This is a genomic window from Xanthomonas boreopolis (genome assembly GCF_046529185.1).
In the GTDB taxonomy this organism is placed as follows: Bacteria; Pseudomonadota; Gammaproteobacteria; order Xanthomonadales; family Xanthomonadaceae; genus Pseudomonas_S; species Pseudomonas_S boreopolis.
On record NZ_CP097162.1, the window covers coordinates 397,540 to 509,065 of the forward strand.

At 66.6% G+C, this 111,526-nt stretch carries 113 protein-coding genes and 2 tRNA genes (2 of these 115 running past the window's edge); 25 read left to right on the forward strand and 90 right to left on the reverse strand.

Annotated elements, in window-relative coordinates; all coding sequences use genetic code 11:
• Positions 1 to 1,743 carry the 3' portion of a membrane-bound PQQ-dependent dehydrogenase, glucose/quinate/shikimate family gene (locus tag M3M27_RS01710; protein ID WP_434026969.1) on the forward strand. It extends 669 nt beyond the left edge of the window, so 1,743 of the gene's 2,412 nt are visible here — the last part of the coding sequence; its start codon lies beyond the left edge, outside the window; its stop codon occupies positions 1,741 to 1,743.
• Between the two features lie 7 nt (positions 1,744 to 1,750).
• On the opposite strand, the gene M3M27_RS01715 is transcribed toward M3M27_RS01710, so the two are convergent.
• The 19 genes from M3M27_RS01715 to M3M27_RS01805 all read right to left on the reverse strand — a co-directional run bounded on the left by M3M27_RS01715 (position 1,751) and on the right by M3M27_RS01805 (position 18,905).
• The gene (locus tag M3M27_RS01715; protein WP_217109942.1) at positions 1,751 to 2,641 is read right to left on the reverse strand and encodes a LysR family transcriptional regulator; all 891 of its coding nucleotides are present in this window, start codon (positions 2,639 to 2,641) and stop codon (positions 1,751 to 1,753) included.
• Positions 2,642 to 2,887: 246 nt separating this feature from the next.
• The gene (locus M3M27_RS01720) at positions 2,888 to 3,631 is read right to left on the reverse strand and encodes a dihydrofolate reductase family protein (protein WP_217109943.1); all 744 of its coding nucleotides are present in this window, start codon (positions 3,629 to 3,631) and stop codon (positions 2,888 to 2,890) included.
• A gap of 56 nt (positions 3,632 to 3,687) precedes the next feature.
• Entirely contained in the window at positions 3,688 to 4,635 is a 948-nt protein-coding gene (locus tag M3M27_RS01725) for an aldo/keto reductase (protein ID WP_232504730.1), read from the reverse strand.
• Between the two features lie 286 nt (positions 4,636 to 4,921).
• Positions 4,922 to 5,749, reverse strand: coding sequence for an SDR family oxidoreductase (locus tag M3M27_RS01730; RefSeq protein WP_434026970.1), 828 nt, complete (start codon positions 5,747 to 5,749; stop codon positions 4,922 to 4,924).
• A gap of 39 nt (positions 5,750 to 5,788) precedes the next feature.
• Entirely contained in the window at positions 5,789 to 6,673 is an 885-nt protein-coding gene (locus tag M3M27_RS01735) for a formylglycine-generating enzyme family protein (RefSeq protein ID WP_434026971.1), read from the reverse strand.
• Positions 6,670 to 7,503, reverse strand: coding sequence for an SDR family oxidoreductase (locus M3M27_RS01740; protein ID WP_434026972.1), 834 nt, complete (start codon positions 7,501 to 7,503; stop codon positions 6,670 to 6,672). The genes M3M27_RS01735 and M3M27_RS01740 overlap by 4 nt, the downstream gene beginning before the upstream one ends.
• Entirely contained in the window at positions 7,500 to 8,342 is an 843-nt protein-coding gene (locus M3M27_RS01745; RefSeq protein WP_434026973.1) for an SDR family NAD(P)-dependent oxidoreductase, read from the reverse strand. The genes M3M27_RS01740 and M3M27_RS01745 overlap by 4 nt, the downstream gene beginning before the upstream one ends.
• Positions 8,343 to 8,416: 74 nt before the next feature.
• Positions 8,417 to 9,178 (reverse strand): SDR family NAD(P)-dependent oxidoreductase, encoded by a 762-nt coding sequence (locus M3M27_RS01750; RefSeq protein ID WP_434026974.1) that lies wholly within the window; start codon positions 9,176 to 9,178, stop codon positions 8,417 to 8,419.
• Between the two features lie 73 nt (positions 9,179 to 9,251).
• Positions 9,252 to 9,746 (reverse strand): cyclophilin-like fold protein, encoded by a 495-nt coding sequence (locus M3M27_RS01755; protein WP_434026975.1) that lies wholly within the window; start codon positions 9,744 to 9,746, stop codon positions 9,252 to 9,254.
• Complete coding sequence (locus tag M3M27_RS01760; RefSeq protein WP_434026976.1) at positions 9,730 to 11,010, reverse strand: multidrug effflux MFS transporter; 1,281 nt, start codon at positions 11,008 to 11,010, stop codon at positions 9,730 to 9,732. The genes M3M27_RS01755 and M3M27_RS01760 overlap by 17 nt, the downstream gene beginning before the upstream one ends.
• Positions 11,011 to 11,020: 10 nt before the next feature.
• Positions 11,021 to 11,761 (reverse strand): SDR family oxidoreductase, encoded by a 741-nt coding sequence (locus M3M27_RS01765; protein WP_434026977.1) that lies wholly within the window; start codon positions 11,759 to 11,761, stop codon positions 11,021 to 11,023.
• Positions 11,762 to 11,802: 41 nt separating this feature from the next.
• Positions 11,803 to 12,792, reverse strand: a complete 990-nt coding sequence (locus tag M3M27_RS01770) for an aldo/keto reductase (RefSeq protein ID WP_434026978.1) — start codon at positions 12,790 to 12,792, stop codon at positions 11,803 to 11,805.
• Between the two features lie 116 nt (positions 12,793 to 12,908).
• Positions 12,909 to 13,301, reverse strand: a complete 393-nt coding sequence (locus M3M27_RS01775) for a (R)-mandelonitrile lyase (RefSeq protein WP_005794863.1) — start codon at positions 13,299 to 13,301, stop codon at positions 12,909 to 12,911.
• A 96-nt stretch (positions 13,302 to 13,397) separates the two neighbouring features.
• The gene (locus M3M27_RS01780; RefSeq protein ID WP_005794861.1) at positions 13,398 to 14,525 is read right to left on the reverse strand and encodes an alpha/beta hydrolase; all 1,128 of its coding nucleotides are present in this window, start codon (positions 14,523 to 14,525) and stop codon (positions 13,398 to 13,400) included.
• Between the two features lie 57 nt (positions 14,526 to 14,582).
• Positions 14,583 to 15,251 carry a carboxymuconolactone decarboxylase family protein gene (locus M3M27_RS01785; protein ID WP_005794860.1) on the reverse strand — a complete coding sequence of 223 codons (669 nt, stop codon included), beginning with the start codon at positions 15,249 to 15,251 and terminating at the stop codon, positions 14,583 to 14,585.
• Between the two features lie 115 nt (positions 15,252 to 15,366).
• On the reverse strand, positions 15,367 to 15,834 hold the full coding sequence (locus tag M3M27_RS01790; RefSeq protein ID WP_217109954.1) for a (R)-mandelonitrile lyase: 468 nt from the start codon (positions 15,832 to 15,834) through the stop codon (positions 15,367 to 15,369).
• On the reverse strand, positions 15,831 to 16,223 hold the full coding sequence (locus M3M27_RS01795) for a hypothetical protein (RefSeq protein WP_217109955.1): 393 nt from the start codon (positions 16,221 to 16,223) through the stop codon (positions 15,831 to 15,833). The genes M3M27_RS01790 and M3M27_RS01795 overlap by 4 nt, the downstream gene beginning before the upstream one ends.
• A gap of 540 nt (positions 16,224 to 16,763) precedes the next feature.
• Positions 16,764 to 17,780, reverse strand: a complete 1,017-nt coding sequence (locus M3M27_RS01800) for a zinc-dependent alcohol dehydrogenase family protein (RefSeq protein ID WP_217110013.1) — start codon at positions 17,778 to 17,780, stop codon at positions 16,764 to 16,766.
• 228 nt (positions 17,781 to 18,008) lie between these two features.
• On the reverse strand, positions 18,009 to 18,905 hold the full coding sequence (locus M3M27_RS01805) for a LysR family transcriptional regulator (protein WP_217109956.1): 897 nt from the start codon (positions 18,903 to 18,905) through the stop codon (positions 18,009 to 18,011).
• A gap of 446 nt (positions 18,906 to 19,351) precedes the next feature.
• Here M3M27_RS01805 and M3M27_RS01810 point away from each other — a divergent pair, with 446 nt between their 5' ends.
• The 3 genes from M3M27_RS01810 to M3M27_RS01820 are packed head-to-tail and all read left to right on the forward strand — an operon-like array spanning position 19,352 to position 25,111.
• Entirely contained in the window at positions 19,352 to 22,555 is a 3,204-nt protein-coding gene (locus M3M27_RS01810) for an efflux RND transporter permease subunit (protein ID WP_434026979.1), read from the forward strand.
• 1 nt (position 22,556) lies between these two features.
• Positions 22,557 to 23,711 carry an efflux RND transporter periplasmic adaptor subunit gene (locus tag M3M27_RS01815; RefSeq protein WP_434026980.1) on the forward strand — a complete coding sequence of 385 codons (1,155 nt, stop codon included), beginning with the start codon at positions 22,557 to 22,559 and terminating at the stop codon, positions 23,709 to 23,711.
• Entirely contained in the window at positions 23,711 to 25,111 is a 1,401-nt protein-coding gene (locus tag M3M27_RS01820) for an efflux transporter outer membrane subunit (RefSeq protein ID WP_434026981.1), read from the forward strand. The genes M3M27_RS01815 and M3M27_RS01820 overlap by 1 nt, the downstream gene beginning before the upstream one ends.
• Before the next feature lie 9 nt (positions 25,112 to 25,120).
• Here M3M27_RS01820 and M3M27_RS01825 read toward each other — a convergent pair whose 3' ends face one another.
• Both M3M27_RS01825 and mobH read right to left on the reverse strand, forming a co-directional pair.
• A complete protein-coding gene (locus M3M27_RS01825; protein WP_434026982.1) occupies positions 25,121 to 26,014 on the reverse strand; it encodes a LysR family transcriptional regulator in 894 nt (297 codons plus the stop codon).
• Between the two features lie 806 nt (positions 26,015 to 26,820).
• Positions 26,821 to 28,668: a MobH family relaxase gene (gene mobH, locus M3M27_RS01830; protein WP_217109960.1), complete on the reverse strand. Its 1,848-nt coding sequence runs from the start codon at positions 28,666 to 28,668 to the stop codon at positions 26,821 to 26,823.
• Between the two features lie 316 nt (positions 28,669 to 28,984).
• On the opposite strand from mobH, the gene M3M27_RS01835 reads away from it, so the two are divergent.
• The 3 genes from M3M27_RS01835 (at position 28,985) to M3M27_RS01845 (ending at position 30,700) form a co-directional block, all read left to right on the forward strand.
• The gene (locus tag M3M27_RS01835; RefSeq protein WP_434026983.1) at positions 28,985 to 29,611 is read left to right on the forward strand and encodes an integrase; all 627 of its coding nucleotides are present in this window, start codon (positions 28,985 to 28,987) and stop codon (positions 29,609 to 29,611) included.
• A gap of 12 nt (positions 29,612 to 29,623) precedes the next feature.
• Positions 29,624 to 30,277 (forward strand): RES family NAD+ phosphorylase, encoded by a 654-nt coding sequence (locus tag M3M27_RS01840; RefSeq protein ID WP_217109962.1) that lies wholly within the window; start codon positions 29,624 to 29,626, stop codon positions 30,275 to 30,277.
• A 63-nt stretch (positions 30,278 to 30,340) separates the two neighbouring features.
• Positions 30,341 to 30,700, forward strand: a complete 360-nt coding sequence (locus M3M27_RS01845; RefSeq protein WP_217109963.1) for a DUF3742 family protein — start codon at positions 30,341 to 30,343, stop codon at positions 30,698 to 30,700.
• A gap of 6 nt (positions 30,701 to 30,706) precedes the next feature.
• On the opposite strand, the gene M3M27_RS01850 is transcribed toward M3M27_RS01845, so the two are convergent.
• From M3M27_RS01850 to M3M27_RS01925, 16 genes are all read right to left on the reverse strand, one after another.
• Positions 30,707 to 32,230, reverse strand: coding sequence for a conjugal transfer protein TraG N-terminal domain-containing protein (locus tag M3M27_RS01850; RefSeq protein WP_217109964.1), 1,524 nt, complete (start codon positions 32,228 to 32,230; stop codon positions 30,707 to 30,709).
• A 15-nt stretch (positions 32,231 to 32,245) separates the two neighbouring features.
• The gene (locus tag M3M27_RS01855; RefSeq protein WP_434027934.1) at positions 32,246 to 32,608 is read right to left on the reverse strand and encodes a hypothetical protein; all 363 of its coding nucleotides are present in this window, start codon (positions 32,606 to 32,608) and stop codon (positions 32,246 to 32,248) included.
• Between the two features lie 5 nt (positions 32,609 to 32,613).
• Entirely contained in the window at positions 32,614 to 33,915 is a 1,302-nt protein-coding gene (locus M3M27_RS01860) for an integrating conjugative element protein (RefSeq protein WP_434027935.1), read from the reverse strand.
• A gap of 105 nt (positions 33,916 to 34,020) precedes the next feature.
• Positions 34,021 to 34,947, reverse strand: coding sequence for a TIGR03756 family integrating conjugative element protein (locus M3M27_RS01865; RefSeq protein ID WP_434027936.1), 927 nt, complete (start codon positions 34,945 to 34,947; stop codon positions 34,021 to 34,023).
• 17 nt (positions 34,948 to 34,964) lie between these two features.
• Entirely contained in the window at positions 34,965 to 35,411 is a 447-nt protein-coding gene (locus M3M27_RS01870) for a TIGR03757 family integrating conjugative element protein (protein ID WP_434026984.1), read from the reverse strand.
• A gap of 160 nt (positions 35,412 to 35,571) precedes the next feature.
• Entirely contained in the window at positions 35,572 to 36,066 is a 495-nt protein-coding gene (radC, locus tag M3M27_RS01875) for a RadC family protein (RefSeq protein WP_434026985.1), read from the reverse strand.
• Positions 36,067 to 36,249: 183 nt separating this feature from the next.
• A complete protein-coding gene (locus M3M27_RS01880) occupies positions 36,250 to 37,035 on the reverse strand; it encodes a DsbA family protein (protein ID WP_217109970.1) in 786 nt (261 codons plus the stop codon).
• Between the two features lie 13 nt (positions 37,036 to 37,048).
• Complete coding sequence (locus M3M27_RS01885) at positions 37,049 to 39,931, reverse strand: conjugative transfer ATPase (RefSeq protein ID WP_434027937.1); 2,883 nt, start codon at positions 39,929 to 39,931, stop codon at positions 37,049 to 37,051.
• Positions 39,928 to 40,377: a TIGR03751 family conjugal transfer lipoprotein gene (locus M3M27_RS01890; RefSeq protein ID WP_217109971.1), complete on the reverse strand. Its 450-nt coding sequence runs from the start codon at positions 40,375 to 40,377 to the stop codon at positions 39,928 to 39,930. Before M3M27_RS01890 ends, M3M27_RS01885 begins: the two co-directional genes overlap by 4 nt.
• On the reverse strand, positions 40,358 to 41,788 hold the full coding sequence (locus tag M3M27_RS01895) for a TIGR03752 family integrating conjugative element protein (protein WP_434026986.1): 1,431 nt from the start codon (positions 41,786 to 41,788) through the stop codon (positions 40,358 to 40,360). Before M3M27_RS01895 ends, M3M27_RS01890 begins: the two co-directional genes overlap by 20 nt.
• A complete protein-coding gene (locus M3M27_RS01900) occupies positions 41,778 to 42,707 on the reverse strand; it encodes a TIGR03749 family integrating conjugative element protein (RefSeq protein WP_434026987.1) in 930 nt (309 codons plus the stop codon). Before M3M27_RS01900 ends, M3M27_RS01895 begins: the two co-directional genes overlap by 11 nt.
• Positions 42,704 to 43,396 (reverse strand): PFL_4703 family integrating conjugative element protein, encoded by a 693-nt coding sequence (locus M3M27_RS01905; protein WP_434026988.1) that lies wholly within the window; start codon positions 43,394 to 43,396, stop codon positions 42,704 to 42,706. The genes M3M27_RS01900 and M3M27_RS01905 overlap by 4 nt, the downstream gene beginning before the upstream one ends.
• A complete protein-coding gene (locus tag M3M27_RS01910; protein ID WP_434026989.1) occupies positions 43,393 to 43,815 on the reverse strand; it encodes a TIGR03750 family conjugal transfer protein in 423 nt (140 codons plus the stop codon). Before M3M27_RS01910 ends, M3M27_RS01905 begins: the two co-directional genes overlap by 4 nt.
• A gap of 12 nt (positions 43,816 to 43,827) precedes the next feature.
• The gene (locus M3M27_RS01915; protein ID WP_023095489.1) at positions 43,828 to 44,187 is read right to left on the reverse strand and encodes a TIGR03745 family integrating conjugative element membrane protein; all 360 of its coding nucleotides are present in this window, start codon (positions 44,185 to 44,187) and stop codon (positions 43,828 to 43,830) included.
• Between the two features lie 16 nt (positions 44,188 to 44,203).
• The gene (locus M3M27_RS01920; protein WP_003821106.1) at positions 44,204 to 44,437 is read right to left on the reverse strand and encodes a TIGR03758 family integrating conjugative element protein; all 234 of its coding nucleotides are present in this window, start codon (positions 44,435 to 44,437) and stop codon (positions 44,204 to 44,206) included.
• Positions 44,434 to 44,814: an RAQPRD family integrative conjugative element protein gene (locus M3M27_RS01925; protein WP_217109975.1), complete on the reverse strand. Its 381-nt coding sequence runs from the start codon at positions 44,812 to 44,814 to the stop codon at positions 44,434 to 44,436. The genes M3M27_RS01920 and M3M27_RS01925 overlap by 4 nt, the downstream gene beginning before the upstream one ends.
• Positions 44,815 to 45,218: 404 nt before the next feature.
• Here M3M27_RS01925 and M3M27_RS01930 point away from each other — a divergent pair, with 404 nt between their 5' ends.
• Positions 45,219 to 46,379 (forward strand): FAD-dependent oxidoreductase, encoded by a 1,161-nt coding sequence (locus M3M27_RS01930; protein WP_217109976.1) that lies wholly within the window; start codon positions 45,219 to 45,221, stop codon positions 46,377 to 46,379.
• Between the two features lie 300 nt (positions 46,380 to 46,679).
• Here the strand turns inward: M3M27_RS01930 and M3M27_RS01935 are convergent, their stop codons facing one another.
• The 37 genes from M3M27_RS01935 to M3M27_RS02115 form a co-directional block, all read right to left on the reverse strand.
• A complete protein-coding gene (locus M3M27_RS01935) occupies positions 46,680 to 47,429 on the reverse strand; it encodes a TIGR03747 family integrating conjugative element membrane protein (protein ID WP_434026990.1) in 750 nt (249 codons plus the stop codon).
• Entirely contained in the window at positions 47,426 to 49,618 is a 2,193-nt protein-coding gene (traD, locus tag M3M27_RS01940; RefSeq protein WP_217109978.1) for a type IV conjugative transfer system coupling protein TraD, read from the reverse strand. The genes M3M27_RS01935 and traD overlap by 4 nt, the downstream gene beginning before the upstream one ends.
• 4 nt (positions 49,619 to 49,622) lie before the next feature.
• Entirely contained in the window at positions 49,623 to 50,171 is a 549-nt protein-coding gene (locus M3M27_RS01945; RefSeq protein ID WP_217109979.1) for an integrating conjugative element protein, read from the reverse strand.
• Entirely contained in the window at positions 50,168 to 50,758 is a 591-nt protein-coding gene (locus M3M27_RS01950; RefSeq protein ID WP_217109980.1) for a transglycosylase SLT domain-containing protein, read from the reverse strand. Before M3M27_RS01950 ends, M3M27_RS01945 begins: the two co-directional genes overlap by 4 nt.
• Positions 50,740 to 51,465: a TIGR03759 family integrating conjugative element protein gene (locus tag M3M27_RS01955; RefSeq protein WP_217109981.1), complete on the reverse strand. Its 726-nt coding sequence runs from the start codon at positions 51,463 to 51,465 to the stop codon at positions 50,740 to 50,742. Before M3M27_RS01955 ends, M3M27_RS01950 begins: the two co-directional genes overlap by 19 nt.
• A gap of 14 nt (positions 51,466 to 51,479) precedes the next feature.
• Positions 51,480 to 52,118 (reverse strand): hypothetical protein, encoded by a 639-nt coding sequence (locus M3M27_RS01960; RefSeq protein WP_217109982.1) that lies wholly within the window; start codon positions 52,116 to 52,118, stop codon positions 51,480 to 51,482.
• A complete protein-coding gene (locus tag M3M27_RS01965) occupies positions 52,115 to 52,714 on the reverse strand; it encodes a PilL N-terminal domain-containing protein (RefSeq protein ID WP_217109983.1) in 600 nt (199 codons plus the stop codon). The genes M3M27_RS01960 and M3M27_RS01965 overlap by 4 nt, the downstream gene beginning before the upstream one ends.
• A 191-nt stretch (positions 52,715 to 52,905) precedes the next feature.
• Positions 52,906 to 55,185, reverse strand: a complete 2,280-nt coding sequence (locus M3M27_RS01970) for a helicase-related protein (RefSeq protein ID WP_434026991.1) — start codon at positions 55,183 to 55,185, stop codon at positions 52,906 to 52,908.
• 136 nt (positions 55,186 to 55,321) lie between these two features.
• Positions 55,322 to 55,627 carry a hypothetical protein gene (locus tag M3M27_RS01975; protein WP_033448819.1) on the reverse strand — a complete coding sequence of 102 codons (306 nt, stop codon included), beginning with the start codon at positions 55,625 to 55,627 and terminating at the stop codon, positions 55,322 to 55,324.
• A gap of 88 nt (positions 55,628 to 55,715) precedes the next feature.
• Complete coding sequence (locus M3M27_RS01980; RefSeq protein WP_217109985.1) at positions 55,716 to 56,036, reverse strand: methyltransferase; 321 nt, start codon at positions 56,034 to 56,036, stop codon at positions 55,716 to 55,718.
• Positions 56,037 to 56,087: 51 nt separating this feature from the next.
• Entirely contained in the window at positions 56,088 to 57,197 is a 1,110-nt protein-coding gene (locus M3M27_RS01985; RefSeq protein WP_434026992.1) for a DUF6094 domain-containing protein, read from the reverse strand.
• Between the two features lie 64 nt (positions 57,198 to 57,261).
• On the reverse strand, positions 57,262 to 57,912 hold the full coding sequence (locus M3M27_RS01990) for a hypothetical protein (protein WP_217109987.1): 651 nt from the start codon (positions 57,910 to 57,912) through the stop codon (positions 57,262 to 57,264).
• Positions 57,913 to 58,029: 117 nt separating this feature from the next.
• On the reverse strand, positions 58,030 to 58,371 hold the full coding sequence (locus M3M27_RS01995; RefSeq protein WP_217109988.1) for a hypothetical protein: 342 nt from the start codon (positions 58,369 to 58,371) through the stop codon (positions 58,030 to 58,032).
• A 130-nt stretch (positions 58,372 to 58,501) separates the two neighbouring features.
• On the reverse strand, positions 58,502 to 59,188 hold the full coding sequence (locus M3M27_RS02000) for a DUF3275 family protein (RefSeq protein ID WP_217109989.1): 687 nt from the start codon (positions 59,186 to 59,188) through the stop codon (positions 58,502 to 58,504).
• A gap of 57 nt (positions 59,189 to 59,245) precedes the next feature.
• Positions 59,246 to 60,163 carry a DUF3577 domain-containing protein gene (locus M3M27_RS02005; RefSeq protein WP_217109990.1) on the reverse strand — a complete coding sequence of 306 codons (918 nt, stop codon included), beginning with the start codon at positions 60,161 to 60,163 and terminating at the stop codon, positions 59,246 to 59,248.
• A 264-nt stretch (positions 60,164 to 60,427) separates the two neighbouring features.
• A complete protein-coding gene (locus M3M27_RS02010; protein ID WP_217109991.1) occupies positions 60,428 to 60,934 on the reverse strand; it encodes an XF1762 family protein in 507 nt (168 codons plus the stop codon).
• Between the two features lie 5 nt (positions 60,935 to 60,939).
• The gene (locus tag M3M27_RS02015) at positions 60,940 to 61,782 is read right to left on the reverse strand and encodes a phosphoadenosine phosphosulfate reductase family protein (RefSeq protein WP_217109992.1); all 843 of its coding nucleotides are present in this window, start codon (positions 61,780 to 61,782) and stop codon (positions 60,940 to 60,942) included.
• 147 nt (positions 61,783 to 61,929) lie between these two features.
• On the reverse strand, positions 61,930 to 62,283 hold the full coding sequence (locus tag M3M27_RS02020) for a DUF3085 domain-containing protein (protein ID WP_217109993.1): 354 nt from the start codon (positions 62,281 to 62,283) through the stop codon (positions 61,930 to 61,932).
• A 77-nt stretch (positions 62,284 to 62,360) separates the two neighbouring features.
• Positions 62,361 to 63,164, reverse strand: a complete 804-nt coding sequence (locus M3M27_RS02025; protein WP_217109994.1) for a GTPase — start codon at positions 63,162 to 63,164, stop codon at positions 62,361 to 62,363.
• A 282-nt stretch (positions 63,165 to 63,446) separates the two neighbouring features.
• Positions 63,447 to 63,725 carry a hypothetical protein gene (locus tag M3M27_RS02030; protein WP_005793101.1) on the reverse strand — a complete coding sequence of 93 codons (279 nt, stop codon included), beginning with the start codon at positions 63,723 to 63,725 and terminating at the stop codon, positions 63,447 to 63,449.
• 92 nt (positions 63,726 to 63,817) lie between these two features.
• The gene (locus M3M27_RS02035; protein WP_217109995.1) at positions 63,818 to 64,540 is read right to left on the reverse strand and encodes an ABC transporter substrate-binding protein; all 723 of its coding nucleotides are present in this window, start codon (positions 64,538 to 64,540) and stop codon (positions 63,818 to 63,820) included.
• Between the two features lie 79 nt (positions 64,541 to 64,619).
• The gene (locus M3M27_RS02040) at positions 64,620 to 65,306 is read right to left on the reverse strand and encodes a hypothetical protein (RefSeq protein WP_217110017.1); all 687 of its coding nucleotides are present in this window, start codon (positions 65,304 to 65,306) and stop codon (positions 64,620 to 64,622) included.
• A gap of 146 nt (positions 65,307 to 65,452) precedes the next feature.
• On the reverse strand, positions 65,453 to 65,845 hold the full coding sequence (locus M3M27_RS02045; protein ID WP_217109996.1) for a hypothetical protein: 393 nt from the start codon (positions 65,843 to 65,845) through the stop codon (positions 65,453 to 65,455).
• A 21-nt stretch (positions 65,846 to 65,866) separates the two neighbouring features.
• Positions 65,867 to 66,079, reverse strand: coding sequence for a hypothetical protein (locus tag M3M27_RS02050; protein ID WP_033465114.1), 213 nt, complete (start codon positions 66,077 to 66,079; stop codon positions 65,867 to 65,869).
• Positions 66,080 to 66,411: 332 nt separating this feature from the next.
• A complete protein-coding gene (locus tag M3M27_RS02055; RefSeq protein ID WP_434026993.1) occupies positions 66,412 to 66,969 on the reverse strand; it encodes a hypothetical protein in 558 nt (185 codons plus the stop codon).
• Positions 66,970 to 67,214: 245 nt separating this feature from the next.
• Positions 67,215 to 68,825 (reverse strand): DNA cytosine methyltransferase, encoded by a 1,611-nt coding sequence (locus M3M27_RS02060; RefSeq protein WP_434026994.1) that lies wholly within the window; start codon positions 68,823 to 68,825, stop codon positions 67,215 to 67,217.
• A 537-nt stretch (positions 68,826 to 69,362) separates the two neighbouring features.
• Complete coding sequence (locus M3M27_RS02065) at positions 69,363 to 71,399, reverse strand: DNA topoisomerase III (RefSeq protein WP_434026995.1); 2,037 nt, start codon at positions 71,397 to 71,399, stop codon at positions 69,363 to 69,365.
• A 273-nt stretch (positions 71,400 to 71,672) separates the two neighbouring features.
• On the reverse strand, positions 71,673 to 72,134 hold the full coding sequence (locus M3M27_RS02070) for a single-stranded DNA-binding protein (protein WP_434026996.1): 462 nt from the start codon (positions 72,132 to 72,134) through the stop codon (positions 71,673 to 71,675).
• A 73-nt stretch (positions 72,135 to 72,207) separates the two neighbouring features.
• Positions 72,208 to 72,735: a DUF3158 family protein gene (locus M3M27_RS02075; protein ID WP_217110001.1), complete on the reverse strand. Its 528-nt coding sequence runs from the start codon at positions 72,733 to 72,735 to the stop codon at positions 72,208 to 72,210.
• Positions 72,732 to 73,514, reverse strand: a complete 783-nt coding sequence (locus tag M3M27_RS02080; RefSeq protein WP_217110002.1) for a PFL_4669 family integrating conjugative element protein — start codon at positions 73,512 to 73,514, stop codon at positions 72,732 to 72,734. Before M3M27_RS02080 ends, M3M27_RS02075 begins: the two co-directional genes overlap by 4 nt.
• Before the next feature lie 317 nt (positions 73,515 to 73,831).
• Positions 73,832 to 75,076 carry an STY4528 family pathogenicity island replication protein gene (locus M3M27_RS02085; protein WP_217110003.1) on the reverse strand — a complete coding sequence of 415 codons (1,245 nt, stop codon included), beginning with the start codon at positions 75,074 to 75,076 and terminating at the stop codon, positions 73,832 to 73,834.
• A 3-nt stretch (positions 75,077 to 75,079) separates the two neighbouring features.
• Positions 75,080 to 75,640 (reverse strand): DUF2857 domain-containing protein, encoded by a 561-nt coding sequence (locus tag M3M27_RS02090; RefSeq protein WP_217110004.1) that lies wholly within the window; start codon positions 75,638 to 75,640, stop codon positions 75,080 to 75,082.
• Positions 75,641 to 75,655: 15 nt separating this feature from the next.
• Positions 75,656 to 77,314, reverse strand: coding sequence for a ParB family protein (locus M3M27_RS02095; protein WP_434026997.1), 1,659 nt, complete (start codon positions 77,312 to 77,314; stop codon positions 75,656 to 75,658).
• Entirely contained in the window at positions 77,307 to 77,555 is a 249-nt protein-coding gene (locus tag M3M27_RS02100) for a type II toxin-antitoxin system HicA family toxin (RefSeq protein ID WP_217110006.1), read from the reverse strand. Before M3M27_RS02100 ends, M3M27_RS02095 begins: the two co-directional genes overlap by 8 nt.
• On the reverse strand, positions 77,539 to 78,414 hold the full coding sequence (locus tag M3M27_RS02105) for a ParA family protein (RefSeq protein ID WP_217110007.1): 876 nt from the start codon (positions 78,412 to 78,414) through the stop codon (positions 77,539 to 77,541). The genes M3M27_RS02100 and M3M27_RS02105 overlap by 17 nt, the downstream gene beginning before the upstream one ends.
• Before the next feature lie 43 nt (positions 78,415 to 78,457).
• On the reverse strand, positions 78,458 to 78,670 hold the full coding sequence (locus M3M27_RS02110) for an AlpA family transcriptional regulator (protein WP_004566600.1): 213 nt from the start codon (positions 78,668 to 78,670) through the stop codon (positions 78,458 to 78,460).
• Between the two features lie 118 nt (positions 78,671 to 78,788).
• The gene (locus M3M27_RS02115; RefSeq protein ID WP_217110009.1) at positions 78,789 to 79,535 is read right to left on the reverse strand and encodes a hypothetical protein; all 747 of its coding nucleotides are present in this window, start codon (positions 79,533 to 79,535) and stop codon (positions 78,789 to 78,791) included.
• A gap of 1,362 nt (positions 79,536 to 80,897) precedes the next feature.
• Between M3M27_RS02115 and M3M27_RS02120 the strand changes: the two genes are divergently transcribed.
• From M3M27_RS02120 to M3M27_RS02135, 4 genes are all read left to right on the forward strand, one after another.
• A complete protein-coding gene (locus tag M3M27_RS02120) occupies positions 80,898 to 81,479 on the forward strand; it encodes an anthranilate synthase component II (RefSeq protein WP_434026998.1) in 582 nt (193 codons plus the stop codon).
• A gap of 81 nt (positions 81,480 to 81,560) precedes the next feature.
• Positions 81,561 to 82,586: an anthranilate phosphoribosyltransferase gene (gene trpD / locus M3M27_RS02125; RefSeq protein WP_434026999.1), complete on the forward strand. Its 1,026-nt coding sequence runs from the start codon at positions 81,561 to 81,563 to the stop codon at positions 82,584 to 82,586.
• Between the two features lie 176 nt (positions 82,587 to 82,762).
• Complete coding sequence (gene trpC / locus M3M27_RS02130; RefSeq protein WP_434027000.1) at positions 82,763 to 83,554, forward strand: indole-3-glycerol phosphate synthase TrpC; 792 nt, start codon at positions 82,763 to 82,765, stop codon at positions 83,552 to 83,554.
• A complete protein-coding gene (locus M3M27_RS02135; RefSeq protein ID WP_140725502.1) occupies positions 83,551 to 84,267 on the forward strand; it encodes a haloacid dehalogenase-like hydrolase in 717 nt (238 codons plus the stop codon). The genes trpC and M3M27_RS02135 overlap by 4 nt, the downstream gene beginning before the upstream one ends.
• A 262-nt stretch (positions 84,268 to 84,529) precedes the next feature.
• Here the strand turns inward: M3M27_RS02135 and crp are convergent, their stop codons facing one another.
• On the reverse strand, positions 84,530 to 85,210 hold the full coding sequence (gene crp / locus M3M27_RS02140) for a cAMP-activated global transcriptional regulator CRP (protein WP_256661947.1): 681 nt from the start codon (positions 85,208 to 85,210) through the stop codon (positions 84,530 to 84,532).
• A 147-nt stretch (positions 85,211 to 85,357) separates the two neighbouring features.
• Here crp and speD point away from each other — a divergent pair, with 147 nt between their 5' ends.
• The gene (speD, locus tag M3M27_RS02145) at positions 85,358 to 86,152 is read left to right on the forward strand and encodes an adenosylmethionine decarboxylase (RefSeq protein WP_057646947.1); all 795 of its coding nucleotides are present in this window, start codon (positions 85,358 to 85,360) and stop codon (positions 86,150 to 86,152) included.
• Between the two features lie 205 nt (positions 86,153 to 86,357).
• Positions 86,358 to 86,672: a quaternary ammonium compound efflux SMR transporter SugE gene (sugE, locus tag M3M27_RS02150; protein ID WP_434027001.1), complete on the forward strand. Its 315-nt coding sequence runs from the start codon at positions 86,358 to 86,360 to the stop codon at positions 86,670 to 86,672.
• Between the two features lie 134 nt (positions 86,673 to 86,806).
• On the opposite strand, the gene coq7 is transcribed toward sugE, so the two are convergent.
• Positions 86,807 to 87,445 (reverse strand): 2-polyprenyl-3-methyl-6-methoxy-1,4-benzoquinone monooxygenase, encoded by a 639-nt coding sequence (gene coq7, locus M3M27_RS02155; RefSeq protein ID WP_434027002.1) that lies wholly within the window; start codon positions 87,443 to 87,445, stop codon positions 86,807 to 86,809.
• Positions 87,446 to 87,639: 194 nt separating this feature from the next.
• On the opposite strand from coq7, the gene rplM reads away from it, so the two are divergent.
• Entirely contained in the window at positions 87,640 to 88,068 is a 429-nt protein-coding gene (gene rplM, locus M3M27_RS02160; protein ID WP_140725517.1) for a 50S ribosomal protein L13, read from the forward strand.
• 2 nt (positions 88,069 to 88,070) lie between these two features.
• Positions 88,071 to 88,463, forward strand: a complete 393-nt coding sequence (gene rpsI, locus M3M27_RS02165; RefSeq protein ID WP_140725521.1) for a 30S ribosomal protein S9 — start codon at positions 88,071 to 88,073, stop codon at positions 88,461 to 88,463.
• Positions 88,464 to 88,630: 167 nt separating this feature from the next.
• Here the strand turns inward: rpsI and M3M27_RS02170 are convergent.
• Positions 88,631 to 88,705, reverse strand: a tRNA-Gln gene (locus M3M27_RS02170).
• Between the two features lie 51 nt (positions 88,706 to 88,756).
• Positions 88,757 to 88,833 (reverse strand) — tRNA-Met (locus M3M27_RS02175).
• A 118-nt stretch (positions 88,834 to 88,951) separates the two neighbouring features.
• Between M3M27_RS02175 and M3M27_RS02180 the strand changes: the two genes are divergently transcribed.
• The 3 genes from M3M27_RS02180 (at position 88,952) to bfr (ending at position 90,552) form a co-directional block, all read left to right on the forward strand.
• Positions 88,952 to 89,560: an RNA pyrophosphohydrolase gene (locus M3M27_RS02180; RefSeq protein ID WP_140725524.1), complete on the forward strand. Its 609-nt coding sequence runs from the start codon at positions 88,952 to 88,954 to the stop codon at positions 89,558 to 89,560.
• An 84-nt stretch (positions 89,561 to 89,644) separates the two neighbouring features.
• Entirely contained in the window at positions 89,645 to 89,854 is a 210-nt protein-coding gene (locus tag M3M27_RS02185) for a (2Fe-2S)-binding protein (protein WP_140726155.1), read from the forward strand.
• Between the two features lie 227 nt (positions 89,855 to 90,081).
• Entirely contained in the window at positions 90,082 to 90,552 is a 471-nt protein-coding gene (gene bfr / locus M3M27_RS02190) for a bacterioferritin (protein ID WP_140725528.1), read from the forward strand.
• Here bfr and M3M27_RS02195 read toward each other — a convergent pair.
• From M3M27_RS02195 to M3M27_RS02205, 3 genes are all read right to left on the reverse strand, one after another.
• Entirely contained in the window at positions 90,525 to 92,798 is a 2,274-nt protein-coding gene (locus tag M3M27_RS02195; RefSeq protein WP_434027938.1) for an ATP-binding protein, read from the reverse strand. The genes bfr and M3M27_RS02195 overlap by 28 nt on opposite strands.
• A gap of 282 nt (positions 92,799 to 93,080) precedes the next feature.
• Positions 93,081 to 94,982: an EAL domain-containing protein gene (locus M3M27_RS02200; protein WP_434027003.1), complete on the reverse strand. Its 1,902-nt coding sequence runs from the start codon at positions 94,980 to 94,982 to the stop codon at positions 93,081 to 93,083.
• A gap of 39 nt (positions 94,983 to 95,021) precedes the next feature.
• Positions 95,022 to 95,645 carry a DUF4126 domain-containing protein gene (locus M3M27_RS02205; RefSeq protein ID WP_434027004.1) on the reverse strand — a complete coding sequence of 208 codons (624 nt, stop codon included), beginning with the start codon at positions 95,643 to 95,645 and terminating at the stop codon, positions 95,022 to 95,024.
• Positions 95,646 to 95,804: 159 nt separating this feature from the next.
• On the opposite strand from M3M27_RS02205, the gene M3M27_RS02210 reads away from it, so the two are divergent.
• The 5 genes from M3M27_RS02210 to ampE all read left to right on the forward strand — a co-directional run bounded on the left by M3M27_RS02210 (position 95,805) and on the right by ampE (position 99,361).
• Positions 95,805 to 96,545, forward strand: coding sequence for a DUF6776 family protein (locus tag M3M27_RS02210; RefSeq protein ID WP_434027005.1), 741 nt, complete (start codon positions 95,805 to 95,807; stop codon positions 96,543 to 96,545).
• A gap of 2 nt (positions 96,546 to 96,547) precedes the next feature.
• Positions 96,548 to 96,961, forward strand: coding sequence for a bactofilin family protein (locus tag M3M27_RS02215; RefSeq protein WP_140725541.1), 414 nt, complete (start codon positions 96,548 to 96,550; stop codon positions 96,959 to 96,961).
• A gap of 31 nt (positions 96,962 to 96,992) precedes the next feature.
• Complete coding sequence (gene erpA, locus M3M27_RS02220) at positions 96,993 to 97,379, forward strand: iron-sulfur cluster insertion protein ErpA (protein ID WP_140725544.1); 387 nt, start codon at positions 96,993 to 96,995, stop codon at positions 97,377 to 97,379.
• Positions 97,380 to 97,498: 119 nt separating this feature from the next.
• Positions 97,499 to 98,407: an NAD(+) diphosphatase gene (nudC, locus tag M3M27_RS02225; RefSeq protein WP_434027006.1), complete on the forward strand. Its 909-nt coding sequence runs from the start codon at positions 97,499 to 97,501 to the stop codon at positions 98,405 to 98,407.
• Positions 98,408 to 98,467: 60 nt separating this feature from the next.
• Entirely contained in the window at positions 98,468 to 99,361 is an 894-nt protein-coding gene (gene ampE / locus M3M27_RS02230; protein ID WP_140725552.1) for a regulatory signaling modulator protein AmpE, read from the forward strand.
• Between the two features lie 36 nt (positions 99,362 to 99,397).
• On the opposite strand, the gene M3M27_RS02235 is transcribed toward ampE, so the two are convergent.
• The 4 genes from M3M27_RS02235 to M3M27_RS02250 form a co-directional block, all read right to left on the reverse strand.
• Positions 99,398 to 99,811, reverse strand: a complete 414-nt coding sequence (locus M3M27_RS02235; RefSeq protein WP_218569761.1) for a DUF2752 domain-containing protein — start codon at positions 99,809 to 99,811, stop codon at positions 99,398 to 99,400.
• Positions 99,812 to 99,821: 10 nt separating this feature from the next.
• Positions 99,822 to 100,157 (reverse strand): CD225/dispanin family protein, encoded by a 336-nt coding sequence (locus tag M3M27_RS02240; protein ID WP_140725555.1) that lies wholly within the window; start codon positions 100,155 to 100,157, stop codon positions 99,822 to 99,824.
• 272 nt (positions 100,158 to 100,429) lie between these two features.
• A complete protein-coding gene (locus M3M27_RS02245; RefSeq protein ID WP_434027007.1) occupies positions 100,430 to 102,316 on the reverse strand; it encodes an MFS transporter in 1,887 nt (628 codons plus the stop codon).
• Positions 102,317 to 103,055: 739 nt separating this feature from the next.
• Complete coding sequence (locus M3M27_RS02250; RefSeq protein ID WP_434027008.1) at positions 103,056 to 103,901, reverse strand: LysR family transcriptional regulator; 846 nt, start codon at positions 103,899 to 103,901, stop codon at positions 103,056 to 103,058.
• Between the two features lie 152 nt (positions 103,902 to 104,053).
• Here M3M27_RS02250 and M3M27_RS02255 point away from each other — a divergent pair, with 152 nt between their 5' ends.
• Complete coding sequence (locus tag M3M27_RS02255; RefSeq protein WP_434027939.1) at positions 104,054 to 105,214, forward strand: MFS transporter; 1,161 nt, start codon at positions 104,054 to 104,056, stop codon at positions 105,212 to 105,214.
• Position 105,215: 1 nt separating this feature from the next.
• Here the strand turns inward: M3M27_RS02255 and yccS are convergent, their stop codons facing one another.
• The 5 genes from yccS to M3M27_RS02280 all read right to left on the reverse strand — a co-directional run.
• On the reverse strand, positions 105,216 to 107,402 hold the full coding sequence (gene yccS / locus M3M27_RS02260) for a YccS family putative transporter (RefSeq protein ID WP_434027009.1): 2,187 nt from the start codon (positions 107,400 to 107,402) through the stop codon (positions 105,216 to 105,218).
• Positions 107,403 to 107,499: 97 nt separating this feature from the next.
• A complete protein-coding gene (gene purD, locus M3M27_RS02265) occupies positions 107,500 to 108,786 on the reverse strand; it encodes a phosphoribosylamine--glycine ligase (protein WP_140725568.1) in 1,287 nt (428 codons plus the stop codon).
• Between the two features lie 136 nt (positions 108,787 to 108,922).
• Positions 108,923 to 110,509, reverse strand: coding sequence for a bifunctional phosphoribosylaminoimidazolecarboxamide formyltransferase/IMP cyclohydrolase (gene purH / locus M3M27_RS02270; RefSeq protein ID WP_434027010.1), 1,587 nt, complete (start codon positions 110,507 to 110,509; stop codon positions 108,923 to 108,925).
• 213 nt (positions 110,510 to 110,722) lie between these two features.
• Positions 110,723 to 110,995 (reverse strand): DNA-binding transcriptional regulator Fis, encoded by a 273-nt coding sequence (gene fis / locus M3M27_RS02275; RefSeq protein WP_140725574.1) that lies wholly within the window; start codon positions 110,993 to 110,995, stop codon positions 110,723 to 110,725.
• Positions 110,996 to 111,107: 112 nt separating this feature from the next.
• Positions 111,108 to 111,526, reverse strand: partial view of a DUF3426 domain-containing protein gene (locus M3M27_RS02280; RefSeq protein WP_434027011.1) — the 3' portion only. 316 nt of this gene lie beyond the right edge of the window; the window shows 419 of its 735 coding nt (coding positions 317–735); its start codon lies off the right edge, out of view; it ends in the stop codon at positions 111,108 to 111,110.

Genomic DNA, 111,526 nt, shown 5'->3' on the forward strand with positions numbered 1-111,526 from the left:
ACGCACGTGGTGACGCCCCTGCATGTGAACGGCATGCTGTACGGGTGCACGCAGTCGAGCCGCCTGTTCGCGCTCGATGCGGAAACCGGCCAGGAGCGCTGGACCTTCGACCCGAAGACCGGCGAGAGCATCTTCCCCCGTTGCCGTGGCGTGGGCTACCACGACGCCACGGCAACCGGCGCCGCCTCGACCGTGCCTGCCGGCGAGCAGCCGAGGGCAGCCTGCACGCGCCGAATCATCGCGACGACCGTCGATGCCCGTATCGTCGCGGTGGACGCGCTCACCGGCCAGCCCTGCACGGACTTCGGCGACAACGGCATCGTGAGCCTGCGCGTCGGCATGGACAAGGGCAACCCGGAGTTCTACTTTCCGACCGCGGCGCCCACGGTGGCGCGCAACCTCGTGATCGTAGGCGGCCTCGTCTGGGACAACCAGGAACTGGGCGAGCCGTCCGGGGTTGTGCGTGCCTTCGACGTGCGCACCGGCGCGCTGGTGTGGGCCTGGGACCTGGGCAATCCGGCCATCACCGGCCTGCCGCCCGAAGGCCAGAGCTACACGCCCGGCACGCCGAACGTCTGGTCCACGCCGGCCTTCGACGAAGCCCTCGGCCTCGTCTATCTGCCCACCGGCAACGCCACGCCGGACTTCTGGGGCGGCCACCGCACGGAGGCGGACGACCGCTATTCATCGTCCATCGTGGCGCTGGACATCGCCACGGGGCGCGAGCGCTGGCGCTTCCAGACCGTGCGCCACGATCTCTGGGATTACGACGTGCCCTCGCAGCCTGCGCTCTACGACGTGCCGGACGGCAAAGGCGGTATGACGCCAGCCCTGATCCAGACCACCAAGCGCGGACAAATCTTCATGCTCGACCGGCGCGACGGCACGCCCATCGCCGAGGTGGTGGATCGGCCCGTGCCCCAGGGCGGGGTCCCGGATGAGCGCCTGGCCGCCACGCAGCCGTACTCGGTCGGCATGCCGGCCATCGGCACCGAGCCGCTGAGCGAGCAGCGCATGTGGGGCCTCACGCCGCTGGACCAGTTGATGTGCCGCATCGACTTCCGCAAGGCGCGCTACGAAGGCGAGTTCACTCCACCGAGCGAACAGTGGACGATCCAGTATCCGGGCTGGATGGGCGGCACCACCTGGGGATCGACATCGGTGGCCGAGAACCTGGGGTATCTGATCCTCAACGACACCCGTGTTGCTGTTCTGAACCGGCTGGTTCCCCGCGCCGCCTACGACGCCAAGGCCAGCGCGGACGGTGGACACACCGGCGGCGCGCCGCAGCGCGGCACGCCCTGGGCCATCGAGCAACAGCGTTTCCTGTCTGCGCTGGGCGTGCCTTGCCAGGAGCCGCCCTACGGCACGATCAATGCGATCGACCTGGCTACGCGCCAGATCGTCTGGTCGATGCCGCTGGGCACCACCGAGGAAACGGGGCCGCTGGGCATCGCCACGCGGCTGCCCATGCCGATCGGCATGCCCACCCGGGGTGGGCCGATCACGACTTCTTCGGGCCTGATCTTCATGGCGGCTGCGCAGGACTATTACTTCCGCGCACTTGATGTGCGTACTGGCCGCGAACTCTGGAAGGAGCGGCTGCCAGTCGGCGCCGAAACCGTACCGATGACCTACCTGTCGCCGGCCAGCGGTCGCCAGTTCGTGGTCATCAGCGCGGGCGGCAATTCCTCGACGACGCAGAAGGGAGATTACGTCGTGGCGTTTGCCTTGCCTCAATAGCCATTCTTCATTTGATTCTCTGTGTTCGTAGCCGAGCGACAAATCGCTCCAGTGGAGCCGACAAGCTGTCCCTGTCGGGCCGAAGCAGGTATGTGGTGATGACGGCGGACTCCACCGCCAAAGGACGGGTCACTACATCTGGCCGTTGGCAGGCCGCGATCCTGGTCTCCGTGGTGAAGCCCACACCGAACCCCGCACCGACAAGGGTGAGCATCATGTCCAGCGAGGACACATGCTCAACAACATTCGGCTCGCGCTCCAGTGGCCGAAGGAGCTTGGCCAGTTCGCGGCAATAGCCCTCGCACACGTGTGGATCGCACAAGACAAGCGGGTGGCTCGCGAGTTCATGCAGTGGGATCTCCCTGTGGGCGAGCAATTCGTGCCGCGCTGGCATCGCGATCACCAGCGGGTCTTGCCAAACAGGTTCGGCAACAATGTCTCCACCCACATCAGCAGCGTGTGCAAACCCAATCGTGAAATCGCCAGAGCGCAGGCCGCGCAATTGTTCGGCCAGCGGCACTTCGGCCAAGCGTATCTCGATTCCCGGCTCTTCCTGGCGGCAACAGGCGAGAAACGCCGACAGTCGGGGATCAATCGCACCGTCAGATACTGCGATGCGGACGCTCCCTCGCAAGCCAGAGCCGACGGCCTTGGCATTCTCCCGTGCCTGCTCCAGGACAGTGAATAGTCTGCGGACGTCCTGCAAAAACGTAGCGCCCGCTGCAGTCAGCACTGTTCCCCGGCGGTTCCGATCGAAAAGCAGCACACCCAGTTCTTCCTCAAGTTCTTTGATGGCCCGCGACAGAGGTGGTTGTTCGATATGCAAGCGCTCGGCAGCGCGTGTGAAATGCAACTCCTCGGCCAAAACCACAAAACAGCGAAGATGTCGTAACTCCATGCAACCTCCTTCCTAGAGATATGGCGTGACCACCGATTTAGGTTGGCATGCAGTTCCCAGCCGGGAGATCCGACGACCCAATGGATTCAGCGCAGAGATAAACAGTCGAGCGCCGTCGCGATTGCCATGCTTGCAATACATCGTTTCAGCAGTCCTCAGTCGAAGGTTTAGGCGCAACCCTCCTTCACCTATGTTCAGTCACAGGCATATGTGGTATTCGGCATACCATCGATGGCGCTCACTATTTCAGCCGCCGGCACTGACATTCGGAGAATGACTATTCTTGACAACGTAGCGCAGCCAGATACTGTCGCCCTTGCCAACTTCTGCGCTCTTCAAAGTGAACTCCACAGGCGCGTGGGCCGGCAGGTAATCTGACTTTTCGAACAGCGTCACTGTGTTGTTCTCGCCGTCTGCCAATGGCGCAATCACCAAGCTGAGTTCATCGACCAAACCAGCCTGCAGGAAAGACCAATTGATGAAGCCGCCGCCCGAGACCATCAACGTCTCGATTTGGAACAAGGCCTTCAATTTCTCGGCAGCTAATTTGCAGTCGAGTTGGTCCTTGCCCGCGATGATGTAAGAGATTTCCATCTTGCGAAGGAAGGCGCGATAGGCGTTGCTTGCCTTTTCCGTCAGGACTTCAATGATGTGAGCGGCGGGCCGATCCTCGTACTTCAAGGTATTGGTTTCCCAGCCGATCTTCCCCGATGCGTCAACCGAAACGTAGTGCATTTGGGCGCCGCTCACCGCGACGTAATCGCCTTCCGGCACGGCGGGTGCGTTCTCGTCCAGCGCAGGCTTCTTGTAGAAGGTGAAGTTCTCGTCGGTCGTGACACGGCCACAGAGCCAGGCTTGAGGCTGATAGAACGCATTGGTGCGCTCATACTCTTGTGCAGGAATCTTGATCGCCTCCGTTCTCATATATGGGCCGGTGATCTTCCCATCCAGTGACGTCATCATGTGGCAGACGATAAAGGGCCTGTTCATTGCGAAACCTCCTGCTGAATACTCTTTGTCGATGTGACCTTGCCGGCCAAATCGCTTTACTTCTTCTCCGGCGCTTCCACGTCTGACATAGCCAGCGTGCCAGGGGCGGCGCGCTCGCCGACAATGCGGATGGCTTCCAGTTCCCTGCGGAACTGAAGCAGTTCGTCCGGCGTAAAGCGCGCATTGACCGCACCGAGATTCTCGGCAAGGTGCCAAGGATCGGTGGTTCCGGGAATGGGAACGATCCACGGCTTTTGTGCGAGCAGCCACGCAAGGGAAAGCTGACCTGGCGTCACACCCTTGCGCTGCGCCCAACGGTGGGCGAGGTCGTACACGGCCAGGTTCTGCTTCATTGCATCGGGGAAGAAGAACGGCACACCGGCGCGGTTGTCTTCCTTGGCGAATACGGTGCCTTCACCGAAGCGACCGATGAGAAAACCGCGCGCTACCGGCCCCCAGGGCACGAAACCGATGCCCAGCTCCTCGCAGATCGCGAGGATTTCATTCTTCTCCGGTGAGCGTTCGAGCAGCGAATACTCGTTTTGCACGGCGGCAACCGGCTGCACGGCATGGGCGCGACGCAACGTGCGCGGACCCGGCTCGGACATGCCGAAATGCTTGACCTTGCCTTCGGCGATCAGATCCTTGACGGTGCCGGCCACATCCTCGATCGGCACCTTCGGATCAACGCGGTGCTGGTAGAGCAAGTCGATGTAGTCCGTGCGCAGGCGCCGCAGCGATCCCTCCACGGCGCGGCGGATATTGGCCGGACGGCTGTCCAGGCCGGTGCGTTCAGTGCCGTTGTAGCTGAAGCCGAACTTGGTGGCGATCACCACCTTCTGGCGCATCGGTTGCAACGCTTCGCCGACCACTTCCTCGTTGGTGAACGGACCGTAGGTTTCCGCGGTGTCGAAGAAGGTGACGCCACGCTCGACCGCATCGCGGATCACCGAGATCATCCGTGCCTTGCCGGGAAAGGGGTAGTAATAGCCGCTACCACCCATGCAGCCCAGGCCGATCTCGGAGACCTCAAGGCCGCCGAGCCGACGCAGGCCAGGTGCGGGCGTCTTGACCGTAGAGGAGGAATCGTTTGTGCGCTCAGTCGCGGCCATGCTGGGAAGCGCTGCGGCCATCGCCGTCAGGCCCACCCCACCGATGAATCCCCGGCGTGGCATGTTGATGCCGGCATTGTTGTCGTTTGAATCGTTCATGTTCAGTCCTCGGCAGATGGATGAGGAGCGATCGGGCTCATGCGATCGGCTCTGCGGAAATGCAACGCATGGACTCGGCTTACTCCGGCGCGAGTTCACCGAACCAGTAGGAGGCCGTGACGCCGCCATCCATCAGGAAGTCGCTGCCGGTGATGAATGCCCCGTCGGCGCCCATCAGGAGCGCTGCAACGGAGGCCACTTCGTCGGGCGTTCCCGCCCGTCCAACCGGGCAAAGATCGATCATGCGGCGGTAGCCTGCACCGCGCGGGCCGGTCAGTTCGTCCTTGGCCAGCGGCGTGATGATGATGCCGGGGCTGATCGTGTTGACCCGTGCGCCACGCTTGCCCCAGCGCACCGCTTCGGCCATGACGCGCAGCGAATTGCCGCGCTTGGAGAGTTGGTAAGCGTGCAGCGTGTCCTTCACCTGGTCGGGCTGAAGGAAGTCGAGCGCCAACAGATCGTCCGCAGGCGTCGTTGCCAGGGCTTTGTTCTGCTCGGGGCTCAGCGCACCGAGTCGATGCCCGGACTGCGAGGCGATGACGACGCCAGCGCCGCCACGGGCGATCACGTTGCCGAACTCTTCCAGAATGACGGCGGTGCCGTAGAGATCGACGCCGAGGATGGCCTGCGGCGACGCCTGCGAAGGTGAGACGCCGGCGGCATGGATCAGGCCGGTGATTTCTCCGAGTGCAGTGGCTTTCTCGACCAGCGCGTGGATCGAGTCGCGCTTTGAGATATCGACCATCGTGGTGCTCACATCGAAACCTGCCTCGCTGAGCACCTTGGCAGCCGCATCTGCGTTCTCCTGCCGCAGGTCGGCCAGCAGCACATGCTTACCGGCGCCTACGCGCCTTGCGATCGCCTGGCCAATCGAGCCGGGACCTATGACGACAACGACTTGAGTCATGATGAATTCCTTCTTGAGATTGATCGGAATGGATGCACTTCACACGGTGCGCACCAGGCGCAAACCAATGCTGATACCGCGGTAGTCCGGTTCGTAGTCGCGCCGGAAAGCCGTGCGCCAGCTCGTGGCAGTGGCGTGCCAACTCCCGCCACGCACGACACGGTGCGTTCCCCGCTGCGGCCCCTGTGGATCGACCGCCGGGCTGCGGGCGTAGTAGTCCGCGTCATACCAGTCCTGCACCCATTCCCAGACGTTGCCGTGAACATCGTGCAGGCCCCACGGATTGGGCTGCTTGGTACCGACGGGATGGTGGCCGCCGGTCTGGAAGTCGCCGCCGTGCCAGGCGTAGCGGTCAAGTTGACGCTCGTCATCTCCGAAGGAGTAGCGCGTGCTGGTTCCAGCCCGCGCGGCGTACTCCCACTCGGCCTCGGTCGGCAGGCGGTAGCGCGTGCCACCTTCGCGCTTGTTCAGTGCGGCGATGAACTCCTGCGCATCGTTCCATGAAACCGTCGCCGGATGATCGGGCCGCGTGATGCGCTCGGCCATGCCCGGCAGCTTGTAGTAGGGATTCGAGCGGTCACGCTCATAGGGGTTCTCACCCAATACCGCCTGCCACTGCGCCTGCGTCACCTCGTGCCGACCGATCTGGAAGGCCCGGCTGATGGTGACCTGGTGCTGCGGCTTCTCGAAAGCTCGCGCCTGACTGTCGCTATCGGGCGACCCCATCATGAAAGTTCCGGCCGGTATGGTCACGAACTCCATGTTGACGCTGTTGGTAAATATCGCAGCAGCACCTTGGGCTCGCTGCGCCAGGGCTGAGCCCGGCCGCCCCAACAGCGCCGTCGCGCAAACCCCGGCCGTGGCAGCGGCGGCAGTCGTCAGCAGCTTGCGGCGCGACGCGAAAAGATGATGATCGGGCTTCATGGCGCACCTCGATTCGGGAGTTGGACAAGATCAGGGTCGTCTGAGTGAATGGCCTTCAGGTCCGCGAGCACCTGGGCTGGCTCCTGGTCCAGCGGCATGTTCTCGGCGTCGCCAACACCATCGGGCGACTTGCCGAAGTCGCCGGAATCCGCAGTCAACGCAGCGAAGAGCGGTGCCAAGTCCTTGGGTTCAGGGCCGACTTCGGCGACCAGCTCGAAGGTCTTGTTGCGGGCCTGCTCCAGCGTGAGGCTGGTCACCAACACCTCGGCGATCTGGCGGCGGGCGATCACTCCATCGGCGGGTGTGCCGGCGTGCCGGGTGTCGCCCTGGAGCATCACGATCCGGCGTTGATTGGCATCGTTGTAGTCGAACCATCCGGGACGCACGATCGTGTAGGCATTGCCGCTGGCGCGCACGAGGCGTTCCGAGCGCCGCTTCCAATCGTGCGCCTCGGTCCGGCGGTTATAGGAACCAACGCGGTCGGTGACGCCGATGGCGGTCATCAGCGCGATGCGGGTCTGCTGCCCGCGCAGGGCGAACAGCACGTTGCGCACGCCCCCGTAGTCGATAGCGCGCGTGTCGGCCTTGCCGCCGTTGGAGCCGTGCGTGAAGACAATGGCGTCCACGCCGGCGACTGCTCGCGCGAGCGTATCCGGCTGGGTCAGCTCGCCGACCACGGCGTCCACCTGCGCCGGTAGCCCGGCGGCCTTGCCGCGGTCACGCACGAGCGCACGCACGGTGTGGCCCTGGCGTAGCGCTTCCTCGACAACGTGGCGTCCGACGCTGCCGGTCGCGCCGACGCACAACACAGTCAATACTTTCGCGCTCATGTCAGACTCCGCGCGAATTCCTGCGCTGCGGCGAAGATTTCCTCGTCGCTGGTGCTGAGCGTATAGGACGAGATGCCTCCATCGACCGGCATGACCGTGCCGGACACGTAGGCCGACAGGTCGCTGGCGAAGAACAGCGCCGCGTTGGCCACGTCCTCGGCCGAGCCGTAGCGGCCCATCGCCTGCTTGCTGCCCAGCCGCCCAACCAGGTACTGCACCAGCTCATCGGCCTTCTCGGGAGGAACGCCGAATGCCTTGGCGATCAGCGGCGTCATGATGACGCCCGGTGCCACGCCATTGGTGCGGATGCCGAAGGGCGCCAGTTCCTTCGCTGCATGACGGATCGTTCCGACGACGGCATGCTTGGCCGTCGCATAGGACACTGACGACCAGCCGCCCTGCAGGCCGGCGACGCTGACCGTGCTGATGATGGAGCCACCCGTGCCTTGTTCCTTGAACCGGCGCGCGGCGCACTTGTGGCCCAGCACCACCGAGCGCACGTCCAGCACAAAGGTCTTGTCGAAGCCCGCTGGCCCGATTTCGGTGATGGATGATCCATCGCCCGTGGAGCCGGCGTTGTTGAACATCACGTCGAGCCGGCCGAAGCGGGTGACGGCCGCGTCCACGGCAGCCTGGATGGACGCTTCATCGGTCACATCGGTGCACTGAAACGCCGCTGCTTCGCCGAGCGAGGCCGCAGCCGCTTCGCCGGCCTCCTGCGCAACGTCGGCGATGACCACGCGCCCACCCTCGGCGACGAAGCGCTGCGCGGCAGCCAAGCCGATCCCACTTGCGCCACCCGTGACGATGGCGACTTTTCCGGTCAACAGATTACTCATCTGGCTATTCCTTTGCTTTGTTCGATGGACACGGCCAGGGGGGCCTTCTCGGCTCCCGCCCGTAGCGCGCAGAGTTACTGAACCGTGATCCCGCCATCCACGACCAGCGAATGGCCGACCACGAAGCTCGACGCATCGCTGGACAGCCAGAGCACCGCCTGTGCGATTTCGTCCGCGCGTCCCAGCCGCTTGATCGGCACTTGTTCGATCAGTGCGTTCAGGACCGCCGGGTCGGTGCTGATCATCGAGGACACCATCGGCGTGTCGATCACGCCGGGGCACACGGCATTGATGCGGATGCCCTTCGAGGCGTACTCCAGCGCAGCGCTCTTGGTGATGCCGACGATGCCGTGCTTGGTCGAACAGTAGGACGTTCTTCCCGCGACGCCGACGATGGCGCCCATCGAGGAGCAGTTCACGATCGTGCCGCCGCCCCCTTGCTTGAGCATCTGCTGCGTCTGGTGCTTCATGCACAGCCAAATGCCCTTGAGGTTGATGTCGTGCGCGCGAATGAAGTCGTCGGTGCTGGCCTCGGCGATCTCCGCATAAGGGGGCATCCAGCCGGCGTTGTTGTAGGCGGCATCGATGCGGCCGAATTCCTTCACGGTGTTTTCCACCAGCGCCTTGACCTGCGCTTCATCGGACACGTCGCATTGCAAGGCCAGCGTCTTGCCTCTTGCGGACAGGCGATCCGCCTGTTCCTTGACTTTGTCGTAGTGGTTCCCGGACAGCACGACCGATGCGCCGGCTTCCAGAAATGCTTCCGCCGATGCCAAGCCCATGCCTGAGCCAGCACCCGTGATAAGGGCAACCTTGCCTGATAGATCGATTTTCATTGTTTGGCCTTTCCTCTTGCTTCGCACCGTGGCTGCTGACGCGAGCCGGGCGCATGGTGTCTGGTGGTACCGATCACTCGGCGAGTTCAATCGTCACTTCGGTCGAGCCGTGGCTGAAGATGTCGAGGTTCGTGTCGATCGAACCCAACAGCGCCAGCCCCTCGCCGGGGATGACCGGGCCGCCGACGGTGTAGTAGATGGCGAAGCCCGGCGCGGGCGGCCAGTACGCGATGTCGCCGGCCCGGTAGGTTTTCTGCAGCGGATCGCTGACGGCGATGGCGGGCATCGGCCCGTACAGCTCGCGCCCGAAGTGATCGGCCATGCGCACTTTCAAGGGCAGCTTTGCCACAAACGTCCGAGCGGTGGCGTTGTCGAGCAGCGCCGCCTGCGCTTGGCGGCCATCGGCGGCGGTCAGGACGATCTTCTGGCCGCCGCGCGCATGCCTGTGCTCGTCCGCCTGTGCCTGGGCAACGATGGATGGAGACGACATCCCCAGTCCCACCATCGCGGCCAGGCAAAGGGCCGCTCGGCGTGTTCCCGTGCTCTTGCTGTTAAATAGCTTGTTCAATTTGTGCTCCTTTGCGAGGGGCCTGCATCAGCGATCTGGCGCACAGCACGCTGCCAATGCCCGCGAGCGCAATGACCCAGCCCATCGGCCGGGGCGTGCCATCGGCAAAAAAACCCACCAGTCCAGACCCCGCGATGCCGCTGCCGTACTGGAGTGCGCCGACCAGCGCCGAGACGGACCCGGCCTGCATCGAGACCTCCGCCAACGCGCCGGCCACCGAGTTGGCGACGATCAGGCCGGTACAGGAAATGAAGACGAACAGCGGCAGCAGCAGGCCCCAAAGCCCACCCCAGTCCGTCCAGGTCGCGACGGCGCACGCGATGCCGGCCAGCGCCGCGATCAACGCACCCGCGACGAGCAGGCGATCGGCACCCAGCCGCGTGACTAGGCGTGCATTGAGCACGTTGGTCGCCATGATTCCGAGGATGCCGGCGCCAAAGAGCAGGCCGTAGTACTGAGCGGGAAGATGGTGGTAGGTGATGTACGCGAAGGGCGTGCCGGCGATGTACGCGAACATGCCGGCGTAGAAGAATCCGCCCGCACCCGCATACGCCAGAATGCGGCGCTCGGTGAGCAGCTTCGCGTAGCGGGCGAAGGCGCCACTCAACCGCCCACCATGCCGGCGCAGCGGCGACAGGGTTTCCGGGATCGTGTACAGCGCCACCAGGCTGGCGAGACCGAGCGCGACGAGCAGCCAGAAGATCGCCCGCCACCCGGCCCAGGCCGCCACCTGCGCGCCGATGATCGGTCCCAGCAGCGGCGCAATCGCCATGACCACCATCAGGGTCGAGAGCATTCGCGCGGCGCGTGCGCCCTCATAGAGATCCCGCACGATGGCCCGCGAGATGACCACGCAGGCCGAAGCCCCGAGCGCCTGGACGATGCGCCATCCGATGATGGTCTCGGCACTGCCGGCCAGCGCGCAACCGACCGATCCGATGATGAACAGCACCAGCCCGGCGGCCACCGGCAGGCGTCGGCCGAACTTATCGCTGACCGGCCCCCAGAACAACTGGCCGACGCTGAAGCCAATCAGATAGCCGGTAATCGAGAACTCCAGCATGCCGTGGCCCGCGTGCAGTGCGGCGGCCATGGCAGGCATGGCCGGCAGGTAGAAGTCCGTCGAGATGGAGGCGAAACCCATCAGCGCGCTGAGCACGGCCAGCACGCGCCATGCGGTGTCTGCCGCAGCCACGCCATCGGGTGCTGAGGACGGCACGGCAGGCAGCGCATTCGACGGGCGATCTTCCATCTCCTGGAACATGGGCGGCCTCTCAGAGTTCCTGCACCGTCGGGCGGAACAGGATCTCGTTGATGTCGATGTTCTCCGGCTGGCTCATGGCGAACAGCACGCAGCGCGCGAAGCTGTCGGCCGGGATGGCGTTGTTCTTGTAGTAGTCGGCGATCGCCTCGTTGACACCCGGAGCACCGACCGATGCAGGCAACTCGGTGTCCACCGCGCCCGGAGACAGCACCGTGGTGCGGATGTTGTAGGGCTTGACCTCCTTGCGCAGCGCCTCGGAGATCACGCGCACCGAATACTTGGTCGCCGAGTAGATCGCGCCGCCCGCGCTGATGGTGTGGCCGGCCACGGACGAGACGTTGATGAACTGGCCGCTCTTCTGTTCCTTGAAGTACGGCAGCGCTGCGGCGATGCCCCACAGCACGCCCTTGATGTTGACGTCGATGCACTGGTCCCATTCATCGAAGCGCATCATTTCGAGGGGCGCCAGCGGCATCAGGCCGGCGTTGTTGATCATCACGTCGATGCGGCCATGCAGCTTCACGGCATGATCGACCAGGGCCTTAACCTGTTCGCGGTCGGTCACGTCCACCTTGAACGCGGCTTCCTTGGACAGGCCCAGTTCGGTGGCCAGCGCCTCCAGGCGGTCCAGGCGACGCGCGCCGAGTACGACCTTGGCGCCGGCCTCGACCAGATGACGGGCGGTTTCGGCGCCCAGGCCGCTCGATGCGCCGGTGATCACGGCCACCTTGTCCTTGATGTTGTCAGTCATGGTTGCTTTCCTCTATGAAGTGAATGGCAAGGAACCAGGCCTCACAGGCCGGTCGCCTTGAGCAGTTGTTCGGGATAACGCTCACCCTCGATCTGGATGGCGGTGGCGGCCGACTGGATTTGTGCCAGGTCGGAGTCGCTCAGCACGACATCGACAGCGCCGAGGTTTTCTTCCAGGCGGTGCAGCTTGGTGGTGCCGGGGATGGGGACGATCCAGGGCTTCTGCGCCAGCAGCCAGGCCAGTGCGATCTGCGCGGGTGTGGCCTGCTTCTCGGTGGCGATGCGCTTGAGAAGGTCGATGAGCGCCTGGTTCTTCTCCATCGCCTCGGGCGTGAAGCGCGGCAGGAGTTTGCGGAAGTCGCCTTCTCCCAGCTTGGTGTCCTTGCCCATCGCGCCGGTGAGGAAGCCCTTGCCAAGCGGGCTGTAAGGCACCAGGCCAATCCCCAGTTCCTCGCAGACTTCCAGAATGCCGTTGGTCTCGACGCCGCGTGTCCAGAGCGAGTACTCGTTCTGCAAGGCCGTGATCGGCTGCACGGCGTGGGCGCGGCGCACGGTCTGCGCGGCGGGTTCGGACAGGCCGAAGTGCTTGACCTTGCCCTCGGCGATCAGGTCCTTGACCGCGCCGGCCACGTCCTCGATCGGCACATTCGGATCGACGCGATGCTGGTAGAACAGGTCGATCTGCTCGACACCCAGACGTTTGAGCGATGCGTCGGCGACGGCCTTGATTTGCTCGGGCCTGCTGTTCGTGCCCGCCATCTTGCCATCGACGATGTTGAAGCCGAACTTGGTGGCGATCACCACCTGCTCGCGCACGGGGCGCAGGGCCTCGCCCACGGTTTCTTCGTTGGTGTAGGGGCCATACATCTCCGCCGTGTCGAAAAAGGTGACGCCGCGCTCTACCGCCTGGCGGATCAGCGTGATGCCTTCCTGCCTGCTGACCTTGTGGGCATAGGAGAAGTCCAGGCCCATGCAGCCATAGCCGAGGGCCGAAACTTCCAGACCGTTCTTTCCCAGAATGCGTTTTTTCATGAATGTTCTCCTTTCCAGATAAATGCGGACGTGACCCGACATCACTTGCCGACGCGGGGGCACCAGCAAGCGTTCGAGGAGCGTTCCAGCGTGAGAGAAGGCGAACGCGCCTTGCCTTACTTCGCGCTGTATTCCTCGTCTGTCACGTGTTCCATCCAATCCACCGCCTTGCCGTCCTTCATTTCGGCGATGGCGATGTGGGTCATCGCGCAATCCGGCGATGCGCCGTGCCAGTGTTTTTCATCCGGCTCGATCCAGACGGTGTCGCCGGGGCGGATTTCCTGCACCTGTCCACCGACACGGCCGATGAGGCCGAAGCCGGCGGTCACGAGCAGGGTCTGGCCCAGCGGATGGGTGTGCCAGGCGGTGCGCGCGCCCGGCTCGAAGGTCACGGTCGCTCCGCTCAAGTTGCCGCTGCCGCAGAACGGACAGTCGATGCGCACGGTGCCGGTGAAATACTCGGCCGGGCCCTTGGCCGAAGGGGTGGAACCTGTCTTGGTGATCTTCATATGTGCTCCTGAGGTTGGTGGACGCAACCGTCGCACCTTGAACGGGCGACGAACCGCGGGATCTTGCTAAGGTCGGAGAGCCCCGCGGAACGATGGTCACGCTGCGCGTGTGTCGCCGAGGTGCTGGCGGAAGAAGCCGGTCAGCTTCTCCACCGCCGGGCCGACGTACTGAGGCTTGTCGTACATGTCCACGTGCGTGGCGCCCGGAACGATGAACAGTTCTTTGGGGTTCTGCGCCTTGGCCAGTACGCCATCGCTCCAGAACTTCGTGTCGGCGTTTCCGCCCACGATCAGCAGGATCGGGCGCGGCGAGATCGTTTCGACCTGCGCGAAGGGGAAGAAGGCCATCTGCTGCGCCAGGCTGGTGAATACGTAGTTGCCCGTGGAGTTGGGGTGCTGGCCGCGCGGGGTGCGGTAGTACTCGTAGCCCTCGCGGTATAGCGCTGGGGTCTTGTCGGTGAAGTCGGCGTTGGAGGCAGGTACGGCCAGTGCCATTTGCAAGGGCGCGCCTTGCACTTCCTTGCTGCGCTGCACGGCGATTTCCTTGAGGCGCTGCATGCGTGCCTCATAGGACAGCGTGCCCATCGCCTGGCGCCTGGCGTCGCCCAGATCGAACAGGCTGACCGTGGCGACCGCCTTCACACGCATTTCGGTGGGCGCGTTGCCCAGCGCGTAGCTGCCGCCCGCGCACACACCGAGCGAGCCAATGTTGTCGGCATCCACACCCGGCTGCTGGATCAGGTAGTCGATGGAACTGCTGATGTCGTCGATGTGCTGACCGGGCACTTCCATCAGGCGCGGCTCGCCTCCGCTCTCGCCCTGATAGGACTTGTCGAAGGCCAGCGTGACGAAACCTTGCTCAGCCAAGCGAGCGGCATACAGGCCGGCCGTCTGCTCCTTGACGCCGCCGAAAGGATGGGTGACGACGATGGCCGGGTATTTCTTGCCCGGATCGAATCCTGCGGGCTTGAACACGATGGCGGCGATGCGCGTGCCCAGGGTCCGAGCCGGATAGCTGGCCCGCTCGATCAGGATACCTTTGATGTTGGTGTAGCCGACCACGGCAGGCTGCTTCATGGGTTCAGTTCCTTTGACACTGGTTGTCTGCGCGGATGCGTTCGTGCCCGCCAAAAGTCCTGCGCCCGCCACGGCGGCGCCGGTTACGGCGACGAGCGAGCCGCCGAGAAAGGCGCGGCGGCCTGTTTCTGGTTGATCACGATCCATGATGGGTTCCTTTCAATCGACGCTGACAAGCAGCAACTTGACGCATTCGCGCCGCGTTCAACGTGGCTGGGCGGCCAGCACCTTCGCCAGCGCCTCACTGGCGCGCCGGCCGCTGTCGGCGCCGACACGTTCGCCCAGCACCTGCACGGCTTGCTGCATCTGCTTGGCCGTCAGGCCCGTGTTCATGCTGTAGCCCACATGCCCTTGCAGTTGCGCTTCGGCGCCCGGCAGCGCCGACAACATGCCGACGGTTGCCAACTCTCGGCTTTGCCAGTCGAGGTTGTCGCGCTCGAAGATGGCGCCGAACAAGTGGGCTTGTAGGTATTCGGCGATGGCGGGCGCGAAGTCCTGGACCGCTCCCGTGACCGGGCGGCCGACGAGCTTGGTTTGATTGGCCGTACCCGCGGCGCGCAACGCATCGCCCTTGGGAATGGGGCGGCTGGGCTCGCGCCCCGGCGCATCCTGAATGCCGCGTTGCTTACGTTGGTCCAGCACCTTCATCAGCTCTGTGAGCGCATTGAGACTGCGCGGAAAACCCGCATAGGCGTAGAGCTGCACCAGCACTTCACGCGCATCGCTGATGGTCAGGCCGGCGTCGAGTCCCTGATTCAGGGCAGTGTTGAGCTTGGCGATATCGCCCGCTGCGGCGAACGCCGTGATCGGCAGGATCGCTTGCTGCTGCGCGCTGAGAGTGTCGGCGGCGGGGGCCGTGCTCTGCGTGGTCATGGTTCGAGGCTCCTGTGCGTGTGTGCCTGATGTACTTTGAGCGGCGGCACTGCCGCAGGCCGTCGCTACGCCCAAGGCGAACGTCAGTACGATCGCCGGGGAGGCAGCGCGGCGTTCAACGGGCGTTGTATTGGTCATCGCTCACCAACTCCTTCCAGTCCGTGCTCTTGCCGTCCTTCACGTAAGCGACGGCGTAGTGGCTCATGCGGTTGTCTTTCGCTGCCCCGTGCCAGTGCTTGACGCCGGCCTCGATCCAGACCACGTCGCCTGCCTTGATCTCGCGCCTTGGCTGACCTTCTTCCTGCACCCAGCCCTTCCCGTCCGTGACGATGAGCAGTTGGCCAACCGGATGCGTATGCCAAGCCGTGCGCGCGCCGGGCATGAAATTGACCAGGCCGACACTGCCTGGCTTGCCGCTGTCGCCTGCCGCCTTGATGTCTACCGAGACCTGACCGGAGAAGTTCTCAGTCGCGCCGATCATCGTGGGGGTGCTGCCAGCGGGCGCGATCTTGATGCCTTCGGCCTGTGCCGATGCGGCACTCATCAGTAAGGTGGCGCCGGCGGCGATGAGATGTCTCTTCATGAATGGTCCTTTCGGGTTGCGTTGAGAATCACGGGGCTTCGGGACACGGCCGACTGGCTCGCCGTCCGGTGGATGAGTTCGAGGGCGGCGCCCTCCGAAAGGAGAAATCCCGCTGGCCCTTGGCTGCGCCGGGTCGTGCGTTCGCCCAGGAAGGGGTCGCATCCTGTCCCGGCGGGCCGCCCATCGTGGTCGAAGCTGTGCGGCGTATGGCGGGTCTGCTTCGTATTGCGGCCGAGCATCCGTGCCTGGGTATCGAGCTGGTCGCTGATGTCGTAGTCGCAGGGCGTGGCGTCGTCCACGGTCCGGCCGCCGCGTGGCAGGTTCCAGCGATCGCCCTCGATGCGTCCATCGAGGGCGCTCATCGTGTGGCAAATGATCTGGGGACGCATGCAGACTCCGATTCAAAGAGGTCCCGAGGCAGGCTGTATGCCGCTCATTGGCTCTAGGTATCGGAGCGTTCGCAGTCTTCAGTCCGGCCTTCGGGGTGGCGTTGGCATCAACGGCTAGACAGCGCCTCTATGCCAATTGCATTTCACTTTTTGAAATGGTATGGAGAATGGCGACCTGGATAAAGGTGCAAATTCCGCATGAACACATGAATGTGGCTCATGAGTGGCGCAGATGCCAGCGTCCTCAACGGGCACGATTCCAGGCGTGCTCTGGCTGTGGCTATCCGCGCATAAGGAGTGCCCGGTAGCCTGCGGCAACGCGATGAACAAGTAGTGCTATGTGCCGCTTGCTTGGACTCTGCCCGGTGTCCGCATACCGGCAGGGCTTGGAACGGATTGCACGACGGCCAGGAAGATTGGCGCTCGCCGGCCTGCCGATATGCGGCAAAAGTCATTCGACTTCTGTGCGTAGAAGAGCAAAGCGAATGCTGCGCGATCGGAACCTTGGGCAGTCGTCATCGCGCGCCGCTTCGGCTCTACTTAGACGCGCAGCAGGGTCTTGATCGCGCGGCGCTCGTCCATCGCGCGGTAGCCCTCAGCAACGTCGGCCAGCGGCAGGGTCAGGTCGAACACCTTGCCCGGTTCGATCTTGCGTTCCAGCACCAGGTCCATCAGGTGGGGCAGGAATCGACGCACGGGGGCTGGACCGCCGAAAAGGCTCTTCTGGGCGAAGAACAGGCTCTGGCCGTCAAGCTGCACGCCGTGCGGCACACCAACGAAACCGACCGAGCCACCCGGGCGCGCACATTCGATCGCCTGGCTCATCGACTCCTGCGTGCCCACGCACTCCAGCACCGATTCAGCGCCTACACCCTTGGTCAGCTCCTTGATACGGGCCACTCCCGCTTCACCGCGCTCAGAAACGATGTCGGTGGCGCCGAACTCCAGCGCCAGGTCCTGGCGGGTCTTGTGGCGGCTCATCGCGATGATGCGTTCGGCGCCCATTTGCTTGGCTGCCAGCACGCCCATCAGGCCGACCGCGCCATCACCGACGACCACGACCGTCGTGCCCGGCTGCACGTGCGCGGCATCGGCTGCATACCACCCCGTGCCGAGCACGTCCGACACCGCCAGCAGGCTGGGGATCAGGTCGTCTGGCGGCAATTCGGCAGTCGCCACCAGGGTGCCATCGGCCAACGGCACCCGCGCCAGCGGCGCCTGAGCACCCGTCATGAACTCGCGCTGCTCGCAGGAGGACTGGAACCCGAACCGACAGTGCGGGCAGGTGTTGTCCGAGAGGCAGAAGGAACCGACCACAAACTGACCAGGGCGCACGCCGGTGACTTCGCTGCCGACTTCTTCGACGATGCCGCAATACTCGTGGCCCATCGCCATCGGCGCGCTGACGTCGTTGAGCCCGCGAAACGGCCACAGGTCGGAGCCGCAAATGCAGGTGGCCGACAGGCGGATGATGGCATCGGTCGGCTTGAGGATTTCGGGCTCGGGGACGTCTTCATAGCGCACGTCTCGGGGCCCATAGAGCATGGTGGCCAACATGATGTGTGTTCCTTCTAAGAATGGAATGATCGAACCTCTGCGGGCGAAGGCATGAAGCCCGCGCTGCACGACAGGATGAAAGAGCTGGGCACCTGCCTCGATCATGGGCCGGTGCGATCATTCATCATAGGAAACAAGCCGCCGAAGGATTAGAGGCCCAATTACGCATGTATTCATGATCCGGCCTCATGAATTGCCTCTGACCTGTATATGGGGTGCGCTATTCGCTCAGGGAGCGCTGTGGCGCAGCGCCTCAACGATGACCTGCAACACTGGTGAGAACTGTCGGCGGTTGGCGTAGTACAGGTGGTAGCCTGGGAATGGCTGGCACCACGCATCGAGCACGCGAATCAGCCGCCCCGCAGCGATGTGATCCAGCACCATGTCCTCCGGCAGGAAGGCCAGGCCGCAGCCATCGAGAGCCGCGCGCAGAACGGGAGAACTGCTGTTGAACACCCATTGGCCTTCCACGCGCACGTTCAATTCCTGCCTGCCGTTGGACAGTTCCCAAGCGTAGATCCCGCCGTATGTGGGCAGGCGCCTGTTGATGCAATTGTGGTCGGCCAGATCGTGCGGATTGCGGGGTTGGTTGCGTGCTGAGAAATAGGCCGGCGAGCCGACCACGGCCATGCGCAGATCCGGGCCAATGCGCACCGCGATCATGTCCTTGGCGACCTGATCGCCGAGCCGAACCCCTGCGTCGTAGCGCTGCGCGACGATATCGGTGAGCGCGTAGTCGATGTTGATTTCCGCCTTGATGTCCGGATAGTCCGGAAGCACCTTCGACAGTTTGGGATACAGGACGGTGATCGCGGCGTGCTCCGCTGCGCTGATGCGGATCGCTCCGGCGGGCTTGTCGCGAAACGCGCTGACGGAGGCCAGTTCCGCTTCGATTTCCTCGAACCGAGGTGATATGGACTGGAACAAGCGCTCACCAGCATCGGTCGGTGCAATGCGGCGCGTCGTTCGAGTCAGTAAACGAACCCCAAGCCGCTCCTCCAGACCCCGCATGGTGTGACTCAAGGCCGACTGAGAAACCCCAAGCACCGCTGCCGCTTTCGTGAAGCTGCCCTCGCGAGCCACCGTCACAAAAGCGATTAGGTCGTTAAAGTTCTCTCTTGCCATTTATGAAATCACCTCATAGTGGTATTCATATTATGCCATCTAATCAAATTCGATGGTCGTCTGTACAGTCACGTTTGAACCCGTCCTGGCATGCGGCGGAAGGCCTGTTCGGCCTTTCAGCAATGTGCCTGAAAGGCGAAGAGCCAGCTCTCATGAAGCGTCGCAATCGCCATGTGAGCCTGCTGCAGGCGGGTGGAAGACATCGCATGTCTTAACGGCGTTCTCGATCTTGGTGAGCCATGCAGGATTCGCATCTTCTGGAAGACGGCGTGCATTGCCGACTCTTGCGCGTGTGGTGAGTCCCGCGGCCATTCGGCCGAAGGGCACGCCATCAAGATTCTGTTCGACTGCCCAGGCATGGCCTTGGATGCCTCGGCATGGCGGTCGCGATTTCATCGTCTGTTCCAAAGGAGTTTCTGGATGACCGACCGCATCGGAGCCGCGCAATGCTGATGCGCATCGTACTCGTCGCCCTGCGGCGGCCCTATACCTTCGTCGTCATGGCGCTACTGATCCTCATCGGCGGCATCCTGACCATGTTGCGCACGCCGACCGACATCTTCCCCGAGATCCGCATCCCAGTGATCGCTACTGCATGGCAGTACACCGGCCTGCCGCCGGACGAGATGGCTGGACGCATCACCTCGCCGTTCCAGCGCATCCTCAGCGCCTCGGTCAACAACATCGAGCGGATCGAAGCCAACACCTATCCGGGTGTGGGCATCGTCAAGATCTTCTTCCAGCCCGGCGTGGACGTGGCCACCGCCAACGCGCAGATCACCGCAGCCTCTCAGGTGGCACTGCGGCAGATGCCTGCGGGCATTCAGCCGCCGGTGATCCTCAACTACAACGCCGCCACCGTGCCGATCGTGCAGTTGGCCCTCTCGGGCGAAGGCATGACCGAGCAGGAACTGTTCGACCTGGGCATGAACACGGTGCGCACGCCGCTGATCACGGTGCCCGGCGCAGTCATCCCGCTGCCCTACGGTGGCGTGCAACGGCAGGTGCAGATCGATCTGAAGCCCGAGGCCCTGCAGGCCCGTGGGCTGTCGGCGCAGGACGTATCTGCCGCGCTGGCCGCGCACAATGTGCTTACCCCCATCGGCACGCAAAAGATCGACGATCGCGAGTACACCCTGCAGCTCAACAGTGCGCCCTCCGCGATCGCGGAGATCGGCGAGCTGCCGGTCAAGGTGGTCAATGGCGCGACGATCTACCTGCGCGACGTGGCCGACGTGCGCGACGGCAACGCGCCGCAGACCAACATCGTGCATGTGGACGGCAACCGCTCGGTGCTGATGACCGTGCTCAAGAGTGGTTCGGCCTCCACGCTGGCGATTGTCGATGGCATCCGCGCCATGCTCGACGATATGCGTGCCGCGCTGCCCGAGGCGCTGCGCGTGGTGCCGATCAACGACCAGTCGGTGTTCGTGCGCGCGGCAGTGCAAGGTGTGGCCTTGGAAGCGGTCATCGCCGGCACCATGACCAGCCTGATGATCCTGCTGTTCCTGGGAAGTTGGCGCTCCACTGTCATCATCGCCATCTCCATTCCGCTGTCCATCCTCGGCTCGATCATGGCACTGGCGGCTTTGGGCCAGACCATGAACCTCATGACGCTGGGCGGTCTGGCGCTGGCGATCGGCATCCTGGTGGACGATGCCACGGTGACCATCGAGAACGTCAACTGGCATCTCGAACAGGGAAAGGACGTGGAGACCGCCATCCTCGACGGCGCGCGGCAGATCGTCGCCCCGGCCTTCGTCTCGCTGCTGTGCATCTGCATCGCCTTCGTGCCGATGTTCTTCCTCGACGGCGTGTCGCGCTTTCTGTTCGTGCCGATGGCGCTGTCGGTGATCTTCGCGATGGTCTGCTCGTTCATCCTCTCGCGCACCCTGGTGCCGACGATGGCCAGGTACCTGCTCAGGCCGCATGCGCCGCATACCGACCTGCACGGCAACGATGAGGCGCTGCCGCCATCGCGCAATCCGCTGGTGCGCTTCCAGCGTCGCTTCGAGGCCCGCTTCGAGCGCTTCCGCGACGGCTACCGCGACCTGCTGCAAGCTGCGCTGGCAAACCGCAAGCGCTTCCTGGTCGGCTTCGTGGTCGTGATCGCGGCATCGTTCTCGCTGGTGCCGTTCCTCGGCGCCAATTTCTTCCCCTCGGTGGATTCCGGCCAGGTGCTCATGCACGTGCGCCTGCCCGTAGGCACCCGGGTGGAGGAAACCGCATCGCGCTTCGCCGAGATCGAGCGGGCGATCCGCCGTGTCATCCCCTCCGAGCAGATCGAGACGCTGGTGGACAACATCGGCCTGCCGCCGAGCAACATCAACCTGACCTACAACAACACCGGCGTGATGGGGCCGCAGGACGGCGACTTCCAGATCGCTCTGCGAGACGGCAGCCGACCGACCGCTGACTACGTGAAAGAGTTGCGCAAGGTGCTGCCGGAACAGTTCCCCGACGCGACCTTCTCCTTCCCGCCGGCCGACATCGTCAGTCAGATCCTCAACTTCGGTGCCCCGGCGCCTATCGACATCCAGGTGCGCGGCGCCAATCTCGACGGGAATTTCGCCTATGCGCAGGACCTGCTCAAACGCATCCGCACCATTCCAGGCGTAGCCGATGCGCGTATCCAGCAGTCGAACCAAGCGCCCAAGTTCGATGTGGCGCTGGACCGTACTCAGGCGCAGTTGCTGGGGCTGACCACGCGCGACGTGACCAACAGCCTGGTAACCAACCTCGCCGGCAGCAGCCAGGTGGCGCCCACGTTCTGGCTGAATCCGGCTAACGGCGTGAGCTACCCGATCGTGATCCAGACCCCGCAGCGCGATCTGGATTCGCTGGCCGCGTTGTCCAATCTGCCGGTGGGCAGCGGCACGGCCAGCGGCGACACGACGTTGGGCGGTGTGGCGACCTTCACGCGCGGCAACGCCAATGCGCTCGTGAGCCAGTACAACATCCAGCCAATGGTGCAGATCCATGCCGCAACGCAGGATCGTGATCTGGCTGCGGTGGCCGCCGATATTCGCAAGGTACTGGCCGATACCGCAGGCGACATGCCGCGTGGCTCGACCGTGCAACTGATGGGCCAGGTGGACACCATGGACCGCGCGTTCTCGGGCCTGTTCTTCGGCCTGATCGGTGCCATCGTGCTGATCTACTTCCTGATCGTGGTGAACTTCCAGTCTTGGCTGGATCCGGCGGTGATCGTCTCGGCGCTGTCGGCGGCGCTGGCCGGCATCATCTGGATGCTGTTTGCCACCGACACCACGCTGTCGGTTCCGGCGCTGACCGGCGCCATCATGTGCATGGGGGTGGCCACCGCCAACAGCGTACTGGTCACCAGCTTCGCCCGCGAGCGCCTGGCCGAACTGGGTGATGCCACCGCGGCCGCACTGGAAGCCGGTTTCGTGCGCTTCCGCCCGGTGCTGATGACCGCGCTGGCGATGATCATCGGCATGCTGCCGATGGCATTGGGCGTCGGCGAAGGCGGCGAGCAGAACGCGCCGCTCGGCCGCGCCGTGATCGGCGGACTGCTGTTCGCCACGGTCGCCACCCTGATGTTCGTGCCGGTGCTGTTCAGCCTGGTGCATGGCCGGCCTTCCAGTCGCCCCGAACCCACGCCGCAGCCGGCCCTTGGAGAGTCCTGACATGACCCACGCAACCCCATCCAAGCGCCGCCGCTACCTGCCCGCGCTCATCCTCATCGCGGTGGCGGCGGCCATCGTGGTCACCGGCCTCGTGACCCGTTGGTCACGTGCCGAGCAGTTGCGGGAAGATGCGCAGACCCAAAGCGTTCGCACGGTGGCCGTGATCTTGCCGTCCCCGATCGAAGGCAGCGCGCTGGCACTGCCGGGCCGCATCGAAGCCTGGTCGCGTGCGCCGATCTATGCCCGCGTCAGCGGCTACCTCAAGCGCTGGTCGCGCGACATCGGCGAGCCGGTCAAGGCCGGGCAGGTGCTGGCCGAGATCGACACGCCCGACGTGGATCAGGAGCTTCAGCAGGCGCGCGCCGAGTTGGCCCGCGCGCGCAGCGAGGCGGCGCTGGCCGACACCACGGCACGGCGCTGGCAATCGCTGCTGACCAGCGATTCGGTATCGCGGCAGGAGGTCGAAGAGCGCGTGGCCGACCACACCGCCAAGCAGGCCGCTGTCAATGCGCTTCAAGCCAATGTCGAACGCCTCCAGACCATGCAGCAGTACCGGCGACTGACCGCACCGTTCGACGGCATCGTCACCGCGCGCAACACCGATGTCGGCGCGCTGATCAACGTCGGTTCGAGCGCGGGCAGTGAATTGTTCGTCGTCTCCGACGTTCGGCGCTTGCGCATCTATGTGAACGTGCCGCAGCGTCAGGTGGCGGCAATCCGCAGCGGCGCCAAGGCGCAGGTGAACGTGCCCGAACGGCCCGGCGAGACGTTCGAGGCCACCGTCCAGTCGCTGGCGCAGGCCATCGATGCGAGCACGGGTGCGATGCGGGTGCAGCTCACGGTGGACAACGCCGACGGCCGGCTGCTGCCCGGTGGCTTCGCCACCGTGCGTTTCGAGGCGGTGGGCGGCACCCAGGCCCTGGGCCTGCCACCCAGCGCGCTGATCGTCGGGCGCAACGGTGTGCAGGTGGCCTTGGTGGATAACGAGGGCCGCGCGCAACTGCGCCCGGTGACGATCGCGCGTGACCTCGGCCGGGTGGTCGAACTGACCAACGGGGTCAGCGAAGGCGATCGCGTGATCAACAGCCCGCCCGACGGCATCGCCGATGGCGATGTGGTGCGCATCGCGGCGGCCGCGCAGGAGCCGGCGAAGTGATGCAGCCGCGCCTTATTGCTCTGCTCCTGGTCGCCTGCGGTCTTGCCGGGTGTGCGCACGTGGCCGAGATGCCGACGGTGCCCCTGCCCGAGGTGCCGGCCTACCGGGGTGCACCGCAGGCGGCAGCGGTTCCGGCCTTGCAGCGCGACACTTGGTGGACCCTGTACCAAGACCCCGAGCTGGACCGGCTGCAACAGCAACTGCTGGCCAACAGCCCCGACCTGGGCAGTGCCCTGGCACGCTACCAGCAGGCGCGCGCCGCGACCGATTCGCTGCGCGCGGCCCGCCTGCCGAGCGTTGGCGCTTCCGCGGAGGTGGTGCGCACTCGCCAGTCAGAGAACCGGCCGCTGCGCGGCGCGGGTTCGTCGAACTACTACAACAGCGGCACGCTGAGCCTGAGCCTGGACTACGAGTTGGACCTGTGGGGGCGTATCAGCCGACAGGTCGCTGCGGGCGCCGCCGAAGAACAGGCGGCGCAGGCAGACCTGGCCGGCGCTCAGTTGGCATTGCAGGCACAACTGGCAGACACCCTGCTGGCGCTGCGGGGTGCCGATCAGGAGATCGAACTGCTGCGCGAGACAGAGGCCGCGTTCGGACGTGCGGCCGGCATGGTCGTCGAGCGCCACCGGGCCGGGCTGGCGTCGGGGCTCGATGTCGCTCAGGCCGAAGCGCAACAGGAGTCCGCGCGCTCGCAACTGCATCAGGTACAGGCGCAGCGCGACGTCCTCGAACATGCGATCGCCGCCTTGGTGGGTTCCCATGCCTCGACGTTTTCCATCCAGGCTGCACCGGCTTCCGACGTGCTGCCCACAATTCCCACCGGCGTACCTTCGGAACTGCTGCAGCGCCGCCCCGACATCGCTGCGGCCCAGCGCCGTGTCGCTGCGGCCAATGCTGGCGTCGGTGTGGCCCGCACGGCCTTCTTTCCGTCGCTGCGCCTGAGCGCCACGGGCGGCTACCAGAGCAGCGACCTGGGCAACATCATCGCAGCGCCGAACGTGTTCTGGGCCATCGGGCCGGGTTTGCTGGCCAACCTGTTCGACGGTGGACGCCGCCGGGCCGAGGTCGCACGCGCCGAAGCGGTGCTGGACGAGACCGGCCAGACCTATCGCGCCACGGTGCTCGCCGCGTTCCAGCAGGTCGAAGATCAGTTGGCACTGCTTCGGCGCTATGGCGATGCGACACAAGCGGAGCAGCGCACAGTGGCGGCCTCGCGGCGCGCGCTGGACATGGCCACCAGCCGCTATCGCGACGGCGCGGCCAGCTATCTCGACGTGGTGGCCGCACAGACCACCAACCTGCAGGCGCGGCGCAACGCGCTGGATTTGGCTACGCGCCAGCGGCGAGCGACTGTGCAACTGATCCGGGCGATCGGGGGCGGATGGTCGTTTGAAGGCTGATCGTGCCCGCTACTTCCGATGGCGAAGTGTTTCGACCAGAAAACTCAGCGCACGCGAGGAATGACGGCGGCTTGGATAGTAGAGGTGGTAACCGGGGAACTTGGGGCACCAAGTCTTGAGGACCTGCTTCAAGCGTCCGGTTTCGATATGCGGGCGCGCGATGTCTTCAGGAATGAAGCACAGCCCGAGCCCGGCCAAGGTCGCGCCGAGAATCTGGGAGAGATTGTTCAGTACCAGTTGGCCATCGACACGGACGTTCAGCTTGCGACCGTCCTTCTCCAACTCCCATGCGTACAGGCCGCCCGAGGTGGGAAAGCGCAGGTTGATGCAATTGTGCTGGGTCAGATCGTGAGGTGATCGGGGCCTGGCATGCCGTTCAAAGTAGCTCGGTGAGCCGACCACCGCCATGGAAATGTCCGGCGAAATGCGAACCGCGGTCATGCCCTTGGCAACCTGATGGCCGAGGCGGATGCCCGCATCAAATCTGTCGGCGACGATATCGGTGAGCCCGTAGTCGATGCACACCTCGACTCGGAAATCCGGGTGGGCCGGCAAGACGTGCTCAAGCTTGGGCCAAAGAATGGTCTCGGCCGCGTGTTCTGCCGTGGTGACGCGGACCAACCCTGCGGGCTTGTCCTGCAGTTCTCGGATCGTCGCCACTTCGGCCTCGATCTCGTCGAGTTGAGGTGCAACGCTGCGCAGTAGGCGCTCTCCCGCATCGGTCGGCGAAACGCTGCGCGTCGTGCGCGTCAACAACCGCACGCCCAGCTTGGTCTCGAACGCGCGGATGCTGTGGCTCAGTGCAGACTGCGAGACACCAAGGTGCGACGCGGCACGGGTGAAGCTGCGTTCCCGTGCCACGGTGATGAATGCGGTCAGATCGTTGTAATTTTCGCGCGGCATTGATGAATCCATCTCATGGGCGTTTGCTGATTCTACTGCCTAGTCATGTATCTGCGACCCGAGTAACTTCCAAGGCTAGGGTCTGTTCGGCGGGTAGGCAGCGCATAAAACCAGGATCGTCCAAGTCGTAAGACAAGGCAATGATGGATCGGCAGTGGCCGGCACTTTGGTGCTCAGCATCGGTCCCCATGATTCAACGCTCCTTCGGCGATGCACTGCCAGCCTGGCATGCCGCGAACATTTCATTGGGCTTTTTGCGCGGCGCCGTATCGCCGTGCGTTGAAGGAGTACACGCATGTGCGATCAGCATGACATTAGTGGATCAGGCTCGGATTCCATGCGTACTGGCGCAGGCAGGTCTTGATGGTGGGTGCCGGTTTGGCCATCGCACCGATGCTTGCCAGTGCCGTATCGGGCGACTTGGCCCAAGCCCGGGCGGCATCTGCCGGTCCAGTTGTCGGCATGGGCCCCTATCCCGCGCGTGCGTATGCCACTGCCACTGCGTCGAGCGGTTTGGCGCCGATGCAAATCCAGCATCGCGCGCTTCAGCCGGAGGACGTCCTGATCGATGTCCTGTGCTGCGGCATCTGTCACTCGGACATACACACCGCACGCGACGAGTGGAACGCGGTGATGCCGACGGCGTAAACCACGGGCATGGATTTGGGTGTCGATGGTGCTTTCCTGCTGCGCGAATGAAACCCGGCAATGAGACGTACAGATGTGCAGTGGGAAAACACCAGATTCCTCATTAGCGGCCCTTGCCCGAAGCAAGGCCTCACGGGAGATAGCCCAGCCCCGTCAGTTCACCCATCCTGGGCCAAGGAAAGATAGGGATTGTTGGGCGGTAGCTCGACCAACGCGAGGTTGGCGTCTTTCAGAAGATAGCCATGCAGACGGCGTGACTTCCTCGGCCCAACCACATCGCAGTTCCAGATGTTCAGCCCACTGGCCTGCTTCCTGTGCAGCCCCAACTTCTCAAAGCGCTTCTGTGCCCATTGCCAATCCTGCAGATTCTCCTGCTTTGCCAACGCTCCTACTTGCGGGTGCTCTTGCGAATAGCGCTGGAACACGCCCGGACTGACCAGGTAGGCCGTGTCGCTCACGGTATGCACGAGTGCCTTCGCATCGTTGATGATGAGCCGGCGCGAAGCGATTCCCTGTTTCAGCCATGCCATGAAATGCTCGCCGGATGGCTGCGCGGTAGCGGACGATGACGCAGTTGGAGGCATAGGCGATGGCGAGGAAGCTGAGGCCGACGCTGGCATGGAAGTGTCGGATTGTGTGGCGTGGGAGTCATGCGAGATGGCCTCGGCATCCTGTTGCATGCCAGTTGAATCGCTCGTAGCGACCATCGCCAGTATGTCCTCCAGCGCGTCGGGCGCGTCCTGGGGCGTGGACGGCGGGACCAGGGCACCGCTGCTTTCCTCTGGACATGCGTCCTGGCCTACCGGGGGCAGCTTCTCGGCGATTACCGTCTGGGTGAGCGGCGCATCGGTCGGTACGGCCTCGATCGCCACCATGCCGGCGAAAGGAGCAGGCCGTTCGCTCGATTCCCAGATCAAGGCGGGCGCGAGTCGCAACAGGGTGAACGAGTGGGACCATCCGGTCGCGCTGGTTACGGTCGCGCGCCAGATCGCCTTGCCGTCTGTCGTGGGCTGCAACATCCCATGATCCTGCAGTACGTTGAACACGGCCGTGTTGTTTGCAGGGATGCCGTCAATGCCCTGGGACAGTAGGTGCGCGCGCAGCTTGTCGGAGACCGTCTTGCTCACCAGCCATAGTGCTTCCTCGGTGAGCCAGCCATCGGAGGCCTCGGGCTGGTTCAGCTTCAACTCTTCTTTGAGCAGGTAGCGCAACCCGTCCAGCAGCTTGCGCTGCAGCGCGTGCTTGGGCGCGGCCATGGCGCGTGCTGGATCGCCGCCCAGCTCCTGGGCGACGGAAGCGCGGTCGGCTTGCACGACCAACTCGCCCAGCACTCCGGCGTGCTCGTACTGTCCGGCGAGGACGTAGAGCAGCGGCGCCCATAGGGATGGATAGCCGCTGAGCCAGTCCAACAGATCGTCGTCCAGCAGTTGGCGGTAAAGCAAGCCTGTCGCGGCGCTGTGCAGGCGGTATTCGCGATCGTCGCGGTAGCGGAAGCGGTACGGCTGATGCAGCGGGCCGTGCCACGGGTGCCAGGTGCTGCCATCGGCCAGTTCGACATGCAGATCGACAGCGATCTTGCCGATGTCGTGCAGCAGCGCGGCGTATGCGACGGCGGCGGTCCAGGCCTCGGACTGCGCCGCCTGGTCCTCGGGGCTGGCGCCGATGGGCAGCAGATGGGACTGCCGCAGCTTCAGGCTGTAGGCGACGATTTCGAGGCCGTGGTCGAGCATGCCGCCTGGATAGGCATGGTGGTGCGCCTCGGAAGCCGGGAAGGCCTGGACCAGCTCGGCGTAGCGCTCCAGCGGTGCGCGGTACAGGGTGGTGAACTGCCTGCGAGAGAGCGAGGTACGCTGCCAGATGTGTTCCAGCAGCTTCTGCCGGCGTGGTTTCGCCAGCAGCGACGCGGCCGACTCCGGCCGCATCAACCCTTTCGGGAGGTCGATGGCGGGTGCTGGCGACGGCGCGGCAGCGACCGGGGGCCGTTTTCGCTGGAACAGGGAGAGCATGTCGGTGTCCTGATGGCGGGCCGGGCGGGAGGCCTTTTCGCCTTTTTGAGGTAGGGCCTTTCCCCTTGCACCCCATTCCCTTGCCGTTTCGACCCTTTGGCCTTTAACCGTTTCGGTATAGCCGGGCCTGGGTTGCGTCTCCAGCGTCAATGTGGAACCCGCACGAATGGATTGGACGGAGACCTGGCGCTGGCCTCTGCCTATGCTGCGGGGACGCTACCCCCGGCAGGTAGGCTCTCGTTCAGGCGACTAAGTTGACAAATGCGACAAGGGAGACTAGAGTGAATCCTGTCTCAAACCTGCTTGGGAGATGACCATGCCCACCGCCATTGAATTCATTGCCGATCGTCTGCCGCGCGTCACCGTGGAGGACGTGCGCCGTTTCGCGGATACCGTTGAAATCCGGGATGCGCCGGCTTTCGCGGCCGAGTTGCAGGCGTTCATTCACGAGCGCGTGGAGGCGGTAAAACTGCCAGCCAACCTCGAAGGCGAAACGGTGGAGCAGGCCCTGGCGCGCAAGGCGGCCGCGCTGCGCACCGAAACGCGCTGGGCCCCGACTGAAACCGACGTCCAGCGAGGCCGCGCCGTGTTGCTGGAAGCCTTCAACCAGCCGCACAACCTGCCGATCCCCGAGTACGCCAAGCTGGCGGACAAGTCGCGCCAGCAGATCTACAAGGACATCCTCGCCCGTCGGCTGCTGGCGCTGAACGTGGGGCCGCGCGGCCAGAAGCTGCCCGACTGGCAGCTCGATCCGGTGAAGCAGCAGTTGACCCAAACCGTGCTTCAGGAGGTCGAGGGCATCGACCCCTGGACGATCTACCGCGCGCTGTCCGAACCGCTTGAAGGCTTGGGCGGTCGCTCGCCGGTGGATGCGGTGACGCATGGCACGATCGACGACGTGGCCGAGGCCGTGTTCAACGTGCTGGGCGTTCAGGTGCATTGACGCGAGACCGCCATGAGCCACGAGCTGCCTTCGTTCCTGATCGATGCCGGTGAACTGCTCCAGCATGTGAGCCGCGTCGTCTATCGAGGCAGCCCGCTGTACTATGGCCGCAGCAGCACTAATCGCTACGACGACCCGGCGCGGGCCTACGGCGTGCTCTACCTGGGACGCGACCTGCCGACGGCGCTGATGGAGTCGGTGTTTCACAAGCACCAGTGGCTTGAGGACGCGAAACGCTCGATCGCGCTGAAAGAAGTCCAGGGCCGGATGGTGCGCGCCGTAGGGGTGATGGCTGACGTGCTCCTGGCCGACCTCACGGCACCGGGCGTCATGGCGGGCTACTTCGGCCTGAACCTGGAGCAGTTGGCCAGCCGCGACTACACGCACACGCAGCAGGTGTCTGCCCAGGTGCATGCGATGCGCGGAGACGACAGTGAGCCGCTGTTCGACGGGGTGCTCTACCCGTCGCGCAACAACTATCCCGCCAAGAGCATCGCCCTGTTCGAGCGTGCCGGAGCGAAGGTCAGCGTCATCGAGGACATCGACCTGGTTGACCATGTGGACTGGCCGCGTTTCGTTGCCACCTACCGCATCGGCGTGGAACCTGACCCAGGCCCGGTGGAACCGGATGACGAAGCGTCCGGAAGCAGCAAGAAAACACATTGAAGCCTCAAACCTACTGAAGTGGAGCAAACTGGAATAGGCATTCCTCAGCAGCAGGAGACGACCGTGAACACGACGACCCGCACCAGCACCGCAGAACGCCTTGGCCGCGCCTTTGGCCGTGGATGGCGCGTCTATGTGCGCGGCGAACGGCGTGCGTCGAACTGGTTGGTATCCAAGGGTGTGCCGGTAGCTGGCGCTGTCGTGCTTGTGTGGGTGGTCAAGCTGGCCGCACTCGGGGCGCTGCTGTACACCACCTTCTGGCTGGCTCTGTTGCTGGTGTGCGTCATGGTCGTTGCCTGGATGGCCCGCAACGCCGACTTGGGCGAGGAGTTGCCCGAGCCAGAATGGCGAAACGGACCAGCCGGGTTCGGCCTGTACACCTACGACGGTTTTCGCATTGATCCTCATGTCGAGGACGACTAGCAGTGATCACTTCTTCGACACTGCATTGATCGCGATACTTCCTCCCTTCCCACCGGCAGCCTTGGCATCCCCAGTGGCACCGGCGAGGCCTTGCAGCACGTTACCGGCGCGAACGCCCGCCCAAGCCAAGGCCATGATCCAGAAGGTAGGCAGCACGATGAACATCGTGCCCGTGATGAACATCAGGAGCATGTCACCGAAGGCGTTGTTCAACCCCACCAGCGGGTCGAAGTTGGTGTGCGGCCGGTTCCAGCCGAAGCCCCAGCCATAAAGCGCGTCCAGAATCGTCGAATCGATCCAGCGTGCGAGCTGGAACCAGAAGTCCGTGAAGAACAGCGCGAACTGCACGACGCTGACGGTAACGACCGTCTTCAGGTCATAGGTGCCCACGACCAGGACGAGCGGGATGCAGATGACCAGTGCCATCTTCAGCAGGGCGAGCACCATGGGCAGGGATTGGCGCACGACATCCATGGCGGGAAACGCGGCAACCGCGCCAACTGCCATCCCGACATCGCCCGCGGCGCGTGTCACGATGTTCGGCAGGGTCTTGTCGATCTGGCCGCCGTAGTCCGTATAGACGCTGCCCTGGTTCAGTTTCTGCTGCCGGGGTGACGCGATGGTGCGGATCACCGAGTCATCTACCTCGGCTCGGCTCAGGAACCCCGCCCATCCCGCCAGGCGATTCAGCAGGCTCGGGTCCACTTGCCCCAGCAGCCGCGCGCGCAATCCGTTGCTGCCATCTGACCACCACTGCCTGCAGGTCGGGTAACCGCCACCATTGGTGACCTGCGCGAGCCCCGCATCGCGGGTGTCGTCATAGGGCCATGCCTCGCGCGCCGTGCTGGAGTGGTAGCTGTCGTAGTAGCCACTCGTGTCCGTGAAGAACCTCGATCCGATCCAGGTCACGTCGTGCATCTGCTGCTCATCGAGATCCGGGCGCTGCATGAACAGTTTGGCCCGCGCAGGCCCATAGCAATCCCGCGAGAAGTCCGCGACCTCCTGAGCCAGCACCGGGTCGTCAATGCGGGTCGCGTCGATCTCCATCCTCATCTGCCGCAGGTCCGTACCGCACGGGATCGCCGCGACCGAGGCGCTCGTGACGGCGCGCGAGAGTGCGTGCATGAAGGCCCACCAGACCGGCACCTTCGCCGACTGGTTGTTGATGGTGCTGAAGGACTGCGACCAGCCTGTTTCCGTGGGCTGCGGCACGCTGACCTGGCATTGTGCCGAGCGCGAGCTGTCGTACTGGATGGTGCTGAGGTCCACGTCGATGAACGGAATGCCCGCGAACATCACCACCACGATCGCAACGAACACCCGGTTCTCGATGCGTGCCGCCGAGAGCACCCCCTTGTTGCCCTCGTCAGCGCCTTCCGCACGGGCCTTCAGCCACTCCTGCACGACGATGGCGACGAAAGGCAGCGCGAACACCCCGCTGGACACCAGCACGGCCCAGATACCGTTGTTGACGATCCAAGATACGAGGGTGAGGTAGTACTCTAGGTAGTCCGTCGTGAAAAGCGTCATGGCCTCGATCTCCCCTCAAGCGGCCTGCATCAACAGGCTGGCTTCCAGCGCGACGATGGCCACGACGCCGGCGACCTCGGTGCGGATCAGGCGGCGCCGCGCCCGCCCATCCGTCCCGCTTTGGTCTTCGCGGGCCAGCACCCGGCGGCGCATCCAGATCCATCCATAGGCCGTCGCTCCGTACACGCACAGCCGCCAGATGAAGAAGTAGCCAGCGGAGGCCGCCAGCCACCGTTCCCAGCCTGCAACGCTGCCGACCAGGTAGATGCCCGCGACGTTGGCCCCGACGGCAGCGGCAACGATCAGCACTAGCCACAGCAGCGTCTTCGCCGCGCGCCGGCTGAACAGCCAGCGCGGACGCAGCCAACTGGCGTGCATCGGGCTCATGGGTTGCCTCCCGGATTTCCCTTCTGGAGCCGGTCGAGACGGTCCGGCACAGGATCGCCCTCGTAGATGCCGCGCGAGCCGGCCGCGCGCGTGCCGTGGCGCTGGATGATCGCCATGGGCGAGTTGTTCGCCAGCTCGCGCCGCAGCTCCAGTTCGGTCTTGAGGTTGCGAATCTCGCGGTCGAGCGTGTCGCTCTCGTGGTTCACGGCCTCCACGGCAAGCTCGTTCGCCGCGACGTTGGGTTCCTTCTTCCCCGTGAGCAGCGTGCGCTGCAGCAGCAGCGCCTTCTCTAGCACGGACGACAGCGCGACCTCGGACGCCAGGCGCTGCGACAGCAGGTGCTGGTCGGGCTCGTCGCGCAGCGCCTCGATCACGCCGCGCGTGATCGGCAGCGATGCACTGCCGGCCTCGCGCAGGTTCTCCGGCGTCGTGTTCTTCGCCTTGGAAACGAGATCCTGGAGCGCCTGGAGCTTGGTGTCGTACTCTTCCTGGATCAGCGGCGTGAGCCCGACGCCCGGCGTCGTCTCAGTCTTTGTGCAGGCGTCACAGGTGCGCTGTTCCTTCTCGCCGAGCACGCGCGTGGCCCACTCGACGGCGGCCTGCGGCGAGGTCCAGGTCTGGCATGAGAGGCTGCTGCAACTGGACGGCGCGATGGACGACGTGTCGGTCACGCCGCGGCCGTTGACCAGGTTGTAGCCGGCGCGGGTGACATCCCCGACGACCTTGATTGCGGGCTGGCCGGAGCCGCCCGCGTTGCTGCCTCCGACCCACGGCACGCCGTCATTGCCGCGGCGCGTCTCGGCCTGCTCGATGGCCGAGACCGCATCCGTGCTCGACACGGCATCGCGCAGGGCCAGGCCTTCGGCCATCTGGCTCCAGCCGAGCTGGCCGCCCGCCGTTTCCGCCATCTTCTCGGCCATGGCGCGACACGTCAGCTTGCTGCGGTCGAAATCGAGTCGCGCCTGCAGCACGCCATTGGTGAGCAGGTTGTACAGACCGGGATCGGCCCGCTGGATGATCAGCGCGGGCAACGATGCGACTGCACTGGTGGCGCTCTGGATCACCGACGACATGATTTGCTGGAAGCCGTTGGTGATGCCGTTGAGTTGATTCCTCAAGGTGGTCTGGATGCTCATGTCACCGCAGATCAAGTTGCTGTTCCAGCCCACGCCGACACCGAGAGAGCGCATGCCGGCCGCACGTCCCATCGACACGGCGTTGCCGCCACCGATCGAGTACATGACGTCATCACCGATGACACTGCCGCTGGTCTGGTAGCCCAGTTGACCCCAGGCCATGCCGCTGCCGAGCGCGAGCGCGCCAGCCAGCGCCAGGACCAACTTTGTGGGACGTGCCTGGCGGGAGAACGGATTGAATGCAGGACGGAACTTCATGGCACCACCTCAGAGGAAATCGACGCTGCCCAGGAACACCTGGCCCCGCCGTTCGCAGCAGGCATACGGCCGCCACAGCGCCCATGCGTAGTCGCCTTGCTGCGCCTGGGTAAGGAAGCCGCTGCGCGGGAAGACCGTGCAGGACGAGGACAGGACGGGGGTGAGTTCCTGCCACTTTCCGGTGGAGGCGTCGCCCTCCATCAGCGCGCCGGCAGGCCAGTAGCCGGGCCGCGAGTTGGCGAGCAGCGGCTGATAGACGTGGATCTGCCCGCGGCGCGTGACCACATCGCCCGCGCGCTGGGCGACGACTGCGCCGGCCTTGTGGTCGTCGGTCTGGTGCAGGAAGCCGCCACGCGGATACACGTTGCCCCAGAGGTTCATCGTCGTGCGTGCGCCGACCTCGCGCAGGCCCGGAATGAGCGCTTCCGGGTAGGCCATCTCGGGCACGTTGTAGCGCCAGGCCAGCGTGTCCAGGGTGCTGAGCAAGTACGGCATGAACGCCGTGCCCGCGCCCTCGCAGAAGTAGCCCGAGGACGACACGAACTGGTTGAACACCTCGACTCCCGGGTGGCCTATCACGTCGGCGTTCTTGAATTTCGCGAGATTGTTCTCGTGGTCCTCGTTCGTGGTTCCGTCCCCGCCGGCCTGGGCGGATGGATTGGGCGTGCTCATGGAGCGCACTTCGACCCAGGGGTTCTCGCCGGTGTTGCTGTAGCTGGAGACGACCGCATCGGGGATGTAGTGACGCACCTTGATGGACGTGCGCACCGTGCAGCCCGTCCAGGTGCAGTAGAGCCAGTAGCAGATGCCGACGACCCGGTATTCGAGGCAGTCGGGCGACGCCACCGAGCCGACGATGGTGGCGGTGTTGAGGGCATAGCTTCCGGTGGCACTGAGCAGTAGCACGGACGCCACGCCAGCGCGCAGGCGGCGCATCAGGTCGAATGCTCGGGTCACGGCTGGGTCCTCCGGTGCTGCTCGATGCGCGCGACGGCGCGGGCCACGTCCGGCTCGCCATAGACCACATAGCGCTGATCCACCACAACGGCCGGGAGGCTGGTGATGCCCAGGCTCCATGCGTCGGTGACGCCCTGGTAGGCGGAAGCGATGCGGCGCTGGAGGTCGGCGCCGCCGCCGCTCAGCCGGCGCTTGACGATGGCCGTCGCCTGTTCGGGGTCGGGGGGTAGTTCCGCCGAAAGCTCCGCTTCAATCCGATGGGCTTCGTCCAGATCGATCAGCCGCTCGCCACCCATGGTCTTGATCGGGTGGCGGCTGTCGGTGACGACCACCACGTCGGCGGCGAAGGTGGCCGGGCTAAAAACAGCCAGGGCTGCCGGCAGCGCTACGGCCAAGCCGAGGCTTCGCCAGCCCGGCGCGAACCTGGAAAGAGGTGCTGGCATGTCGCGTGCCCCTGGAAGTTGATCAGGGCCATAGTCAAACGCCGAACCCGATGCGGCCCCCACAAACAATGCGCATCGCGGGCTCCCCGCATACCTGCTTGTCTCGCCGCAAAGAAAAAGCGGAGGCCGAAGCCCCCGCAGTGATCAATGAAGCGATGTGCTACAGCAGGCCGTGCTCAGCGAAGGAGTACGGATTTCCCAAGCCGACGATGATGTGATCCAGTACCCGAACATCGATGAGCGCCAGCGCCGCCTGCAGTTGCTGGGTCAGCGCGCGATCCGCGCTCGATGGCTCAGTGATACCCGAGGGGTGCTGGTGCGCGAAGACCACAGCGGCGGCTTTCAGCTCCAATACACGCTGCACGACGACACGCGGATAGACCGCAGTCGAATTGATCGTGCCCCTGAACAGCGGTTCGTAAGCCAACACCTGGTGCATGCTGTCCAGGAACACGACTGCGAATACCTCGTTGGGCTCAGCGACCAGTTTCAGACGCAGGTAGTCCCGCACGGCAGCCGGGCGGCTGAGGCACGGCCCGACTTTGAAGATCCGTCGCTCCAGCAGCGTGATGGCCTGCTGGATGATCCAGTCCTCATGCTGGGCTGCGACGGTGGAAAGCGACTCCACGCAGGAGTCATTGACGACGAGAGACATGGCGAACCTCCAGAATGTGAACGGAGGGCGCCACCCTGGGAGGGCAAGCCCTCCTGGGGATGGAAAACAGCGGAACAAGGTGCATCCACCACCGCTCAGCGGTGATTGTTCGCAGCCAGGATGCGAAAGCGAACGGGTAGCGGTCAGCGCGGCAAACCGCGCCGTAGCCTCCAAGACCGAGGGCTACCTGGGCATGTCGCCGACAACGTCGGCAGGCATTTCGGATGTGGGGGTGGCGGGCGAAGCCGCCGCGTCGCTGGCTGTGTCCTCGGCCGCCAGCATGTCCATGGCCGACAGCAGCGCATCGCCCTCGATCGGCCCCTGCAGCAGAATGGCTTGGCCCGTCTGGCGATCGAGCAGGCGCAGCGATGGCGTGGCGGTCACGCCGCTCTTGGTGGCCTCCGTGGCCTGGGCGCGGATGACGGCATCGGCTCGTTCGCTCGCCATGCACTGCTCGACGGCCGGCGTCGATTCCGGGTAGCGCAGGCCATCGGGCAATCCCTGGCCGTCGCTGCGCGTGTGGGCATAGACCCATTCGACCGCATGCCAGAACGCGCCATGCCCGCCCGCTTCGGCGGCGCACTCGACAAGGCGCGCCTCGGCCGACGCGGCCGGCTCGTGCGCGGCCAGCGGCTGATGATGCCATTGCAGGGCCACGTCGGTGTTGTTGCCGACCCAGCGCTTGAGCTGCGGAAAGTACTCCTGGCAGAACGGACACTCCAGGTCGGCATAGAGCGTCAGGGTGAAACGGCCCTCCGGGTTGCCCATCTGCCAGGGTGGCCCGGCGACCTGCGCCGTGCTGACCGGCGTGGACGACTGCGGTGAGGGCTCGTCGGGCGACCGGAACAGGAGCCAGATCAGCGGCAGCGTAACCAGCGCAGCGGCCAAGGCCCAAGGCCAGCGGGCCCGCCCACGGCGACGGCGGAACGCCTGGACCTGCATCGGAATGGAAGGACGTTTCTGTTCCATGGCGTTCTCCGGCTTACGACAGTTCCAGGGCTGGCGACTCGATGCCGCGTGCCTGGTCGATCTTCTCGGCCACCTTGAAGGCCGCTTCCAGTTCGGTGCAGCCGTATTGCTGCATGAGCTGGTAGCGCTCGGCCTTCTCTTCGGGTTCGGTCTGCGCAAGCGCGAGGTACAGGCTCGGCGGCACGGCGCGGAACAGCACTTCCATGCTCTTGGAGAGGATGACGCCCTCGGTGAATTTCCCCGCTTCTTTGCGCGCTGAGAGCATCAGCGCTTTCTGCGCGGGTGAGAGTTCGCGGAACCTGGCGATCTTCTCCACCTCGTCCGGAGGCATCGACAGGCAGATCCACCACTCGATCATGTTGAGCATGGGCTCCGCGGCGCGCGGCAAGTCGTCGATGTTTTGCGTCGCGAGCCAGAACCAGGCGCCCAACTTGCGCCACATCTTCGTGATCTTGACCACGTAGGGCGCGAGCAGCGGGTTCTTCGTGATGATGTGCCCCTCATCCGTGACGTTGATGATCGGGCGGCCAAGGTACTGGTCGCGCTCGGCGATGTTGTTGACCGTGCTGATCAGGCTGATGTAGGCGATGGAGAGCTGGGCGTTGTAGCCCTCGCGGGCGTAGGTCGCCAGATCGACCAGGGTGATGTCGGCTTCGGGCCATGGCGTGCCATCGCGGTCGAACATCTCGCCGTCCGTGCCTTGGCAGAACATGTCCATCGCGTCGGCCATCTCCAGCAGCCGCACGCGGCGCATCTCGGGCAGCGTCGGGTCCTGGCCACGGGTGCGCAGTGCGTTGCGCACGTCGCGCGTGAGCACCGTGCGCTTCTCGGCCACGCAGTGCTCGGCGGCGTCGAGGATGCACTGGCGGATCAGCGAGCGATCGGCCCGCGTCATCCGAGCCTCTTCCTTGTCTTCGCCGCCGGTGATCATCAGCCGCGCCGTGATCTCCAGTTCGCCCAGCACGTCGCGCTGCTCGTCCGCCTCCATGGCCGAGGCATCCGGGGGCAGATCTTCGTCCAGCGCGTCGGCATCGAGGGTCTGCACGTCGCTCGGTGTTTCGATCAACCGGCGTGCATCGGCGAATGGCGCGAGGCTGATGCCCGAGCCAGGGGCCAGCTTGACCCGGTTCACGGTCAGCCCGAGCCTGCGTGCGAAGTCGCTGAACAGGCCGAAGCTGTTGCCGGCTTCCACGATGAAGAGGCGCGGCCGGTAGATGGCCGTGACCTGGTTCAAGAGGTTGTTGAGCGTTGCGCTTTTGCCGGAGCCGGTCGGGCCGAACAGGAACAGATGGGCGTTCATCTGCCGGTCCAACCTGTTGAGCGGGTCGAAGGTGATCGGGCCGCCACCGCGATTGAACATCGTGATGCCGGGGTGTCCCGTACCCTGGGCGCGGCCCCACACCGGCGACAGGTTCGCCGCGTGCTGGGCGAACATCAGTTGGGTGTACCACTTGCGCCGATCCTGGCCGGGGTTGTAGCAGCACGGCAGCCAGCGCAAGTAGCTGTTCAGCGGCGCCACCTCGTCGTCCTCGCGCACCGGCTGCAAGCCGGCATTGAGCATCACGTTCGCGAGATGAAGGCCGCGCCGGTCCAGTTCGGCTTCATCCCGGCCGCGCAAATAGAACGCCAGCGTTCCCCGGTAGAGCTTGTGCGCGCTGCCGATCAGGGAGCGGGCTTCCTGCACGTCCTTGAGCGTCTGCTCCGACGCCAGCGTCTCGCCCACGGCCTTCTTCGCCAGGTGGTTGAGATCCGCTTCCAGGACATCCTGCGGCGTCGCGACCATCGTGAGGCAAAGCAAGGTGTCTTCCGGCATCTGGTCGAACAGCGTGTTGATGGCATCCCCTTTGCGGGTCTCGCCGGTCAGGTGTCCGGTGCCGGGCGGCATGCGCAGCCGGTCGGTGATCAGCACGCGGTGCGGCATGCCGTCGAAGTACCAGGTGCCGTGCTCCACGTCGGAGCGTGGCTGGCCGAAGAACAACCGCTGGCTGAAATCCCGCCCGCTCGCCAATTCGATCTCGCCGTCCTCTGTCTCGTCGGGGTAGCGCGCCAGCGCGTAGAAGCGCTCCCGATCCTCGGCGCCAGGCCCGAGCATCGCGGGGCGCGGATTGAACCACCGCAGCAGCCAGTCGTGGACGTCGGCTGCGACCATGCGCCGTGCCTGGATGCCGGCGTTCGCCAAGCCGCCGCACAGGCGGTCGCAGACGATGTTCAGCATCTGCTCGGGCGTCTGGCCGCGGCGGCTTGCCTGCCCGGTGGCACGCCGATAGACGACCATGCGAACGCGCCGCGTCTGGCCGCGCCAGCGAAGGCGAGTCACCACCGTGTCCTCGAAAAGTCCACCGGGCTTGGCGATCGCGCGCAGGTGGTGGCTGAAGAAGCGAAGGTAGAACTCCGTGAAAGCGGTGCCGCGGGCGCGCGGCTGCACGTAGTTGCGCAGGTTCTCCATGTACTGGTCGAAGCTGGGTTCGTCCTGGGCGTAGAGCTGGAGCACCCACGGGTTCTCGTCCAGTTCATCGAAACTGTCTTGCAGGGCGTTTTCGAGCGCATCGCGGGCATGCGCCAGCCAGCCGGGTTCCCGGCCCTCGGTGCCCAGCGGAACCAGCTCGTAGAAGGCCGCGACCGATTGCCCGTCCTCCAGCAGCATTGACTTCGACTGCGGCAGGAATTCCACCCACGGCAGCAGCTCCGCAAACGACGGCGCGACGTCGTACAGCGCCTGCTCGTCGGCTACGGTCGCCGGCCTGCTGCTCTGGACCGCCGCGCCGGGTTCGGGGATGCCAGCCTGGCGCAGGGTCTCGACGTGGCGCTGCCAGCCATCCGGCTGTTCGTCACCGCCAGCGCCGGATGCCGCCAGCTTCGGCGCGACCGGCTTAGGCCAAGGGAGCTTCCACATCAGTAATCCTCCACGCGCTCGCCCGGCATGGCGTACTGCACGCGCTGGTACAGGGGGAACACCGTCGTGTAGCCCGGCACGGGAACGGGGTCGGTGCCTGCCAGGTGCGGGTACACGTACATCACCAGGTCGGGGTTGGGCAGGCGCTGGAACTGGCGATAGACCTCGTTGCGCGCTGTGCGCGTGTAGCGCATCTGCTCGGCGGGCGCGGCCTGCACATCGGCGTCGGTCAGCGGCCGGCGCAGGCTCTGGCGCGCGTCGAGCAACTGCCGGCGCGCAACCTGGCCGGCGCCCCCGCCGCCGTCCCCGGCGTTCTGCTGCCAGACGTCCATCATCGTGTTGTCGCCGTGGGGCAGCAGCTTTTCCTTGCTGGTGGCGCAGCCGGCGAGCACCGCGACAGTGAGCGCCAGCGCCAGGCCACGGGCCAGGTCATTCAAGTTCGAGGGCATGGCTTTCTCCTGCACGGTGATCGACCTTGCGGCCTTCGGGATCGAAGTCGATGGCGAGCGGCTTTTCGAGGTGGACGGCAACCTTGGCACCGGGCTGCACATAGACGGCGGCGAAGGCCTGGCCGTAGAGCTTGTTGACCCAGGCCGACATGTCCCGAACGCCGCCCGCGAGAATCTGGCCGACCGCTTCCTGGCCGGTGATGCCCACGGTTCCGATGGAGCCGTCCGAGCCGACATAAGACATGCGGCCGCTGTCACTTTCGATGAGCGAGGCCACGCCGGCACCGGCCGCCGTGATCAGGGCCTGCGAGCCGAGGTATTGCTGGGCGTTGCTGCGCCGCTCACCGCTGACGCACGGGATGCCGTAGGGGTCGCTGATCCAGCCCAGGCCCCCACTTTGAGAGTTCTGCTGCTGGTTGTTCTGCTGGTTACCCTCGCGGTCCTCGGGGATGGTGCGAACCGTGCCATCGTGGAAGACGAAGGTGATGCTGCGCACCTGACCGCGCACGCACGAGAGTGTCCAGTCGCCCGAGGCAGTGCCGGAAAACACGGCACCGGCCACGTCGGGAATGTCAATGCCGTTTGCCGTGAGGTTGTCGGGACCGACCAGGACTTTGAACGGATACGGATCGTTGACCGTACCGTCGATCGGCACGCGCCCAATCAGCGCCGTCATCGCCACAGAGCCCATGAGCGTCGAATTGGTCGGCACCGTATAGACAGGCTTCGCCGTCTTGACCCCGGCAGCGCGGGCGCCGGCGTTCGCCACGGTTTCCGCGGTCGTTTCCAGCGTGCTTTGCGCTGGGCCGAAGCTCGTCGGGAAGCTCATGCCGCTGCCCGTGCCACGACTGCCGTTGCGTCCCTCGGTCTTCTTCGCGTCGTCCGGCTCGACCCAGCGCAAGCCGCCTTCCATGCCGGCCTCGTCGCCATCGCGCAGCCCCAGGCCCACGGGCAGATCGGCATGGCCGCTGCCGCGCCCACCGATGCTATCCAGACGCCGCTGCAGATCGGCGAGCAGCCCTTCGGTCTGCTGGCGCGCACTGGCAGCTTGTTCCTGGTCGCGGCGCAGGTTGGAGCGCTCGGATTCGAGGGCCGAATTGATGCGCTGATCGATGGAGTTCTCGCGCTGGCGCAGCCGCTGGTTTTCCTCGCGCTGCGACTTGTTGTCGGTCAGCGCGGTCTGAAGCTCGGTGCGCAACTGCTTTACCTGGGCGACGAGCGTTGCCACGGTATCGCGGGGGGTATCGCCTTCGATGCCCAACGCCTTCATTTCCTCGGGGGTGAGCTTGGCGCCGGCATCCGGGGCGAGCGGCGCCGACGAGCTTCCACCCGAAAACAACCGGATGGCGACGAACAGCACCAGCAAGGCGACCGGGATCATCAGCCACTTGAGCAAGCCGTTACTGCGCATGGCGGGCCTCCTTGCCGTCGCCGGCTTCAGCTTCCGGTTGCGGCAGATGCACGGCCGGGTCGAAGCGGTGGATCGCCGGCAGCAGCGACTGCGCCAGGCCGTGCCCTCGCGTCACCAGGTACAGGACGGTCGTGTCCTCGGGCGTTCCGCGCGGGCCGAGCGCCTCGTGCTGGAAGGTGGCGGTGAGGAAGTCGCCTTGCAGCACGCGCGGGTCGAGCGTGATCCAGCCCGCGCCGGTGTTGGTCAAGCGCACGGCAGTGACCCACTGGTCTTCCAGACGCCACGACGCGAGCGCGACCGCGCGCACCGGCAGCGTCGGCATCAGCGTGCCGAGGTCGAGGTCACGGCGCAGGTTGACCCGCATGACACCCGGCAGCGGCTCCACGGTGCGCAGCGGCGCATAGAGGTTCTGAGCGGCGAAGCGCGTGAGGACGACCGAAACCGGGGTTTCGCGCCGGGTTGCCCGCGTACCTGCCTGGTCCTGGGCGCGCGCGGGGGCCTCGTCGGCATCGCCGGGCTGGTTGCCATAGCGCGTCGGGGTGCTGTTGCCCTCGACGATGCGTACCGGCTCCAGCTCGGCTTCGCCGTCCTTGGGCGGCTCGGCCGCGATGTCGAGCAGGATCAGCGCGCCCGTGTCGGCGTCCTGCAGTTGCAGCCGCGTGGGCTCGATCGGTTCGCTGGCGCGCAGGTACACGGCGCCGCCCGCGCTCTGCACGCGCAGGCGTTCGCCCACGCCCGCAGGCACGCCCACGCGGACGTTCCGGTCGATGAACACGATGCGCTCTTGGCCTACCTTCAGCGGCACCGCGAGCGGCATGCGTTCCCAGCGCAGAATTTCGACCGCCTGGACAGCGGCGGGCATGGTGGCCGAGGCAGCCACGGCTAACAGCCCAAGCAGCGTGAATACAGGATGCTTCATGGGGTGTTTCCTCCTTGGGGCGCTTGCGGAGACAGGCCGCCAGGCGCCGGGCGCGACGGCTCCGGGGCGCTGATGCGCTGGGGGGCACCGTCGTAGCAGTCAAGCGCCAGACCGAACGGGTTGCGGGCGGGATCAACGTCCACCCGCGTGACCTTCACCGGGTAGCGCACCAAGGCCCGCTTGACCTGCTCGGCGCCGTAATACTCGTCGGCGGTGATGTCCAGCGTCACCACCCAGTCGCGGTCGGAGACCACGCGCACGCGCGCCGTGGGGTCGTCGCCGTAGCCGCGGCCGGGGATTTCGTAGATACCGCGCACGCGCTGGCGCAGCTCGCCCGTGCTGCGGCGGTAGTCGTAGTCTGCCCGCAGGAAGGCCTGGCAGGACGGGGTGAGGTACGGCGACAGCGTGTGGAGGTTGCGCGCGTAGTCATCTTCGCCGTTCGTCGGCCAGCGGTTGAGGGTCTGGAACACGTAGAACGTGAACGCATAGACCGATTCGGGCGGAACTTCCCACCACTTGCGGGTACTGCCGGAGCGCAGGTCGGGCGGGACGTGGATGGTTAGGTCGCGCGGCGCGCTCCACCAGCCGCCGCCCATGACCAGGGCGACGATGACCAGCGCGCCGGCACCCAGGCGGAGCGTCTTGATGTGCGCCTGCAGATGGGTGATCTCGTTCTTGAAGCGGCTCATCGTGCCCCCCTTGCCACAGACCTTCGGGTGGTCCAGAAGCCGGAGCGTGAGATCAGCCCTTGATGGCCAGCCCTGCCGCCCACCCAGCCCGCCACCAGCGGGTAGCGCGTGGCGATGCGCCACTGAAGTTGCCGGTACAGCCAAGTGTCGGGACGCCCGCGCTTGAGCCGGCGCAGGATGCCGCCGCCGATGAAGACGCCCAGGGCCACGCCCAGGACGACGAACGTCGGCGCGATGGCGATCGTGCGGAACACCCAGGACAGCGGCGCACCGACCAGCAGGCCGGCGGCGCCGGACAGGCCGCAGCAGATCCACAGCTCGTCGGCGGTGAGGCCGCGCACGACAACGGGATGGCGGTTGAGCCGGTGCGGAAGGAACGTGACCGTCCCGTCCGCACGGACGTGCTGCTGCTCGGACATAGCGGCCTCGCCTTACAGGATGCCGGTGGCTTCGGTGAGCAGCCAGATGCCGATCACGAGCAGCACCGCGCCGATCGCGACCGTGAGGCCGAACTGGCCCCAGGTCTTGCGGCCGGTGTGGATTTCCGCGTAGGTGCCGTAGGCGTGGTAGCAGACGCCGATAAACATCGACGCCACGACCAGCAGGGCCACGAGCATGATGATGTCGTAGCCGTAGTTGCGGATCGTTTCCATGATGCCGTTGCCGGTGCCGCGGGTCGGGTTCTCCAACTGCGGCAAGCCTTGCGCGAACGACAGCGCGGGCAGCGCGGCGGCGCCCAGCGCCACGGCGGCGCGCTGGGCAAGACGGGAATGGAGGATGCGGTTTTGCATGGTCGTGCCTTTCAGGTCAGGAGAGGAGGAAGAAGCTCAGGACGAGGTACATCGCGACGAAGCGGATGCAGACGCCGAGGAACTGGCGCTGGTTGAGGCGGCTCTCGGACCACCCCACGTAGGCCGTTCGGATGGCCCAGACGCCCCAGACGAGGAGCACCGCGAACACGGCGCCGACCAGGACGGTCGCCATCGCCGAAGGCGCGATGCCGCTGTTGGCTTGAAATGCCGAGACCTGGGCGCCGTTCATGGCTTGGCCTCCGCGGTCGTCGGCGATGGCGCGACGGCCCGCTCGGTGCGGTAGTCGCCAGCCAGTTCGGCGGGGTCGCGCGGCTGGGCTCGCGACGGTGTGAGGTGGGCCTGGATGCCGGCGCGCACGCGCGCCAGGTCAGCCAGCAACCGCGGGTAATCGAAGTGGTAGCGCTCGCCCGGCTGGATGGGGGCATGCGCGGCGCTGTCGGCGACGGTGCGCTCCAGCGCATCGAGCTGGCGCAGTGCGGCGACCAGCTCCTGGCGCTGTGCGGGGGACTCGGCCAACGCCATCGGGGACTGACCCAGCAGGAGGGCCGTCACGAGAAAAATGGGCACGCCGCGATGAGCGGCGCGCTGCCAGATCGGAGCCAACATCGCGCCATTCCTGTGTGATCAGCAATGGCCAGATCGTGGAGATCGGGGCTGTTTCAGGCCGCAAACAATAGGAACCCAATCTCCACCCGATTGACGCGCTGAGTGGCCCGAGCCCATTTTTGTCGGCGGCGAACTCACGTGGTATTGACCAGGAGGTAGCCTTGGCGCTGAACCAACCTTGTCCCAGTAAATGCCTGACTGTGTTCAAACACGCAGCTATGCGACACTTCTTCTCCGAAGATCGCGAAAAACGGCCGTCTGAACCGCCCGGGTGTCAGACATGCCGCGCACACGCCACCCAAGCATCTTGAGCGAGGTCGGCCAGCGTTTCCCCCGACATATGTCGGCCCTTCTGCGAGCTTTCGCGCATTGACGCGAAACGCTTGCGGCTACTGGAACGCGCCATGAACACACACCTCGACTCCTTCTCCCCCTCGGAAAACCCCGATATCGCCATCGTCGGCGCTGGCCTTGGTGGTTTGACGCTTGCTCGTGTCCTGCATGCCAACGGCATTCCCGCGACGATCTACGAAGCCGAAGCTTCACCTGACGCGCGAGCGCAGGGCGGTCTGCTGGACATCCACGAATACAACGGTCAACTCGGGCTGAAAGCCGCGGGCCTCTACGATGCGTTTCTTGCCCTCGCGCTCCCGGGCGAGGATGCCAAGCGTGTTGTTGACAGGGATGGCAACGTCCTGCTCGACAGGCCTGGCTCGGTCAGCACGGCCAAGCCCGAAGTTGATCGTGGCGCACTGCGCCGGCTGCTGATCGAATCCCTGCCTGTCAACGCCATCCAGTGGGGCCGCAGGCTCGTGCAGGCGAGCTGCCTTGCCGACGGGCGGCATCAACTGGCCTTCGCCGACGGCTCGACAGTCACGGCCGATCTGCTGGTCGGTGCCGACGGCGCCTGGTCGAAGGTTCGTCCGCTGCTGTCGGCCGCAACGCCGGCGTACATCGGCACGACCTTCATCGAAACCAATCTCGTGGATGGCGACACGCGATACAGGACCAGCGCCGAGGTGATCGGCGGCGGCACGCTGATGGCGGTCGAACCGGGCCAGGGCATCCTCGCCCACCGTTACGCGAGCGGGGCGCTGCGTACCTATGTCGCGTTGAACAGGCCGCAAGCGTGGATCGGCGCCATCGACTTCAGCCAGCCGGCGGCCGCATTGCGTCGCCTAGCCAGCGAATTCGAGGGTTGGGCGCCGCCGCTTCTGGCCTTGGTCGCCGACAGCGATACGCCGCCCATCGTGCGGCCCATCCATGCCTTGCCGATCGACCACCGATGGAAACGTGTTCCGGGCGTCACGCTCGTGGGCGACGCCGCCCACCTGATGTCGCCGTTCTCGGGGGAGGGGGCCAACCTCGCCATCCTGGATGGCGCCGAGCTGGGCTTGGCGCTGCGCGACCATCCCGGTGACATCGAGGCGGCACTCGCAGCGTATGAGCAGGCGCTTTTTCCGCGCAGCGCCGCCGTCGCCGACCAGACGGCCCGGAACCATCGGCGCTTCTTCGGCGACGAAGCTCCGCGAAGCGTGGTGGAACTCTTCTCTCCACACTCGTAAGCGGGGAGCTGGGCCCGCACGACGAGTTGTCCAGCGCACCGCTTGCAGGGTTTATCTCACGATGACTCCAGATCAGCCTTGTGCTGAACTTCGCCGAAACTCATGCAGAAGGTTTATCCATACATGTGGTCCGCCAGCAGTTCCACGCATCCGGCAAATTGCCGTAAACCCAAGAAGTGCGCCTTCAATTTGGGCAGTTGACCCTGCCCCTACGGAAAATCGTGGTGGGTCGGGAGCAAGACTTCTTTCTAAGAAGTCGAGCACCTAAGCAAGTCTTCATTGCGAATTGCGGTGTCGCACCTACAGGTACTTCTTGAAGCTGCCAGCGGTCAGGCTCACGGCCAGTCCCAGCAAGGCGGCGCTCGGCAGCAGGATCAGGAGTGGATGCGCCGAGATCGGCAAGGCCAGGTACGTGACCCACGGCAGTACGGCCAGCGGCATCAGGCTGGCTTTCGCCCGGTGGTAGATGAAACCGGATTCCCGGCCTGCGCCGAACCGGCGCACATCCCGCCGCACCAGGCCATCGACCAGCCCAACGAACGCCGCGGTGAAGATCAGCGGCAACGTGAGCACCAGAACCAGCAGGCGCACCAGGAACGTGAGCGTCGTGAAGGCCGCGGCAATCAGGTAATTCTCGGCCCAGACATAGACCTGACTGATGTAGTAGCGGAAGTTGCGCGTCTGCCCGTGGCTGGGCGCGCGGGCGCGCTCGGCGGTCTGGCTCATGCGCTCCAGCAGCCCGGAGCGCATGAACACCCATTCGTAGCCGGTGTCCACCAACTCGTGCGCCGTGCGCCCCGGCTCCTGCACGACCACGCTGCGCGTGAAGTGGCTCGACAGGTGCCCCAGTTCGTACTGCAGCATCTCCTGCGAGTGCCGCCAGCCCTGCTCCTTCCAGAACAGGTGCATGCCGACGCACTCGACCACGATCGAGAACAGCAGCGAGCCGATCAGCACCCCGAGCAGCCGGAACGGCAAGGTGATGGTGCCGACGATCAGGCCCTGACGCTGGTTCTGCTCCCGTTGCGCAGTCGAGGCGGCGTCCTTCATGGCGAGGCCTCGTCGCCCGTGCCATCGCTGGTGGCAGTGGCTACCGCGGGAGGTTCGGCCGGAGCGGCGTCATCCAGCAGGTCGTCGGGCAGGCCAGTGTCCTGCAAGGCCGGGGAACTGGTGAACTCCCACCACTGCGTCGCTTCGCTGTAGCTCTGGCGCATGTACCCGGCCAGTTGCTGCAAGTCCGCCGGCATTACTTCGTCCGGGTCCGGCGCCGGCAGCGGCATGCGCACTTTCCAAAGCTGACCGCCCTGCAGCAGCGCGAAGCACTGGCCTTTCGGCAGGCCGACGACGTGCGACGGCTCGATCATCGGCACGCTGGACATGCTGATGCGGTCCTGGGTGTTCGACGTGAAATCCGTCGCCCCGCGAATGTCCGAGCTGTCGGTCGCGCCGCTGACGATGGTGGTCGTATAGACCTCGACCTTCGGTAGTTGCCGGGTCAGCAGTTCGGCGGTCGCGGTCTCGCGCACACGCAGCATGAACAGGTTGTTGAAGTTGCCGATGACCTGTCCTGCCTTGGCGCGGTTGCCGATGCGGGCCTCGATGTCCGAGAGGGTCTGCGTGTAGGCGGTGACTTGCAGGCCGGCACCGCCGCCCTTGTTGATCAGCGGAATGAACTCGTCACCCATCAACTCGTTGAATTCGTCGGCGTGGACATTGATCGGCACGCGCGCACCGGCCGATGCGCCCGGCAGGCCATCGTCGATACCGTGCTTGTAGATGTGTCCGGCGACCGACACGAGATCGCTAAACATCGAGTTGCCGACCGCTGCGGCGACCTCGGCGTCGGAGAGCGCATCCAGTCCCACATAGACGATGGCCCTCTTACGGATGATCTGCATCCAGTCGAAGATAGGGCGCGGGTCGGCCAGGTCGGAGTAGTTCGGGGCCAGGAGCTGCGCGATCTTGCCGCTGGTGAGCTTCTCCAGCAGCGGCAGCAGCGATGCGACGATCTTGTCGAAGTAGGTCTTGTCGTAGCGAACCGCCGAGCGCAGGCCATCCAGCACCGGGTCGTAGTTGCGCGCCTGCGAGAGGTACTGCTCCAGCGCCACCACGCGCTTCTCGCGCCCGATCATGTTGCGCGGGATGTTCTTCTCGTTGAGCTTGGCCTCGATCTGGACGATCACCTCCCAGGCCTTGGGCTCCGTCTTGGCGAAGTAATGCTGGGCGTACTCGATGAACAGCGCATCAATGTTGATGACGTGCCGCTGGATCAGCATGTAATCCGGGCGCTGCCCCAGTTCCACCAAGGCGCGGGCGATGATGTTGACGAAGCGCCACGCGAACTCCCTGAAGGCTGCGCTGTTGCCTTCGCCGGAAAGCTGCCCCGCGACGCGGGTAGCCACCTCGCTGATGCGGCCGAAGCGGCCCACGGCGTTGTAGCGCGCGGAAATGTCCGGCCACCCCAAATGAAAGACGTAGAACTCGCCTTCGCGGCCCGCGCGCTTGGCCTCGACGTACATCCGCTTCAGGAGATCGGCATCGCCCTTGGGGTCAATGACAATCACGACCTCGTGCTCGCCTGCGGCATTCACGCGCCGGATGTCCTGAGTCACGAACAGTTCGGCCAGCCGGGTCTTGCCGACGCGCGTGGTGCCCAGCACCAGCGAGTGGCCGACGCGCTCGCCGAGCGGCAGGCTGACGTCCACCTCCTCGGGTTCGATGCCGTGCAGGCGCGGCAGGCCGCCCACCGGCGGCAACGGCCGCGCCGGGTTGAAAGGCACGTCCCAGCCGGTGAGTTTCGACAGCCGGGACAGAGGGAACGGCGCGAACTCCAGCCGTTCTTCCAGACGCCGCGCCAGGCGGTAGGCCGGCGTCGGCTCGACGTAGCGGCGGAATTCCGGCCGGTACGTCTGCATGAGCCTATGGGTGTGCTTCTGCTCCCACAGGAACCCGCGCCCCACAAACAGCCGCTGCTGGCTGACCGGCACGTCCTTGCTGGTCATCACGTAGCGCGGCAGGCGGCGGATGTTGCGCCGGTAGCGCAGGATGACGCGAGCATCGCGGTAGCGGATGGCACCGTAGGCCCCGAACGCCAACGCGCTGCCGACGCCCATGGCGGGGCTCAGCGCGAGCGACCATGGGGCCACCAGGGACAGAAACGCGGCGCCCGCGCATGCGGCAACGGTGTATAGCTCCACCGCTGGGCGAAGCAGAACCTCGACCGGCTGTTTTCCCGACATGGCTTCATTGCTCGATGCCGGTGGCCGTGATCAGCACCGGGTAGTGCCGCAGGCCCAGGCGCTCGGCCAGGTCGTCGCCGGACACGGGCGCGAGGGGTACGCCGGGCACCAGGGCGCGCAGCCGCGCCAGGCCCTGCACGGTCTCGACGTTGACCACCAGGCCGACCGCGCCGCGCTCGCGCAGCGCTGCCGCCTGGCGGCGCAGCCAGGCCCGGGAAGTTTCGTCGTCGCCGACGACCACGAAAGGTCGCAGACCCGGAGCCTCGATGACCCGCCGCGCGACGGCGCCGGGCGTGAGCTTGGCGCTGCGTACCGGCAGCATCGCGGCCTCGTCTGCCGGCGTGGCGGGAACCTGGGGCGTCGGGATCGGCGGCCGGGCCGGCGCGTTGGCGCGCGGCTGGAGGTTCAGGGCTTCGTAGTACGGCAGCGCCAACGCGCCGCCGCGGTCTTCGACCACGATCAGCGGCTCGCCGGCAAGCGAGGCCAGCGGCAGACCCGCCAGCAGCACGAGCAGGCCCTTCACCGAGAAATGGGCCAGATGGGATTTCGTCATGGGGATGTCTCCTGGCGCGCGGCGAGGACCGCGACGGTTGGGCGCGCGCCCTGCACGCGGGCAAGGTGGCGCGACACGCTGCGGCGATAGCGGGCGGCGGGCTCGCCCCCCGCAGGACGGTGGTAGCGGCCGATTGCCAGCAACCAGTCCTCGCCGGGGGTGTGCTGCTCGCGCAGGATCTCGGCGGCGATGGCGAGGTTGCGGTACGGGTCCAGCAGGTCGCACGCGCTGGCGTAGCGCGGCTGGTGGTAGCCGAGGTTGATCTGGCCCAGGCCCGCGTCGATGCGCGTGTGCGGCGTGGAGCGCATCACCTGCTGCAAGCCCGCGCAGGCATCGGCGCGGGTCGCATAGCGGCGCGACTGGCCGGCGACATTGAGCGACCACGGCCACGGGACGATGCGCCCGTTTCGGCGGATGCCGCTCTCCTGCAACGCCACGGCGTAGAGCACCGTCGAGGGGATGCCTGCGCGCTGCGCGGCGAGCTGGTAGGCCGGTGGCGGAACTTCCTGGGCCTGGGCGACGCAGGCGCACAAGCCAGCGACGAGCACCAGTGCGCGCAGGAGAGCGGCTACGGCTGGCGCTGCCATTGGCCGTTCACCTCGTGCACGACCGCCGGCAGATCGCCGGGCACCCCCAAGGTTAGCCAGCGGCCGCCGTCGTGGTTGAGCGTGATGCTGCCGCTGCGCACGCGCGCCGGGTCGATCTGTGCGCGCTTGGCCCAGTCGCGGATGCGCGCGTCGTCCTGGCGGCTGCCGACCATGTACAGGTCGAATTCGGCGCCCGAGGATTGCAGGCGCTGCACGAGCTGGCCGCAGGCCACGCAGCCGTCCTTGACGAACACTGCCGTGCGGCCGGAGCCGCGCGTGGCGCCGGCGACCGGCTTGTCGTCCGGCAGGTTCACCCGCTGCATGCCGGGGTTCAGGCGCTGCCAGGCCTCGTCGTAGGCGCGCTGATAGGCAAGCAGCTTCTCGACGCGGCGCGCCTCGACCTGCACCTGCAGTTCTGCGTAGCGGCGCCGTTCCTCGTCGGTGCGGGCCTCGATGCCCAGGGCCGACAGCGGGTCCAGGTTGGGCGAGTAGATGCTCAGCGGCCCGTCCATCAGTTCGCGGTAGCGCGCCCATTCCTGCGGTTGCAGGCCCCAGTCGCTCGCCACCCGGTCGTCCAGGATGCGGGCGGCCAGCGGGCGCTCCTGGCTTTGCGCATTGCGGGCGGGAGCCGTGGCGGGCTGCTGCGCCCAGGCGGGCCACTGGGTGGACGCCAGCAGGAGAGCGGAAAGGAAGATCGACGGCTTCATGTGGTGTGCTCCGGTCAGGGGATCGCCACGCGACGGGTCTGGTCGCCGGCCTGGAACACCGCGGTACTTCCCTCGACGGCCTGCAAGCGCCATGGGCCGACCGCATCACCTGGCAGCAGCACCTGAAGCTGGTCGGGCGTAAAGTCCCCGTTGCTCGGTGCGACGGAGACACTGCGCTGGCCAGCACGCAATTCGGCGCCGACGACGCGGAACGGCAGCGGCGGCGGTTCAGGCTTGGCGGCGGCCTTATTCGTTGCGCGTGGCTGGGCGGGTGCGGCGCGTGCGGCGGTTTGGCGCGTCTTGATCTGCTCAACTTCTGCGCGTAACGCCTGAAGGTCGTCGGCTGCGGCATAGCCGCTCAGCGATTTCTCGACCTGGGCTGCGCGTGCCTCCAGGATTTGGCGGGTGTCCTTGAGGTCCGCCGCCGTGGCGACGGCCGGACGCTGCTGGATGGCCTCGATGGTCTCGGCCAAGCCGGTCGCCTGCGCTTCGAGGCGTTGCAGGCGGGAATCGAGGCGTTCCTGGTCGGCCTGGTCGTTCATCGTCTGGTAGCCGAGGGCCAAGAGGACACTGAGGCCAAGCAGCCACAGCCACATCAGGCTCTGCACCACCACGGCGGCGGTTGAACGCTGGGCGGGTTGCGGGACGTTCATGGCTTGCCTCCCAATACCGTGGGCGCCAGCGGGAACGTCTGCACCGGCTCGGTGGCGGGCAGCATGGGTGCGTTGTCGGCGGTCATGCTGTCGCCGGTCCGCTCGAAGCAGATTTGCCGCGCGCGGTCATCCGCGTGCAGTTCCCAGGCCGGACCTGCCAGGGTGAGCAGTGCATCGCGCAAGGTCATGGGGCCGAGGTGCAGGTGCGCTGCCGGCAGGGGCAGTGCGTACAGCTCGATCACCGCGTGCGCGGTCTCGCAGAGCTGGTAGCCGCTGCGCTTGAGGACATGCCGCAGCCCGTCGCCCACCGTGGCGCGGGCATCGTCGGGCATCGACACGTCGATGGTCTGCAACAGCAGGTCGCGCTGCGCTACCGTGGGCGCCAACTCGACCAGGGTGTAGCGGCCGTAGCGCACGACGGGGATGTACTCCGGTGCCTCGGGTTCGGGCGCGGCCGAGACTTCCTCGATGGTGTCGGGCGCGACCGGCGCGCTCGTCGTCGCGCAGCCGCCAGCCAGCACCGACCAAAGCAGGCCGAAAAAACCCGCCAGCAGGCGGCGTTCGGGATGGTGAAACCAGGGTGGAGAGGGGCACATGGCGCGTCGTCCTGAAACATCGAGCCCTCACCATCGCCGCTCGGGCCACGAGCAGCAGCAAACAATGCGAACCAGGCAGCGCCCGATTTGCCGACATGAAAAAAACAGCCACGTCCACGGATACCGTGGGCGTGGCTGCGAGGTGGGAACAAGGAAGAGCCGGCGGCGCTAGGCCGGCGTTGGCGTGGGGATCAGGCGGCGACCAGTTGCCGGGCCAGCGCGACCTCGACGGAATCACCGTCCTGGTTGAGCACGTCCAGCCCGGATTCGGGTACATCGCCCGAGGTGGACTGCGAGACCATGATCTTCTTGGCCATCAGCTCCAGGCAGGTCATCTGCGAGGTGGCCGCGTAGCCGAGGTAGATCACGCGCACGGACAGCTTTTGCCCGATGCGCCAGGAGCGGCGTGCCGCCTGCTGGAGCGAGTACACGTTGTAGCCCGACTGCATGAACACGATCGTCGGGAACTCCAACAGGTCCAGTCCCGTCTTGACCAGCTCGGGATTGGTGATGAGCACGTCGATGCCACGGTCCAGTTGCTCGGCGATCCAGTCCTCGCGGCGGCTGGCGTCCACGCTCGCGCGTAGCACCGCGACCTTGAAGCCTTCCTGCTCCAGCAGCACCTTCAGACGCGACGTGGTGTCGCGCGTGCCGGTATAGACCGTGTAGGCGAGGACCTTGCGGCCCTGCGCCTTCTCTTCCTTGCAGATCTCGATCAGCTCGCGCTCTTTCGGCGTCACCTCGAACTCGTTGAACTGAGCCGGGACGAACGCCAAGGTGTTGCGCGTGCGCGGATGCACCACGGTCTCCGGCCGGAAGCAGCAGTCCGGCCAGGCCAGCAGCACGTTGAGCACCACACCCAGCAGCGTCGTGTCGCGTCGCGCCAGAGCCTGTTTCAGCTCTGCGGTCAGCCGACCTGCCAGATCGCGGTAGGCCGCGGCTTGCGCCGTTTCCATTGCGACTTCACGGAACTCTTCGTCATACGGCGGCAGGACGTTGCCGCCGATGTCTTTGAGCTTGAGGAAGATCGTGAACGGCAGGATGCAGCGCAGCACGCCCTTGGGGCCGAAGCCCGGGGCCTTGACCGTGCGCACCGATACCTTGGTGCCCTTGGCCGTCTTGTGCGCCGTGCCGGTACTCTCGGAATAGATGTCCTTCAGGACGCCGTGATCGCGCATGAACGCCATCGCGGCCGAGGTCATGCTGCCGCTCGTGGTCGGGCGGTAGCCGTCTTCGATCATTCGCCCAGGCAGGGCTCGGAACAGCAGGTAGAACAGGTCGTCCCCATAGCCGCCCATGAGCGTGCCGGTCAGCAGCAAGGTCTTGTGGGCCTTCGCCGCCAGCACGCCCATGGCCTGGCCCTGAGCACTGCCACCGTTCTTGTACTCGTGCGCCTCATCGGCAATGAGCAGATCGAACGTGCCTTGCGGCAGGTAGCGTTTGATGAATTCGGACGGCTGGTAGCCGCCCTCGCCAAAGCCGAACTCCATGTTGGCCATCGCACGCTCCATGCGCGTGGCTTGGCGATCCGAGAACACCAGTTCGCCGTTCCCGTCCATGAGGTTGATGAACTCGTGGATGTTGTCGCCCAGCATCGAGGCCAGGAAACCGTCACCGAACTTCTGCATCAGCTTCTGCGCGGTGACTTCCCCGATGGTCGGGATGCGCTTGAGGGCTTTCAGCACGGCCGAGGACTGGTCGCTGCCGGACAGGCTGCGCGGGCGGATCAGCGTCCACAGGGGCGCGGCGCAATGGCTGCACTTCCTGCGGTATTCCTCGGCTTCGAGCGCGACCGGGTTGGCCGGCTCGCCGTCGAGGTCGGCGATGACCGTGCCGCAGTCCGGGCAGGCCGCTACGTCGCCGTGCCGGGTGCGCCGCTGGGTGAAGACAGGCTTCCAATGGAACCCCATCCGCATCCGCACGCGGCCCAGGACAAAGAACTCCTGACCCGTGGGCTGAACATTCAACTGCTCGCGCAGCTTGATGAGCTTGACGAGCGTGTCCGGCCCGTTGAGCACCCACACCTTGGCGCCCGTCACCGTCTCCTGGATCTCGCGCCGCCACTTGTAAACAAGGTGCGGTGGCGAAAGAACCAGGGTGCGGCGGTAGCCTTCGGCGTTGAGCACGGCGGCCGCGGCGATGCCCACGGTCGTCTTGCCGCAGCCCATCTCGCCATTGACGATCGCGGCGCGTTCGCCACGGTCGATCAGCAGCTCGGCGGCGGCGTGGACGACTTCTGCCTGGGCCGGGAACAGCTTGCGCTTGAGGCTGGCGACGACGAGTTGTCGGTGCGCCTGCGGCTGGCCGTTATAGACCGGCGGGTTGGCGCTGTTGAGGGCGTCGAGCAGTTCGTCGCCGAACTCGCCGACGAAATCCTGAAGGCTCAGGGTCAGAGGGGAAGATTCCGCATCGAGCAGTTCGCCCTGTACGGGCGCGGCTTCAGCGGCAGTGGTTTCGAGATCGAGGGACATGGTGATGCTCCAATGAAAAATGGGGCATGCACCACCCCCCAGCGGGGCAATGGCATGCCCCGCAGTGGGAAGGAAATCGGCGCTTGGCCGAGGTGGTCGAAGTTGCCGGCCGTGGCGGTCTGCTGGTGAATCGTGCTCAGTCTTCGGACGGCAGCACGATGACGGTGGCGCTGCGCTGCGCATCGGTGACGATGCGGATGGCCAGCCCCGGATGGATCACGTAGCGGGATTCCAGCGATGCACCCGATTGCAGTGCAGTGCTGTTGGCCTGCCATTGCTGGATGTTGACGTCGCCCCAGTCGCCACGGGTGTGGCGCCTGAAGTACGGGATCGGGTCGAGGCGACCCGTGCGGACCAGGCGGTCGATGCCTCTGCTGAAGATGAGTGCACCGATGGGGAACGCCAGCCTGTGGCAGTAGGTTTCAATGCGATGTGATGCCATGGGCTCCTCCTTGATGAGTCATTGAGCCACGACACCCCTGGCGGAGTGAAGTGGCTCCGGCAGGTGGATGAAGACGACGATGGTGCTGTCAGATCATGTCCCGTTCTTCGGGAAGCTGGATCACCGTGGTCTGGTGGTCCTCGCTGGTTTTCACGATCAACACCAGTTCGGGCGTGATCCTGAAGTGGGAGATCACCGGATCGTCCCCGCGGATTGCGACATCGTTGGCTTGTCGGGTGGCCTCGTCGGTCTCGCCCCAGTCACCGCGCACATGGCGCTGGACATAGGCCAAGGGATCGATCAGGCCTTTGCGGGCCAGCCAATGCACCTTCTCGCTCAACTGCAACGTACCTGGTGCGAACAACGGGTGCTTCTGCGGCGCGGGCCGCTTGAACAGGCTTGAGAACATGGGTGTTTCTCCTTCGATGTGGTACAGCAGGACGGCAGCGCGTCCGGTGGATTAACGGATGGTCAGGACCTCGCCCCATGTAGCGGAGCCGGGCGTCATGTCCCACGCGCGGATGACAGGCACGAACTTGTCGGTGAGGATGCGGGTCTCGGCGATGGAGCCGTCTTCGCGTTCGGTGAATTCCCGCTGGAGCGTTTTGTCCTTGTGGGTGTCACCTTTGACGACGAGCACGCGCCCGGTCTTGGAGCGCACGACCCCTGAGATCGCGCCCGCGGCCAGGGCCAGGGCGAGATGCCAGTGGGACAAGGCGCGCGCCGGTGGGCGCAGCGACTGCTGCGCGGCCCCCAGGTGCGTGTCTTGCGACGGCCAGAGGCCTTGCAGCCGGCCGACTTCATCGGCGAACTGCTCCGGCTCCATCGTCACGCGGAAGAAATGCTCCGGCTCGGCCGGACTGGCGGGGACGATGTACGGCAGGAACGGCCATTCGCTTGGCAGCTCCTCGGCTTCGACTTCGCCAAGCCCGACCTGCAGCAGCAGATTGCGCACGGCCTTGAGACCGTCGGGTGCCAGCTCGCGCTGACGCACCCGGCGGCCGAAGATCACCACCTGCCGGAATTGCTTGTCGACCGCTTGGTAGATGCGCAGATCGACATAGTGGCGCGTCAGCCAGCCGACCAGCTCCGCGTCGAGCACGTAGCCGGGAACGATGAAGACCAGCACGCCGCCGTACTGCAACAGCGACAGGCTGCGCTGGTAGAACAGCTTTTCGAGGCGGGCACGGCCTTGGCCCTGATAGCCGATGTTGCCGTTGACGTCCTTGGACAGGTCGCCATACGGCGGGTTGAGCCAGAGCAGCCCGAAGGACTGCTTGGAGATCATCGTGTCCATCAGGTCCGCGTGCAGGCAGTGATCGACCAGGCCGCGGGCATGGCGTGCCCGCTCTGCGTCGAACTCAACGGCGAATGCCTTGGCCTGCTCGCGCCCGAGGGCATGGGCGGCTTCGGCGATCGCCACGCCTTCGCCGGCGCAGGGATCGAGGATGCACATCGACCCGTCGCTGGGCATCAGTGCGTTGAGAGCTCTTTCGAGCGTGGGTTCATCCGTGGGGAAGTACCCGTTTTTGACGAAATTGCGGGCGAGCCGCGGGAACATGAGGGCCATGGAAGTCTCCTGGTTGGCGGGGATGAAGGGCGAGAGCACGCCAAGGCGTGCCTTCGCGGGTGGGTCAAGCCGCTACCGCTTCCGGCGTCCAAATCTTGGCCGGATAGGGATAGGCGGTGAGCATGTCACTGCGGATCAGGGAGCCCAGCGCCAGGGTCAGCGCCGGTACGTCGATGGCGAGCCGATGGCCTTCCAGTGGCCCGAGGGCGAACGGAAGACGGGCCAGCATCTCGCGGGTTTGCAACAGTTCCAGCACGGTTTCGCGCCAGTGGTCGAGCAGCGGCAGTGGGCAGGTGTCCCGTACCAGCATCCACAGGCGGTCAAGCCGGTGGGCGCTGCCCTTGGGCAGCAATGCCAGTGCGCTGGCGTTGGCCTTGTCGGGCCTGACGCAGCGGCGGTCGAACAGCCACACGTTGGAGAGCGATCCGAACAGCGTTCGCCGGTAGGCGCGCGTCATGCGCTTTTCCAGACGATCGACGTTGCCGATGAACACCGGGACGCTGCCGCCCTGGTCGGTGATGACGTGGAACTGGTCCAGTCCCTGCTCGTCGCGCCCGAGGGTCAGGCGAGCGAGGAACTGCTGGACGGCGGTGTCGCGCGCCCAGATGGACAGGAAGATCAGGTTGCCCTGGTCATCGCCGACGCAGGCGTCGGCCATCACGTCCGGGCATTCGTCGATGCGGTACAGCGTGGTGGAAGAAGTGGTTGCAGCCATGGTGGAGTCCTCGATGAAGTGAGGGGCACCACCGCCCGCAGGGGCAGCGAGTGCCCCAGAAGGAGAAGGAATGCGCACGATGTGGGGAGAACTCCCTTGTCGTGCGAGCAAAGGCCGTCAGGGCCAGACTTCGGTGAAAGAGCCGTCGGCCCCATGCTTGACGACGCGGTTGCCGACGTTCTCGGCGTAGTCCTGCTGGACTTCACTGAACATGCTTTCAGGCACGTCGATGCCGAAATGACGCAGAACTTCACGGTAGTAATCCAGGCCGTGGCCGAACGGGTCGTCCTCGTGCCAATTGCTGTACAGGAAATCCTCGCACTCGACTTTCATGGCGCTGTCGATCAACTCGGCAGGCTTGTGGATGACCAGGAAGAAGTAGCGCATCGGCCGGTCCCAGCCGAGAGCGACAGTGATGGGAAATCCCTTGTGAAGAGTCTCGAAGTAGTGCTGGCTCATGGTGATGTCCTTGGATGAGCTGAAGCAGCACTGCCCGTAGGGGCGAGTGCCGCCCCAGGGGGTGGAAGAAAGATACTCAAGCCGTCAGTACTGCGGCGGTTGACGAGCACCGCGAATGCGGCATGTGCAATCACGCAGGTTGCAGTTCGGCTTGGCGGCTCCACTCCTGCGTCTTGAAGTCCAGCGCGTAGCCCATCTCGCCCAGGCGGGCGATCTGCGCGCGCAGGGCGCGGCGGTCGATGGTCGAATCCAGCTTCACGGACTCGCCCAGCGGCCATAACAGGCCGAACAGCGCGGCGTCGCCATCCTCGGTGCTGCCGGGGGCAGCAGCCGCAGCAGGCGGCGCGTCCACGCCGAAGGGCGTGGTATCGACCAGCGGGTCCGCGGACGTCTGCACGGGTGCAGGCTTGGCGGGCCTGGATGCCTTGGCGGGCTTGGTCGGCATTGCCGCAGGCTGCACACCTTGCTCTTCATCGAGCGGATCGACTTCTTGAGTGGCGAAGCTGCGGGCCTCGTCTCGGCTCAGTTTGTCGATGCCGTTCAGTGTCATGCCGTCCAGGCTGGCGCGGACTTCAAACCGCGCGCCGCCCGCGACCGGGTAGGACTTCGCGAAGATGTAGCGGATGACGAAATCCCCGTCGTACTTGCCTTCGGGGTACTGCTCCAGTTCCGCGTCCTTGACGGCGAACTCGCCGATGGGAGTGGAAAGGCGGCCGACCGTGAACGGGCCGTTCTTGCCGCGGATGGTCCGCAACGTGAGTTGGCCCGGGACGACGATGGGCAGGACTGATCTCGTGGGTGCCGATGTGGCTGCCATGATGGTTCTCCTTGGGGAATAGGAAAAAGGCAAGGCCCCGTGAGGGGCCATGCCGGATCAGAACGAAGCAGCCAATGCCGGCTCCTGCTCCTCGACTTCACCTGCGGGCTCGCGCTCGGCGGGCTCGACAGGCTGGTCGGCAGCGGTGTCGGCGGCAACCTCGGCTTCGGGCGCGGGTGCGTCCTCGGCTTGCGGCGCCTCGGCTTGCGCCTGGCTCGTCGGATAGACTTGGGTGCCGTCGATCTTGATGAGACCGATGTGGACCAGCGTCGATTCCAGGCTCGCTCCCGGTTCCCCGGCGCGCTCGCCCTTGGTGCGGATGTACGGATCGATCTTCATGTCGTTCAGACGGAAGGCGATCAGCACCTTGCGGTCCCCTTCGATGGCCTGCACGCACCGGCGAACCAGGTGCTCGGCTTCAGGGGTGGTGACGATGGTGTCGAAGTACCGATATTCCGGTTCACCGACAGGCCCGGCCAGTGCCGCGACGCAGCACGACAGGAAGGGATCGCCATCCTTGGGGGAGACGTCCTTCGGGCGGCTGAGGTAGCCGATGCCGCGGGTGATCAGCTCGTGCTGCTTGATCGAAGCCAGTTCGGCCCGGTCAAGCGGCTCGGCCTTGAGCAGTCGCGCCTTGAGGGACGCGGCGGCTTCACCCTTGCGCTCGCCCTTGTCGCGGATGTACGCATCGCCCCACAGGTCGCCAAGGCGGAAGCGCACCAGCGGGCGCTGCTTGGGATCGTCAACGCCGATGTAGCGCTGGACGAGGTTCTTGGCCTCGGCACCCGAGACCTTGACGTCGAAGTAGCGGTAGCTGGGGTCCCTGGCGGGGCCGACCAGCGCGGCAACGGTGCATGCCAGGAAAGGCTGCGCACGGCGGCCGCCCCGGACAGGCACTTCACGGACACGCTGGATGTAGCCGATGCCCGAGGTGTGGAGGTCGAAATACGATTTCTCGTTGGATGTGGTGCTCATGGTGAATCTCCATTGGGATGAAGCGGAGACACACCGGCCCCACGCAAGCGGGGAAAGGTGCGTAACCCCGCGGTGGGTTGATAAGGCGAAAGCATCCGCCACCAGAGACTGGTGGCCGCTCGCGGGTGGATGCGGTGCGAGCTGGCTCGGTCACGCAGCGGAAACTGCGCCGCAACCTCGAAGACCGATGGTTGCCTGGCATGTCGCTGACAACGTCAGCAGGCATGGGGTCAGCATGGCCGGGCCTCGCGCGCGCGACAGCAATCAATCGGCATCCGGGCCTTTCCCTTTGTCCGCGCCTGGTGCCTGCCACAGGCACTTGGGGCCGCGCAGGTGCTCGGGGGTGTCGGAGCGGGGACGGCTGGGGCGGTCCCAGGCACCGCCGCCGCGCACGCCGACCAGCCGCCAGCCAGCGGCGCGCAGGCTGGCGCCGCCTTCCTCGGGCAAGGTGTACGTGATCAGCCGCGTGTAGCCCAGGGCCTTGGCCGCCTTCCATGCGGCGCCATAGAGCTTGCTGCAGGCGTTCGGTGCGCCGTTGGTGCAGAGCCGGGTGACTTCGAGCGTCCAGCCGTCATCCAGGTGGCGGGCGACTGGGCGGCCGACGATGGCCACGCCGCAGATGCTATCGGTGGCGGACAGCGCGACCGCCAGGGCGAACTTCGCTCCCTGAACCGGACGGTGGTGGCGGTGGTGTTCCTGCACGAAGGCATTGGCGCAGCGCAGGGACACCGGCAGCAGGTGCAGCGATGGCGAGATCGATGGCCTGTCCATGGCCGTCAATCACCGCAGAAGCAGGCGATCGACTCCTCGGCGGCGTCGAACAGGTCGCCTTGGTCGGCGGCGAAGCGCGCCAGGTCGGCGTAGCTGGGGCCATCGGCGCGGAACCGGGCGCCGCTGGGCTTGCTCGCCAGATTCAGCGATTCCATGCGAATCCACCACACGGCGGCCTCTGGTCGGGCCTTGATGAGGGCCAGGCGCTGCCCGCGCGGCTTCAGGAAACACAGGTCGCAGTTGCCTTCGAGCGTGCGCCCGTTCACCGTCAGCAGGTCGAGGTCGAACGCTTGCGCCTGCCAGAACGCGCCCACGTCGCGCACGGTGACGCCGGCATCCGCCAGCGGCATGCACATGGTCTCGTGGGTCGATTCGGTGGAATGGCCGCGTGCGCGAATCTTGGCGACGCGCCGTTGCTCGTCGGCCCTGATGCCGATCATCTGGTCCCAGTCCGTCCAGCCCAGATGCCGCAGGTAGCGGTGCATCGGGCGGATCTTCAGGCTGGTCGTGCAGCCGCGCGCAACGGGATTGGGCAGGTACTGACGCTTGCGTATCAGCGCCTCGAACGGTTCGCCCTGACGGCTGGCTCGCTCGAAATCGACCAGCATGAAGCCCGGCTCCATGGGCATGTATTCCAGCCAGTGAATCGGGATCTGCCAGTGCTGGGCGCAGTCGCGCACAAACCGTAGGGTCGCTTCCACCTCCTTGCCGGTGTTGGCGAAGCAGACCACCGTGTCAGCAGGCAGGCCGCCATTGGCCTGCAACACGCGCCAGAGCATGTAGGCGCTGGTACGCCCGCCCGAGAAGCTGATGCAGGTCGGTTGGGTGATCTTGAACGGGTCGTGCATGCGGTCGTCTCCGTGGTAGGTCGGCGGGCGGGCCGACGCGGCGGGCCATGGCGGCCGGAGACGAGCACGCACGCGGCGAAGGCCGCAGTGCGGAAAAAAGGAAGCCCCCAAGAAGGGGGCCGTGAGGGGATGGTGGTAGTCGTTGCGCTACACCGATGGCACCACTTCCAGCGACAGGTGCGTCGTGGTGGCGGACAGCATCAGATCGTCCTTGCCGTGCAGGATGCGTGCAAAGACGCCTTCCTTCGGGTCGAAGAACTCGCCGAAGTCGTCGCCACCCAGCTCGGCGCGCGCCAGTTCCCACCAGTCGTCAAACGGGTCGGTATCCGGGTTGCAGCCGACGGCATAGGCCAGCAGCTTCACGCGGCCATCGGGACGGCGCTCTCCGTGCTCGGCGAGGAAGTACACGCCCTGATCCTTGGCGAGGACGACGCGGCATTGGTTGGCAACGGCCTCGGCCAGCACGGGCCGCAGGTCGGAGCCTTTGAATCGCAGTGACATGCTTGATCTCCTGAAAAAAAAGGCCCTCCACCCGAATGGATGGAAGGCCTATTGGGCAAGTCGCCGATAGGCTGCGATCAGCCGTAGCGCCGCTTGGTTGCCTTGGCGTCGATCACGCTCACGTCGATCAGGCGCCAGCGCCCGTCGTCGATGAGCCGCTCCAGCACTTCACCGAGCATGTCGAAATACACCTCGTCGTGCCGATCGACCATCTCGCCGTCGCGGCGCAACTCCACCACGTAGGTGTCGCCGCCGCGGTCGTAGAGGACCGTCACTTGGCCCTCGAACTTCGCGGTCGAAACCGTGAAGCTGATCGCCGGGGGTGTCTCGATGATTTTGGACGGCTTCGGATCGACCCAGGTGAAGTCGCGGGCGCCCGCATCGACCAGCATGTGGGTGATGCGCCGAAACCCGTCGGGCGCCGGCATTTCCTCCAACTGCTGGATGAGCTGCCCCAGTTCCATGCACTGCGGCTCGGGGATGGGCAGCTTGGCCGGTGCGGAGCCGAGGATGTGCCTGGTGATGGTGTAGGGAACACCGTCCGCGGTCTTCTCGGTGATCACTTCCGGGGTGTCCGCGCGCAGGCCGTCGAAGCGGCGGCGGGCATACGGTTGGACATGCACCTTGGCGCCTTCGCTGGGAACAGTGGTCACCAGGTGGGGATCGAGCACCGCGAATTCGCTGGGCTTGAGCTTGACGACGATGGCCTCGTCGTTGGCCGCGACCACCTTGCCGTCGAAGGGCTTGGGGTCGATGGCGAAGCCCAGGGTCGAGGACTGCGGCTGATCATCGAACACGCGGTACTTGAACGACCGCACGTTGCGGGGCACATGGCCTGCGACAAGCGAAGGCATCATGGATTTGATGAGGGAACGGTCCATGGGAATCTCCTTGAGGAAGAACAAGGGATTCCCCGCCCGCAAGGGAGAGGTCCCTTGTGGGTGGATGGACGCGGTGCGTCCGTAGGAAGAAACGACCAGCACGGCTTCCCGTGCTTGCAGCCTCGAAGGTCTTGGCTGTCTGGGCATGTGTCGGCAACGCCGACGAACATGGGGCAAGGATGGCCCTGGGCCGGGCTAATCGCCCGCATGAAACGGCACTTCGCCGCACCCGGTTTCCTGCGCTGGGCGCAAGAAAAAGCCCCTCGAAAGGGGCTGGATAGGTCAGGCTGCGTACACGAAGTAGTGCTCGCGCTGACGCGGGAAGAACACGTGCTTCCAGGTGTCGCCGCTGGTGTTGCCACCGTCGAACACGACCATTTCGTAGTCGTCAATGTCGGTGTCCGCCAGGTCGGCGCTGGCGATATGGCGCATGTGCAGTGTGCCGTGCGTGCGCTCGAATACCAGGATCTGGCCGATGGCGTCGTCCTGGCTCATGGCGTTGACGCAGGCTCCGAGCTGGTGCTCGAAGTCCGGTGCGCGCGAAATGAGGTCGGGGAACATGAGGTTGCTCCTATGAAAATGGACCAGCCCGGCTCCTGGGGAGACGGGCTGGCATGGGGGACAAAGAGGAAGGACGGCGTGTCGCGCTGCTGCTAGGACTCGGCCAGTGGCAGGCCCAGCAGCGCGGGTGCGTCGGCGTCGAGGATCAGGATGCGCACATCGGCCTGGCCGGCCAGTTCAAGGATGTTCGCCAGGTCGTCCGGCATGCCCTTGCTGCGGTGCTCCTGCCGAAGCTGCTCGGCGGTGATGCCCTCGGCGTGCTCCAGGTTCTGGTCCGTCCAGGGCGTGGAGATCAGCTTGATGCCGATCGCCGGGCTGTACGGCACCCGGAAGGCGATGAACAGGAAGGCCTCTGGCGTGGCGAGGTCTGCCAGGTTGGCGAGGTACTGGCCGGTCTCGTCGCTGATGTGCGCGCTGCTGATTTCCCAGCACCGGCTGTAGTAGCCAGTCTCGAAACTCAGGCGCTGTACGACTTCCCGCGCGGCCTCAGCCGAATAGGTGTCACCGATGTGGATCGGGCTGCCGTCGAGGTCGTCGCCATGGATGGCATAGACCACGGCACCGACTACGCCTTCAAGGGCATCGCATGCGGCCATCAGATCGATGCTGACGGGTTCGGTGCCATTCCTGACCACCGCGAAATCGCTGGTGACGATGCAAGGCGAAGAAACCAGTTCCTCGTCGCTGAGGTGCTGCTGGCTCGCGTGGATGTTTCGCCAGACATGCGGACTTCCATCGTCGTAGCTGATGCACAGCGTGCGGACGATTTTCAGATTCCAGTAGCCGCGGAGAAAGGGATTAGGTTTCTGGGACATGGGAACACTCCAGATTGAATAATGGAGCCAAATCCCGCCACCGGGAATTGGACCCGGTGGGTTGAAAATGGAAAATGCGTCAGGCGGCGCTGATCGTTGGCAACTGGGCCAGACGTTCGGCGACACGACGGCGCACATTCAGACGGAACTGCTCGTCGTTGATGCCCGCGAGCAGGTTGGCGGCCTCCAGCGCGATCAACGCCGAGGCCTCTTCGATGTCGGCGGCCAGGATGGTCTTGCGCAGTTGTTCGCCGAGTTGGAGCGCCTGTGAGGACGTTCTGAAGACCTGGATGTCGCGGCTCAGGTAACAACCACTGCCGCCGAACTCGAACAACCTCGGCTTGCTGCAATACCAGCAGCCCTCGAACTGGATGGCGCTCAGGTGATGGCCGTCATCGAAGCAGGAGGCGATCAGAAGCAGGGCTTCCAGGTCGGCGCTGTCCTCGAACTGGTGGTGTTCGATCAGGTTCTCCAGCTCCGCGTCCTGCTCGGCACCGAAGTGCGCGGCCAGCCGTTCGAGCAGAGGTGGAATCTCCAGTTCTTCGTCGTCGGGCATGGGGATACCGAGTTGTGTGGCCAGGCCTTCCAGGCCGTCCAGCACATCCGTCCAGCGCGGATCATTGGTCTCGGCGATCTGAGCGATGTAGGCCTGCCCGTTGCCGGGATGACTATCGTCCAGCGCGAAGGCGCCGAACAGCGCCTTGATGACGGGGGTAACACGCTCCAGCACGAGAACGCCCGTGCCTTCGTAGTAGTTGTTCGCCATGGTGGCTCCTTTCGAGAAATGAGCGGAGCCAGCCCATGCGGACGATGGCATCCGCAGGATGATGAAGAAGAAATTGAGGGACATGGCCTTGTGGGCGCATGTCCCTCTCGGGGGGAACGAAAAGCAGGGGTGCGCCGGCGACCGGCTCACCAGCCGTTGTAGTTCACCAGCAGGTCGGCGATGACCTTGCGGCGTTGAAGATCGAGACCGTCGAAGTCCGACAGTCCGTGGAAGTGGCAGCGCTTGAGCATGGCACCGCCCTCGCGCGCGTTGTAGAAGCTGACCATGGCGGACAGGAACATGCGTTCCCCGCTGCTCAGGACGCCGAGGGCATCGTTGAGCCGCAGCATGTTGGGACGCAGATCCCACTTGCTCTTGGCCTGGTTCAGACCTTCGCGGGTGCCATCGCCGAACCATTCGGGGCCAGCGATCTCGACGCCGCGCTTCCATGCCTCGAAAAAGGCTTGGGGCGCGGCAGCGAAATGCTGCTCTTCCCGCATGATCTGATCGACGACTTCCTGCGGCAGTAGCTGGTTCATGACGTGATTCCTCCAGTTGGATCAGGGAATGGCGAGCTGGGACCAGCCGCCTCTTTCGAGGGCACGTTGAGCCGCGGCATAGCTGCGGAAGTACTCGCGGGATTCCCGCGAAACGGGGCCTTCGGTATCGCGCGTGCCGATGTAGTGACCGGCGGCGCTTTGCAGGACTTCGAGCGGCAGGAACTTGCCGCAGTAGGTCGAGGCCAATTGGCCAAAAGAGGCTTGCTGGGACATGGACGGGCTCCTTGGAAAAGCGGGGCCTCGTCCCTCACGGGATGGCAGCTCCCGCACGCGGTTGATAAAAAGCATCGACGTCACGGGGACGCGCGTCCGCAGACCTGATGCGATGCGGACTGGTGGGCAACGCGGGAGAGACCCGCGGCAGCCTGGAACCCTGGCTGCTGGCATGTGCTGATCGGAATCAGCGAACATGCGGGCAGCTTCGTGCGCGGGCCGTGCCGCGTCAGTTGGAAAACGGCATCCGGTCCAGCCCCGATTGCTGGGCTCGGAGAAAAGAAAAAGCCCTGCACTCGTGCAGGGCTGTCAGGAGGGGCGGTGGCGCTGGGTCAGTCGGGCTTGTCGCCCAGGACGTGCTGCTTCCACAGGTCAAATGCCTGCTCGGGCGCAAGCTCGGCGAGGATGACGATGGGCTGGGCCTGCCGGGCGCGCAGCGAAGCGAAGTACGCCTTGCGGTCGGCGATGGCCTTGAGCTTGATGCCTTTGATGAACAGCAGCTTGCCGTCCTTGATGAACAGCACCTTGTTGCCGATGTCGCGGTTGAACGCGGCCCGTACCTTGCGTTCTGCGTGCATGGCATCGGCCAGTTCATCGACCAGGAAGTCGAGCGTCATGTCGATGTAGTGAGGGTCTTCACCCTCCTGGCCGAGGTCGAGCGGCGCAGGCGGCAGTCCCTTGGCGAAGGTTTCGGCCTGAGCCAGCAGCGCCACCTTGCCATTGAGCGCGCGCAGGAACGTCGAGCCGCCGTGGCCGTCGTTGCGGGCCTCGGCGATGGGAGTACCGTCGAACACGACGGTGGCGCTGAAGCACATCGTTTCCTCGCTGGCAAAGTCGGCCACCTTGAGGTTCTTCAGCGTGATGCGGTCTTGCTTGGTGATGTTGTCCATGGGAAGTCCTGAAATCGACCGGGTGGCGACATGCCCCCGACGGGACGTGGCGGCCATCCCGTGGGTTGGAGAAAAAAGAGGCATCAATGCCCCGGTGGGCAGCGTTCGCCAGTGAGATGCCGAGGCGAACTGGCGGGTGGCGCGGTTGGAACCCGCGGCAGCCTTGACACCCTGGCTGCGGGCGGCTGCCGGTACATCGGCAGTGCGGGAGGAAGAATGGCGCGGGCCGCAGGCTGCGTCGCCGATCAATCCGAAGCGGTCGAGCCCGTCTTGTGCAGGCACTGCACCAGCCGCTGGCCCAGCCATGCCATGCACGGGACGGCCATGGAGTTGCCGATCGCCTTGTAGCGCGGCGCGTCTGCGGCGGGCTTGCCGCGGTACGGGATCAGCGTGTAGTCGTCGGGCATGCCTTGCAGCCGCTCGCACTCCACGGGCATCAGCCGCCGCACGCGCCAATGCGACCAGTCGCCGGGGCCGGGGTCGTTCCAGTCGTAGCGGAAATGCGCCTCGAAGTCGGGGGTCAGCACATGGGCCTTGTCCGCGCCGCCGCCGCTGGTGCGTAGCGCGGCCGCTACGTTGCCGCCCAACTCGGCGGCAAGGCCCTGCTCACGGCCGCGCAGGGACACGCAGGCCACCATCGGCACCCCGTAGCCTGGCTTGCCGTTGGACAGGACGGTGCAAGCGACCTGGCCATGGCCCGATTCGAAGCGTACTTCGCCGCGGTTGTTCTGCGCGAACGCGATGGCGGGCACGACACCCGCGTTCGCATGGCTGTTGCGGTGGCCGCCAGCGCGCAGCGTCGGCGTCAGGTCGAGCGTGGCATCGGCGCCGCTGCCCTGGGCGGTGAAGGCGATGATCGGAACTCCCTTTCCGGTGCCATCCTCGCTGCTGCCCTTGCCGTTGTTGGCGGTGTCGAGGGTATGGGCGATGCTGCCAGCGACCGACTGCACCATGAACGTCTCGGTGCGAATGTCGTGCTTAGGGCCAGCGGCCATGAGGCATGCCGCCACATCGACGGGGCCAATGCCGCCGCTGAATCCGAACGTCGTCGTGACCTTGCCGTAGAACTGCTTCAGTCCTGCGAATCCTGCGAGGCCTGCGCCTGCTGATTCAGTACCCGGTCCAGCAGCGCTGGCAGCTTCTTGCCACGGCGCGCGGCCCTCACAAGAATCCCCGAGCAGGCTTGCGCGCTCAAAAAGTACTTCTGCGGGATCGAGGTCATCTCCACCACTTGCCACAAGAAACACGCGCTTGCGGCGTTGGGCGACACCGAAATATTGAGCGTCGAGCACGCGCCAGGCGATGCGGCGGCGGGGTCCAGACACACAACCAGCGTGCGCCCATTTTTCCCCTGGCGGCTGGAGCGCACGGCCTTCTCCGGCCAGTGCGCCCAGGAAATGCCCGAAGGCATTGCTGCGGTCGTTGAGGACGCCCGGGACGTTTTCCCAGACGAGCGTTGCCGCCGGGCGGCGGTCTTGATGGCGGGTTTGGTCGATGGCATTTGCAAGCTCCACATAGGCAAGGGAAAGGGCTCCGCGCGGGTCATCCAGCCCGCGGCGGCTACCTGCAACGCTGAACGACTGGCACGGCGTGCCGCCGACCAGGATGTCGGGCGCCGGCACGGTGCCGGCACGCACCTGGCGGGCGATCGCGGTCATGTCGCCCAAATTGGGCACGCGGGGGTAACGGTGGGCGAGCACGGCGCTCGGGAACGGCTCGATCTCGGCAAACCATGCGGCTTCGAGGCCGAGGGGTTGCCAGGCGAGGCTCACGGCCTCGATGCCGCTGCACACGCTGCCGTACAGCAGTGGCGCGGGCTGGGGCGCACCGCGTGGGGTGCGAGGTTGCGGGTTCATGGCGTGTCTCCTGTTCGTGTGGCCCTGGACCGTTTGGCCGGGCCGGGACGTTGATCGGCAGGAGAAAGGCGCCGAAGGCCCAGCGGCCTTCGGCTCGGGAGGACAGAACCACCCGTGGGCTGATTGGCAGGCCCGGTCGTCGCTAGAACCGTCTGCTGTCAGCAATCGCACCCGGCGCATGTCGTGGTTGGCGCCGGTATCTTCTGGCGCACATCCGCGCACAAAAGGAGCCCAGTTTTTCGCCGTTGGGCACGGCATCGAATACCGCTGACCGTGAAGGGTCTCCGGGTGGCTCGCAGCCTGGCAAGCCATCGGGGGACCCTTCGCAGGGGCGGAAAAATGCAGATCAACAGAATGCGCCGGGAGACCCCGGACATGGTTCGCGGAGAAGCTACCTTCAGGTCCCGCAGCCGGGTACGGCTGGGCGGGACGCGCACACGGACAAGAGAAGGCGTTGCGCGCTGGGCATCCCGCAGGGCGTGCGGGACATGGGCCACGCCGCCGATGGCGGGCACGGCTCTCGGGGAACGGGATCGGTCAGGAGCCTTTGCGGCCGCTGCTGCCATCACGACGTGGAGATCGCGAGGCACCGCGCTTGGACGCGCCGGTTTCGACCGGCAGCGTGCCTTTGCAGTCGGGGTAGCGACTGCATGACCAGAAGGGGCCGGTCTTGCCGGTGCGCTGGCGCGTCGGTGCGCCGCACTGCGGGCAAGCGGGTCCCTGGGGAACCTTGATGGACAGCGAGGTGCTGCCGTACTGCGCGACCAGTTGCGAAATCCAGGCGGCCTGCTTGCCGATGAAGACTTGAAGGGTGAGCTGTCCGGCCTCGATCATGTCGAGCGCCTGCTCCCACACGGCGGTGGTTCCGGGGTCGGCAATCGCCGCAGGCACGGCGTCGATCAACGTGAATGCCGCATCCGATGCGCGAATGGAGCGTCCTTTCTTCACGAGATAGCCCCGCGTCAGCAGGCCGGTGATGATGTTGGCGCGCGTGGCTTCGGTGCCGATGCCCGTCGTTTCCTTCAACTTCTGTTTCAGGCGCGGGTCGGTCACGAAGCGCGCCACGCCTTTCATCGACTTGACCAGTTCGCCCTGCGTATAGGGCTTGGGTGGCATCGTCTTGAGCGCCTTGACCTCTGCCTCGGCTACTTGGCACGCCATGCCCTCGTGCAGGGCGGGCAGCACCTGGCTGCGCGCCGTGGCTTCACCGTCCTCGTCCGCACCACCTTCACGTTCGGGCTCGGCCAGCACCAGACGCCAACCTGGGGCGGCCACCTGCTTTCCGGTGGCCACCAGCTTCTGCTGGCTGCAGGAAAGCTCGGCGACGGTGCGGTCGAACTCGTGGTGAGGGAGGAATTGCGCCAGGTAATGAGCCCGGATGAGGCGGTACACGGCCAGTTCCCGTTCGCTCATCGCAGAGAGGTTCGCGGGTTCGAGCGTCGGGATGATGCCGTGGTGCGCCGTGACCTTGCCGTCGTTCCAGGCACGCGAGCGCTGCGAGCGATCGAGCTGGTCCATGATCTGGCGCAGTGACGGATCTGTCTTGAGCAGACTGTCCAGGACCGTGGGCACCTCGGCGAACATGCTTTCGGGCAGATAGCCCGAATCGGAACGCGGGTACGTCGTGGCCTTGTGGGTCTCGTACAGGGCCTGGGCGATTTCAAGGGTCTCTTGAACGTCCAGCCCGAACTGCTTGGAACAGACTTCCTGGAGCGTCCCCAGGTCGAACAGCAGCGGCGGGCCTTCGCGCACGCGCTCGGTCTCGACCGACACCACTTGGGCAGTACCCGCAGCGCGGATCTGCTGCGCGGCCTGCTGAGCGATGGGCTGCTGCAGGCAGCGGCCCGCGTCGTCGGTGCAGCCATCGGGCGGAACCCACTGCGCACTGAAAGCCTGTCCACCTGCGGACAGGGTCACATCGATGGCCCAGAACGGCACCGACTTGAAAACCGCGATCTCGCGGTCGCGGTCCACGACGAGCTTGAGCGTCGGCGTCTGGACACGCCCGACCGACAGCACGCCGTCGTAGCCGGCCTGCCGGCCCAGCACCGTGAACAACCGGCTGAGGTTCATGCCCACGAGCCAGTCGGCGCGCGAACGCGCCAGCGCCGAGTAGTACATCGGCAGCGTGTCGGAAGACGGCCGCAGCTTGCCGAGCGCGGCGCGGATCGACGCATCGTTGAGCGCCGACAGCCATAGCCGATCGACGGGGCCACGGTAGCCGCACAGGTCGATGATCTCTCGGGCGATCAGTTCGCCCTCGCGGTCGGCATCGGTGGCGATGACGAGATGGGTCGCCTTCGCCAGGAGCGCCTTGACGACCTTGAATTGCGTGGCAGTCTTGGGTTTGACCTCGACCCGCCACTGCTGGGGAATGATGGGCAACTGCTCCAGCGACCAGCGCTTGAGCGCCGCGTCATAGACCTCGGGAGCTGCCGCTTCGACGAGATGGCCGATGCACCAGGTAACAGTGACGCCGGAGCCGCTGAGACAGCCTTCACCGCGCTGCGTCGCGCCGAGAATCCGGCCAATGTCTTTGCCCTGGGAGGGCTTCTCGCACAAGAACAGCCGCATGTCCGTCCATCCGAATTCCGTGGTTCATTGAGTTGCTGGAATCGAGAATGCCGAGCACCACCAGGGGCAGCAGCAAACAAGCCGCACGTGGTGGCGACCACTTTCACGGGACGGAATGGCGGGGACGGGAGTGGCGTGCGGCCGGGGGTGTGCGCGCCGGGAGCCGCGACTTTCGGGAGCGCGTGGAAGCCGGTGGACGTTGATGGAGCTATCCCCTGGGGATAGCTCGCGAAGGCATGGGGCGACGGACAACCGCTGCCGCCCCATGCCGGATCACTTCCTGCGCTTCGGCTCCTTCGGCTCCTTCGGCGCGGTCGGTTCCTGGGCGGACTGGGGTTTCGGCTGCGCGTCCTGTGCGGTCTCCTGCTGCCTGGGGCTGAGGGTCACGGACTCGATGCGAAACGGCAAGATGCCGACGCTGCGCGCGTTGATCTGCCAGGTCTCGCGTGGCTGATCCTCGTTGTCCGTCCAGGGTTCGCGCTCCATACGGCCGATGACCAGCACGCGCATGCCCTTCTGGTAGAGGTCCTTCCAGTGGGCGGCGTCGCGGTGCCAGATTTCCACCGGCGCCCAGAAACCGCCGCGGTCCTCGAAGTCGCCGCCCTTGGTGGGGACGGGGTTGTCGAAATAGACGTTCAGCCGCAGCAAGCGCCGCGGCTCGTCGTTGCCGTTGGGAAATTCCCGGTACTCCGGTGGCGAGCCGATGTTGCCCTCGCCAGAAAAATGCGTGCTCATGGTGTGAACTCCGTGGTGGTTGAAATACCCGCACCTGGTCGGCGTCGGGCGCGTGCTGGGGTGCCTGGCGCAATCACCGATCGCGCATGGCGGCGGAAATGGACTTGAGCCGGCGCAGGTAGGCGCCTTCCGCCTCGGCCGCCTTGCTGGCGCACTCCTGCGCCTGCCTGCCCAAGGTGTGCAACAGGCTGATCTGCATGTTCAGCGTGATGCGCTGAAGCTCGATCGCGTGCAGGTCGGCCAGCAGGTTGACCGGCGTGCTGGTGCTGGCCATCAGCTCCTGCCACAGGGCCACGCCCATGGCCGAGCGGTCATGCTTGCGCCAGCGCAGAAACACCGTGCCTGCGCCAGTGGTCTGCTGGGCCAGCTCAATGGGCAGCAGGTGGAAGGGATGCCCGGCGGCCTGTGGCAGCACCTGTCGCTGCGCCAGGCCAATCAACTCGTCGCGCATGGCGAAGCACTGGCTGGCCCAGGCCTCCAAGTCCCCTTTACCTTTAAAGGGCTTTAAAAGGCCTTTTAGAGAGGCGGCGTGTTCCATCCTCATGAAGGCTGTCTGTTGCAGCGGACGGAAGTAGCGGGTGTCGCAGTTCGGGGCGCTCATGCCTGCGCGTCCTCGCCCGCAGTGGTCTCGGGTGCCTCGGTGGTGGTGGCCTCGTCGGTGGGGGCATCGGCTGCGGCAGGAGCCTCACCGCGCTGCTGCAGGCCACGGCGCACGATGGGCGGCGCGAACTTCGAGCGGCGCGTGCCTTCCAGCACGTCCTGCGGCAGTTCGCCGAACTTCTCCAGCGCCGCGCGTGCTGCGGCGTTTTTCGCCGCGAAGTCGTCGCGGGTGCAGCCCGAATAGCGGTACTGCTGGGCCAACGAGAACAGGCTGCGCAGCGCATGCGCGCCCTCGTTGAGCCAGCGTTCGAGCGTCGAGCGATCGATCAGCGCGGTGTGGTGCGCGAGGATCAGTTTGCGGGCGATGTCGTCGTAGTCGGCGAGCAGATACACCGCGGCAAAGCCGAGCTGCGCATTGACGAACAGCGGCAGCTTGACGGGTTGCACGTTGAGGTTCTCGCCCAGGGTGAGTGCCGGCGGCACGCTCGCGAGCGCCTGGTCCACTTGCTCGCGCAACGATTGCAGCGTGGCTTTCGTCTGGTCGAGCTTGTCTTCGATGCGCAGCATCCAGAAGTCGCTGTACGGGTCGTCCTGCTCCGAGCCGCGCCGCATCTTGTTCATCTGGGCGATGTAGCCGTTCAGGCCGACGATGCCCGGTCGCCCCTCGGCGGCGGCGCGGCCATGCCAGATGCGCGAGGCGTGGTGCGTGTGTAGCGTCAGCGACATCGCGCTGCGCAGGGAGCCGAGATTCAGTTGCAGGGGTTCGTTGGTAGTTGCCATGGTGTCCGCTCGTTGTTGGAAAAGAGCGGCCAGCTTCGGCAGGAAGCGGAAGGCAGTCAGTCAACAAACCGAAACCCGCCAGTCCCCGGTTCAGGGCGCGGCGGGTGCATGCGGCGCGAGCTATCCCCTGGGGATAGCTCCATGGAGCGCCAAGGAACGCTGCACGCCGGGATCGGGGCGGACAACACTGACTCTGTGGCAGATGGTCGATGGCGGACCTGCGACTGCTCTGCGCCGTACTCGGCAGTGGAACTATCCCCAGGGGATAGCTCTACCGGCGGCCATGGACATCTACTTGCGCCGCCTTGCAGGCCTTCTCACTTGCTGGCGAGCAGATTGCGCAGCCTTTCGATGTGCTGCTTGGCGACTTCCGGTGGCACGGGCTTGCCCTGCGGCTGAGGTGGCGGTGCAGGTGGTGGCCGCTGGCTTGGAGGAACGGGGGCCGATGGCGCATCCTTCTTGGCCCAGGCATTGAACTCGCCATGGATGGCCCGTTGGATGATGCCGAACAAATATCCCGCCGGATTGCGGATGCCGTGGCTGCTGCATCGTGTGGCCCATTCGTCCAGCACGGCCTGTCTCAGCGCGGCATCGACCTGCTGCAACGCCACCCTGGCACCTGTCTGCTGCTCTGCCTTCAGTTCCGCGAAGCGCTTGGGCCATTGCAGGTCGCCCAGCGCACGCGCCTGCGCGGTAGTACGTACTTCATTAATACAACTACTACGTACTGTACGGGCCTGCTTCGGATTCCGAAGAGAGGCGTCTGGCGCGGGTTTCGGCCCTGCTTCGGATTCCGAAGTGGGGTCATCACGATTCCGAAGAAGGCTCGAAGCCCCTTCTTCGGAATCGTGGATGTCCTCTTGCTGTGGATAACTTTCGGCCGCCGTGATGCCCTGGCTGGCGAGGCGTTCGGCCAGGACCTGCAGCCGTGATGGCAGTGTGCGGCCGGAGAGCAGCGGGTCCTCCGCGATTTCCTTGAGCGTGTTCAGGCCGACCATCTGCACGGCCTTGGCCGCGTGGCCGAGGGACTGGCTGACCAGCGCCAGGTAGTCGGCGTCGAGCTGCATCGCTTCAAAGGGCGTCAACGGCTCGTCGTGAAGGACATAGAGGTTACCGAGGATGCGGCCGGTCTTGGGGTCGCGTCGCCGCCGAACGAGGCTCAGCCATCGGGTCAAGCGCAGCAGCGTCAGGGCTCGCGCCACGGTTTCGTGCGAAGCCTGCCCGGCGCATGGCATCGAGGCCAGCCAGGGCCGCAACTGCTCATAGGTGGGGAATGCCGTCACGCCATCGTCGTTGAGCATCAGCCGGAACACCTGCCAGGCGTTGCGCTCCAGCGGTGTCAGCCTGCGGTCGAGGAACAGCCGCCGCGGCACGGTTTCATGCCGGTTGCCGCTGAAGAGGAACGCATCGCCAGACGCCGGGGCCGTGGACACCGGGACGGGCGTGGGTGTGGAGGGGGGCACGTCGGCTTTGGGTTTGGGCGCAAGGTCCTTCAGCGCAGCGTCGAACAGGTCCGCGAGTGCGACGGGGCCACGACGTGGTGCGGTGTCGTCCACGGCCATGACTCAACCCAAGCCCTGATCGACCCAGCTCTTGATCGAGGCCCAGACCACCGACAGAGGGAGCGACATGCCTTCGGCCAGATCCATGGCGGCGTCGAGGATGGAGGTTTCGTCGTCGAGATCGACGTTTCTGCTGCTGGTCACGGCCTTCCATTGCCGCCACAGCTCCGTGTCCTGCGTCTCGTCCAGCACGGGGTGGCGGCCCTTGCGCTTGGGTAGGCCGAGGATTTCGCGCCGAAGCGCCACTTCCTGGTGGGTCAGGCCGTAGAAGCGGCTGACCATCTCGGTGCTCGCGCCCAGCCTGAGCATGCGATCGACCGTGGCGATCTCCTTCTCCACGTCCTGGGCCTGCCTGAGCAGACGCCGGAGCACTTCACGGTTGACCGTCACGGAGCACCACGAGACGTTGGCGTTGGCCAGCACGCTGATCAGTGCGGGATGCTTGAGGGCATCCAGTTCTTCCTCGCCAAACCCCATCAGTTTGCAGCGGCGCAGTTGCCCATTGCGCAGGTCATAGAGGGCCTGGGCGATGACAGCCTGGTTGAGTGGGTGTGGTGCGGACATGCTGGCCTCCCTCGCTTACGTTCCAGCGTCCGCAGCGCCGGTTTCCAGGTCGAGCAGGCGGCGGGCCAGCCGCAGCAGGCGGAACAGCTTGACCAGCGCGGTGTCACTCAACCGCCGAGCTGCCTCGCCTTGGCCGTACAGCAGCGCCGGCAGGTCGATGACGATTTGTCCGTGATCCAGGCCGACGTCGGCGGACTGCTGACCAGCCAGGCACGCCAGCAGCGCCAGGACGGGACGGCCTAGCGGCCCCGGGTCCTGGGTGCGGGCACGGCAGACGAAGCCGATGCCGTCTGGACGGTCGTCGATGCACTCGTCCAGGTCGGCCTCGCCCGCGATTTCGCGGGCGAACTGCGCGACGTGGATGCGCAAGCACTCGGGCGTGTCCAGGCTCGGGTCGATGTACCAGACATCGGAGATCGGATAGAGCCCGCCGGCCTGCACCGGGATGGACTGCAAGACGTTCGCCGAGAAGTCGGGCGGCAGCGCATCGCCCAACTGGTCGGCGACCATGCGCTGGATGGACTGAAGCCGTTCGGTCGTCGGCGCGGGCGAGACGATGTGCTCCTGAAGCAGGTGGTCATCGGCTGTCCGACTGGCCATGCTCATCTGGCTGGCATCCGCGTCGATCTCGCGCGCGGAGGGGGTGGCCGCAGGTCGGCCTGCAGGCGGCGCTGCCGGCTCAGGCCCTGCGATGGGCGGCGAGGTATCGGCAGGGGAACGCGCGACAGCTCCCGGCTCCGGCAATGTCGGCGGCATCGAGGGTGGCGTTGGGTCGCTGACCAAGGCACGCTGGCGACTCTCGGATTCGGTCAAGTCCAGCGCGAGCACGTCGTAATCGACGCCCAGCAGTTCGGCCATCTGGCCGATCAACTCGTCCTGTACGCGTTGCGCGGAGAACTCGTCGGCCTGGACGTCGAATTGCGAGAGCACTTCCTGGAAGAACTCGTCGAAGTCCTGAACCAGTGAGCGGCCCTTGGCGTAGCGCTCCCACGCGAGCATGCAGGCTTTGCGCATGACCGACAGGCGTTCGACCTGGTGGCGGCCGAGGCCGCCATAGAGCACGGCGGGGATCGCGGGCAGCAGGTAACGCACCGCGTCGTTCATCCGGCTGATGTGCGATTGCTGGACGGGGAAGCCATCCGCAGCAAGGCGGCGCGCCAGTTCGGACTGGCTCAAGGTGTTGCCACTCTCCTGTTCGTAGAACTCGCGCGCCTTCTCGACACCAAGTGCGCGTTCGATGAACGTGAGGCCGCCGCGCAATTCGTTCTCGGCCAGGTGGCCGGTCAGCATGACGACTTCACCGCGGCTGGGCCAAGGCCGGAACAGGCACGATATGCGAAAGAAGCGCTCGTCCTTGGTCTCCGACCACAGCTCCCGCAGGATGGCCAATCGCGTATTGCCGCCATTGCGGATGATGTAGTGGTCCTCGCCGGGCCGTCGGGTGATGGCCGGCGCCGCGTCTAAGCCACGCTCACGGATGGACGCCTTGATGTCCTCATAGGCAGGATTGCGCTTCTTGCGCGGGTCATGGTCATAGGGGCGCAATTGGTCGAGGGTCACGACCATCGGCGTGTCGGCAATGGGGTCGCTCAGCGCCGAGGCGGACGGGCCGCTGCGCTCGAACCCGGCCGCGAGCAGCTTGCCGGCCATCTGCTGGGAGGTGATCTCAGCCATGACTGCCTCCCCGCGCTTGGGATCGGGCCTCGCGCTCGGCGCGGCGGATCTGCGCACGGGCATTGAGGGCCGCCCGATGGTCGCTGGCCGTCGAACTGGTGTAGATCGCGGCGCAGCCTGTCTTGGTGAATTTGAGGTGGCCGCCCGGCGTGCGCTTGACGTGCCAGCCTTCGCCGACAGCGAACTCGATCAGGGCGCGCAACCGCTTGTGGCCTCGGGCCAGTTCATGTGCGTTCGCCATGGGGCCTCCCGGCTTCAAGAGGGTGTGGAGGCCGGCCGGACACCGTGGCAAATCGGTGCTGCCACTGCGGGAACAATTCGGCGGCGAGACCGCGCATGGTGTCGAGCGCAGCGGGGGCGACTCTGCCCGCTGGCTGGCGGTACTCGATCCGATGCACCGGCAGGCCGCGCGTCGCGGCGCGCGGATAGGCTTCGATGGCCGGCACGTCGGTGGCCAGCACGCGGATGCCGGCGTGGTCCTGGAACAGGTCGCGCAGGGCCTGCTGGATCAGCCGGGCGTTCGTGGACACTGGATGGACGCGGTTGATGAGCAGGTGGAGCGGCGGCGGCTCGATGCCGAGGTGCCGGTACGGCGCGATGTCCTCCAGCAACTGCATAGTGCCGCGCCGCAGCTCGCGCGCCGCGAGGATTTCCGGGGTCACGGGCGAGAGCGCAACGTCGGAAGCGAGCACCGCCATCTCCAGCAGCACCGACCGCGCACCCTGGGTGTCGATCAGCACCAGGTCGTAGAGGGGGTCCAGGACCGGCAGCAGGTGCCGCAGCCGCAGGCGCCCATCCGGCGCGTGCAGCAGCAAGGTGTTCAACTCGCCCCGGTGGTCGTTGGACAGCACCAGGTCCAGGCCGGCGATGGTCGTGCGGGACACGAGTTGGCCGAGGTCGCGCTCGTTGAAAGCCAGCAGTTCATAGATGCCGCCCGATGCGCGGCGTGCCAGCTCGTAGTAGGAGGACAAGGTGGGCTGTACGTCGAGGTCGAGCAGCAGCACGCGCAGGCCCGCGTCGGCGGCCAGTCCGCCGAGGTTGGCGGCGGTGGTCGTTTTGCCGACGCCGCCCTTGGTCGAGATGATGGATACAACCTGCATGGCGCTCTCCGTCTGGGAATGGGGAAATCCGAGGGAGAACGGGTCAGGTGCGGTTGTTGAGGCGTTCGGCGATCCACTGGTCGATTTCGATCGAATCCCAGCCCACCGCGCGCACACCCAGTCGCAGCGCCTGCGGGAACTGGCGCTTCTTCATCAGGTTGTAGATATGGGCGCGCTTGAAGCCGGACTTGGCTTCGACTTCATCGAGCCGCAGGATGCGGCGCTCGTTCGGTGGAAGTACAGGTGTCTGCGACATGGCGGTCACTCCTGAACGCTCAGTGGCGTTTGTTGGCGTGACCTCTATTCAATAGACATGGCTGCGGAAAGACATTGCAAATGCAATCTCCGCGATTGCACATACAAGCTGGAAGAACTCACGCAGTTGCACTACGGACGTACTTCCTGGCGTTGGCGAACTTGCCGTTCAAAGTTCGCTCCGTGATGCCCATGGTGCCGCCGTAGTGGGCGACCAAAGCGGAAACAAGGGCCTCCTGCGTTTGGAAGCTGGAGTAAGGAACTCCCGAAGGCGACCGGCCGAGCATCAGCGTCAGCATCCCGCCAATGATGTTGAGATACGTCGTCTCTGCCCGCTCGCTGATCTCGCATTGCTTGGAAGCCAGAAGCACGGTGGACTGCTTGAGCAGCATGTCGTTCCGCTCCTGCAGTTCTTGCATCTGACGTCTGGCATGGTCCAGCGCGGCCTGAAGTGCCAACCGCTCCACCAGAATCGCTTGTCCTGTTTCCATGGTGATGAAAGGATGCGCCATGCGTTCGCCACGGCTGAACAGGAAGCCTGGCCGGTGCTCCGGATAGTGGGTGCGCATCCAGCGTTTCAGATCAACGTGGCGAACGGTCAAATCCGGCGACTGCAGCAGCTTGGGGTCATTGAGCGTGATCCCGTTCTTGCCGTAGGGTAGTTCTCCGTTGAGGATGCCGTCATAGATGCGCTCCGAGTAGAGCCGGCACTCATTCCACCGAGGGCAGTTCAGCGATGGAGGCAGAAAGCGCGGTGATGCGATCGTGGCCAGGATCATGGGCAGGTACCGCAGCAACCCAGCCCATCGGATGGCCGCTTCGATGGGACGATAGAACACCTTTGATGTTGGAATGTCCTTGTGCATGTCGTCGTCTCCTTTCGGATGCGCTACATCGCCGGCTCCTTTCTTGCCCTGCCAAGGGCTGTTGTGTCGTTGTAGCCCCTGTAGCGGATGCCTGGGACGATGCCCTAGACGTAGGCGGGCGAGATCATTGGCATCCGCCGCAGGTGGCCTCGTCTTGCTCTATGTGCAAGAATTGATCGGTTGCCGGCCCATCGAGCGATGAGGACGCAAGCTCGATATTGGCGCTCACGGTATCAGCGTCATGGGTGGCGCAAAGCCCAGCAAGACCGATTCGATATGGTCTGATATCCCAGTTGTTTCACAGGGCGCGCGAGGTTGCACCCGGTGCCCAATGTCCAGATGGACAGGGAATATGCCGAGCACATCATGCTGGTTCGGAATACTGATATACCGAGATAGCATCTACTCGCGAAGCGATGTGACTCGTCCAACCTCGCCATTTTGCGTTCAGTGCCTGCGAGGTGGACAGGCATCGTCGCATCGCATGTCGGGATGCCGTTGACTTCCATCAAGTGGAGAAGCGTCTTTCGACGCCGCAGCCAGGAACAGACCTTGAGTAGCTCGCGAGCGCTGTTTCTAGCCTTTGACCTAACAATCAAGTGGCGAGCTGCCGTTCGCTCACCCACGTGACCATGTCCGGGTCACAGTGCGAGCAGAAGCTGCTCTCGTCACTTTCAGCCTGTGCGATGTGGGCCACGTCGGCCTCGTCCTGCGCAAAGTGGAAGCAGTGAACTCTCTTCCATCTTCCCCGGGCGCACTTGGCGAGAGCCAAGGTGATCTCGCCGTTCTCTCGGCAGTGGACTTTGCCTAGCATGCTCATGGTAAAATGCGAGAGATTGTTATTGGAATTCTGTTCGGGTGCGCTCGGACGGGGTTCTAGCTTTTTTAATTCAATACTTTGGTCTGTCCATGACCCGTACCGCTTCGACCAACATCGCTCTGTGGTGGCGCTTCCAATAGGAAGCGGCATGTCGTTGCGGTCTTGACCGCACCTTGCCGCCGTACCGGCAGGCAAGGTATCAAGAAGGCTTCCCCGGCACGGCGGCTCCAAGATTTGAGGAGATTGCCCGATGCCGTTAGCACCCCAGCCCCATCGTCGAACTCATGCCCCGCGCGCTGCATCGCCGCGGAGTCCGGGCCTGCCTGTCTTGTCTCGGCACTTGGCCCAGCCGTGCGAGCGCAGAGGCCCCTTTAGCGCACCACGTTGGCGGGCTCTGCGGCTCCGCTCAAGACCCCTTGCTACCCTGCGACAGCACTTAGTTGCGCTTCGTGCATCCCAATCAATGGTCGATGTGTGTAATGAAGTGTGTAATGGGGTCCGTGTGTAATGAAAACATTCAATAAAATCAAGGACTTATAATCATGAGACTCCTGATGCTCGACAACTACGACAGCTTCACCTACAACCTCGTGCAGTACCTGCAGGCGCTGGGCGCCGAGGTGACGGTGGTGCGCAACGACGCGATGAGCGTCGAGCAGATCGCCGCGCTCAAGCCCGAGCGGATCGTGATCTCGCCGGGGCCGTGCACGCCGAACGAGGCAGGGGTCTCGCTGGAGCTGATCGAGAAGCTCGGCCCGACCACGCCGATCCTCGGGGTCTGCCTCGGCCACCAGAGCATCGGCCAGGTCTACGGCGGCGACGTGATCCGCGCCGGCAACATCATGCACGGCAAGACCTCGCCGATCCGGCACGAGGGCAAGGGCGTGTTCGCCGGCCTGCCGGATGGCTACCAGGCCACGCGCTACCACTCGCTGGTGGTGGACAAGGCCACGCTGCCCGATGTGCTGGAAGTCACCGCCTGGACCGAGAACCCGGACGGCTCGGTCGAGGAGATCATGGGCCTGCGCCATCGCGAGCATCCGGTCGAGGGCGTGCAGTTCCATCCCGAGTCGATCCTCACCGAGCACGGCCACGCGTTGCTGAAGAACTTCCTGCAGCGCTGATCCCCGGGAGGCGCCGGGCCGCCCGGTTCCGCCGCGGCCACACGTTTGCCGCGCACCCCATTCGCCACAAGACCTCACGCCATGCCCATCACCCCGCAAGAAGCCCTGCAGCGCACCATCGAGCATCGCGAGATCTTCCACGACGAGATGGTCGATCTGATGCGCCAGGTCATGCGCGGCGAAGTGTCCGACACCATGGTCGCGGCGATCCTCACCGGCCTGCGCGTGAAGAAGGAGACCGTCGGCGAGATCGCCGGCGCCGCCGCGGTGATGCGCGAGTTCTCGCGCACCGTGGACGTGGCCGACCGCACCCACCTGGTCGACATCGTCGGTACCGGCGGCGACGGCTCGCACACCTTCAACATCTCGACCTGCGCGATGTTCGCCGCGGCCGCGGCCGGCGCGCGCGTGGCCAAGCACGGCAACCGCAGCGTGTCGTCCAAGTCCGGCAGCGCCGATGCGCTGGAGGCGCTGGGCGCGGCGATCGAGCTGCAGCCCGAGCAGGTCGCGCGCGCGATCGAGGCCACCGGCATCGGCTTCATGTTCGCGCCGATCCACCATCCGGCGATGAAGGTGGTGGCGCCGGTGCGCCGCGAGATGGGCGTGCGCACGATCTTCAACATCCTCGGCCCGCTCACCAACCCGGCCGCCGCGCCGTCGATCCTGATGGGCGTGTTCCATCCGGACCTGGTCGGCATCCAGGCCCGCGTGCTGCAGCGGCTCGGTGCCGAGCGCGCGCTGGTGGTCTGGGGGCGCGACGGCATGGACGAGCTCTCGCTCGGCGCCGGCACCCTGGTCGGCGAACTGCGCGACGGGCAGGTGCGCGAATACGAGGTGCATCCGGAGGACTATGGCATCGCCATGTCCGCCAGCCGCAACCTCAAGGTCGCCGATGCCGCCGAATCGCGCGCCATGCTGCTGGGCGTGCTCGACAACACGCCCGGCCCGGCGCTGGACATCGTCGCGCTCAATGCCGGCGCCGCGTTGTACGTGGCGGGCGTGGCCGACAGCATCGCCGACGGCATCGCCCGCGCGCGCGCGGCGATCGCCGACGGCAGCGCGCGCGCGCGGCTCGACGCGTACGTGGCGTTCACGCGGTCGCTTTGAGGGCTCCCCGCCCTCCGCGCCGGCGGGGGTGAGGCCTTCGTGCGGCGGTTGGCCCGATCCGTCCGGGAAGCCCGGCCCCGGCTTGCGCCGCGCCGGCGCGAAAGCCGGGGGAGGGCGCCGTTTTCGCCATTCCGCCGCCCTTGGCCGATAATGCCGGGCCCCCAGGAACCGATCCGATGAGCGACATCCTCACCACCATCCTCGCCCGCAAGGCCGAAGAAATCGCCGAGCGCAGCGCGCGCGTGCCGCTGGCGGAGCTGGTGGCGCGCAGCGCCGACCTGCCGGCCACGCGCGGCTTCACCGCGGCGCTGCAGGCGAGTATCGCGCAGGGCGATGCGGCCGTGATCGCCGAGGTCAAGAAGGCCAGCCCGTCCAAGGGCGTGATCCGGCCGGACTTCCGCCCCGCCGACATCGCGGTCAGCTACGAATTCGGCGGCGCCAGCTGCCTGTCGGTGCTGACCGACGTGGACTTCTTCCAGGGGGCCGACGCCTACCTGCAGCAGGCGCGCGAGGCCTGCACGCTGCCGGTGCTGCGCAAGGACTTCACCGTCGACCCGTACCAGGTCTACGAAGCGCGCGTGCTGGGCGCCGATTGCATCCTGCTGATCGTCGCCGCGCTGGACGACACGCAGCTGGCCGACCTGTCCGGGCTGGCGCTGCAACTGGGCCTGGACGTGCTGGTCGAGGTGCACGACATCGACGAGCTGGAGCGCGCGATCCAGGTGCCGGTGCCGATGATCGGCATCAACAACCGCAACCTGCGCACCTTCGAGGTGACGCTGCAGACCACGCTGTCGATGAAGGATGCCGTGCCCAGGGACCGCCTGCTGGTGACCGAGAGCGGCATCCTGGCCCGGGCCGACGTGCAGCTGATGCGCGACAACGGCGTCGACGCGTTCCTGGTCGGCGAGACCTTCATGCGCGCCGAGGAGCCGGGCGAGGCGCTGCGCCAATTGTTCTTCGCATGACCCAGGCCTATCCGACCCCGCGCGAGGACGCGCCGCTGGTCGTCTTCGACTTCGACCACACGCTCTACGACGGCGATTCCGGCAGCCACCTGTTCGCCTGGCTGATCCGGCGCAATCCGCTGCGGCTGCTGGCCGCGCTGCTGGCCACGCCGGTGCTGGGCCCGATGGTCGCGCTGCTGCCGACGCGCCGGCGCGGGGTCTCGGGCTACGTCTGGATCGCCACGTTCGGCCTGCATCGCGCCCGCGAGTTCGATCGGGTGATCGACACCTACGTGTTGCGCCACGAGGCCGACATCCGCCGCCGGCTGCTGCCGCGCGCGCTGGAGGTGTTCGCGGGCCACCGCAAGGCCGGCGACCGGGTGGTCGTCGCCACCGGCGCGCCGCCGGAGCTGGCGCGCGCGATCCTGGCGTTCGTCGCCCACCAGGACGTGCCGGTGATCGGCAGCCTGGTCGGCCCGACCCTGGGCGCGGTCATCGCCAAGCGGCACTGCCACAACGAAGAGAAGATGCGGATGCTGCGCGAGCGCGGCTATGGCCGGATCGAGGTGGCCTACTCCGACAGCGTCGCCGACCTGCCGCTGCTCAAGGCCGCGCGCGCGCCGGTGGTGGTCAACCCGAAGCGAAGCAGGGTCGGCTTCTTCCGCGAGGTGCTGCCCCCGGGCACGCCGATCCTGAACTGGGGATGCCGCGACCGCGGCGGCGATCCGGTGTAGCGCAGCATGTGCGCGGCTACCAGCCGCGATAGGGCTTTCCCGGCAAGGCCTCATCGTGGCCGAAGCCGCTCCCACAAAAGCCGGTCCCCGGATCGGCATCCAAGTCGCGTCAGCAGCTGCCCCGGTTCCCGGTGAATGTTCTGGAGGAGGGGGCCCTGGGTAAGAGGGCGCGCGCCGGCAGGCGCGGGGACCGGGAACTTATGAGCCGGGGCCCACGGTCCGCGCCGCGGACCGTGGGGCATTTGTGCGAATGCGCGCCCGCTCAGCGCGTCCCGTAGAGCACCACGGTCTTGCCGCGGGCATGCAGCACGCCGTCGGCCTGCAGCTTCTTCAGCACGCGCCCGGCCATCTCGCGCGAGCAGCCCACCAGTCGCGCCAGCTCCTGCCTGGACACGCGCAACTGGGTACCCTGCGGGTGGCTCATCGACTCCGGCTCCTTGGCCAGGTCGTGCAGGGTGCGCACGATGCGGTCGGTCACGTCCAGGAACGCCAGGCGGCTGGCCTTGCGGGTGGTGTCGAGCAGGCGCTTGGAGAGCTGGGCGCCGATCGCGTAGAGCAGCCGGGCGGCGTCCGGGGCCAGGGCGCCCTGCAGCAGCTGGTGCAGGCGCTCGTAGCTGATCTCGGCCAGTTCGCACTGGCTGCGGGTGCGCAGCACCACCTCGCGCTCGTCGGACTCGATGAACAGGCCCATCTCGCCGACGAACTCGCCGGCGCCGAAGTAGCCCAGCACCAGCTCCCGGTCGTCCTCTTCCTCGGCGATGATGCTGACCGAGCCGCTGATCACATAATAGAGCGTGCCGGCCGGGTCGCCCGGTCGGAACACGTCGGTGCGGGTGGGGTAGCGACGGCGGTGGCTATGGGCGAGGAAGCGCTCGACGGTCGCCGCGTCCAGCGCCAGCGGCGGGACGCCCTGACGCGCCGGCGTCACACTGTGGGGGTTCACTAGGCTCATGGCAGTTCCGCAGCTCAATCGTCGGAAGCTTAACGGGACGGATCGTCCAAGGTAAACCACCTTGTGGGGTCGGCGTTTCGTTGCTGGGCACTTTGCCTCATAATTGCCCCTTTCCCGTCTCCCAGAGGACCGACCGCCGTGGTCAAGCCGTTGCCACGCCTGAGGCTGCAAGGTTTTAACAACCTCACCAAGGCGTTGAGCTTCAACATCTACGACGTCTGCTACGCCCGTACCGAGGAAGAGCGCCAGCGCTACATCGAGTACATCGACGAGCAGTATGACGCCGACCGCCTGACCCAGATCCTGACGGATGTGGCCGAGATCATCGGGGCCAACATCCTCAATATCGCGCGCCAGGACTACGACCCGCAGGGCGCTTCGGTGACGATCCTGATCTCCGAGGAGCCGGTCATCGACAAGAAGCAGGCCGGCAAGGAGCTGATCTCCGACGCGGTGGTCGCGCACATGGACAAGTCGCACATCACCGTGCACACCTATCCGGAGACGCACCCGCAGGAAGGCATCGCCACCTTCCGCGCCGACATCGACGTCGCCACCTGCGGCGTGATCTCGCCGCTGAAGGCCCTGAACTACCTGATCGAGTCGCTCGAGTCGGACATCGTGATCATGGACTACCGCGTCCGTGGCTTCACCCGCGACGTGAAGGGCAAGAAGCACTTCATCGACCACAAGATCAACTCGATCCAGAACTTCCTGGCCAAGAACATCAAGTCGCGCTACGAGATGTTCGACGTCAACGTCTACCAGGAGAACATCTTCCACACCAAGATGCACCTGAAGGACTTCGACCTGGACCAGTACCTGTTCGAGGAGAAGGCCAAGAACCTCTCGTTCAAGGAGCGCATGAAGATCGAGGCGCTGCTCAAGCGCGAGATCGAGGAGCTGTTCCACGGCCGCAACCTGGCCGAGTGAGGGTCATATCCGGTTCGGGTGCCGTCCGCTAGGATGGGCACGGTGAATCGAAGGGCGGGACGACCCGCCACGCGGCGCAAGCCGCGGACCAAAGCCGACGGCGGCCCGGTGCGAAAGCGCCGGGCCGTCTGCTTTTTGGCGGTTCCCCGGAAGAACCCGCGTCGCTGCGCGGGATCGGTGTCCCTATTGGAAAAGGAGGTGTCGCATGTCCTGGATCTACCTGTTGCTGGCCGGCCTGTTCGAGATCGGCTTCGCCCTGGGCATGAAGTACTCGGAAGGCTTCAGCAGGCCGCTGCCGACCGTGGGTACGGTGGTGTCGGCGCTGATCAGCCTGTACCTGATGAGCCAGGCGATGAAGACCATCCCGGTCGGCACCGCCTACGCGATCTGGACCGGCATCGGCGCGATGGGCGTGGCCGTACTGGGCATCTTCCTGTTCAACGACAGCGCCTCGCCGGCGCGGCTGGCCTGCGTCGGCCTGATCGTGGCCGGGGTGATAGGTCTGAAGCTCGCCTCGTAGTCTGTCCCGCTGCGCGGGCCAGCCCCCAAAGTTTGCTGTGCAAACTTTGGGCCCCCACTTCGCGGCTGCCTATCCCCGCACCTTCGGTGCGCCCCCTTAACAAAGGGGGCTTTGCTCCAGATGGGGCATGACGTTCAGAGCCGGTAGGCGAGGGTCTTCATCAGCTTCGAGGCCAGCGCCATCGCGGTCGGGATCGGGGGCGGCAGGATGCGCGCGCCGGCCTGCTCGGCATGGTCGGCATGGCGTGCCTCGTCGGCTTTCATCACCTTCAGGATCTCGCGGCTGCGCCGGTCGTCGGGCGGCAGCGTCTCCAGGTGCTCGTCCAGGTGCGCCTCGACTTGGCGCTCGGTCTCGACCACGAAGCCCAGGCTCCACGGGTCGCCGGCCAGTCCGGCGAGGGTGCCCAGCGCATAGCTGCCGGCGTACCAGATCGGGTTGAACAGGCTGGGGCGGCTGTCCAGCTCGCGCAGGCGGTCGGCGCACCAGGCCAGGTGGTCGGTCTCTTCCTGCGCCGCCTCCAGCAGGTGCTGGCGGGTGGCTGGGTCGCGGGCGACCGCGGCCTGGCCGAAGTACAGGCCTTGGGCGCAGACCTCGCCGACGTGGTTGATGCGCATGAGCCCGGCCGCATGGCGCCGGGCGGGAGCGTCCAGGGGCGCGTCGGGCGTGCCGGCGGCCGGGTTGGCGCGATGCGCCGGCGGATTGCCGAAGACCGTGTCGAGCGCGCGCTGGGCTTCGGTCAGCAGGTCGTCGAGCGGGGTGTTCAGGCGCGGCATGGCGGGGGCTTCGGAGGAAGGGCGGCCCCGATTTTCCCCCGGAACCCGGCCCCGGGCCAGCCGCGGACCCGGCGGCTTGAACATGGCGGGGGAAGTGCGTAGAATGCCGGCCCTCTTGTTTCACCCTTCACAACGCGTGGCAAAGTTCCGGCAGCGTCGCCGCCGCAATGAGCCCGACCTACCTTGAGTTCCCTATGAGCACTTTCACTGCAAAGTCCGAGACCGTCCAGCGCGACTGGTATCTCGTCGACGCCTCCGGCAAGACGCTGGGTCGTCTGGCCTCCGAGCTGGCCCGCCGCCTGCGTGGCAAGCACAAGCCCGTCTATACCCCTCACGTCGACACCGGCGACTACTTGGTCGTGATCAACGCCGAGAAGATCGCCGTCACCGGCAAGAAGCTGCAGGACAAGCAGTACCACCGCTTCACCGGCTACATCGGCAACCTGAAGACCGAGACCCTGGCCGAGGCGCTGGAGCGCCATCCGGAGCGCGTGATCGAGATCGCCGTCAAGGGCATGCTGCCGAAGGGCCCGCTGGGCCGCGCCATGTACCGCAAGCTCAAGGTCTACGCCGGCCCGAACCATCCGCACGCCGCTCAGCAGCCGCAGGTCCTGGACATCTAATCATGGCTATCACTCAGAACTACGGCACTGGCCGTCGCAAGTCCTCCACCGCCCGCGTGTTCCTGCGCAAGGGCTCCGGCAACATCACCGTCAATGGCCGTCCGCTGGACGAGTTCTTCGGCCGCGAGACCGCCCGCATGATCGTGCGCCAGCCGCTGGAGCTGACCAAGAACACCGAGAGCTTCGACATCACCGTCACCGCCACCGGCGGCGGCACCACCGGCCAGGCCGGTGCGATCCGCCTGGGCATCGCCCGCGCGCTGGTCGAGTACGACGAGTCGCTGAAGTCCGAGCTGCGCAAGGCCGGCTTCATGACCCGCGACGCGCGCGAGGTCGAGCGCAAGAAGGTCGGCCTGCACAAGGCCCGTCGCGCCACCCAGTTCTCCAAGCGCTGATCCGGCGCCTGGTCCGGGCGGCGCAGGCCGCCCGAACTGGAGTGTTTCCGCAAAGCCCGGCCCAGGCCGGGCTTTTGCGTTTCCGCTCCCGCAAAAGCCGCTCCTGCGGGGATGGATGGGCGGCCAAAGAAAAAGGGCCTGATCTTGCGATCAGGCCCTTTCGGATTTGGCTGCCCCGGATGGATTCGAACCACCGAATGTCTGAGTCAGAGTCAGATGCCTTACCACTTGGCGACGGGGCAATGGATGTACTGCTCCAAGATTATCGCACGCGCGAGGCGGACTGGAAACCTTGGTGGCTATGGGTGGACTCGAACCACCGACCCCAGCATTATGAGTGCTGTGCTCTAACCGGCTGAGCTACATAGCCTAGGGAACCGCTAATTCTGGCGATGCTCCTGGTGGTTGTCAACGGTTGCCTGGCCGGCTTGTGGGCTTCGATCGAGCGTGGCAGAGTCGGGGGCAGTAGATTTTCAGGAGTCCGCATCGTGATCGATCCGGACGGCTACCGGCCAAACGTCGGCATCGTGCTGATGCGGCAGGACGGACAGGTGTTCTGGGCGCGCCGCGTGCGCCGGGACGGCTGGCAGTTCCCGCAAGGCGGCATGAACAGCGACGAAACCCCGGTCGAAGCCATGTACCGCGAGTTGCGCGAGGAAACCGGCCTGTTGCCCGAGCACGTCGAGTTGCTCGGGGCGACGCCCGGCTGGCTGCGCTATCGCCTGCCGGCACGGGCCATCCGCCACAGCGAGAAGCAGGTCTGCATCGGCCAGAAGCAGGTCTGGTTCCTGCTGCGGCTGACCGGGGACGAGTCCCTGGTGCAGCTGGATTGCACCGATACCCCCGAGTTCGACCACTGGCGCTGGGTGGATTTCTGGTACCCGGTCGAGCACGTGGTGGTGTTCAAGCGCGGCGTCTACGCCCGCGCCCTGCGCCACCTGGCGCCGCTGGCGCGCGGCATCGCCGGCGGGGCGGTCGGAATGATGCCCGAGCGCGCCCAGGAAGCTTGGCTGCCCGGCAGCAGCGCCGGGCACGACCGGCCGCGCAAGCGTTCCCGCAAGCGCCGGATGGGGCCGCGCGTGTCCGGGATCGAATGAACGGCCCTGAATTGACAACCATTCTCGTTTTCGTTTGAATGGCCACGCCCCCGATCCTGGGGCGTGAGCCTTGAGTTGTCGAACGTGTACGTATGCATCTGTAACGGGGTCACCGACCACCAGATCCGCGAAGCCGTCGCCAACGGCTGCGCCAGCGTCACCGAACTCACCATGCGTACCGGTTGCGGTTCCAACTGCGGCTCGTGCCTGGACATGGCTGCCGACCTGATCGCCCAGGCGCGCGCCGTGCGGGAATTCCCGTTGCCGATGGCGGGGCTGGCCAGCGCGGCCTGACGCCTACCTCGTCCGCATTCCAATCGGCCAACCGACGGGCAGCGCGGGCAGGCGCCCGGAGCGAGGAACCCGCTTTTCGCCCACCGCCGCGGCCGAGACCGCTCCGGTGGCGGTGGCCATCCCGCCGGGCGAGCCCGGGTTTTGCCTCAAACTGAGCACGATTCGCGTTTCTTCATCGATGCGGCGAAAGCGCTAGAGTGCGCCCGCCCCACCGCTGGAGACGTCGCATGAAAGGCGATACCAAGGTCATCGAGTACCTCAACAAGGCGCTCTACAACGAGCTCACCGCGATCAACCAGTACTTCCTGCACGCCAAGATGCTGAAGAACTGGGGCCTGAAGGAACTGGCCGAGCACGAGTACAAGGAATCGATCGACGAGATGAAGCATGCCGACAAGCTGTCGGACCGCATCCTGTTCCTCGAGGGGCTGCCGAACTTCCAGGCGCTGGGCAAGCTGCGCATCGGCGAGAGCCCGACCGAGATGTTCCGTTGCGACCTGGCGCTGGAGCGCGAAGGCGCCGTGCTGCTGCGCGAAGCCATCGCCTATTGCGAATCGGTCAAGGACTACGTGAGCCGGCAGCTGCTGGCCGACATCCTGGAGCAGGAAGAAGAGCACATCGACTGGCTGGAGACGCAGCTGGACCTGGTGGACCGCATCGGCGAGCCGAACTACCTGCTCACCAAGCTGGAAGACTGATCCGCCTCGCGCGCGGCCGCTGCCGCGAGCCGGCCGGCGTAGCCGATCAGCGCGACGCGGGCGCGCGCGTTCTCCGCGATCGCCAGCGCCACCAGCACGCCGGGCCGGTCCAGCATGCCGGTGCGCGCCGACAGTTCGATCCTGCGCGCGGCGTTGGACAGGGCCATCGCGCCGACATTGGCGCTCGAGGCCTTCAGGATGTGCGCCACGTCGCGCAGCTTCTCGATGTCGCCGGTGGTGGCGGCCGTTTCCAACTGGCCGATCAGGCCGGGCGCGTCCTCCAGGAACAGCGCGATGATGCGCGCGGTTTCCGCTCCGGCCACCTCGCGCAGCTCGTCCAGCACGCCGGTGTCCAGCACCGGCAGCGCGGCCGCCTGGGCCGCCTCGGCGGCTTGCTCGGGCGCCTGCGGGACTGCCGGGGCAAGGGCAGGGGCCGGCGCGCGCCCGGGTTGCGGCAGCCAGCGGGCGAGGCAACTGGCCAGCTGGTCGCGCGACACCGGCTTGGACAGGTAGTCGTCCATGCCGGCATGCAGGCAGCGCTCGCGATCCCCGGCCATGGCATTGGCGGTCATTGCGATGATCGGCAGGGGCCGTGCGGACTGGCCCGCTTCGCGCGCGCGCCAGCGGCGGGTCGCTGCGTAACCGTCCAGGACCGGCATCTGGCAGTCCATCAGCACCAGGTCGTAGGGCTGCTGGAGCATCGCTTCCAGGGCCTGTGCGCCGTTGCCGGCGGTATCGGCCTGGTGGCCCAGCGAGTCGAGGATCTTGCGGGCGACCAGCATGTTCACCGGGTTGTCCTCGACCAGCAGGATGCGGGCGGGGCGCGTCGGCGCGGCCATCGCCGGCGCGGCCGGCTCGGCCTCGACCGCCGGCGCCGGTTCCGGCGGGAACAGCGCGGTGCGGATGCTGGCATCCGGCGCCTGCCGGGGCAGCAGGTCGGGATGGCGCTGGATCTCGTCGGGGAGCGGGTGCTGGCCGTAGAGCCAGATCAGCCGGGGCTGGCCGGATTCCTGGCGCGCCAGCGTGCGCTGCAGCGCACGCGCGCTGTAGCGCAGGGTGTCGTGATCGGCGACCACGATGCGGTAGGCCGGCAAGGTGGCCCCGGCGCGGAGGCGTTCCAGTGCTTCCTGCGTGGTTTCCACGCCCTGCACGTCCAGGCCCCAGTCGCCCAGCAGGCGGCTCATGCGCTGGGACAGCGCGGGGTCGCTGGAAACCAGCAGGACGCGCTGCCCCTGGGCGGTCGCCGCCGGGGCGTCCATGTCGCCGAGCACTTTCAGCAACGGGACCTCGAACCAGAAGTTGGACCCTGCGCCGGGCGTGGATTCCACGCCGATGCGCCCGCCCATCAGGTCGACGATGCGCTTGCAGATCGCCAGGCCGAGGCCGGTGCCGCCATACAGCCGGGTCGTGGAGGCGTCGGCCTGGGTGAAGGAACGGAACAGGCGCGACTGCTGCTCCGGCGCGATGCCGATGCCGGTGTCGCTGACCTGGAAGCGCAGCAGGTGCTGGGCCTTGGCCTCGCCGAGCCGCTGCACCTGCAGGTCGACGTGGCCGCGCTCGGTGAACTTCACCGCGTTGCTGATCAGGTTGCCCAGGACCTGGCGCAGGCGCACCGGGTCGCCGCGCACCGACAGGCGCACCGCCGGGTCGATCCGCAGCGAGAGCTTCAGGCGCTTCTCCTCGGCGGCGCGCTGCATCAGCTGCACCACGCCTTCGAGCATCTCGCGCAGGTTGAAGGTGGTGATCTCCAGCTCGAGCTTGTCGGCTTCGAGCTTGGAGTAGTCGAGGATGTCGTCGACGATGCGCAGCAGCTGCATCGAGCTGGCGGTGGCGGTGCGCAGCATCTCGCGCTGGTCCAGCCCGAGCGGGCCGCGCGCGATCAGGTCCAGCATCGGCAGGATGCCGTTGAGCGGCGTGCGGATCTCGTGGCTCATCGTGGCCAGGAACTCGCCCTTGGCGAGCACCGCCGCCTCGGCGGCCTGCTTGGCTTGCAGCAGCTGCTGTTCGAGCTGGTCGTGGCTGAGCAGCTCCTGGCGCAGGCCATCGCGCTCCTGCTCGACGGCCTTCAGCTGCCCGCGCAACGCCGCCGCCCGCCGGCGTTCTGCGCGCAGGCCGTGGCCGAGCCGCAGGGCGGCCAGCAGCGTCGCCAGGACCAGCGGCGCCAGCAGCCAGGCCCAGGGACCCGGCTGGCGCAGCAACAGGGCCGCGACGCAGCCCAGGGCCGCCACCGCCGCCGCGATCGCCAACCCGAGCGCCGCCGTGCGGTTGGCGGACATGCGCTAGGGCCTGTTAGCGCTATGGGGATGGGCCGTGCTGCCGTATGCGGCCGCGGGCCGGTCGTGCGCGGCGTCGTGGGCGGACCATGATGCGCCCGGCACCGGCCGCCCGTTCGAGCCGCACACGGCATCCCGGAGGGCCGCGCCTGGGCGTGCACGGTGTGGCGTCGTCACTCGATCGTCTACCGACATGAATCCCCTCGTTCTTCCTTGTCCCGCACGGCGTGGCCTGTCCCGATGGCGTTGCAGGCCCTAGAGCACCGCGTTCTGGAAATCGAAGTCCAGGCCCTGGCCGACGGACTGCACCAGGTTGCCCTGGATGAAGTCCACGCCGCTCACCCACATCGCCGCGGCGGCCTGCGCATCTTCGATCTGCTGGCCGATGATCTGCAGGCCGCGCCGGTGCGCCAGGTCGATCGCCTCGCGCAGTTCGCCGCGCATGCGGGTGTCGGCATGGCTGCCGGCGAAGCGGTTGGCCAGGCGGACGTAGCCGAGCGGCAGGTGCCCGAGCAGCGCGTTCGCTTCCGGGCCGGGTTCGTACTGGCTGATGCAGAACTGCACGCCCGCCGGCATCAGGCGGGCGCAGAACCGCTCCAGCGTCACCGCGTGGATCAACGCATCCTGCAGGCGCACGTCGATGACCAGCGAGGTGCCCTGGATCGCGCGCTGCTGGATCGACTGCAGCAGCCATTCGGCGAACGCCTCGCGGGCCAGCGTGCGCGGCGATTGCGAGACGAACAGGCGCAACGGCGGTGTGGCGTGCTGGTAGGTGTGCAGCAGGCCGAGCGCGTGCTCGAGCACTTGCTGGTCGAGGTCGGCGATGCGGCCGGCAGCCTCGGCGGCCGGGATCACCTGCCCGGCCGAGAGCAGCGTGCCGTCGGGCTGGCGCAGGCGCAGCAGCACCTGGTACTGCGCGCCGCCGCCGCCGGCCACCGCGACGATCGGCTGGTAGGCCAGTTCGAGCTGGCCGGCGACCCACTCGAGATGGTCTTCGTTGCCGCGCTCGTCGGCGGGCGAATGGCGCTGTATGCCGCTGCTGTGCAGGCGCGCCTGCAGCGCGGTGCGCTCGACCGCTTCCAGGACGGTGCCGGCATCGCCGAACGCCCCGGGGAGCGAGGCGAAACCGATCGCGCAGCGCAGGTGCACGACTTCGTCGTCGCGGACCGTGAACGGCTGCGCCGCCAGGTGCGCGCGCAAGTCGCGGGCGAAGGTTTCCATGTCCGCATCGGGCATGCCCGGCGCCAGCAGCAGGAAGCTGTTGTCGCTCAGGCGCGCCAGCGCGTGCGATTGCGCGGCCGTGGCCAGGCGGTGGCCGGCCTGGGTCATCAGCCGTTCGAATGTGGCATAGCCGAACCGCTCGCGCAGGCCGAGCGCGCTGGCGATCTCGATGAAGAACGCGCCCCCGGGCATGCGCTCGTCCAGCAGCTGGCCGAGCCTGTGCATCAGGTGGACGCGGGTGGACAGGCCGGTTTCCGGATGGCTGGCCGCGGCGGCCCGGGTGGGCGCGGGTTGCTGGAGCTGGGCCTGCTGGCGCGCGCGGCGGATGCGGTTGGAAACCGCCGCGACCAAGTGCCGGGGACGGATCGGCTTGGTAAGGAAGTCGTCGGCGCCGCTGTCGAGCACCTCGAACTGCCGCTCCGGATCGGGGTCGCCGGTCAGGAACACGATCGGCAGCAACTGGTGCTGCGGCTGCTGGCGGATCAGTGCGGTCAGGCGCATGCCGTCCAGGTCCGGCATGTGCAGGTCCATCAGGATCAGGTCGGGCCGGTAGTCCCCGATCGCCTGCTGCACGTTGGCCGCGACCATCTCCACCTGCGCGTGCATGCCGGCGCCATGCAGCACGCTCTGCGCGAACAGGGCCTGCGAACGATCGTCCTCGACGATCAGGATCCGGTACGGCGCGTCGTTGGCCGCCGCAAGTTCCGGCAGCACGGTGGCGGCGGCAACGGGCGACGGGGGCGTGGCCGGCGGCGGGGTCGCCGTGGCCGGCGCGGGAGCGGGGATGGGGGCGGGCGCGCTGGCGGCCACGGGGGGCGCCTGGTTCTCCCAGCGCCGCCAGTAATCGGCCGGCGGCGTCTCGGCGCGCACGGCATTGCGCCCGCGCGCGTTCGCGTCCTCGCGCACCGGAGAAGGCACCGGATTTCGATCGGCCATCACGTCCCCCAGGTAGAGCCGGCGATTATGCGGTCATCTTCACGGGAGCGGGGAACCGGGATGCCCCGGCGGGGGCTCGCGCAACGGCGCGGTGAGCCGTCGCACGCCGCGCCAGAGCAGCCGCCACGCCCACCACACCAGCAGCGCGCCGACCAGGCTGGCGGCGAGCACGAAAGCCAATGCCAGCCACGGGTGGGCCACGGCCAGGGCGAGCGTGGCGGTGACCACTGTGTCCTCGGCGACCGAGGCGACCCAGTTGCTGGCGGGTTCCGGCGAGGTGTTCAGCAGGGCGCGCGTGCCGGCCTTCAGGCCATGGCTGGCCAGGGCGATGCCCGCGCCGGCGGCGAGCGTGCCGGCGCCCAGCTGGCCGTCGGGCGACAGCGTCGCGGCCGCCAGGAAGGCGCCGGCCGGGACCCGCGCCAGCGTCTGCAACAGGTCCCAGGCCGAGTCCACGCCCGGGATCTTGTCGGCGAAGAACTCGACCAGCGCGAGCGCGCCGGAGGTGCCCAGCACCCACCAGGACTGGGTGGCCTGCAATGCCGGCGGCAGGTCGACCCAGCCGAGCAGGCCGGCGAGCCCGACGCCGAACACGGTCAGGTAGACGCGGATGCCGGCCAGCCAGGCCAGCAGGATGCCGATGACGAACAGGTGCGCTTCGTTCATGCCCAACGCCCGGAGCGGGGAGGGAGGAACTATCCGCCAAGCGCGGCCACGGCGCCAGTCGCCCGCCGGGCGTTCCCGTGCCGTGACGGAACGGTGGTTTACACTGCCGGGCCGCCCGTTTCAGGAACCGGCCGGCGACCGGCCGCGCATTCTCCGACGATGAGCCAGCCCAAGCCCCGCATCCGCTTCATGCAAACCGCCTCGCCGGGCTCGCCGTCGTGGCGGCGGGGCTGGATCGCCGCCATCACGGTGTTGTGGCTGGCTTCGCTCGGGCTGACCTGGTGGTGGGCCGGGCGCAGCGCGGTGCCGCGGCTGGCCGAGGCGGAGGCCGAGCTGGGCCGGTCGCGCGCGCGCGAGGCCGCGCAGGCGCGCCAGATCGAGGAGCTGAAGCAGCGCCAGGTCAACCTAGCGGTGTCGGACAAGATCAGCCGCGCCGCCAATACCGAGATCCAGGCCTCCCTGGCCGAGCGCGACGAGCAGATCGCGGCGCTGCGGGCCGACGTGGCCTTCTACGAGCGACTGGTCGGATCGACCAGCCAGCGCAAGGGCCTGAACGTGCACTCGATCGAGTTCGCGCCGGAGGCCGGCGGGAGCTGGAGCTACACCGCGGTGCTGACCCAGAACCTCAACCGTGGGGCGATCAGCCAGGGCCAGCTGCGCTTCTCGGTGGAGGGCGTGCGCGCCGGCAAGCTGACCACGGTCAGCTGGGACGAGCTGCACCAGAAGCAGAACGTGCCCGGCCAGGATTATTCGTTCCGTTACTTCCAGCAGTTGGAGGGCAGCGTGATCCTGCCCAAGGATTTCACCCCGCAACGTGTGAGAATCTCGCTGTCCGGCGGTGGGGCGCCGGTAAACCAGACCTTCGATTGGAAACGCGTCGGCAGCGACGCGGGGGAATGAACATGTTCGGGAACAAATCCGGCCGGGGAGGCCAGACCGTGGTCGACACGCTGATCGGCGCGCAGGTGGTGATCCGCGGCGACCTGACCTTCAGCGGCGGCCTGTACATCGAGGGCCGCGTGGTCGGCAAGGTGATCGCCGACGAGGGGAGCCAGGCCGCGGTGACCCTGGCCGAGACCGGCATCGTCGAGGGCGAGATCCGCGCGCCGGTGGTGGTCATCAACGGCAAGATGACCGGCGACGTGCACGCCTCCGAGAAGGTCGAGCTGGCCGCCAACGCCCGCGTGCAGGGCAACGTGCACTACCAGGTGGTCGAGATGAGCGCCGGTGCGCAGCTGACCGGGCGGCTGATCCACGCCGGCGCGATCGCGGCGCTGCCCTCGCCCGTGCCCGAAGAGGCGCTGGAGCCGGCTTGATAAGCCGGGCGGACGCCCCCATCTCGCGCGCATGAGTACGCTCGTTTCCCTGCCCACGGCCGCGCCCGCTCCCGACTACCAGTCGCTGGAGCGGCCGCTGAACTTCACGCCGGCCGCCGCCGCCAAGGTGCGCGAGCTGATCCAGGAGGAAGGCAACGCCGACCTGGCGCTGCGCGTCTACATCCAGGGCGGCGGCTGCTCGGGCTTCCAGTACGGCTTCGAGTTCGACGAGAACCGCGCCGAGGACGACCTGGCGGTGGATACCGACGGCGTGACCCTGCTGGTCGATCCGCTGAGCCTGCAATACCTGATGGGCGCCGAGGTGGACTACACCGAGGGCCTGACCGGCGCGCAGTTCGTGATCCGCAATCCGAACGCCAAGAGCACCTGCGGCTGCGGCAGCAGCTTCAGCGTCTGAGCCGCGCCGGCGCCGCGCCTGCCGGTCCGGGCGGCCGGGCGTTCCCGCGCACGGTCGGATAGGTCCCTGGGCGCATGGCGCGGTTGCGATGCCATGCGAATGTCGGCAGGCTTCCGCGGATGCCTAACGATCTTCCTCCTCCGTTTTCGGGCTTCGCCTTCGTCGGCGAGCCGCTCGATCGCGCCGATGCGTTGCGCAACGATGCCGCCGCCGTGGCCGCGCTCTGGGACGAGGCGCGCGTGCTGGTCCTGGACAACGACGGCAATGCCTTCGCCGACGCCGACGGCCAGCCGTTCGCGCTGACCGGGGCCGAGCTGGGCGGCGGCCCCGGCACGGCGATCTTCCTTGGGTTGCAGGACGGGCGCGGCTGGTTCTGCGTGGACGCGGCGACGGTCGCGGCGCAGGCGCCGGGCCGGATCGACCTGCGCCAGGCGGCGGCGAGCTGGGACACGCGCGCGTCCAGCGCCTTCGCCTACGCGCGCGGCATGTCCTACTGGCAGGCGCGCACCCGTTTCTGCGGCGTCTGCGGCGGCGCGATCGAGTTCCGGCGTGCCGGGTTCATCGGGCATTGCGCGCAATGCGGCAACGAGCACTATCCGCGCGTGGACCCCGCGGTGATCGTGGCGGTCTCCGACGGCGAACGCCTGCTGCTGGGGCGGCAACCGAACTGGCCGCCGCGCCGCTACTCGGTGATCGCCGGCTTCGTCGAGCCGGGCGAGTCGCTCGAACAGACGGTGGCGCGCGAGGTATTCGAGGAGACCCGGGTCCGGGTCGCCGGCTGCCGCTACCTGGGAGCGCAGCCATGGCCATTCCCGGGCGCGCTGATGCTGGGGTTCGAGGCCGTCGCCGATCCCGGCCAGGTGCCGCAGGTGGACGGCGAGCTGGAGGACGCGCGCTGGTTCGGCCGCGAGGACGTGGGCGCGGCATTGGCGCGCGACCGCGAGGATGATGGCGAGGGCATCCGCCTGCCGCCGCCGATCTCGATCGCGCGGGCGCTGGTCGAGCACTGGTTCCACGCCCGGGACTGACCTGGGCGATAACGCGGCCGTTGCCGGCGCTCGCATAGAATCGGTCCAGGAGGATCCGACATGTTCACCACCCTGGTCGCCGTGATCGTCGCACTCGCGTTGGGCCATGTCGCTCCGGCACTGGCGGCATCGCTGCGCCGTTTCGCCTGGCTGGAGCGCTGGGTGGGCTGGCTGGACGCGCACGCCGGCGGGCTGGCGGCGTGGCGTGGCGTCTATGGCGTGGCGCTGGTGCTGGCGCCGCCGCTGCTGCTGGTGCTGGCCGTGCAATGGGGACTGTCCGGCATCGGTTTCGGGCTGCCTTCGCTGGCGCTCGGGATCGGCGTGCTGGCCTGGACCTGGGGGCCGCGCGACCTCGACCGCGACGTGGAAGCGGTGATCGACGCCGAGGAGCCTTCCTCGCGGCGCCTGGCGATCGCCCACCTGCAATCGGCCGGCGGCAGCCTGCACGAGGACGCGCCGTCGCTGGTGGCCGCGGTGGTGGTCAATGCATTGCGGCGCTGGTTCGCGGTGATGTTCTGGTTCCTGCTGCTCGGGCCGGTGGGCGCGGTGCTGTACCGGCTGAGCGCGCAACTGGTGGAGGGCGCGCTGTCCGAGCGCCTGCCCGCGCGCCACCTGGAAGGCGCGCACCGGCTGCTGGCGGTGCTGGAATGGCCGGTGGCGCAGCTGATGGCGCTGTCGATGGCGCTGGTCGGCAATTTCGACACGGTCTACCGGGCCTGGCGCGAGGCCCATGGCAATCGCTGGTCGCTGGAGCCGGCGTTCCTCGGTGCGGTGGCGCGGGCCAGCGTCAGCGCCGAATTGCGCGAAGAGGCGCACGACTACACCGATGCCGGCCTGGTGCCGGTATGGCGTCGCCTGCCCGAGCTGCGCGATGCGATGAGCCTGGTCTGGCGCGTGCTGCTGCTGTGGATGGTGGTGCTGGCGCTGCTGGTGATCGCCGGCTGGGTGGCCTGACGGGGCCGCGGTGCCCTGGCGCGGGGCGGCGGCGCGCTAGATGGGCGCGAGCCAGGTGAACGGCGGCCACGGCAGGTTGCGCGCCACCCAGTACGTGGGCAGCAGGACCAGCCACAGCTTGGGTTCGAGCACGACCCGCATCAGCGGCTGCAACGGGCGCGGCTGCCAGCCGGACGACCAGGCCGCCATCAGCGGCATCAGCGGCAACGCGATCATCGCCAGCGGGTTCATGTGGAAGGCGCGGGCGATGTCGCCGTGCACGAGCGCGTGCAGGGCGCGGGTCAGCCCGCAGCCGATGCAGTAGTGCCCGGTCAACGCATAGAACATGCAGGGCGGGAACGGGTTGCCCGCCACGTTGGGGTCGTAATGGCGCAGCACCCAGACGCCGGCACCGGCCGCGAGCGCGGCCGATGCCAGTCCGGTGACCTTGAGCCAGGCCGGGGCCTTCAAGTCCGCGCCCTTACTGCTGGTACTGCTGCAGCATTTCCATGTAGGCCTGGGTGCCGCCGGTGGCGAACCAGACGATGTTGATGACCAGGCCGACGATCGCCAGCGCGGTCGCGACCCAGCACCAGGTCTTGGCGGTGTTCGAGGCGCGCCGGGCGCCCTCGATGTCGCCCTGGTTGAGCAGCGTGGTGACCTTGCTGGAGAACACGATGGCGACGATGCCGATCAGGCCGACCGGGCAGCACAGGCAGGTGGCCAGGATGGTCGAGATGATCGACCACGCCAGGTGGTTCGGGATCGGCTCGGAGGCGGCGACCGGTGGCGGGGTGACGGGAGGAACTGCGCTCATGTGGAACTCCTGTTTCCTTGGGTGGTGATGCAGGGTGGGCAGGGCTTGCGGGGGCAAGAGGGACGAGCGGCGGACGGGGCGTCGCGCCGGCGCCATGGCAGGGTGACGGGGCCGCGGAGGCGGCGGCCGGCGGCGACGCTGATCGATGTCGACATGGCCCTCCCCCGTGGCGGATGCCTTTCCGTGTGCAATGCAGTGGAGCCCCTGCAGCGTGCTTGCCGGTACAGCGTAGCGATGGCCGCGGCGGATCGCAAAGGCGATCCGCCACGGGCTCAGGCATGCTCGCCGCGCAGCGCGCGCACGCGCGCTTCCAGGGCCGCGGCGCTGCTGCCGCCGGGCATCGGCTCGCCGGCGGCCACGTCGACGTGCGCGCGGAAGCGCCGCGGCAGGCGCATGCGGCGCATCCGCGAGTCGCGCCGGCTCCACATGCTCGACCACATCCCGCGCAGCGCCATCGGCACGACCGGCACCGGCCGGCGCGCCAGGATCCTCTCCACGCCGGACTTGAACGGCGCGATATCGCCGTCCTTGGTCAACGCGCCCTCCGGGAAGACGCACACCAGCTCGCCCTCGGCCAGCGCCGCGTCGACCGCATCGAACGCGCGCTGCATCAGCTCCGGGTCCTCCTTGGCGCCGGCGATCGGGATCGCCTTGGCGGTGCGGAAGATCCAGCGCATCACGGGGATGTTGAAGATCTTGTAGTACATGACGAAGCGCACCGGGCGCGGGATCGTCGCCGACAGGATCAGCGCGTCCATGTAGCTGGCGTGGTTGCAGACGATCAGCGCGGCGCCTTCGTCCGGCACGTGTTTCTCGATGCCGTGCAGGCGCAGCCGGTACAGCGTGCGCACCATCATCCAGCTCAGCAGGCGCATCAGGAACTCGGGCACGATGCTGAAGATCCAGATCGCCACCAGCGTGTTGGCGATCGCCAGCGCCAGGAACACCTGCGGGATGGTCCAGCCGAGGAAGCGCTGCACCGCGATGCCGAGCACCGCGGCGGTGACGATGAACAGCGAGTTCTGGATGTTCAGGCCCGCGATCACCCGCGACAGCTCGGCCTTGGGCGTGCGGCTCTGGATCAGCGCGAACAGCGGCACCACGAAGAAACCGGTGAACACGCCGATGCCGACCAGGTCGAACACGATCCGCCCGCTGCCCGGCTGGCGCAGGAACTGGCCGATGTCCAGGCCAGCCAGCAGCGCATGCCCCGGACGGGCGAAGTAGAGGTCGAGCAGGAACGCGCTGATGCCGAACGCACCCAGCGGCACCAGGCCGATCTCGACCGTGCGGCCGGACAGCTTCTCGCACAGCAGCGAGCCGGCGCCGGTGCCGATCGAGAACAGCGCCAGCGCGAACACGTACAGCTCCTGGTGGCCGCCGAGGTTGATCTCCGCGTAGCTGGGCAGCTGCGCGGTCAGCACGGTGCCGATGAACCAGAACCAGGACACGCCGAGGATGGCGTTGCGCACCGCCGGCGTCCTGCGGGTCAGGCGCATGATCGCCAGCGACTCCGGCAGCGGGTTCCAGCGCACCTTCAGCCCGGGCGCGCCGGCATCGACCTTCGGGATGAGCCGGGCGCAGAGGTTGCCGCACACCGCGATCGCGATCACCGCGGTGGCGGCCGTTTCCGGCCCGTGCGTGCCGGCGATCTGGAAGATCAGGCCGCCGACGATCATGCCGCACAGGATCGAGATCGACGTGCCCATCTCGACCAGGCCGTTGCCGCCGGTGAGTTCCTCCGGCTTGAGCACGGCCGGCAGGATCGAGTACTTCACCGGGCCGAACAGGGTGGACTGCAGCCCGGTGCAGAACAGCGCGACCAGCAGGACCGGCATGTTCTGGGTCAGGAAGCCGACCGCCGCCAGCGACATGATCCCGATCTCCATGGTGGTGGTGATCACGATCAGCTTCTGCTTCTCCAGCCTTTCCGCGATCTGGCCGGCGATGGCGGAGAACAGGAAGTAGGGCAGGATGAACAGCGCCGGGGCGAGGTTGGTGTAGAGCGTGCGCTGGGCTTCGTCCACGCCCAGATAGAACAACAGGCCGATGATGGCCTGGCGGTAGACGTTGTCGTTGAAGGCGCCCAGGGCCTGTACGGCGAAGAACGGCAGGAAGCGGCGTTGCTTCAGGAGGGCGAACTGGCTGTGGCTGGACATGCAGGCTCCTTTGCGGACGCGCGCAGCCTAGCAAATCGGATGGGGTTCTGATTGCGGGGTGGGAGGTTAGTTGGGGTTGCTGTCGCTGACGATGGCGATTCTTGCTTCCGCTCCATCCATACGGCCACGGCATCTCACCGCCTCGCGCCATCCCACTACCGCCATTCCCGCAAGGCGGGAATGGCTTTTCAGCAGCCGAACGGCTGATCATCCAGGGACGTGATTTTGGCTTTTGGGGCCTTTGCAATAAAGCTAAAAGCTTTCGCCTTGCGGCGAGTTACCTTTCTTTGCTTGTGCACGCGCGCCGCAGGAGCGGCGCCGCACGGCGGAGCCGGCCCGAAGGGCGCGGCACAAGGATGTGCCGCGTAAAGAAAGGTAACCCAAAGAAGCGCTTCACAGCAGCCGAACGGCTGATCAAGCACACCCCGCCTTCGCGCCCGCAGCTACGCTGCGGGTTCGCGGAGCCGATGGGATTTTCGGACGCGACCTCCTGTCGCGGCCGAAAACGGCGCACTCGTCCGCTATGCGGACGAGTCCGGGGCATTCGCCGCGCGGCGAATGCCCGCCCGCCGGGGCGAAGCGGTGCTTCGCCTTTTTCCGGCGAGCCCCTGTGCACCGCCCTTCGGGTTTTTCCCATCGTCTCCGCCGCTACGGAGGGGGCCCGGTAGGTCAAAGTCAAAAACGGAAAACAAGATCACGAGCAACAGCAACAGCAACAGCAACGCCGTTGCTTGTTCGCTTAGTTCTTCTCGTACCGCTCGCGCAGTAATGCCACGAAGGCGCGGGCGGCGGGAGTGGGGTCGCGGTGCCAGCAGGCGTAGGTGAGGAAGCGGAACGACGGGGTGAGCTTGACCATGGCGATGCCGTCCATGGTCTCGGCGGTCGTCTGCGGCAGGATCGAGATGCACAGGTCCTCGGCCACCAGCTGGCGGATGAGTTCGGCATGGGTGGCTTCGTACTGCAGGCGCTGGCGCAGGCCGGCCTCGGCGAAGGCACCGTCGATGATGCCGCGCACGCCCGCGCCCGGGCTCAGGCCGGCCATCGAGGCGTCGTCGAGCTCGCGCAGGGCGACGCTGCGGCGGCGCGCGAAGCGATGGCCCGGCGCGGTGATCAGCGCCAGGCCTTCTTCGTGCAGCAGCAGGCGTTGTTCCGGCAGTTCGACCTGGGTGCCGACGCCGACCAGGGCCACGTCCAGCTGGCCTTCGGCGAGATCGCGCAGCAGCGCTTCGCTCATGCCGGTGCGCAGGTGCACGTCCACCTCGGCATGGGCGCGGCGGAACTCGCTGAGCAGTTCGGGGATCCACACCGTCATCAGCGACGAGATCTGGCCGATGTTGATGCGCCCGCGCACCACGCCCACCGCCTGCGCCATTTCGTCCTGCAGGCGCTGCGCGGCGCGCAGCGTCCGGCGGGCGTTGTGCAGGAACACCTCGCCGGCCGCGGTGACGCGCACCCCGCGGTCCTCGAGCTTGGCGATCTGGTGGCTGAGCGCGGACTGGACGGTGCGGCAGCGCGCGGCCGCGGCGGTGAAGCTGCCTTCCTCGGCGACCGCCACGGCGAACTCGAGTTGGCGCAGGCTGAACATGAAATCACGAAACGAGATGGATACGGTGAAAACAATACATTGGAAAGATGGCGAGGGCAGGTCCAGACTGGCGTTCCGCGATATTTCCCCGGTCTCCCGTGAACACCTCCCCCTCCTCCCACAACGCGCTTTCGCGTGGCCTGGTGCTGCTGATGGCGATGGCCACCGGCCTGGCGGTGGCCAGCAACTACTACGCCCAGCCGCTGCTGGACCTCCTGGCGCGCGACTTCGGCATCAGCGTCGGCCATGCCGGGCTGGTCGTCACCGCCGCGCAGCTGGCCTACGCGGCCGGCCTGATGCTGGTCGTACCGCTGGGCGACCGGCTGGACCGGCGCGTCCTGATCGTCGGCCTGTACGCGTTGAGCGCGGCCGGGCTGTTGATCAGCGCCAGCGCGCACAGCTTCGGGTGGCTGCTGGCCGGCACGATGCTGACCGGCGCCTGCGCGGTCAGCGCGCAGGTGCTGGTGCCGTTCGCGGCCACGCTGGCCGCGCCGCACGAGCGCGGCCGCGCCGTGGGCACGGTGATGAGCGGGCTGCTGCTGGGCATCCTGCTGGCGCGCACCGCGTCCGGCCTGCTCGCCGGGCTGGGCGGCTGGCAGACCATCTACTGGGTCGCCGCGGCGCTGATCCTGGTGGTGGCCGGCCTGTTGTGGCGCGGCCTGCCGCCGCACCCGGGCCAGGCCACGCTGTCGTATCCGCGGCTGGTCGCCTCGGTGCTGGTGCTGCTCCGCGACGAGCCGGTGCTGCGCGCCCGGTCGGTGCTGGGCGGGCTGCTGTTCGCCGGCTTCAGCATCTTCTGGACCACGCTGGCGTTCCTGCTTTCGGGGCCCGGCTACGGCTACGGCACCGCGACGATCGGCCTGTTCGGCCTGATCGGCGCCGCCGGCGCGCTGGCCGCGAACCTGTCGGGCAAGCTGTCCGACCGCGGAGCCGGGCACTGGGTCACCTGGGGCGGGTTGCTGATGCTGCTGGCGTCCTGGGGATTGCTGGCGGCCGCCCCGCATTCGCTGGTGGCGCTGGTCGCGGGCGTGCTGCTGCTCGACGTGGCGGTGCAGGGCGTGCACATCGGCAACCAGAGCGTGATCTACCGCCTGCATCCGGCCGCGCGCAACCGCATCACCTCGGCCTACGTCACCTGCTATTTCATCGGTGGCGCGGTCGGTTCCAGCGCCGGCGCCTGGGCGTACGCCGCGGCCGGGTGGAACGGCGTGGTGGTCGCGGGCGCGGCCCTGGCGGCGCTGGCGTTGCTGTGGACGCTGCTGACCGTGCGCCACGAGTTCAACGACGCGGCCGAGCCGGCGTCCTCGCCCTGAATCAGGTCCCGGCGTCGACCACCGCGGCGGCGGCCGCACGCAGCTTGGGCAGCAGCCGCAGCATCAGCGCCAGCTGGGTGTTGACCAGTTGCTGCTTGGCCGGCAACGCGGCCTCGCCGGCGGGCGCGGCCTCGAGCCGTTCCGCCAGGGCCAGCTCGGCCGGCTCGTTGCCGACCGGCAGTTCCTGGCGCTGCGACAGCGCCTGCGCGATGTTCCCGAACATGCGCTGCAGGTAGCTGCCGGCTTCCGCGACGGCGCCGCCGGTGGCGTCCTCGGCCAGCTCGGCGCGGTGCGCGCCGAGCGCCGAGAGATAACCGAGCAGGGTGCTCGACAGCGCCAGGAAGCGGAAGCCCGCGTCGAGGTTGCGGCGATAGCGGCCGGGCTCGCGCAGCATGTTCGACAGCGCCGCGGAGAGCGCGGCGTCGGCGTTGTGCATGTCGCGCCGGGCGATGCGGTAGGGCAGGTCGTCGCGCATGCCGCTGCGGTACTGCTCCAGCACCTGCGCCAGGTAGCGCGCGCAGGCGGCCAGTACCGTCGACATCACCACGTTGAGGCGGCGGCCCTGCCAGTCCGGCAGGATCAGGAACGAGGCGGCCGCGGCGATCGCACAGCCGATCAGCGTGTCGACCAGGCGCGGCCAGATCAGCACGAAGCCGTCGCCGATCAGGTTGAAGCACAGCAGCGCCATCACCGTGATCGCTGCCGTGGCCAGCATGTAGCGATCGGTGCGGGCGATGAAGAACACCAGCGCGCCCGCCAGCGCCAGCAGCAGCTGCAGTTCGGTGCCCGGGAACAACTGCATCACCGCCCAGGTGGCGACCAGGCCGACCAGGGTGCCGACGATGCGCTGGACCAGGCGCAGCCGGGTGGCGCCGTAGTTCGGCCGGCACACGAAGGCGGTGGTGAGCAGGATCCAGTAGCCGTTGTCGGCATGGATCAGCTTCATCAATCCGTAGCTGACCGCCAGCGCGATCGCCATGCGCAACCCGTGCCGGAACAGCACCGAGGTGGGCGTGAGCTGGCGGCCGATGCGGGTGGCCATCTCGCGCAGCGTGTGCGGCGAGGAATCGCGCAGGCGGGTGTCGACGGTCTCGCCGGTGGTGTCGGTGCGTGTGGCTTCGGAAAGCCTGCGCTCGATGGTCTGCAGGTTGGTCACCAGCAGTTCCAGCGAGCCGAGCAGGCGCGCGAGCCGGCCATCGCCGCGCGCATGCAGGAAGTCCAGCGAGGCGCGCAGGTCGGCGGTGGCCTGGGCGGTGCGCTCGCCGTACTCGAACGGCCGGCGCAGCCGGATCGCCTCGCCGAGCCGGGCGCAGGCCTTGCCCTGCAGGCCGAGCAGGCGCTGGCAGCGGTACAGCACGTCGCTGTGGAAGAAGGCCTCGGTCAGCGCCTCGTACGGATAGTGCGAGGAACTGGCGCGCTCATGGAACTCCTGCGCCATGTAGTACAGGCGGAAGTACACGCCGGATTGCACGCCGGGCCGGCCCGAGCGCCCGAAGCGGCTGATGATCGCGTTCTTGGCGGCGTTCAGCGCGGCGACCACCCTGGCGTTCTGTTCGGCCAGCGCCAGCCGGCGCGCGTGCAGGTCGCTCTGCCGCACCGGTTCGAACAGGTCGGCCTTCAGCTCGATGAAGCGGCCCAGTTCGAAGAACAGCTGCGCCAGCCGCTCGCGTACCGGGCGGTTGGCGAACAGGACCGTCCACAGGATCGACAGCAGGCCGTACCAGCTCGCGCCGAGCAACAGAAGCCCGACGCCGTGCCAGGCGGCCTCGGGGCTGCGGCTGCCGTGCTGGTCCATGCCGAGCATCGCGTAGATCGACAGCGCCACGGTGGCCTGGGCGAGCGAGGCGTAACGCTCGCCGAGCGCGCCCAGCAGGGTCAGCGCGAACGTGGACAGCGCCAGGCTCAGCACGAACGGCAGCGGATAGGGGAACAGCAGCACGACCGCGGCCGCGGCCGCGGCGAAGCACAGCAGCGACAGCAGCACCGCCTTGCCGCGGCCCAGCCAGTTGTCGTCGGTCTCGGCGATCGCGCTGGCGATGATGCCGAGGAAGAGCGCCGGTACCGCCTGCAGCTGCTGGTGCTGCCAGCACGCGCCCATCACGGTAGCCAGCGCGATGAACACGCGCAGCCCGTAGCTGGCCTTCTCGTGGGCCCACAACTGGCCGAGGCGGGAGTCGAGGCGGTTCATGCACGCTGCGCAGGGGACCGGCCGGCATTATCCCGGCCGGATCCGCGGGCGGGAAGCGCCGCCCGGCCTGGGCATGGCGGCGCGTGCGGGAACGCGCTCAGCCGCGTTCCCGCTCGATCGCGCGCCAGCCGATGTCGGTGCGGTGGAACTCGTTGGCCCAGTGGATCCGGGCGACGCCCGCATAGGCGTTGCGCTGCGCGTCCGACACGCTCTCGCCCAGCGCCGCCACGCACAGCACGCGGCCGCCGGCGCTGACCACGTTGCCGGCCGCGTCCAGCGCGGTGCCGGCATGGAAGACCTTGGCGCCGGCCGGGACCGCGTCCAGCCCGGCGATCACGTCGCCGGTGGCCGGCGATTCCGGGTACGGCCGCGCCGCCATCACCACGCCCAGCGACGGCTGCGGCGTCCAGCGCGCCTCGGCCTCGTGCAGCTTGCCGTCGATCGCCGCCTCGACCAGGTCGACCAGGTCGGACTGCAGGCGCAGCATCACCGGCTGCGTCTCCGGGTCGCCGAAGCGCACGTTGAATTCGATCACCTTGGGCGCGCCGTGGCGGTCGATCATCAGGCCCGCGTAGAGGAAGCCGGTGAACGGCACGCCGTCGGCGATCATGCCCTGCACGGTCGGCTCGACCACCTCGCGCATCACCCTGGCGTGCACCTCGGGCGTGACCACCGGGGCCGGCGAATAGGCGCCCATGCCGCCGGTGTTGGGGCCGGTGTCGCCGTCGCCGACGCGCTTGTGGTCCTGCGAGGTCGCCATCGGCAGCGCGTGCGTGCCGTCGACCATCGAGATGAAGCTGGCTTCCTCGCCGTCGAGGAACTCCTCGATCACCACGCGCGCGCCGGCATCGCCGAAGGCGTTGCCCGAGAGCATGTCGCGCACCGCGGCCTCGGCCTCGGCCAGTGTCATCGCCACGATCACGCCCTTGCCGGCGGCCAGGCCATCGGCCTTGACCACGATCGGCGCGCCCTTCTCGCGGACATAGGCCAGCGCGGCGTCCACGTCGGTGTGCACTTCGTAGAACGCGGTCGGGATGCCGTGGCGCTTGAGGAAGTCCTTGGCGAACGCCTTGCTGCCTTCCAGCTGCGCGGCGGCGGCGGTCGGCCCGAAGATGCGCAGGCCGGCGGCGCGGAAGCGATCGACCACGCCCAGCACCAGCGGCACCTCGGGGCCGACCACGGTCAGCGCCACGCCTTCGTCCTGCGCCAGCTTCAGCAGGCCGTCGAGATCGGTGACCTTGACCGGCACGTTGCGGCACTTGGCCTCGGTGGCGGTGCCGGCATTGCCGGGCGCGACGATGACTTCATCGACACGCGGGGATTGGGCGAGCTTCCAGGCCAGCGCATGTTCGCGGCCGCCGGAGCCGATGACCAACACTTTCATAGCAATCTCTCCGAAGGAAAGCTCCCTGAGTCAGGGGGCGATTCGCGCCGGAGGCGCGAATGGGGGTGTGGGAGCGCAGGGCTGGGGCCCGAAGTTTGCGCAGCAAACTTTGGGATTGATGCCGGCGCAGCCGGTATCAATGCCTGAAATGTCGTACGCCGGTGAACACCATCGCGATGCCGTGTTCGTCGGCCGCGGCGATCACTTCGCCATCGCGCATCGAGCCGCCGGGCTGGACCACCGCCTTGATGCCGGCCTCGGCCGCCGCGTCGATGCCGTCGCGGAACGGGAAGAACGCATCGGACGCCATCACCGAGCCTTCCACCACCAGGCCGGCGTCGGCGGCCTTGATGCCGGCGATGCGCGCGGAGTAGACGCGGCTCATCTGGCCGGCGCCCACGCCGATCGTGCGGTGGTCCTTGGCGTAGACGATCGCGTTGGACTTGACGAACTTGGCCACCTTCCAGGCGAACAGCAGGTCGGCGAACTGGGCCTCGGTCGGCGCCAGCCGGGTCACCACCTTCAGCTCGTCGCGCGTGACCACGCGGTCGTCGGCGGTCTGCATCAGCAGGCCGGAGCCGACGCGCTTGGTATCGACGAAGCCCTTCGACGCCGGTGCCAGCGGGATGCGCAGCACGCGCACGTTGGCCTTCTTCCGGGCGTACTCGAGCGCGCCGGGCTCGTAGTCCGGCGCGATCAGCACCTCGACGAACTGGCGGTCCAGGATCGCCTGCGCGGTGGCCGCGTCCAGCGGGCGGTTGAACGCGATGATGCCGCCGAACGCGCTGGTCGGGTCGGTCGCGTAGGCCAGTTCGTAGGCATCGCCGCAGGCCACGCCCACCGCCACGCCGCACGGGTTGGCGTGCTTGACGATCACGCAGGCCGGCGCGTCGAACTGGCGCACGCATTCCCAGGCCGCGTCGCTGTCGGCGATGTTGTTGTAGCTCAGCTCCTTGCCCTGCAACTGCTCGAACGTCGCCAGCGAGCCGGGGGCGGGATGCAGGTCGCGGTAGAACGCGGCCTGCTGGTGCGGGTTCTCGCCGTAGCGCAGGTCCATGACCTTGACGAAGCTGCCGTTGGCCTGCGCGGAAAACGCGCTGCGCACGGGCACGTCTCCCGACGTGTCGGTGATCGCCGACAGGTAGTTGCTGATCGCCGCGTCGTACTGCGCGACGCGGTTGAACGCGGCCACCGACAGCGCGAAGCGCTTGGCGGCCGAGAGCTTGCCGTCGTGGGCGTCCAGTTCGGCAAGCAGGTCGGCGTACTGGTCGGGCGAGGTCGCCACCGCCACGCGCGCGAAGTTCTTGGCCGCCGAGCGCAGCATGGCCGGGCCGCCGATGTCGATGTTCTCCACCGCGTCGGCGAGCGTGCAGTCGGCGCGCGCGGTGACCGATTCGAACGGATACAGGTTCAGCACCAGCAGGTCGATCGGCGCGATGCCGTGTTCGGCCATGACCGCGTCGTCGGTGCCGGCGCGGCCGAGCAGGCCGCCGTGCACGACTGGGTGCAGCGTCTTGACCCGCCCGTCCATCATTTCCGGGAAGCCGGTGACGTCGGAGACGTCCTTGACCGGCAGGCCGGCCTCGCGGATCGCCTTGGCGGTGCCGCCGGTGGAGAGCAATTCGACGCCCCGGGCGGCGAGCGCGCGGGCCAAGTCGACCAGGCCGGTCTTGTCGGAAACGGACAGCAACGCCCGGCGGACGGGCAGGAAATCAGCAGGCATGGGGTCGGGTGGAAGCGGAGCGGGGGCGGTATTGTACCGGCCTTGCCTCCATCCTCTCGGCGCGGCGCCGTTCTTGCCTGCTTTCCGGGAGCGACGGCCAGCCGTCGGCGGGCCACTGGCTCGGCAATGCGTGGCGTCCTGTCCCGTCCTCCCCCCGACCGGCCATGCCGGCGCGCGCCAGCAGCGCCTTCTCGCCCTGGCGGGAAAGGGTTTTCAGATCAGCCCGTATTCCTTGAGCTTCTTGCGCAGCGTGGCACGATGGATGCCCAGCATCGCCGCGGCGCGGCTCTGGTTGCCTTCGCAGTGGTTGAGCACTTCCACGAACAGCGGGATCTCCATCTCGCGCAGCACGATCTCGTAGACATCGTCGGCCTCGCTGCCGTCCAGGTCGCGCAGGTAGCGGCGGACGGACTGCGCGACGTGCTCGCGCAGCGGCGACTTCGGCGCGACGCGGCTGATGTCAGGACGAGTGGTGGCAGCGTTCAAGAGTTTCCCCGTGGAGCGTGGTTCGGGATGCGTCGGCATCGCCAGCAAGGGGGGGCGAGTCTAGCGCGAGCGGCGGGGCCGTGCACGCCCATATTCGGCCGCGCCGTGTCGATCAATGGAACTCGAAGCCGAACGCGGCCGTGCTCGCGGCCGGTTCCCGTACGCGGAAGGCGATCTGCGTGCCCTGTCCCGGTGCGAGCGTGTCGCCCGGCGGCACCGGGTGGCCGAGGTATTCCCGCGGCGAGAACACGCGGCTGCCGATCACACGGCCATCGGCATCGGAGAGCGACAGTTGCAGGTACGGCCACGCCTGGGCCCAGCGCGCATCGTTGCGGAAGCTCGCCTGGACCTGCAGCACGCCGCGCTGGTCCGGGGCCGGGCGCACTTCCCGGTTGAGCATGGTGAAGGCCGCCGGTTCATGCCAGGCCGGCAGCTCGCAGCGCAATGCGGCGCACAGCGCCGCCAGCACGGGTCGCCAGGTGGCGTCCGCCGCGAGGCGCGCGCGGTCGGCGAGCAGCACCTGCATCGCCA

Coding starts and splice junctions, on each gene's coding strand:
- M3M27_RS01715 (WP_217109942.1), bottom strand. CDS start 2,641: ATGGAGTTACGACATCTTCGCTGTTTTGTGGTTTTGGCCGAGGAGTTG.
- M3M27_RS01720 (WP_217109943.1), bottom strand. CDS start 3,631: ATGAACAGGCCCTTTATCGTCTGCCACATGATGACGTCACTGGATGGG.
- M3M27_RS01725 (WP_232504730.1), bottom strand. CDS start 4,635: ATGGGTGGTAGCGGCTATTACTACCCCTTTCCCGGCAAGGCACGGATG.
- M3M27_RS01730 (WP_434026970.1), bottom strand. CDS start 5,749: ATGACTCAAGTCGTTGTCGTCATAGGTCCCGGCTCGATTGGCCAGGCG.
- M3M27_RS01735 (WP_434026971.1), bottom strand. CDS start 6,673: ATGAAGCCCGATCATCATCTTTTCGCGTCGCGCCGCAAGCTGCTGACG.
- M3M27_RS01740 (WP_434026972.1), bottom strand. CDS start 7,503: ATGAGCGCGAAAGTATTGACTGTGTTGTGCGTCGGCGCGACCGGCAGC.
- M3M27_RS01745 (WP_434026973.1), bottom strand. CDS start 8,342: ATGAGTAATCTGTTGACCGGAAAAGTCGCCATCGTCACGGGTGGCGCA.
- M3M27_RS01750 (WP_434026974.1), bottom strand. CDS start 9,178: ATGAAAATCGATCTATCAGGCAAGGTTGCCCTTATCACGGGTGCTGGC.
- M3M27_RS01760 (WP_434026976.1), bottom strand. CDS start 11,010: ATGTTCCAGGAGATGGAAGATCGCCCGTCGAATGCGCTGCCTGCCGTG.
- M3M27_RS01765 (WP_434026977.1), bottom strand. CDS start 11,761: ATGACTGACAACATCAAGGACAAGGTGGCCGTGATCACCGGCGCATCG.
- M3M27_RS01770 (WP_434026978.1), bottom strand. CDS start 12,792: ATGAAAAAACGCATTCTGGGAAAGAACGGTCTGGAAGTTTCGGCCCTC.
- M3M27_RS01775 (WP_005794863.1), bottom strand. CDS start 13,301: ATGAAGATCACCAAGACAGGTTCCACCCCTTCGGCCAAGGGCCCGGCC.
- M3M27_RS01780 (WP_005794861.1), bottom strand. CDS start 14,525: ATGGATCGTGATCAACCAGAAACAGGCCGCCGCGCCTTTCTCGGCGGC.
- M3M27_RS01785 (WP_005794860.1), bottom strand. CDS start 15,251: ATGACCACGCAGAGCACGGCCCCCGCCGCCGACACTCTCAGCGCGCAG.
- M3M27_RS01790 (WP_217109954.1), bottom strand. CDS start 15,834: ATGAAGAGACATCTCATCGCCGCCGGCGCCACCTTACTGATGAGTGCC.
- M3M27_RS01795 (WP_217109955.1), bottom strand. CDS start 16,223: ATGCGTCCCCAGATCATTTGCCACACGATGAGCGCCCTCGATGGACGC.
- M3M27_RS01800 (WP_217110013.1), bottom strand. CDS start 17,780: ATGTTGGCCACCATGCTCTATGGGCCCCGAGACGTGCGCTATGAAGAC.
- M3M27_RS01805 (WP_217109956.1), bottom strand. CDS start 18,905: ATGGCAAGAGAGAACTTTAACGACCTAATCGCTTTTGTGACGGTGGCT.
- M3M27_RS01810 (WP_434026979.1), top strand. CDS start 19,352: ATGCTGATGCGCATCGTACTCGTCGCCCTGCGGCGGCCCTATACCTTC.
- M3M27_RS01815 (WP_434026980.1), top strand. CDS start 22,557: ATGACCCACGCAACCCCATCCAAGCGCCGCCGCTACCTGCCCGCGCTC.
- M3M27_RS01820 (WP_434026981.1), top strand. CDS start 23,711: ATGCAGCCGCGCCTTATTGCTCTGCTCCTGGTCGCCTGCGGTCTTGCC.
- M3M27_RS01825 (WP_434026982.1), bottom strand. CDS start 26,014: ATGCCGCGCGAAAATTACAACGATCTGACCGCATTCATCACCGTGGCA.
- mobH (WP_217109960.1), bottom strand. CDS start 28,668: ATGCTCTCCCTGTTCCAGCGAAAACGGCCCCCGGTCGCTGCCGCGCCG.
- M3M27_RS01835 (WP_434026983.1), top strand. CDS start 28,985: ATGCCCACCGCCATTGAATTCATTGCCGATCGTCTGCCGCGCGTCACC.
- M3M27_RS01840 (WP_217109962.1), top strand. CDS start 29,624: ATGAGCCACGAGCTGCCTTCGTTCCTGATCGATGCCGGTGAACTGCTC.
- M3M27_RS01850 (WP_217109964.1), bottom strand. CDS start 32,230: ATGACGCTTTTCACGACGGACTACCTAGAGTACTACCTCACCCTCGTA.
- M3M27_RS01855 (WP_434027934.1), bottom strand. CDS start 32,608: ATGCACGCCAGTTGGCTGCGTCCGCGCTGGCTGTTCAGCCGGCGCGCG.
- M3M27_RS01860 (WP_434027935.1), bottom strand. CDS start 33,915: ATGGCCTGGGGTCAACTGGGCTACCAGACCAGCGGCAGTGTCATCGGT.
- M3M27_RS01865 (WP_434027936.1), bottom strand. CDS start 34,947: ATGCGCCGCCTGCGCGCTGGCGTGGCGTCCGTGCTACTGCTCAGTGCC.
- M3M27_RS01870 (WP_434026984.1), bottom strand. CDS start 35,411: ATGCCAGCACCTCTTTCCAGGTTCGCGCCGGGCTGGCGAAGCCTCGGC.
- radC (WP_434026985.1), bottom strand. CDS start 36,066: ATGTCTCTCGTCGTCAATGACTCCTGCGTGGAGTCGCTTTCCACCGTC.
- M3M27_RS01880 (WP_217109970.1), bottom strand. CDS start 37,035: ATGGAACAGAAACGTCCTTCCATTCCGATGCAGGTCCAGGCGTTCCGC.
- M3M27_RS01890 (WP_217109971.1), bottom strand. CDS start 40,377: ATGCCCTCGAACTTGAATGACCTGGCCCGTGGCCTGGCGCTGGCGCTC.
- M3M27_RS01895 (WP_434026986.1), bottom strand. CDS start 41,788: ATGCGCAGTAACGGCTTGCTCAAGTGGCTGATGATCCCGGTCGCCTTG.
- M3M27_RS01900 (WP_434026987.1), bottom strand. CDS start 42,707: ATGAAGCATCCTGTATTCACGCTGCTTGGGCTGTTAGCCGTGGCTGCC.
- M3M27_RS01905 (WP_434026988.1), bottom strand. CDS start 43,396: ATGAGCCGCTTCAAGAACGAGATCACCCATCTGCAGGCGCACATCAAG.
- M3M27_RS01910 (WP_434026989.1), bottom strand. CDS start 43,815: ATGTCCGAGCAGCAGCACGTCCGTGCGGACGGGACGGTCACGTTCCTT.
- M3M27_RS01915 (WP_023095489.1), bottom strand. CDS start 44,187: ATGCAAAACCGCATCCTCCATTCCCGTCTTGCCCAGCGCGCCGCCGTG.
- M3M27_RS01920 (WP_003821106.1), bottom strand. CDS start 44,437: ATGAACGGCGCCCAGGTCTCGGCATTTCAAGCCAACAGCGGCATCGCG.
- M3M27_RS01925 (WP_217109975.1), bottom strand. CDS start 44,814: ATGTTGGCTCCGATCTGGCAGCGCGCCGCTCATCGCGGCGTGCCCATT.
- M3M27_RS01930 (WP_217109976.1), top strand. CDS start 45,219: ATGAACACACACCTCGACTCCTTCTCCCCCTCGGAAAACCCCGATATC.
- M3M27_RS01935 (WP_434026990.1), bottom strand. CDS start 47,429: ATGAAGGACGCCGCCTCGACTGCGCAACGGGAGCAGAACCAGCGTCAG.
- traD (WP_217109978.1), bottom strand. CDS start 49,618: ATGTCGGGAAAACAGCCGGTCGAGGTTCTGCTTCGCCCAGCGGTGGAG.
- M3M27_RS01945 (WP_217109979.1), bottom strand. CDS start 50,171: ATGACGAAATCCCATCTGGCCCATTTCTCGGTGAAGGGCCTGCTCGTG.
- M3M27_RS01950 (WP_217109980.1), bottom strand. CDS start 50,758: ATGGCAGCGCCAGCCGTAGCCGCTCTCCTGCGCGCACTGGTGCTCGTC.
- M3M27_RS01955 (WP_217109981.1), bottom strand. CDS start 51,465: ATGAAGCCGTCGATCTTCCTTTCCGCTCTCCTGCTGGCGTCCACCCAG.
- M3M27_RS01960 (WP_217109982.1), bottom strand. CDS start 52,118: ATGAACGTCCCGCAACCCGCCCAGCGTTCAACCGCCGCCGTGGTGGTG.
- M3M27_RS01965 (WP_217109983.1), bottom strand. CDS start 52,714: ATGTGCCCCTCTCCACCCTGGTTTCACCATCCCGAACGCCGCCTGCTG.
- M3M27_RS01970 (WP_434026991.1), bottom strand. CDS start 55,185: ATGTCCCTCGATCTCGAAACCACTGCCGCTGAAGCCGCGCCCGTACAG.
- M3M27_RS01975 (WP_033448819.1), bottom strand. CDS start 55,627: ATGGCATCACATCGCATTGAAACCTACTGCCACAGGCTGGCGTTCCCC.
- M3M27_RS01980 (WP_217109985.1), bottom strand. CDS start 56,036: ATGTTCTCAAGCCTGTTCAAGCGGCCCGCGCCGCAGAAGCACCCGTTG.
- M3M27_RS01985 (WP_434026992.1), bottom strand. CDS start 57,197: ATGGCCCTCATGTTCCCGCGGCTCGCCCGCAATTTCGTCAAAAACGGG.
- M3M27_RS01990 (WP_217109987.1), bottom strand. CDS start 57,912: ATGGCTGCAACCACTTCTTCCACCACGCTGTACCGCATCGACGAATGC.
- M3M27_RS01995 (WP_217109988.1), bottom strand. CDS start 58,371: ATGAGCCAGCACTACTTCGAGACTCTTCACAAGGGATTTCCCATCACT.
- M3M27_RS02000 (WP_217109989.1), bottom strand. CDS start 59,188: ATGGCAGCCACATCGGCACCCACGAGATCAGTCCTGCCCATCGTCGTC.
- M3M27_RS02005 (WP_217109990.1), bottom strand. CDS start 60,163: ATGAGCACCACATCCAACGAGAAATCGTATTTCGACCTCCACACCTCG.
- M3M27_RS02010 (WP_217109991.1), bottom strand. CDS start 60,934: ATGGACAGGCCATCGATCTCGCCATCGCTGCACCTGCTGCCGGTGTCC.
- M3M27_RS02015 (WP_217109992.1), bottom strand. CDS start 61,782: ATGCACGACCCGTTCAAGATCACCCAACCGACCTGCATCAGCTTCTCG.
- M3M27_RS02020 (WP_217109993.1), bottom strand. CDS start 62,283: ATGTCACTGCGATTCAAAGGCTCCGACCTGCGGCCCGTGCTGGCCGAG.
- M3M27_RS02025 (WP_217109994.1), bottom strand. CDS start 63,164: ATGGACCGTTCCCTCATCAAATCCATGATGCCTTCGCTTGTCGCAGGC.
- M3M27_RS02030 (WP_005793101.1), bottom strand. CDS start 63,725: ATGTTCCCCGACCTCATTTCGCGCGCACCGGACTTCGAGCACCAGCTC.
- M3M27_RS02035 (WP_217109995.1), bottom strand. CDS start 64,540: ATGTCCCAGAAACCTAATCCCTTTCTCCGCGGCTACTGGAATCTGAAA.
- M3M27_RS02040 (WP_217110017.1), bottom strand. CDS start 65,306: ATGGCGAACAACTACTACGAAGGCACGGGCGTTCTCGTGCTGGAGCGT.
- M3M27_RS02045 (WP_217109996.1), bottom strand. CDS start 65,845: ATGAACCAGCTACTGCCGCAGGAAGTCGTCGATCAGATCATGCGGGAA.
- M3M27_RS02050 (WP_033465114.1), bottom strand. CDS start 66,079: ATGTCCCAGCAAGCCTCTTTTGGCCAATTGGCCTCGACCTACTGCGGC.
- M3M27_RS02055 (WP_434026993.1), bottom strand. CDS start 66,969: ATGGACAACATCACCAAGCAAGACCGCATCACGCTGAAGAACCTCAAG.
- M3M27_RS02060 (WP_434026994.1), bottom strand. CDS start 68,825: ATGAACCCGCAACCTCGCACCCCACGCGGTGCGCCCCAGCCCGCGCCA.
- M3M27_RS02065 (WP_434026995.1), bottom strand. CDS start 71,399: ATGCGGCTGTTCTTGTGCGAGAAGCCCTCCCAGGGCAAAGACATTGGC.
- M3M27_RS02070 (WP_434026996.1), bottom strand. CDS start 72,134: ATGAGCACGCATTTTTCTGGCGAGGGCAACATCGGCTCGCCACCGGAG.
- M3M27_RS02075 (WP_217110001.1), bottom strand. CDS start 72,735: ATGAGCGCCCCGAACTGCGACACCCGCTACTTCCGTCCGCTGCAACAG.
- M3M27_RS02080 (WP_217110002.1), bottom strand. CDS start 73,514: ATGGCAACTACCAACGAACCCCTGCAACTGAATCTCGGCTCCCTGCGC.
- M3M27_RS02085 (WP_217110003.1), bottom strand. CDS start 75,076: ATGGCCGTGGACGACACCGCACCACGTCGTGGCCCCGTCGCACTCGCG.
- M3M27_RS02090 (WP_217110004.1), bottom strand. CDS start 75,640: ATGTCCGCACCACACCCACTCAACCAGGCTGTCATCGCCCAGGCCCTC.
- M3M27_RS02095 (WP_434026997.1), bottom strand. CDS start 77,314: ATGGCTGAGATCACCTCCCAGCAGATGGCCGGCAAGCTGCTCGCGGCC.
- M3M27_RS02100 (WP_217110006.1), bottom strand. CDS start 77,555: ATGGCGAACGCACATGAACTGGCCCGAGGCCACAAGCGGTTGCGCGCC.
- M3M27_RS02105 (WP_217110007.1), bottom strand. CDS start 78,414: ATGCAGGTTGTATCCATCATCTCGACCAAGGGCGGCGTCGGCAAAACG.
- M3M27_RS02110 (WP_004566600.1), bottom strand. CDS start 78,670: ATGTCGCAGACACCTGTACTTCCACCGAACGAGCGCCGCATCCTGCGG.
- M3M27_RS02115 (WP_217110009.1), bottom strand. CDS start 79,535: ATGCACAAGGACATTCCAACATCAAAGGTGTTCTATCGTCCCATCGAA.
- M3M27_RS02120 (WP_434026998.1), top strand. CDS start 80,898: ATGAGACTCCTGATGCTCGACAACTACGACAGCTTCACCTACAACCTC.
- trpD (WP_434026999.1), top strand. CDS start 81,561: ATGCCCATCACCCCGCAAGAAGCCCTGCAGCGCACCATCGAGCATCGC.
- trpC (WP_434027000.1), top strand. CDS start 82,763: ATGAGCGACATCCTCACCACCATCCTCGCCCGCAAGGCCGAAGAAATC.
- M3M27_RS02135 (WP_140725502.1), top strand. CDS start 83,551: ATGACCCAGGCCTATCCGACCCCGCGCGAGGACGCGCCGCTGGTCGTC.
- sugE (WP_434027001.1), top strand. CDS start 86,358: ATGTCCTGGATCTACCTGTTGCTGGCCGGCCTGTTCGAGATCGGCTTC.
- coq7 (WP_434027002.1), bottom strand. CDS start 87,445: ATGCCGCGCCTGAACACCCCGCTCGACGACCTGCTGACCGAAGCCCAG.
- rplM (WP_140725517.1), top strand. CDS start 87,640: ATGAGCACTTTCACTGCAAAGTCCGAGACCGTCCAGCGCGACTGGTAT.
- rpsI (WP_140725521.1), top strand. CDS start 88,071: ATGGCTATCACTCAGAACTACGGCACTGGCCGTCGCAAGTCCTCCACC.
- bfr (WP_140725528.1), top strand. CDS start 90,082: ATGAAAGGCGATACCAAGGTCATCGAGTACCTCAACAAGGCGCTCTAC.
- M3M27_RS02200 (WP_434027003.1), bottom strand. CDS start 94,982: ATGGCCGATCGAAATCCGGTGCCTTCTCCGGTGCGCGAGGACGCGAAC.
- M3M27_RS02205 (WP_434027004.1), bottom strand. CDS start 95,645: ATGAACGAAGCGCACCTGTTCGTCATCGGCATCCTGCTGGCCTGGCTG.
- M3M27_RS02210 (WP_434027005.1), top strand. CDS start 95,805: ATGAGCCAGCCCAAGCCCCGCATCCGCTTCATGCAAACCGCCTCGCCG.
- M3M27_RS02215 (WP_140725541.1), top strand. CDS start 96,548: ATGTTCGGGAACAAATCCGGCCGGGGAGGCCAGACCGTGGTCGACACG.
- erpA (WP_140725544.1), top strand. CDS start 96,993: ATGAGTACGCTCGTTTCCCTGCCCACGGCCGCGCCCGCTCCCGACTAC.
- nudC (WP_434027006.1), top strand. CDS start 97,499: ATGCCTAACGATCTTCCTCCTCCGTTTTCGGGCTTCGCCTTCGTCGGC.
- ampE (WP_140725552.1), top strand. CDS start 98,468: ATGTTCACCACCCTGGTCGCCGTGATCGTCGCACTCGCGTTGGGCCAT.
- M3M27_RS02240 (WP_140725555.1), bottom strand. CDS start 100,157: ATGAGCGCAGTTCCTCCCGTCACCCCGCCACCGGTCGCCGCCTCCGAG.
- M3M27_RS02245 (WP_434027007.1), bottom strand. CDS start 102,316: ATGTCCAGCCACAGCCAGTTCGCCCTCCTGAAGCAACGCCGCTTCCTG.
- M3M27_RS02250 (WP_434027008.1), bottom strand. CDS start 103,901: ATGTTCAGCCTGCGCCAACTCGAGTTCGCCGTGGCGGTCGCCGAGGAA.
- M3M27_RS02255 (WP_434027939.1), top strand. CDS start 104,054: ATGGCGATGGCCACCGGCCTGGCGGTGGCCAGCAACTACTACGCCCAG.
- yccS (WP_434027009.1), bottom strand. CDS start 107,402: ATGAACCGCCTCGACTCCCGCCTCGGCCAGTTGTGGGCCCACGAGAAG.
- purD (WP_140725568.1), bottom strand. CDS start 108,786: ATGAAAGTGTTGGTCATCGGCTCCGGCGGCCGCGAACATGCGCTGGCC.
- purH (WP_434027010.1), bottom strand. CDS start 110,509: ATGCCTGCTGATTTCCTGCCCGTCCGCCGGGCGTTGCTGTCCGTTTCC.